This is a genomic window from Staphylococcus sp. GDY8P196P (genome assembly GCF_017891705.1).
In the GTDB taxonomy this organism is placed as follows: domain Bacteria; phylum Bacillota; class Bacilli; order Staphylococcales; family Staphylococcaceae; genus Staphylococcus; species Staphylococcus ureilyticus.
In genome coordinates this window covers 181,277-277,602 of the sequence record NZ_JAESJS010000021.1, presented here as the reverse complement: position 1 = coordinate 277,602, position 96,326 = coordinate 181,277, and the positions used below count along the sequence as shown (strand labels likewise).

General features: G+C 32.4%; 89 protein-coding genes and 1 riboswitch (1 of these 90 cut by a window edge). Of the genes, 33 read left to right on the top strand and 56 right to left on the bottom strand.

Translation table 11 applies throughout. From position 1 onward, the window contains the following. Positions 1-17: 17 nt before the first annotated feature. Both coaD and rsmD read right to left on the bottom strand, forming a co-directional pair. Complete coding sequence (gene coaD / locus KA814_RS12915; protein ID WP_019469279.1) at positions 18-503, bottom strand: pantetheine-phosphate adenylyltransferase; 486 nt, start codon at positions 501-503, stop codon at positions 18-20. Between the two features lies 1 nt (position 504). After that, entirely contained in the window at positions 505-1,047 is a 543-nt protein-coding gene (gene rsmD, locus KA814_RS12910; protein WP_046207846.1) for a 16S rRNA (guanine(966)-N(2))-methyltransferase RsmD, read from the bottom strand. Positions 1,048-1,112: 65 nt separating this feature from the next. Here rsmD and KA814_RS12905 point away from each other — a divergent pair, with 65 nt between their 5' ends. Then, positions 1,113-1,502, top strand: a complete 390-nt coding sequence (locus KA814_RS12905) for a DUF7147 family protein (protein WP_064209090.1) — start codon at positions 1,113-1,115, stop codon at positions 1,500-1,502. 84 nt (positions 1,503-1,586) lie between these two features. Here the strand turns inward: KA814_RS12905 and KA814_RS12900 are convergent, their stop codons facing one another. Then, complete coding sequence (locus KA814_RS12900; protein ID WP_064209091.1) at positions 1,587-1,838, bottom strand: YlbG family protein; 252 nt, start codon at positions 1,836-1,838, stop codon at positions 1,587-1,589. A 131-nt stretch (positions 1,839-1,969) separates the two neighbouring features. Here KA814_RS12900 and KA814_RS12895 point away from each other — a divergent pair, with 131 nt between their 5' ends. Then, entirely contained in the window at positions 1,970-2,896 is a 927-nt protein-coding gene (locus KA814_RS12895) for a glycerophosphodiester phosphodiesterase family protein (protein WP_064209092.1), read from the top strand. 67 nt (positions 2,897-2,963) lie between these two features. On the opposite strand, the gene KA814_RS12890 is transcribed toward KA814_RS12895, so the two are convergent. Beyond that, positions 2,964-3,398, bottom strand: coding sequence for a YlbF/YmcA family competence regulator (locus tag KA814_RS12890; RefSeq protein WP_046207850.1), 435 nt, complete (start codon positions 3,396-3,398; stop codon positions 2,964-2,966). Between the two features lie 11 nt (positions 3,399-3,409). Continuing rightward, complete coding sequence (locus tag KA814_RS12885; protein WP_046207851.1) at positions 3,410-4,459, bottom strand: CAP-associated domain-containing protein; 1,050 nt, start codon at positions 4,457-4,459, stop codon at positions 3,410-3,412. Positions 4,460-4,639: 180 nt separating this feature from the next. Here KA814_RS12885 and KA814_RS12880 point away from each other — a divergent pair, with 180 nt between their 5' ends. Further along, positions 4,640-6,895 carry an ATP-binding cassette domain-containing protein gene (locus KA814_RS12880; RefSeq protein WP_064209093.1) on the top strand — a complete coding sequence of 752 codons (2,256 nt, stop codon included), beginning with the start codon at positions 4,640-4,642 and terminating at the stop codon, positions 6,893-6,895. Positions 6,896-7,060: 165 nt separating this feature from the next. Here KA814_RS12880 and KA814_RS12875 read toward each other — a convergent pair whose 3' ends face one another. Together KA814_RS12875 and cyoE are read right to left on the bottom strand one after the other, a co-directional pair. Continuing rightward, complete coding sequence (locus KA814_RS12875; protein ID WP_046207853.1) at positions 7,061-7,537, bottom strand: DUF420 domain-containing protein; 477 nt, start codon at positions 7,535-7,537, stop codon at positions 7,061-7,063. Positions 7,538-7,561: 24 nt separating this feature from the next. Further along, positions 7,562-8,473 (bottom strand): heme o synthase, encoded by a 912-nt coding sequence (gene cyoE / locus KA814_RS12870; protein WP_064209094.1) that lies wholly within the window; start codon positions 8,471-8,473, stop codon positions 7,562-7,564. Between the two features lie 279 nt (positions 8,474-8,752). Here cyoE and KA814_RS12865 point away from each other — a divergent pair, with 279 nt between their 5' ends. Further along, positions 8,753-9,661 (top strand): COX15/CtaA family protein, encoded by a 909-nt coding sequence (locus KA814_RS12865; RefSeq protein ID WP_046207855.1) that lies wholly within the window; start codon positions 8,753-8,755, stop codon positions 9,659-9,661. 62 nt (positions 9,662-9,723) lie between these two features. Here the strand turns inward: KA814_RS12865 and KA814_RS12860 are convergent, their stop codons facing one another. The 3 genes from KA814_RS12860 to KA814_RS12850 all read right to left on the bottom strand — a co-directional run bounded on the left by KA814_RS12860 (position 9,724) and on the right by KA814_RS12850 (position 15,416). Continuing rightward, on the bottom strand, positions 9,724-13,179 hold the full coding sequence (locus KA814_RS12860; protein ID WP_046207856.1) for a pyruvate carboxylase: 3,456 nt from the start codon (positions 13,177-13,179) through the stop codon (positions 9,724-9,726). Between the two features lie 368 nt (positions 13,180-13,547). After that, the gene (ftsW, locus tag KA814_RS12855) at positions 13,548-14,783 is read right to left on the bottom strand and encodes a cell division peptidoglycan polymerase FtsW (RefSeq protein WP_064209095.1); all 1,236 of its coding nucleotides are present in this window, start codon (positions 14,781-14,783) and stop codon (positions 13,548-13,550) included. A 357-nt stretch (positions 14,784-15,140) separates the two neighbouring features. Beyond that, positions 15,141-15,416 carry an Fpa/YlaN family protein gene (locus KA814_RS12850; protein ID WP_019469266.1) on the bottom strand — a complete coding sequence of 92 codons (276 nt, stop codon included), beginning with the start codon at positions 15,414-15,416 and terminating at the stop codon, positions 15,141-15,143. Positions 15,417-15,760: 344 nt separating this feature from the next. Between KA814_RS12850 and KA814_RS12845 the strand changes: the two genes are divergently transcribed. Continuing rightward, positions 15,761-16,243 (top strand): hypothetical protein, encoded by a 483-nt coding sequence (locus KA814_RS12845; RefSeq protein WP_046207858.1) that lies wholly within the window; start codon positions 15,761-15,763, stop codon positions 16,241-16,243. Then, positions 16,244-16,417 carry a DUF2197 domain-containing protein gene (locus tag KA814_RS12840; RefSeq protein ID WP_073342466.1) on the top strand — a complete coding sequence of 58 codons (174 nt, stop codon included), beginning with the start codon at positions 16,244-16,246 and terminating at the stop codon, positions 16,415-16,417. It abuts the gene before it with no gap. Between the two features lie 613 nt (positions 16,418-17,030). Here KA814_RS12840 and typA read toward each other — a convergent pair. Further along, positions 17,031-18,878: a translational GTPase TypA gene (typA, locus tag KA814_RS12835; RefSeq protein ID WP_046207859.1), complete on the bottom strand. Its 1,848-nt coding sequence runs from the start codon at positions 18,876-18,878 to the stop codon at positions 17,031-17,033. Positions 18,879-18,978: 100 nt separating this feature from the next. Between typA and KA814_RS12830 the strand changes: the two genes are divergently transcribed. Continuing rightward, a complete protein-coding gene (locus KA814_RS12830) occupies positions 18,979-19,170 on the top strand; it encodes a DUF5325 family protein (protein ID WP_046207860.1) in 192 nt (63 codons plus the stop codon). Between the two features lie 193 nt (positions 19,171-19,363). On the opposite strand, the gene KA814_RS12825 is transcribed toward KA814_RS12830, so the two are convergent. Beyond that, positions 19,364-20,179 carry an inositol monophosphatase family protein gene (locus tag KA814_RS12825; RefSeq protein WP_064209096.1) on the bottom strand — a complete coding sequence of 272 codons (816 nt, stop codon included), beginning with the start codon at positions 20,177-20,179 and terminating at the stop codon, positions 19,364-19,366. Between the two features lie 246 nt (positions 20,180-20,425). On the opposite strand from KA814_RS12825, the gene KA814_RS12820 reads away from it, so the two are divergent. Then, positions 20,426-21,037 carry a YktB family protein gene (locus KA814_RS12820; RefSeq protein ID WP_064209097.1) on the top strand — a complete coding sequence of 204 codons (612 nt, stop codon included), beginning with the start codon at positions 20,426-20,428 and terminating at the stop codon, positions 21,035-21,037. A 403-nt stretch (positions 21,038-21,440) separates the two neighbouring features. On the opposite strand, the gene KA814_RS12815 is transcribed toward KA814_RS12820, so the two are convergent. Beyond that, positions 21,441-21,947 (bottom strand): DUF4064 domain-containing protein, encoded by a 507-nt coding sequence (locus KA814_RS12815; protein ID WP_046207863.1) that lies wholly within the window; start codon positions 21,945-21,947, stop codon positions 21,441-21,443. Positions 21,948-22,185: 238 nt separating this feature from the next. On the opposite strand from KA814_RS12815, the gene KA814_RS12810 reads away from it, so the two are divergent. The 3 genes from KA814_RS12810 to KA814_RS12800 all read left to right on the top strand — a co-directional run bounded on the left by KA814_RS12810 (position 22,186) and on the right by KA814_RS12800 (position 26,131). Next, complete coding sequence (locus KA814_RS12810; protein WP_064209130.1) at positions 22,186-23,511, top strand: Nramp family divalent metal transporter; 1,326 nt, start codon at positions 22,186-22,188, stop codon at positions 23,509-23,511. 424 nt (positions 23,512-23,935) lie between these two features. After that, positions 23,936-24,172 (top strand): hypothetical protein, encoded by a 237-nt coding sequence (locus KA814_RS12805; RefSeq protein ID WP_001159903.1) that lies wholly within the window; start codon positions 23,936-23,938, stop codon positions 24,170-24,172. Between the two features lie 6 nt (positions 24,173-24,178). Further along, the gene (locus KA814_RS12800) at positions 24,179-26,131 is read left to right on the top strand and encodes a hypothetical protein (RefSeq protein WP_000163792.1); all 1,953 of its coding nucleotides are present in this window, start codon (positions 24,179-24,181) and stop codon (positions 26,129-26,131) included. 71 nt (positions 26,132-26,202) lie between these two features. Here KA814_RS12800 and dfrG read toward each other — a convergent pair whose 3' ends face one another. The 13 genes from dfrG to KA814_RS12735 form a co-directional block, all read right to left on the bottom strand. After that, positions 26,203-26,700 (bottom strand): trimethoprim-resistant dihydrofolate reductase DfrG, encoded by a 498-nt coding sequence (gene dfrG / locus KA814_RS12795; protein WP_000868795.1) that lies wholly within the window; start codon positions 26,698-26,700, stop codon positions 26,203-26,205. Positions 26,701-27,022: 322 nt separating this feature from the next. Next, positions 27,023-28,204: a lipoteichoic acid stability factor AuxB gene (auxB, locus tag KA814_RS12790; protein ID WP_210122770.1), complete on the bottom strand. Its 1,182-nt coding sequence runs from the start codon at positions 28,202-28,204 to the stop codon at positions 27,023-27,025. A gap of 74 nt (positions 28,205-28,278) precedes the next feature. After that, complete coding sequence (locus tag KA814_RS12785) at positions 28,279-29,352, bottom strand: ABC transporter substrate-binding protein (protein ID WP_064209099.1); 1,074 nt, start codon at positions 29,350-29,352, stop codon at positions 28,279-28,281. Beyond that, positions 29,349-30,161 (bottom strand): ABC transporter permease, encoded by an 813-nt coding sequence (locus tag KA814_RS12780; RefSeq protein WP_046207866.1) that lies wholly within the window; start codon positions 30,159-30,161, stop codon positions 29,349-29,351. The genes KA814_RS12785 and KA814_RS12780 overlap by 4 nt, the downstream gene beginning before the upstream one ends. Before the next feature lie 5 nt (positions 30,162-30,166). After that, positions 30,167-30,970: an ABC transporter permease gene (locus KA814_RS12775; RefSeq protein ID WP_064209100.1), complete on the bottom strand. Its 804-nt coding sequence runs from the start codon at positions 30,968-30,970 to the stop codon at positions 30,167-30,169. Beyond that, positions 30,963-32,057 carry an ABC transporter ATP-binding protein gene (locus tag KA814_RS12770; RefSeq protein ID WP_210122769.1) on the bottom strand — a complete coding sequence of 365 codons (1,095 nt, stop codon included), beginning with the start codon at positions 32,055-32,057 and terminating at the stop codon, positions 30,963-30,965. Before KA814_RS12770 ends, KA814_RS12775 begins: the two co-directional genes overlap by 8 nt. A gap of 11 nt (positions 32,058-32,068) precedes the next feature. Continuing rightward, positions 32,069-32,608: a helix-turn-helix domain-containing protein gene (locus KA814_RS12765; RefSeq protein ID WP_210122768.1), complete on the bottom strand. Its 540-nt coding sequence runs from the start codon at positions 32,606-32,608 to the stop codon at positions 32,069-32,071. A 169-nt stretch (positions 32,609-32,777) separates the two neighbouring features. Beyond that, positions 32,778-33,050, bottom strand: a complete 273-nt coding sequence (locus KA814_RS12760) for a UPF0223 family protein (RefSeq protein WP_046207870.1) — start codon at positions 33,048-33,050, stop codon at positions 32,778-32,780. A 236-nt stretch (positions 33,051-33,286) separates the two neighbouring features. Continuing rightward, positions 33,287-34,693: a dihydrolipoyl dehydrogenase gene (gene lpdA, locus KA814_RS12755; protein WP_046207871.1), complete on the bottom strand. Its 1,407-nt coding sequence runs from the start codon at positions 34,691-34,693 to the stop codon at positions 33,287-33,289. A gap of 3 nt (positions 34,694-34,696) precedes the next feature. After that, the gene (locus KA814_RS12750; protein WP_064209103.1) at positions 34,697-35,995 is read right to left on the bottom strand and encodes a dihydrolipoamide acetyltransferase family protein; all 1,299 of its coding nucleotides are present in this window, start codon (positions 35,993-35,995) and stop codon (positions 34,697-34,699) included. A gap of 145 nt (positions 35,996-36,140) precedes the next feature. Beyond that, entirely contained in the window at positions 36,141-37,118 is a 978-nt protein-coding gene (locus tag KA814_RS12745) for an alpha-ketoacid dehydrogenase subunit beta (RefSeq protein ID WP_046207873.1), read from the bottom strand. A gap of 3 nt (positions 37,119-37,121) precedes the next feature. Beyond that, entirely contained in the window at positions 37,122-38,234 is a 1,113-nt protein-coding gene (gene pdhA / locus KA814_RS12740; RefSeq protein WP_046207874.1) for a pyruvate dehydrogenase (acetyl-transferring) E1 component subunit alpha, read from the bottom strand. A 265-nt stretch (positions 38,235-38,499) separates the two neighbouring features. Further along, the gene (locus KA814_RS12735; RefSeq protein ID WP_210122767.1) at positions 38,500-39,126 is read right to left on the bottom strand and encodes a YkyA family protein; all 627 of its coding nucleotides are present in this window, start codon (positions 39,124-39,126) and stop codon (positions 38,500-38,502) included. Between the two features lie 122 nt (positions 39,127-39,248). Between KA814_RS12735 and def the strand changes: the two genes are divergently transcribed. Beyond that, positions 39,249-39,800, top strand: a complete 552-nt coding sequence (gene def / locus KA814_RS12730; RefSeq protein ID WP_046207876.1) for a peptide deformylase — start codon at positions 39,249-39,251, stop codon at positions 39,798-39,800. Between the two features lie 53 nt (positions 39,801-39,853). On the opposite strand, the gene KA814_RS12725 is transcribed toward def, so the two are convergent. Next, the gene (locus KA814_RS12725) at positions 39,854-40,126 is read right to left on the bottom strand and encodes a hypothetical protein (RefSeq protein WP_064209104.1); all 273 of its coding nucleotides are present in this window, start codon (positions 40,124-40,126) and stop codon (positions 39,854-39,856) included. Positions 40,127-40,620: 494 nt separating this feature from the next. On the opposite strand from KA814_RS12725, the gene KA814_RS12720 reads away from it, so the two are divergent. Together KA814_RS12720 and rnjA are read left to right on the top strand one after the other, a co-directional pair. Then, a complete protein-coding gene (locus KA814_RS12720; protein WP_046207878.1) occupies positions 40,621-40,836 on the top strand; it encodes a DNA-dependent RNA polymerase subunit epsilon in 216 nt (71 codons plus the stop codon). Further along, a complete protein-coding gene (gene rnjA, locus KA814_RS12715) occupies positions 40,836-42,707 on the top strand; it encodes a ribonuclease J1 (protein WP_064209105.1) in 1,872 nt (623 codons plus the stop codon). Before KA814_RS12720 ends, rnjA begins: the two co-directional genes overlap by 1 nt. 228 nt (positions 42,708-42,935) lie before the next feature. Here the strand turns inward: rnjA and KA814_RS12710 are convergent, their stop codons facing one another. The 3 genes from KA814_RS12710 to KA814_RS12700 all read right to left on the bottom strand — a co-directional run bounded on the left by KA814_RS12710 (position 42,936) and on the right by KA814_RS12700 (position 46,053). Further along, positions 42,936-43,595, bottom strand: coding sequence for a potassium channel family protein (locus tag KA814_RS12710; RefSeq protein ID WP_019467854.1), 660 nt, complete (start codon positions 43,593-43,595; stop codon positions 42,936-42,938). Positions 43,596-43,684: 89 nt separating this feature from the next. Next, positions 43,685-44,701, bottom strand: coding sequence for a cytochrome d ubiquinol oxidase subunit II (locus KA814_RS12705; RefSeq protein ID WP_046207932.1), 1,017 nt, complete (start codon positions 44,699-44,701; stop codon positions 43,685-43,687). After that, positions 44,701-46,053 carry a cytochrome ubiquinol oxidase subunit I gene (locus KA814_RS12700; protein WP_064209106.1) on the bottom strand — a complete coding sequence of 451 codons (1,353 nt, stop codon included), beginning with the start codon at positions 46,051-46,053 and terminating at the stop codon, positions 44,701-44,703. Before KA814_RS12700 ends, KA814_RS12705 begins: the two co-directional genes overlap by 1 nt. A 200-nt stretch (positions 46,054-46,253) precedes the next feature. Here KA814_RS12700 and KA814_RS12695 point away from each other — a divergent pair, with 200 nt between their 5' ends. Further along, entirely contained in the window at positions 46,254-46,493 is a 240-nt protein-coding gene (locus tag KA814_RS12695) for a glutaredoxin family protein (RefSeq protein ID WP_064209107.1), read from the top strand. A gap of 229 nt (positions 46,494-46,722) precedes the next feature. Here KA814_RS12695 and ptsP read toward each other — a convergent pair whose 3' ends face one another. From ptsP to auxA, 5 genes are all read right to left on the bottom strand, one after another. Continuing rightward, on the bottom strand, positions 46,723-48,438 hold the full coding sequence (gene ptsP, locus KA814_RS12690) for a phosphoenolpyruvate--protein phosphotransferase (protein WP_064209108.1): 1,716 nt from the start codon (positions 48,436-48,438) through the stop codon (positions 46,723-46,725). Position 48,439: 1 nt separating this feature from the next. After that, positions 48,440-48,706, bottom strand: a complete 267-nt coding sequence (locus KA814_RS12685) for a phosphocarrier protein HPr (RefSeq protein ID WP_019467646.1) — start codon at positions 48,704-48,706, stop codon at positions 48,440-48,442. Positions 48,707-48,871: 165 nt separating this feature from the next. Further along, positions 48,872-49,414: a DUF697 domain-containing protein gene (locus KA814_RS12680; protein ID WP_046207883.1), complete on the bottom strand. Its 543-nt coding sequence runs from the start codon at positions 49,412-49,414 to the stop codon at positions 48,872-48,874. Positions 49,415-49,472: 58 nt separating this feature from the next. Then, entirely contained in the window at positions 49,473-50,642 is a 1,170-nt protein-coding gene (locus tag KA814_RS12675; RefSeq protein WP_064209109.1) for a class I SAM-dependent rRNA methyltransferase, read from the bottom strand. Between the two features lie 210 nt (positions 50,643-50,852). Beyond that, entirely contained in the window at positions 50,853-52,154 is a 1,302-nt protein-coding gene (auxA, locus tag KA814_RS12670; RefSeq protein WP_064209110.1) for a lipoteichoic acid stability factor AuxA, read from the bottom strand. Between the two features lie 237 nt (positions 52,155-52,391). Between auxA and graF the strand changes: the two genes are divergently transcribed. From graF to KA814_RS12650, 4 genes are all read left to right on the top strand, one after another. Then, on the top strand, positions 52,392-52,526 hold the full coding sequence (gene graF / locus KA814_RS12665; RefSeq protein WP_196296357.1) for a glycopeptide resistance-associated protein GraF: 135 nt from the start codon (positions 52,392-52,394) through the stop codon (positions 52,524-52,526). 569 nt (positions 52,527-53,095) lie between these two features. After that, a riboswitch (TPP riboswitch) is annotated at positions 53,096-53,197 on the top strand. A 75-nt stretch (positions 53,198-53,272) separates the two neighbouring features. Further along, a complete protein-coding gene (locus tag KA814_RS12660) occupies positions 53,273-53,848 on the top strand; it encodes an ECF transporter S component (protein ID WP_046207886.1) in 576 nt (191 codons plus the stop codon). Positions 53,849-53,860: 12 nt separating this feature from the next. Next, entirely contained in the window at positions 53,861-55,282 is a 1,422-nt protein-coding gene (locus tag KA814_RS12655) for an ABC transporter ATP-binding protein (RefSeq protein ID WP_046207887.1), read from the top strand. After that, a complete protein-coding gene (locus tag KA814_RS12650) occupies positions 55,275-56,081 on the top strand; it encodes an energy-coupling factor transporter transmembrane component T family protein (RefSeq protein WP_046207888.1) in 807 nt (268 codons plus the stop codon). Before KA814_RS12655 ends, KA814_RS12650 begins: the two co-directional genes overlap by 8 nt. Positions 56,082-56,287: 206 nt before the next feature. Here KA814_RS12650 and purD read toward each other — a convergent pair whose 3' ends face one another. Genes purD through purE form a run of 11 tightly spaced genes read right to left on the bottom strand, consistent with a single transcriptional unit; the run spans position 56,288 to position 67,523 of the window. Continuing rightward, entirely contained in the window at positions 56,288-57,532 is a 1,245-nt protein-coding gene (purD, locus tag KA814_RS12645; protein WP_046207889.1) for a phosphoribosylamine--glycine ligase, read from the bottom strand. Between the two features lie 22 nt (positions 57,533-57,554). Then, positions 57,555-59,033 carry a bifunctional phosphoribosylaminoimidazolecarboxamide formyltransferase/IMP cyclohydrolase gene (gene purH, locus KA814_RS12640; protein ID WP_046207890.1) on the bottom strand — a complete coding sequence of 493 codons (1,479 nt, stop codon included), beginning with the start codon at positions 59,031-59,033 and terminating at the stop codon, positions 57,555-57,557. A gap of 15 nt (positions 59,034-59,048) precedes the next feature. Beyond that, positions 59,049-59,615, bottom strand: a complete 567-nt coding sequence (gene purN / locus KA814_RS12635; RefSeq protein WP_064209111.1) for a phosphoribosylglycinamide formyltransferase — start codon at positions 59,613-59,615, stop codon at positions 59,049-59,051. A 2-nt stretch (positions 59,616-59,617) separates the two neighbouring features. Next, the gene (gene purM, locus KA814_RS12630; protein WP_064209112.1) at positions 59,618-60,646 is read right to left on the bottom strand and encodes a phosphoribosylformylglycinamidine cyclo-ligase; all 1,029 of its coding nucleotides are present in this window, start codon (positions 60,644-60,646) and stop codon (positions 59,618-59,620) included. Beyond that, the gene (gene purF, locus KA814_RS12625; protein ID WP_064209113.1) at positions 60,639-62,126 is read right to left on the bottom strand and encodes an amidophosphoribosyltransferase; all 1,488 of its coding nucleotides are present in this window, start codon (positions 62,124-62,126) and stop codon (positions 60,639-60,641) included. Before purF ends, purM begins: the two co-directional genes overlap by 8 nt. After that, positions 62,105-64,294: a phosphoribosylformylglycinamidine synthase subunit PurL gene (gene purL, locus KA814_RS12620; RefSeq protein WP_046207894.1), complete on the bottom strand. Its 2,190-nt coding sequence runs from the start codon at positions 64,292-64,294 to the stop codon at positions 62,105-62,107. Before purL ends, purF begins: the two co-directional genes overlap by 22 nt. Then, positions 64,287-64,958 carry a phosphoribosylformylglycinamidine synthase I gene (purQ, locus tag KA814_RS12615; protein WP_046207895.1) on the bottom strand — a complete coding sequence of 224 codons (672 nt, stop codon included), beginning with the start codon at positions 64,956-64,958 and terminating at the stop codon, positions 64,287-64,289. The genes purL and purQ overlap by 8 nt, the downstream gene beginning before the upstream one ends. Beyond that, a complete protein-coding gene (purS, locus tag KA814_RS12610) occupies positions 64,958-65,218 on the bottom strand; it encodes a phosphoribosylformylglycinamidine synthase subunit PurS (protein ID WP_019468141.1) in 261 nt (86 codons plus the stop codon). Before purS ends, purQ begins: the two co-directional genes overlap by 1 nt. 1 nt (position 65,219) lies before the next feature. Next, complete coding sequence (purC, locus tag KA814_RS12605) at positions 65,220-65,921, bottom strand: phosphoribosylaminoimidazolesuccinocarboxamide synthase (protein ID WP_046207896.1); 702 nt, start codon at positions 65,919-65,921, stop codon at positions 65,220-65,222. Beyond that, on the bottom strand, positions 65,921-67,054 hold the full coding sequence (gene purK / locus KA814_RS12600) for a 5-(carboxyamino)imidazole ribonucleotide synthase (RefSeq protein ID WP_064209114.1): 1,134 nt from the start codon (positions 67,052-67,054) through the stop codon (positions 65,921-65,923). Before purK ends, purC begins: the two co-directional genes overlap by 1 nt. Then, entirely contained in the window at positions 67,041-67,523 is a 483-nt protein-coding gene (gene purE, locus KA814_RS12595) for a 5-(carboxyamino)imidazole ribonucleotide mutase (protein WP_064209115.1), read from the bottom strand. Before purE ends, purK begins: the two co-directional genes overlap by 14 nt. Positions 67,524-67,727: 204 nt before the next feature. Between purE and folD the strand changes: the two genes are divergently transcribed. The 7 genes from folD to rihC all read left to right on the top strand — a co-directional run bounded on the left by folD (position 67,728) and on the right by rihC (position 74,818). Next, positions 67,728-68,585 (top strand): bifunctional methylenetetrahydrofolate dehydrogenase/methenyltetrahydrofolate cyclohydrolase FolD, encoded by an 858-nt coding sequence (gene folD, locus KA814_RS12590; protein WP_046207899.1) that lies wholly within the window; start codon positions 67,728-67,730, stop codon positions 68,583-68,585. A gap of 594 nt (positions 68,586-69,179) precedes the next feature. Next, a complete protein-coding gene (locus tag KA814_RS12585; RefSeq protein WP_046207900.1) occupies positions 69,180-69,497 on the top strand; it encodes an immunoglobulin-like domain-containing protein in 318 nt (105 codons plus the stop codon). Between the two features lie 263 nt (positions 69,498-69,760). After that, positions 69,761-70,882, top strand: a complete 1,122-nt coding sequence (gene qoxA / locus KA814_RS12580) for a cytochrome aa3 quinol oxidase subunit II (protein WP_046207901.1) — start codon at positions 69,761-69,763, stop codon at positions 70,880-70,882. Continuing rightward, the gene (qoxB, locus tag KA814_RS12575; protein ID WP_046207902.1) at positions 70,882-72,870 is read left to right on the top strand and encodes a cytochrome aa3 quinol oxidase subunit I; all 1,989 of its coding nucleotides are present in this window, start codon (positions 70,882-70,884) and stop codon (positions 72,868-72,870) included. Before qoxA ends, qoxB begins: the two co-directional genes overlap by 1 nt. Then, positions 72,860-73,465, top strand: coding sequence for a cytochrome aa3 quinol oxidase subunit III (gene qoxC, locus KA814_RS12570; protein ID WP_046207903.1), 606 nt, complete (start codon positions 72,860-72,862; stop codon positions 73,463-73,465). The genes qoxB and qoxC overlap by 11 nt, the downstream gene beginning before the upstream one ends. Then, entirely contained in the window at positions 73,462-73,752 is a 291-nt protein-coding gene (qoxD, locus tag KA814_RS12565) for a cytochrome aa3 quinol oxidase subunit IV (RefSeq protein ID WP_046207904.1), read from the top strand. The genes qoxC and qoxD overlap by 4 nt, the downstream gene beginning before the upstream one ends. A 157-nt stretch (positions 73,753-73,909) precedes the next feature. Further along, on the top strand, positions 73,910-74,818 hold the full coding sequence (gene rihC / locus KA814_RS12560) for a ribonucleoside hydrolase RihC (RefSeq protein ID WP_064209116.1): 909 nt from the start codon (positions 73,910-73,912) through the stop codon (positions 74,816-74,818). 390 nt (positions 74,819-75,208) lie between these two features. On the opposite strand, the gene KA814_RS12555 is transcribed toward rihC, so the two are convergent. Together KA814_RS12555 and KA814_RS12550 are read right to left on the bottom strand one after the other, a co-directional pair. Further along, a complete protein-coding gene (locus KA814_RS12555) occupies positions 75,209-76,387 on the bottom strand; it encodes a serine hydrolase domain-containing protein (RefSeq protein WP_046207906.1) in 1,179 nt (392 codons plus the stop codon). Between the two features lie 18 nt (positions 76,388-76,405). Next, on the bottom strand, positions 76,406-78,064 hold the full coding sequence (locus KA814_RS12550) for a phospho-sugar mutase (RefSeq protein WP_210122766.1): 1,659 nt from the start codon (positions 78,062-78,064) through the stop codon (positions 76,406-76,408). A gap of 456 nt (positions 78,065-78,520) precedes the next feature. On the opposite strand from KA814_RS12550, the gene KA814_RS12545 reads away from it, so the two are divergent. The 4 genes from KA814_RS12545 (at position 78,521) to KA814_RS12530 (ending at position 85,411) form a co-directional block, all read left to right on the top strand. Continuing rightward, on the top strand, positions 78,521-79,822 hold the full coding sequence (locus KA814_RS12545) for an LCP family protein (RefSeq protein ID WP_046207908.1): 1,302 nt from the start codon (positions 78,521-78,523) through the stop codon (positions 79,820-79,822). 22 nt (positions 79,823-79,844) lie between these two features. After that, on the top strand, positions 79,845-80,315 hold the full coding sequence (locus KA814_RS12540; RefSeq protein WP_019468155.1) for a DUF2538 family protein: 471 nt from the start codon (positions 79,845-79,847) through the stop codon (positions 80,313-80,315). A gap of 78 nt (positions 80,316-80,393) precedes the next feature. Next, complete coding sequence (locus KA814_RS12535) at positions 80,394-80,816, top strand: GNAT family N-acetyltransferase (RefSeq protein ID WP_046207909.1); 423 nt, start codon at positions 80,394-80,396, stop codon at positions 80,814-80,816. Between the two features lie 236 nt (positions 80,817-81,052). After that, positions 81,053-85,411 carry a GW dipeptide domain-containing protein gene (locus KA814_RS12530; RefSeq protein WP_107521907.1) on the top strand — a complete coding sequence of 1,453 codons (4,359 nt, stop codon included), beginning with the start codon at positions 81,053-81,055 and terminating at the stop codon, positions 85,409-85,411. Positions 85,412-85,730: 319 nt separating this feature from the next. On the opposite strand, the gene KA814_RS12525 is transcribed toward KA814_RS12530, so the two are convergent. Then, positions 85,731-86,153 (bottom strand): MarR family transcriptional regulator, encoded by a 423-nt coding sequence (locus tag KA814_RS12525; RefSeq protein ID WP_046207911.1) that lies wholly within the window; start codon positions 86,151-86,153, stop codon positions 85,731-85,733. 202 nt (positions 86,154-86,355) lie between these two features. Here KA814_RS12525 and KA814_RS12520 point away from each other — a divergent pair, with 202 nt between their 5' ends. Further along, complete coding sequence (locus KA814_RS12520; protein WP_064209410.1) at positions 86,356-87,360, top strand: acyltransferase family protein; 1,005 nt, start codon at positions 86,356-86,358, stop codon at positions 87,358-87,360. Positions 87,361-87,480: 120 nt separating this feature from the next. Next, on the top strand, positions 87,481-88,641 hold the full coding sequence (locus KA814_RS12515; RefSeq protein WP_064209411.1) for an aminotransferase class I/II-fold pyridoxal phosphate-dependent enzyme: 1,161 nt from the start codon (positions 87,481-87,483) through the stop codon (positions 88,639-88,641). Positions 88,642-89,043: 402 nt separating this feature from the next. On the opposite strand, the gene KA814_RS12510 is transcribed toward KA814_RS12515, so the two are convergent. The 6 genes from KA814_RS12510 to KA814_RS12485 all read right to left on the bottom strand — a co-directional run bounded on the left by KA814_RS12510 (position 89,044) and on the right by KA814_RS12485 (position 94,594). Continuing rightward, on the bottom strand, positions 89,044-89,481 hold the full coding sequence (locus tag KA814_RS12510) for a MarR family winged helix-turn-helix transcriptional regulator (protein ID WP_064209412.1): 438 nt from the start codon (positions 89,479-89,481) through the stop codon (positions 89,044-89,046). Between the two features lie 242 nt (positions 89,482-89,723). After that, positions 89,724-89,915 carry a hypothetical protein gene (locus KA814_RS12505; protein WP_064209413.1) on the bottom strand — a complete coding sequence of 64 codons (192 nt, stop codon included), beginning with the start codon at positions 89,913-89,915 and terminating at the stop codon, positions 89,724-89,726. Between the two features lie 47 nt (positions 89,916-89,962). Next, on the bottom strand, positions 89,963-90,781 hold the full coding sequence (gene menB, locus KA814_RS12500) for a 1,4-dihydroxy-2-naphthoyl-CoA synthase (protein WP_046208091.1): 819 nt from the start codon (positions 90,779-90,781) through the stop codon (positions 89,963-89,965). After that, positions 90,774-91,580 carry a 2-succinyl-6-hydroxy-2,4-cyclohexadiene-1-carboxylate synthase gene (menH, locus tag KA814_RS12495; RefSeq protein ID WP_064209414.1) on the bottom strand — a complete coding sequence of 269 codons (807 nt, stop codon included), beginning with the start codon at positions 91,578-91,580 and terminating at the stop codon, positions 90,774-90,776. Before menH ends, menB begins: the two co-directional genes overlap by 8 nt. Next, complete coding sequence (gene menD / locus KA814_RS12490; RefSeq protein ID WP_064209415.1) at positions 91,567-93,249, bottom strand: 2-succinyl-5-enolpyruvyl-6-hydroxy-3-cyclohexene-1-carboxylic-acid synthase; 1,683 nt, start codon at positions 93,247-93,249, stop codon at positions 91,567-91,569. The genes menH and menD overlap by 14 nt, the downstream gene beginning before the upstream one ends. Beyond that, a complete protein-coding gene (locus KA814_RS12485) occupies positions 93,242-94,594 on the bottom strand; it encodes an isochorismate synthase (RefSeq protein WP_046208088.1) in 1,353 nt (450 codons plus the stop codon). Before KA814_RS12485 ends, menD begins: the two co-directional genes overlap by 8 nt. A 190-nt stretch (positions 94,595-94,784) precedes the next feature. Between KA814_RS12485 and KA814_RS12480 the strand changes: the two genes are divergently transcribed. Beyond that, positions 94,785-95,723, top strand: a complete 939-nt coding sequence (locus KA814_RS12480; RefSeq protein ID WP_064209416.1) for a 1,4-dihydroxy-2-naphthoate polyprenyltransferase — start codon at positions 94,785-94,787, stop codon at positions 95,721-95,723. Positions 95,724-95,807: 84 nt separating this feature from the next. On the opposite strand, the gene KA814_RS12475 is transcribed toward KA814_RS12480, so the two are convergent. Next, positions 95,808-96,326, bottom strand: the 3' portion of a protein-coding gene (locus KA814_RS12475) for a GNAT family N-acetyltransferase (RefSeq protein ID WP_046208086.1). 33 nt of this gene lie beyond the right edge of the window; the window shows 519 of its 552 coding nt (coding positions 34-552); the start codon falls outside the window, past its right edge; the stop codon is at positions 95,808-95,810.

The following is a 96,326-nucleotide window of genomic DNA, read 5'->3' as shown; positions in this document are numbered from 1 at the left end:
TGGGAAGTGGTTCTTTATCATTTCTTAAACTTTTCATTCAATGCTTTTTCAACATGTTCTGGTACAAAATCGGATACATTAGCCTTGTATGCAGCCACTTCTTTCACTACACTGGAACTAATAAAGGAATAATTTGTACTTGTCATCATGTACATCGTTTCTACATTACTATTTAACTTTTTGTTCATTGAAGTCAATCTCAATTCATATTCAAAATCGCTTACAGCTCTCAAACCTCTAATAATTGTTTGCGCACCAATTTCATCACAAAAATCTACAAGTAATCCATTAAAATGATGTACTGTAACATTATCAAGGTGTTTTACAGATGCTTCTATTAACTCAATGCGCTCATCGACTGAAAAAGTGCCCGACTTGTTGTTATTTTTCAAAACACAAATGTGCAATTCATCAAAGCGATCGGCACTCCTATCAATGATGTCAATATGACCATATGTAATTGGATCAAAACTTCCTGGAATCACTGCTTTAGTTGTAGACATTTTAATCTCCTTTTTCTAATAACAAAGTGTCTGTTAATCCATAGTGATATCTTTTAATCACATGAAATGATTTTGTATCAATCTCTTCTTTATGATTGAACTCACAAACGATAATACCATTTTCTTTTAATAAATTAAACTTTATAATTCCGTCTAACGCTTCATCAATTAATCCCTTATCATAAGGTGGGTCTAAAAATATAACATCAAATTGTATTTCTCTTTTTGAAAGTGCTTTAAGTGCTCTATCTGCATTATTTTTATAAACTTCCGCTTGTTCATCAATGTTTAAATGTTGAAGGTTCGCTTTGATAATTTTTATTGCTTTGAAATTTTGATCTACAAAAATCACTTTTTCCATCCCTCGAGACAATGCTTCAATACCCAAGGCACCACTTCCGGCAAATAAATCTAACCCAATGCCTGATACTTCGTGTAGACTGTTAAAAATTCCTTCCTTAACTTTGTCCATCGTAGGCCGAGTGTTACGACCTTCCATACTTTCTAGTGGTTTACTTTTATGGATTCCAGAAATCACTCTCATTGAGAAACACTTCCATTCTTTAAGTTATTTTTATATAATACATACTGCATGAAAGGAGGGGCAAAATGAAACAAGCCTTTATACAATTGGGCGAAGGCCTTACAGACTTATTTGAATTTACAACGCTCATTGAATACAATCACGCACGAATCGAGCATATCGTTTACTTCCACACCCCTACTTTTGATAAACAATTATCTTCAGTGGCTATTATTATGAAACCTACCCAAGGTCAACATTTTCAGGCGATGTACATTATGGTAAATGCAGTTAAATATCCATATCCATATTCGAATAAAAAATTCAATTTAATTAACGAACAAGCAGCACGTTTCAACATTGATGTGAAAGAAATTGATGTGCAACCACCCGAGCATTTTCATTCCAACAGTATTTATTTCAATTATTTAATCAGTGTATTGAGACTTCAACGGTGGATACCACCATTACAATAGTCGTAAATAAAACAAAGTCACGTAGTTATATTTAAAGCTAATGTGACTTTGTTTATTAATAAAAAATATTTAAATTTAATACAATCACGAAAATTCATGTTGTTCTTTTGGATACTCCTTTTTAAGATATTTATAAGGAGAACCTGCTATATGTTTTACATATTTTAAGCTCATCAGTTTGTCTACAATAGTGTCAGCCTCTTCTTCATTTATATACATAATAACATAACGTTGTAACTTATTCGTACTGACTATATGTCCAAATTTTCTAATTTGGCGTTCGTGTTTCATATGTTTTAAATATATAACTAAACTTGTTCTAGATACAATATTCATACTATCATCACTCCATTTATTAGCCACTTTATAATATCATGCCTAATTCGATTAATAAATAACAATTATTTTGAACAATAGCTAACATTTGCTATATTACTGTATATACTCAAATCAAGGAGGATTTGCGCATGACAACAATAAACAAATTAATAAAAGGTGCATTTTTAGGTACGGTTGGTTTAGTAGGTAGTGTTATTTTCTTTTCTAAATATAAAGCTAAACCTACGAACCAAGAAGTTCCAGCTTTTTTCTCTAAGCCTGCACCGTACATTTTCGCACATCGTGGTGGTATGGCAGTAAAACCTGAGCTAACAAAACTCGCATTTGACAATGCTTTATCACATCACGTAGACGGATTCGAAATTGACGTGAGATTGACTAAAGATCAACAATTAGTGGTTTTTCATGATGCAGATGTTGATCGTACAACAAATGGCTCTGGAAAAGTAGCAACACATACTTTAACTGAATTAAAACAGCTAGACGCAGGTTATCATTTCAAGGATTTAAACGGCTCAACACCTTATCGTAATCATCCTGACGCTAAAATACTGACTTTTGATGAATTATTAACATTATATCCTAACACACTGATAAATGTTGATCTTAAAGATGATTCACAAAGTAATCAAGGTAAATTAGCACCTAAAATAATTTACGATATCATTGTTAAAAACCACGCGCAAAATCGAGTTTTAGTTACTAGTTTTCAAAGCGATCAAATTAATTTGTTCAAAAAAGAAAGCAACCATACAATAGCGATTGGCGCAAGCCAAAATGAAGTGGCAGAAGGCTTCTTAAAATTCAAATCAGGTTTAGGTAACACGTTTAAACCACAAGCTCATACATTTCAAATGCCAGTGAATTTTAATGGTATTAAATTGACTTCTCCTAGATTTATTCAGTGGTTAAATGAACGTAACATCGTTCCAGGCTTTTATGGCATTAACAATTTAGATTTAATGAATGATTTAGTTAAAACTGGGGTGCATACGTTAGTCACTGATAGACCTGATTTAGCAGAACGTTTTAAAAACACCTATCGAAATAAATAATTATACAAAAGCTGGGTCACTACAAGTGCCCAGCTTTTATATGAATTAACACTACAGCGTTGATTTGCTATAAAGAACAGCTACAAGAACCACCTGTAGCACAACCACTTGCATCTTTTTGGAAAAATGGATTGCCAGTTTCTATCTTTACATTTTCAGATACAGCATAAGCTATTTTTACGATAACCTCATCTATTAAGTTTTGTAATGCAACCTCTTTTTGTTTGTAATCCATAACTACAGGTAGCATTTCATAAGCACGTTTACGTTTACGTGTTTCTAACATCACTTTTTGGTAATCTGGATGATATTTACCAAATCTCATGATTTCATCATATTGTTCTTTTGATTTTAAAAAGGCTTGATAGAGTAAATGTGCTTCATCGTTTTCTTGTAAATTTTGTTCTGCTTTTTTAAATGAATGATATAATCGTGAATCAAGTATTTTATCACTTAAATGCTCAATATCATCAAGAATATTCACCGTTTCTTCTGTTATCATAATAATCTCTCCTACTTATCTTCAATGAAAATAATTGTATAATATCCGTTTGACACTTCGCCGCCAACTTCATTGTATTTAGAATTTAACATCCTTGATCTATGAATATCAGAGTTTAACCAACTGTGGATTAAAGTTGGTACTTCGTTAAAATCATAACCCACATTTTGACTAGTGGAAACAAAAGAAATATTTTGTTCATTCAGCTTTTGTTTTAATGCATCTTCTGTGAATTCTACACTGTCAGTATCAATAGCTTCGTATAAATTGTATGATGCGATATGAGCTACGTCATTGTTGATTTTTAAAGGTTTTGCATCTTTTAATTTACGCATTTCATTAGTTATTTCATAAAGTGTCATCAATTGATTTGCATTCTGTTCATATGGTATTTTTTTATAATTATTTTTCACCTTTTTATCTTCTTGTGCAGTTATCATTTGATAAGGTTTAAATGCCATTAATGCTTCACTATCTAAATATCTTACACCTACGATTTCGTTAGCTTGTTGATCAATATATATTTGTGCATAAACATCATTAAATTTAATTAATGTCTGTGTTTTCATATCTGAATCAGAAAGTTCTATTTCATACGTTTTGCCATTAGCTTTAATCGTCGGTTCCGGATTGATACTGTACTTTTCGAAAACATGAGATGCATTGTCACCAATTTCTACCGGATTAGCGTTAGCATTTTTACCAGTGGCATACACAGATTTAATCTTATTTTTTTTAGTTGTTACAAGATAATATTGATCTTTTTGTTTAAAGACGTAGTTTTTAAAACCACCTTTATATGCATACACTCTATCAGCTTGTCCATAATTTTCAGTTAAATTATGTAAATCTTGTCCAATCCAAGTACCCACACCTTTTTTAAGCTTTGGATTTTCAACATTTGTTTTTGTGTTTCGAAAATCTTTATTTTGTGTTGTTTTTGACGTATCTTTATTAGGATTTTCTAAAACATCGAATTTCAAACGCGGTGAGTAAAATAAATAAATTATAAAACAAATCAATACTAATACACCAATAACTTTAATTATCAGTTTCTTCATCGCTCATCCACCTACATTATTCTTTGGTTCATTGTACATGTTTATAACAGATACAAGCAAGGCATGTCCTCAAATTTATTGATTTGTAATCATCCCTTTACATTTTCATCATAGATTATCTTAACACGACTTAATAGACAATAAAATTTTGGGTATAAAATAAATAAAGGGGTGACAAAAATGTCAATCATTCGTATTCACGGTGCGAAACAAAATAATTTGAAAGATATTTCCGTAGATATACCAAAACATAAAATTTCTGTATTCACTGGTCGTTCTGGTTCAGGTAAGTCATCATTAGTCTTCAATACAATTGCTGCCGAATCTGAACGTTTACTTAACGAAACATATTCTACATATATACAAAACCAATTAAAACAATATAGTAAACCAAACGTAGACTTAATAGAACACTTACCCGTAGCTATGATTATCAATCAAAAAAGATTAGGGGGAAATTCACGTTCAACTGTAGGTACAATTTCTGATATATATGCTTCAGTCCGTTTATTATGGTCACGTATCGGTACACCATTTGTAGGATATTCTGATATCTTTTCTTTTAATAACCCAAAAGGTATGTGCGAAACATGCTCTGGCCTTGGATACATAGAAGATATTAACTTAGAAGAGTTATTAGATTTTGAAAAATCTTTAAATGAAGATGCAATCCGTTTCCCTTCTTTCAGACCGGATAGTTGGCGTGGTAAACGTTATTTATATTCAGGTTTATTTGATAATGACAAGAAATTAAAGCATTATACTAAAGAAGAATTGGATACTTTGTTATACACGAAACCTACCAAATTGAAAAATCCTCCTGAAAACTGGCCAAAAACTGCAAAATTCGAAGGGCTGATCCATCGATTCAGACGTTCATTTTTATTAAATGATAATTTCGAAAAAAATAAATTCAAAAATGATATTGAAAGAGTTGTGACGTCACAAAAATGTCCGACATGTGATGGCAAGAGATTAAATCAAAATGTATTAAAATCTAAAATTAACGGCTTAGATATTGCTGATTTCACACACTTATCTATTGATGATGCGATGCATTTCATAAAAAAACTAGAATCTAGTAAAGCACAATTTATAATTAACCCTTTGCTAAAGCAATTAGAATCTCTTAGTTATATCGGTCTTAACTATCTTACTTTGGATCGTGAAACGAAGACCCTGTCAGGTGGAGAGTCTCAACGTATTAAACTTATCAGACATCTAAATAGTCCTTTAAGTGACCTAGTTTATATCATTGATGAACCGAGTGTCGGGCTACATCCTGAGGATATTCAAAAAATAAATGAAATTATTCAATCGCTTAAAAACAAAGGTAACACAGTTCTAGTTGTAGAGCATGACCCTGACGTTATCAAAATCGCTGATCACATCATAGATTTAGGACCTTATGCCGGAAAAAATGGCGGTGAAATTATTTTCACTGGTAGTTATTCTAGTCTGTTATCATCAAATTCTAGTACTGGACAAGCACTAAAGAAAAAACACAAATTAAAATCAAAAGTAAGACCAACTCATGCGTTTATTAACTTAAACCATATGACGCAAAACAATTTAAAGGATATTTCAGCGCGTATTCCTAAACATGTAATGACTGTGGTAACCGGTGTAGCTGGATCTGGCAAGAGCACACTTATACACGGGGGCTTAAAAAATAATACTGATGCTATTATTATTGATCAAAAACCGGTGCACGCTTCAAGTCGTTCTCATTTATTAACATATCTTGATATATTTGAAGACGTCCGTAACTATTTCAGTAATCATACAGGCTTAAAGAAATCATTATTCAGTTACAACTCTGAAGGCGCTTGTCCTGAGTGTCATGGCAAAGGCGTGTTAAAAACTGAGCTTGCGTTTATGCCAGACTTCACTCAAATTTGTAATGTATGTGGTGGTAAAAGATATAAACCTGAAGTATTAAGTGCAACGATTGCAGGCTATTCAATAGCAGATATATTAAACTTAACGGTGGATGAAGCGTTAGATTTCTTCCATACAAATAGGTCTATTGCAGAACCTTTACAATCATTGAAGGCAACTGGCTTAAATTATATGAGTTTAGGTCAAACACTTGATACACTTTCTGGTGGTGAAATACAACGTGTTAAACTCAGCAAGTATTTAACACACACTGTAAGCGGCCATATCTTTGTATTTGATGAGCCTACCACTGGTTTACATGAAGATGATATACCAATTATTTTAGCTAGTTTTGATAATTTAATTGAGCAAGGGAACACTGTGGTAATCATTGAACATAATTTAACAATGATGACGCATGCGGATTGGATTATAGATATTGGTCCATATGCTGGAAATAAAGGTGGCAAATTACTATATCAAGGGAAACCGGATGGTCTATTAACAAACACTGCTTCTGTTACAGCAAAACACTTAAATAGATATTTATCTTAGGTTAAGATGCTTCTACACTTAATTCATATTTCCACATTTTTATTAATATAAAATAAATCCAAATGTATCTGTAACCTTTAGATAAAAAATAACCTGCGACACAAAAGTGTCGCAGGTTATTTTTAGATATAATCAATATTTTAGCTAGATTAGTCTCTCGCATCCTTAGCTAAGTATATTTATAAAACCGAAAGTTGCTTTCAATAATGATGTCGTTTCTCCGCCTGGATATAATACATAGAGTAGTACATAAACCATCACGCCTGTGATAGCAGTACAAAACCAAACAATTGATGCAATTGGTCCTACAAATCTGTGAAGTTTAAACTTGTCTTTGAACGCAGTGATAATTTGGAAAAGTCCCAATAACCCACCAATGGTAGCTAAATTGATATGAAAAATTAAGAATATTGTATAATAAATCTTAATTGATTCTGGACCGCCAAAAGCAGTATTACCAATAAATATCGTTCTCGAAGCATAAATAATAAAAAATGTTAGCGCAAATACGGCAGCAAGTAACATAAATTTTTTATGACTTTCGATTTCTCTTTTCCATATTTTACGCCATCCGATTGCAATAAGGATTGCGCTTATCACTATACATGTTGTGCTAATTGTAGGTAAGATTGGTAAATTCATAAATTCCATCCTTATTAATATTTATTAGAACATTTTAATTAATGAAACAACAACAACGAGTACGAAGAAAACTACTAAATAGTTTAAAGAATAAACAAACATTTTTGTTGCCCATTTTGTTTGATCTGAATCTTTTTTAAAACTAGTTAAACCTAAATATAACCAGCCTAAGTTTAATAACGTAGCTAATACTATAAACGTTGTACCAAGATCACTCAATAATAATGGCAATGGTAATAACAATATTAGCCATATAAACATACTCACTCTCGTGCGTTTGAAACCTTTAACAGAAGGTAACATCGGAATATTTGCCAAGCTATATTCATCTTTACGTTTTATTGCCAATGCATAAAAATGTACTGGTTGCCAACAAAATATTACTAAGAATAGCGCTACAGCAATTATACTAATATTGCTCTCGATAGCTGTCCAACCTATTAACGGTGGTACAGCACCAGGAAAACTCCCAATTACTGTATTCCAAACTGTATGACGTTTAGACCAAATTGAATAAAATGACACATAGCCAACGATACCTAACAATCCAATTACACCGGATGGTATATTTAAAGCAAATAATAATGCTTCCCCTACGAGCATCATTCCAAAACTAAGTAATAATAAATTTCTATTTGAAATTTTTCCATTAACTGAAGGTCTTTGCTGTTTACTTGGCATGATACTGTCAATATCTTGATCATAGTAATTATTTAAAGCGCATGCGCCCCCCATAATTAATGTCGAACCTACCAACATCATTAAAATCTGTGGTATTGACGAGAGGAAGGAATGATTTGCCAACACAATTGCAAGCCATGAACCGGCAAACGCTGGAATTAAATTGCCCTGTACTAGTCCCATCTTAATAATTTGTTGTAACTCTTTAAACGTTACACGACTAGAATTATGCGACAAAGTTTGTTCTTTGTTCATAATTTCCCTCCTAAATTTTCCATATAATACAATGATATATCAATTTAAGGTCATTGACTACATTTATACAAAGTTATTTGTGACACTTTATCGACATTCACAAATAGTCATTTTTGTGACACAATTAGAAGTGTATTTCTTGTTATAATAATAATTAAGTTTTATTTAAAAATAAAGAAGTAAATGTAAAGAGTCTTTGGTTTACAGTATAATGGTTGTTATCATTTGAGCTGAACCATTACTCATATTCTGTTTTATTTATTTGTGGGGGGTTAATTCTTGTTTAACAAAAAAAACCTGAAATGGTTATCTGTATTGGCAGCGATAATAATGGCATTTGTACAGCTAGGAGGTGCCCTAGTTACTAAAACTGGTTCAGCTGATGGTTGTGGCTCTGACTGGCCGTTATGTCATGGTGCTTTTTTACCTCAAAATTTGCCTATACAAACAATTATTGAATTAAGTCATCGTGCAGTATCAGGTCTATCTTTAATTCTTGTTTTATGGCTAGTGATAGTTGCTTGGAAACATATTGGTTATATCAAAGAAGTTAAACCATTATGCATGATTAGTATTGGTTTCTTATTATTACAAGCACTTGTTGGTGCAGCAGCAGTCATGTGGCAACAAAACGATTATGTTTTAGCGTTACATTTTGGTATTTCATTAATTTCATTTTCTTCAGTATTTGTTTTAGCGTTAATTATCTTTGAAGTAGACCGTAAATACGAAGCTGATGAATTATTTATTCGTAAACCACTTAGAATCTACACATGGATTATGGCAGTCATTGTATATTTAACGATTTATACTGGAGCTTTAGTTAGACATAAAGAAGCAAGTTTAGCTTATGGTCAATGGCCGCTTCCATTTAATGATTTAATACCTCATAACGTACAAGATTGGGTGAACTTCACTCACAGAGGTATGGCTTTAATCGCTTTTATTTGGATTTTAATTACGTTTATACACGCAATTAATAATTACAAAGAAAATCGAACAATTCGTTTTGGTTATACCGCTGCATTTATTTTAATAATTTTACAAGTGATTACAGGTGCTTTATCTATTATTACTGAAGTGAATTTATTAATTGCTTTATTGCACGCACTATTCATAACAATATTGTTTGGTTTAATTGCTTACTTTATTGTATTGATGCTAAGAACGATAAGAAGTGGCGGATAATCTACTTTAATTAACTTACAAAAATGCTGGGATACGTTAACCGTATCCCAGCATTTTTTAGTTTAATCTTCTTGCTCTTTTTCAATTTCTATTAATAAATCTCCTGTTTCAATCGCATCACCATTTTGTACTGTCACTTTTCTTACGACACCATCAAATGGTGCTTGAATAGTTGTTTCCATCTTCATAGCTTCAGTAATCAATAATGCTTGCCCACTCGTCACAGATTCACCTTCTGTAATTTTAACTTCTGTAACTGATCCTGGCATTTGTGCACCAATATGATTTGGATTCAGTTTATCCGCTTTGGGTTTAACGCTGGCATTGGCTTTCACATTTTCATCTTGTATAAAGATACGTCTAGCCTGACCATTCATATCATAAAATATCGTACGTACGCCTTTTTCATCAGGTTCTGTAATCGTTTTAAGTGTAATAATTAATCGCTTACCTGTATCAATCTCAATTTCTACAGTTTCATTTGCTCTCATGCCAAAGAAAAATGTTGGCGTATCTAGAAGTGATACATTGCCATATTGTTCTTGTGTCGAAATAAATTGTTCATAGACTTTAGGATATAACACATAACTGATTACATCTTGCTCAGTGACTTCTTTTTGTTGTTTTTCCTCTAATTCTTGTCTCACTGTTTCAAAATCGACTGGCTCTAAGTATTCTCCTGGTCGTTCAGTTAATGGTGTTTGACCTTTCAATATCACTTTTTGAAGGTCTTTATTGAATCCATTTACCGGCTGACCAATTTCTCCTTTAAAGAATGATACGACAGATTCAGGGAAATCTAATTTATATCCATCTTTTATTATCGTTTGTTCATCTAAATCATTTTGAACCATGTATAAAGCCATATCACCAACAACTTTTGATGAAGGTGTTACTTTAACAATATCACCGAATAAGAAATTAACACGTTTATACATATCTTTCACTTCATTAAATCTATTGCCTAAGCCTAAACTTTTCGCTTGTTGACGTAAATTCGAATATTGTCCACCTGGCATTTCATGTTGATAAATTTCTGTGTTAGGTGACTTAATATCACTTTCGAAATCGCTATAGTATTGACGTACAGTACCCCAATAATGTGATAATTCTTCCATACCATCAATATCTGCACGCATGCTTCTACCGAAACCATTCAGTGCATAATACAACGAATTACCACTAGGTTGACTGGTTAAACCACTCATAGATGCAACTGCTGTGTCAATGACATCTACACCTGCATCTATAGCTTCTTTATAAGTTAATAGCCCATTTCCGCTTGTATCATGTGTGTGTAAATGAATTGGTAAATTGACCGCTGCTTTTAATTCACCGATTAATTCATACGCAGCTTTTGGTTTTAATAAACCGGCCATATCTTTAATTGCTAAAATGTGGAATCCTTCTGATTCAAGTGTTTTCGCCATATTTATATAGTAATCTAATGTGTAAATATCAGAACGATTACTATTTAAGAAATCACCTGTATAGCAAATAGCGCCCTCTGAAATCTTACCTGCTTCTTGAACGGCTTCATTTGCCACTTTCATTTGATCTATCCAATTTAATGAATCAAATATGCGGAAGACATCTATACCTGCATCAGCACTTTCTTTCACAAATTTTTTAATGACATTATCTGGATAGTTTTTATAGCCAACAGCGTTAGATGCACGTAAAAGCATTTGGAATAAAACGTTTGGAATAGCTTTTCTTAATCTTTCAAGTCTTTCCCACGGATTTTCTTTTAAGAAGTTGTAAGCAACATCAAATGTTGCGCCGCCCCACATTTCTAATGAAAAACTATCTTTCATTACTTCTGCTGTTTTAGAAGCAATATTCATCATATCTTTAGTTCGTACGCGTGTGGCCAACAATGACTGATGTGCGTCTCTGAACGTTGTATCTGTAATTAATACATCTTCTTGCTGTTTTAACCATTCCGCAACTGCTTGTGGCCCTTTATGATCTAATAACTGCTTTGTACCTTCAAATTTTTCGACAACCTTTTTTGGAACCTGAGGAATTGGCGACGTTTCATAAATCGGTTTCGGCCTTTTTTCTACGTTAGGAAAACCATTGATAGATACATTACCTATATATTCTAATGTCTTTGTTCCTCTATCTAATGTAGGTTCAATATCAAATAACTCAGGTGTACTTTCGATAAACTTAGTCGTGTAATCTCCGGTCTTGAATTGAGTATTTCTCATTACATTAATTAAAAATGGCACATTAGTTTTCACGCCACGAATGCGCATTTCTTGTAATGAACGGTCCATTTTTTCATTTGCTTGTTTAAACGTCATACCATGTGTAGATAATTTTACAAGTAATGAATCATAATATGGTGAAATCTCGGCACCTTGGAAACCATCACCAGCGTCAAGTCTGACACCAAAGCCACCACTTGAGCGATAAGCAATAATTCTACCAGTATCTGGCATAAAGTCATTTGTTGGATCTTCCGTTGTAATACGACATTGAATCGCATAGCCTAATGTTTGAATATCTTTTTGTTGTGGCATGCCTATTTCATCATCAAATAGTTTTTCACCATCTGCTACAAGAATTTGAGTTTTAACAATATCTACACCTGTTACCATCTCAGAAATTGTATGCTCAACTTGTACACGAGGGTTAACTTCTATGAAATAGAAATCGTCTCCAGATACTAAAAATTCAACTGTACCAGCATTTACATATTCAATATTTTCCATTAATTGAATCGCAGCATCACATATACGCTCTCTTAAATCATCAGTAAGTGCAACAGATGGCGCAACTTCAACAACTTTCTGATGTCGTCTTTGGACAGAACAATCACGTTCATATAAATGAACGATGTTTCCATGTTCATCACCAATGACTTGTACTTCAATGTGTTTTGGATTATCTATATATTTTTCAATATAAACCTCACTATTACCAAAAGATTTCTCTGCTTCAGATTTTGCTCTGTGAAATGCTTCTTCCAATTCATCTTCTGAACGCACAATACGCATACCCTTACCGCCGCCACCGCTTGTAGCTTTAATCATCAATGGGTAGCCGGCTTCATTTGCAAAAGCAATTGCATCGGATTGATTATCAATTGGTCCATCTGTACCTGGAATAACTCTTAAATCAGCATTTATAGCTGTCGTTCTTGCCTTAACTTTATCCCCAAACATGTCTAGATGTTCGACACGTGGGCCGATAAACTTTATCCCCTCTTCTTGACAGCGTTTAGCAAAAGTTTCATTTTCACTTAAAAATCCATAACCAGGATGAATTGCGTCCACTCCTGCACGTTTCGCAACATCTAAAATGCGCTCTATATCCAAATATGATTCTGCTGGTCCTAAATCTTTCCCAACTAAATATGACTCATCAGCTTTATATCTATGTAAAGACCCTTTATCTTCGTTTGAATAAATCGCAACTGTTTTAATATTCAATTCTGTTGCAGCCCTAAAAATCCTTATTGCTATCTCTCCACGATTGGCTACCATAAGTTTATTAATTTGTTTCAAATCATGGTCCCCCTTAAATTTTGAATTTTCTAAAAAGTTGAATATAAAATTGATTATAGCAAAATACGAACTATGTATACAGTAAAATAGTTTTCACATTATTTAAAATTACAATAAAACCATTACTTTTATTTTAAATATAAGACTAACTATTTTATTGTAATTAACACTGAAAAAATGGATACCTATCGTATTTAAGAGAGATTATATCACAAAAACAACATAATATAAAGTTATCATTATTAATAACTTAAAATTATCAAAAGAGTTAAACTTATTAACTTTTTCAAAAGTAGCTTGTACAGATAAAAAAATAAGCAAACGTTTCCAACATTTGCATGTTGAATCGTTTGCTTATTTTGCACGTATTAATTATTTTTTGGCACGCTAAAATTTTTAGTATGTTTACGTTGCTGTCTTCTTTTCGCTTCATCTACTTTAATTTGTTTAGCTGTAATTAACAATAGTCCCATTGCAATACTTAAGCTAATCATTGATGACCCACCAAAGCTAATAAATGGTAACGGGACACCAGTTAAAGGTATCGAGCCTGAAATACCACCTAAATTGACAAATGTTTGACTACCTATATAACTCGCAACACCTACACAAACTAATTTATAAAAGTATGAGCTTGTTTTACTCGCAAGTTCAAATGCACGATATACAATAAAGAATAATAGGCAAATGACAATTAGCCCTCCAACAAGTCCAAGTTCCTCACAAATAATAGAGAAAATAAAGTCAGTATGTGGTTCCGGCAAATAACCTAATTTCATAATACTATTTCCTAAACCACGGCCTAACAATCCTCCATTACCAATTGCAATTAATGAATTAGAAATGTGGTAACCTGTGCCACCTTCATTACTAAATGGATCTGTAAGGGTACTGAATCTAGCCGTTAAATAATCTGGCACGAGCCCTATGAGTAAAAATAAGCCACCAATAAGTACAACACCTGTAAGAACAATTAAACCATATTTTAGCGATTTTTGAACGCCAATACCTGCATAAAATAAGATTGAGAAAAAAATTATTAAAATTAATAATGTTTGCCCTACATCGCGCTGTAAAAACACAAGGCCAATACAAATAGCAGATAAAATGATTGGTGAAGTCATTAATTTAGGATTTTTAAAAACTTTTGGCCTTTTCTTTTCAATCATATATGGAATATATAATATCAAAGCAATTTTCAACAGTTCTGAAGCTTGTAAATTCATAAAGCCTAAATTAATCCAACTTTTCGAACCATTAATATTACTTCCTACTAAAAGCGTTGCCATTAATAATAAGATAATCCCAAGCATCATCCATTTTTGAAACTTAATTGTTTCCAAAAACTTCACATTCATCACAAAAGCCATAATAAAAACAAGAATGATACTCATAATTACGTACATTAATTGCCTAGTGTAAAAATATGTTCCTGTCACAGGTACACCGCCTGTTAAAGAACCTTTAGTGGCTGCAACCATACTTGCACTATATACCATGACTAAGCCAATGAGACATAACAACAAATATGTAATTACTAACGGATAATCAATATATTTAGCATTCTTACTAATATATTGAAAAAAACTCTTTATGTTATTCATTCGACATATCATCCAATTCTATTTTATATATTCTTTACATATTAATCATTTTTAATAAAAGTTTCAGAAACGTTACGTTATTCTAAAAACCGAAATTGTTTTTTAAATTAATTGTATCTTTAACAGTATATCAAAAATTGTATTCATTTTTCGAACAAATATAATTTGTTGTTCAATCATTAATATACTAATACATCCATTGTTATCAAACAAAAAAAGTGGCTACGATACAATCAATATAATATTGACATCTTAGCCACTTCAAATATCTTATGTAGTTTTTTAACTACTTAATTTCACTTTATATCATTTTATTTAGTAAAAATAAATTTATACTTTTAAAATTACTGAATCCAATTAAACGTTTGTAAATGCCTCATGCAATTTAGACAATTCTTTTTCTAAACGAAGCATTAAATCTTTGCCCGCTTCTCTGTCTACCAAGCCTAGTTCAACAGCAAAATCAACTTCTTTTTGTAAACCAAACATTTGCGTATCAAGAACTTCTTCATACAATGGGCATTGAGGTAATGTAAGATTATCCATTTGAACTTTGATCAATTGAAGAATCCTGTCTGCATCTTTATTTAATTGGTCATATGCCGCACTGTTTAATTTTTGGCCCTTTACCATGACATACTCCCCCTATCAATTGTAACTTTATATGTAAAAGTTTATCTTACTGATACAGAAAAAGCAAGCGAATTCAGTAATATACTAAGGCTAGTTATTTATGATAATATTAGAAATAGTGATATATTTAGTTTAGTTACATATATAATTAATGAAACGAACTACACAAATCATTGTGCTATGAGCGTTCAAGCAATTAGACATTTTTATTTATATGAAGCATCTCATATGATATAAACTATTTAATTACGTCTAAATTCACAAAAATGTCAATTATTGTAACGGCTGAACTTTTTGTCGATTCGTTTTATTTAAAATTTTTATAATACATTAGGAGTGGGATTATGATTCAAATTAAGGGTGAAGTTAAATTTCCAATTACTTTAGATAGTACAACTTGGATATTTGATGATAGAAAAGTTAAATTAGAAGATTTAGAGAGTGGTGTTTTTGACGGCACTAAACCAATCAATTTCGATGACAATCGGGAATGGAATCGTGCAATTTTAGAAGGACAAACAAATCCTCCAACACTTAATTCAGAAATTAAATATAGAAAAAGAGCAGTTTTAGAAAATTCATTTGTAATTAATATGTCACCATTTTTCAAAAATGCTGAGCCTTATGATCATGCGAAAGCAATACGTTTATTTAATGATAATGACTCAATAGAAGTGCCAATAGATTTACTACCATATCTTTTCTTCCAATTCGCTCGTGATGGTAAAAGACTTTATGAAGATAACTTCGTAGATAGTTTTGTCTATATTCCAGAACAAGGTTATTCATATGAGTTCAAGTATGTTACTCACATCGAGGTGATTTAAATGATAAAAGTGCAATGTATTATCTGTGATACCGAAGTATTCATTGATCAAAATACATTAGAAGCTAAAAGATTAAGAAATGATCCAATGCACACTTTTATGTGCGACGAATGTAAAAGTCGTCTGGATACACCAAAACAACGTAATCAAGCAACAACCTTCGACCATCGATAATCTATTTGTACAGACTTACACATCTTTTAAACCAAAAAGCAAAATATAGCTTCATCATATTATCAATCATTAATAGCTTTGACCATCGTCATCGACTGTTAATATTTTATAAGTCAACTGGAACCTTAATCTTAAAATACGCCCTGTGAAAGTTTCTATCAATTTGAAACTTTTATAGGGTTTGTTTTATATCACCATTGCTTATCAATTAACTTTCTTGATGTGAAACAACACTGATCCTGTATACTCAAGCAACTCATGATATACTTTGAAGTTTTATCAGTAACTACTATTCTAGATTTCACTATTACTTATCAAAGATATTCGCTACAAAATCAAAATATTTACCTATCATGAATAAATACAATTAAATGATTTAATTTGATGTCATGTGTATAAAAGTTATAAGTTAATATAACACCTCTGCTTTACTAAAACGCCTAATTAATTAAAAATCGAACTAATTATATTACCAAATACAGATCATTTTTACTACTTAACAAGTGAATATCATAAAAAAAGCAACATCAATCTCTATATTATTCCAATAGAAATTGACATTGCCATGTTAATCAAAAGTATTTATTGCTCCAATACTATGATGATTTACTAATTACTCTTCTTCTTGCATTAATTGTTTGATTCGTTTTGCTTCTTTTTCACGCGCTGCTTTTTCTAAAATTGTTTTTCTAATGCGAATCGTTTCAGGCGTTACCTCTACTAATTCATCATCATTGATAAATTGTAATGCTTCTTCTAAAGTTAATTTTCTTGGGCGTTTCATTGTAACTGTTTGATCTTTTGTAGCTGAACGTACGTTAGTTTGGTGTTTTTCTTTCGTAATATTTACTGTTAAGTCATTTTCACGATTGTGTTCACCGACAATCATACCTTCATATACTTCAGTACCTGGTTCCATAAAGTTCGTACCACGATCTTCTAATCCCATAATCGCATATGAACTTGCTTGACCTTTGTCCATAGACACAAGCGCACCATTTCTTCTACCGCCTATACGGCCTTTAACACGAGGTTTGAATTCTTCAAAAGTATGGTTAATAATACCGTAGCCACGTGTCTGTGACATAAACTCAGTAGTATAACCGATTAAACCACGTGCTGGAACCATAAATATCAGACGAGTTAAACCATTATCAGTAGTCACCATATCTAGCATTTCACCTTTACGTTGACCTAATGATTCTATGACAGCACCTGTATATTCTTGTGGTACTTCACATTGTACACGTTCGAATGGTTCACATTTAACGCCATCAATTTCTCTTAAGATAACTTGTGGTTTTGAAACTTGTAATTCATAACCTTCACGTCTCATATTTTCAATTAAAATAGATAAATGTAGTTCACCACGTCCTGCAACTATCCATTTATCTGGAGATTCTGTTTGAGTTACTTTTAATGATACATCTGTTTCTAATTGTTCATCTAAACGCTCTTGAATTTGACGAGACGTTACGAAGTCACCTTCACGTCCAGCAAACGGTGAGTTATTAACTCTAAATGTCATTTCCAATGTAGGTTCATCTATTCTAAGAACCGGTAAAGGCTCTTGATGATCATTAGGTGTTACAGTTTCACCTACGTTAATGTCTTCCATACCTGAAACAGCAATTAAATCGCCTGCATAAGCTTCTTCAATTTCTTCACGTTTTAATCCGAAATAACCGAAAATTTTAGTTACTCTGAAATTCTTTACAGAGCCATCTAATTTTAATAAAGATACACTATCACCAACACGCATCGTTCCTCTAAATACACGTCCTACACCAATACGTCCAACATAATCGTTATAATCCAACAATGCTATTTGGAATTGTAACGGTTCTTCTCTATTATCAATTGGCGCTGGCACATAATCAATAATTGTTTCGTAAAGTGATTGCATGTTTTCATCCTGTTTTTCAGAATCTAAACTTGCAGTACCATTAACAGCTGATGCATAAACAACAGGGAAATCCAATTGTTCATCATTAGCTTCTAATTCAATAAATAAATCTAAAACTTCGTCTACTACACCTTCAGGTCTAGCTTCAGGTTTATCAATTTTATTTACTACTACTACAGGTTTTAAATTTTGTTCAAGTGCTTTTTTTAATACGAAACGTGTTTGTGGCATTGTACCTTCATAAGCATCTACAACTAAGATTACACCATCAACCATTTTCATAATACGTTCAACTTCGCCACCGAAATCGGCGTGTCCAGGTGTATCTAAAATGTTGATTCTGTTATCTTTATAATTAATTGCCGTATTTTTAGCAAGAATTGTTATGCCTCGTTCTCTTTCTATGTCGTTAGAATCCATTGCTCTCTCATCAACATGCTCATTTTCACGGAAAATTCCTGATTGTTTTAATAATTCATCTACTAATGTTGTTTTACCATGGTCAACGTGAGCGATGATTGCGATATTACGAACATCTTCTCTTATTTTAGTCATTTTATATAATTTCCTTTCTCGAGTAAATTCCCACTTTTCTTTGCAACTTTTTTATTATATCATATAATTGGTTAAAGAAAACTATAAAGGTGTGGTTGGGATGCAACAAAAAAAATCTAAATCAATATTCTGGGTACTCGCTATCATAGCTGTTATATTTTTGCTTTTGTTTAGCTTTAGTATCGCTGCTACAAATGTTCCAATGATGATTTTAACATTTATACTATTCATTGCAACATTTGGGTGCGGTTTCACTTTAAAAAAGAAATATCGTGAGAATAATTGGTTATAATTATAAAATAAATGAGGACAGAAAATCATTAAAAAATGTATTTTCTGTCCTTTTTTATATGTTAATTTTATTTAAAAATGCTTTAAAGTTTGTATTTAACACGCTACTAATTAAGCCATCATTGACTTTCTGTATCACATCACTTACTTTAAAAGTTAAAATTTGATTAGTTATATGATTCAAAACAATCATCTTAATGTTTTAATCGTTTTTGTAATGCTTCTATCATTTCATTATTTTTTTGAAAATGAAATTCTAATAGTTCTGCATGTAATTGAGGATTTGCCATTACTATGGAACTCGGTTCATATATGGACAAGGCATTTCCCATTAAATCTGTGCCTATGCCACCTACTTCTTGCAAAATAATTAAACCACCAGCAAAATCCCAAGGTTGTAATCTAGGTGTAATGTAGCCTCCTAATTTACCCGTAGCTACATGAATAATTTCTAAGGCAGCCGAGCCATAAGCCCTTGCACTTCTAGCTTCATCCACAATTGGTTTGAACACTTCACCTAACTTTGGCTTTGTAAGCCAATTTGGATTAATACCAATTATACTTGTTTTTAAAGGACTCGATTGAATAGTAGATAACGAATTCCCATTTTCAAATGCACCATCTCCAACTTTCGCATGGTAAAGTTTATCATTTATGACATCGTATACAAATCCTGCATATGGTTTGCCGTCATTAAATATGCCTATAGAAATTGCAAAATTTTCTTTTTGATGTACAAAATTCAACGTCCCATCGATTGGGTCAACAACCCATACAATACCTGATTCATCTTTAAGGTCATGTCCATGTCCCTCTTCACCAATCACTAAATGTTCTGGATAAGTCTGCTTAATATTGTCAAAAATATACTTTTCAGTCGCTTTATCAACATTCGTCACTAAATCATTGGGATTTGACTTAGTTTCTATTTCTATACCTTGATTCATGATTTTTTTTACATTGATGCCCGCTTCTAAAATAAGGCCTTTTGCAAACTCATAAACAGTCATTGTATCCCTCTCCTTTTTCACGACTCACTTTTCATTAATATTTAATAAGATAAAGTTCTATATAATTAAAATAGTCAATTGTATGTAATATCATATTAGTTAATAATACTATGTTTTTACCCTGATTCATAGGTTTATACACGTTTCTGTGCAATGTAATATCGTTCAAAGAAAAATGCAATGGCAATGTTTATAGCGTAATATTGTGCTAAAATAAAAATAATAATTACATACTAGGAGGTTAAAATGTCTAAATATACATTTAAAGCAAACGATTTTAAAGCATTTACTGTTGATGGCTTAGATAACAGAATGGTAGCTTTGAATAAACATGTTCGACCACAATTACATGAATTAGGAGAATATTTTTCCCAATATTTAGAGGCAACAACAGGAGAAGTATTTTATCCTCACGTTGCTAAACATGCAAGACGAAGTGTAAATCCGCCTAAGGATACATGGGTTGCATTTGCAACTAACAATCGCGGTTATAAAATGTTGCCTCATTTTCAAATAGGTCTTTTTGAAAACCAATTATTTGTCATGTATGGTGTTATGCACGAAGCAAAAGATAAAGCGCAGCGTGTGAAGGTTTTTGAAGAACAATTTCAAACCCTTAAAAACTTACCATCCGATTATAGTTTAAGCTTGGACCACATGTCTCAAGAAAAAACTTACATCGCAAACATGTCAGACGATGATATACAAAGTGCAATTGATCGTGTTAAAAAAGTGAAAAAAGGTGAATTATTTGTTGCACGCACACTTGCCCCAAATGCGAATGAATTAAAAACAGATAAAGCTTTCTTAAACTTTTTAGAAGAGACTTTCGCACAGTTATTAAAATTTTATAAATAATGTTTAACTCCGATTCTATAAAGCAACCAAGGTATAAATAGCTTAGACCTTATAAAAAGAGTGGGACAGAAATTTATTATTATTAAAAAAATTCGTCGTCCCACTCCAGTCATGTTGATTAGAATTAAAAAAAGAATAATATGAAAGAGTTTAGGTCATCGTTGAGTCGACCTAGACTCTTTTTTATGTTAATAAATGTACTTTAACGTATTTCGTTAACTAACTTTAAATTAACGGACAGAAGCAAAAAAATATATTTATTTAATTTCTATGTCTGTATCCTTATTAAATCCAAAAATTATACTCATAACTAAACTGCTAACATAGACAATACTTTGTTAGCAGTTAGTGTATATTTTCAATTTCTTATAAATCTTTTAATGGTACGAATCGTTCACATAATTTAATAAATATATGGATCCTCATCTTTTTTCTTTTTTAATTCTTGCTCTGGATTCATGTCACTTTTTTGTCGTGGATCATTATTCTTTCCATTTTCACTATTATCATTTGACTTCATTTGATATTGTGATTGAATTTTGTCTTTTTTTACTAACAGCATAATACCAGCAATTATCCAAAGTATTAATGCGATAAAATTACCAGTAAAAATACTAATTAAAGCCGCTGCAATTAAAAGACACCCAGCTAAAATTCTGTTTCCTTTAATTGTAAAAACACCACAGAATCCTAGAATCGTCGCGAATAATAAAAATCCACCTTGCATTAATATCGACGCTTTAAGTGCATCTGCTGATATAGACATACCTTGCTGTTCATATATTTGATTTAATGCTTCCTTGGATTCGGGAAAATTCAATAAAATTAACCCCAAAATCATGAGTATTAAAAATAATAAACTAAGACCGTTTGCAATCCAAGCAAGGATTTTTTCTGCTTTCCGATTCATCATTTTTTCCTCCTATTCTTTCATTATCACTATCATAGCAAATTTAACAATATTACAAAATTACAAAGTATTATTTTCTATATTTCAAAATATTAATTTACTAATAAAAAATTAAAAGCAGTAAAATTTTAACCTAACAATTTTTCTTTGTTAGGTTGACCTAATAATTTTTTTGGAGTAATCTATAAAAAGTTAGTTAGAAGTATAGGAGGTATCACTATTGACTAATAATATAAAAATGCATAATAAAAGTTTAGAAGAAATCAACAATACGGTTTCTATTAATACCAATGGTAAATTTAGTCAAAAGTTATTATCTTATTTAGGTCCAGGATTATTAGTAGCAGTTGGTTACATGGATCCAGGTAACTGGATTACTTCAATGCAAGGTGGTGCACAATTTGGATACATTTTGCTATTCGTCATTTTACTCTCTAGCTTATCAGCAATGTTACTACAAAGTATGACGGTAAGATTAGGAATAGCTACAGGTATGGATTTAGCACAAGCTACAAAATATTACTTAAATAAACCATTATCTTTTGTGTTTTGGATTATTGCTGAATTAGCAATTATTGCAACCGATATCGCAGAAGTAATCGGAAGTGCGATAGCATTAGATTTATTGTTTGGCATTCCATTACTTGTTGGTGCGCTTATCACCGTATTAGATGTATTTTTATTACTCTTTATTATGCGATTTGGTTTCCGAAAGATAGAAGCAATCGTAGGTACGTTAATTTTCACTGTACTTGTGATCTTTATATTTGAAGTGTTTATCGCTTCACCACATGTCAATGAGGTTTTAAGTGGTTTTGTACCAAGCAAAGAAATCATAACGAATAATAGCGCGTTGTTTATTGCACTTGGGATTATTGGTGCTACAATTATGCCACACAACTTATACCTACACTCTTCTATTGTGCAGTCAAGAATGTATGATAGAAATAGTCTAAAATCAAAAGCACATGCAATCAAATATGCTACAATGGATTCTAATATTCAACTTTCGATCGCATTTATTATTAATTGCTTATTACTTGTTTTAGGTGCAGCCTTATTTTATGGTGTTAATACTGATCAATTAGGTGGTTTCTACGATCTATATCATGCTTTACAAAACCAGCCTATATTAGGAGCTTCTATGGGGGCAATTATGAGTACCTTATTTGCAATTGCTTTATTAGCATCAGGCCAAAATTCTACAATTACTGGTACGATGGCTGGACAAATTGTAATGGAAGGTTTTTTACACCTCAAAATTCCAAATTGGTTACGTAGACTTGTTACACGTCTCCTTGCAATTTTACCAATTATATTCTGTATCATTATTTTTAAAAGTGATGAAGCTAAAATTGAACAATTACTAGTATTTTCACAAGTATTTTTAAGTTTAGCTTTACCATTCTCATTAATACCTTTACAATTGGCAACAAACAATCGTTATTTAATGGGACAATTTAAAAACAGAACTTGGGTTAATACGATATCGTGGTTATTAATCATTATTTTAAGCTTATTAAATGTATATTTAATATTAGAAACATTTAAAGAACTTATGTAAACATATTACTTAAATATATACAGACTAATAAAACAGCAATTTCTTTATTGAAGTTGCTGTTTTGTTTATTTTTAAATCTAATACCTTTGTTTAATGACGATTTCTGTATGTTTTCATTATTATAGTGATTTTGTGAACGGTCAAAATTGTCAAATATTCATATAAAAAAAAGCAAATCCATTTTGGATAAGTAGTTCAGTTTTGGAGTACAAAAAGTGAAAATGTAAACCTAAATGAGTATCAAATTGCAACTGAATTTGATACTCGTTTTTTATTGTTAAATCAACGTTTGTTGTTAATTTACACCACAAAATGTAAGTTAAAATGTATATAAAAATGCGAACGTGAAATAATTATTGTAGGAATGCAAATTGGTGTGTTAAAATGGTTACAATTTACTAAGCAAAAAGGGGTGCATTTTCCTATGCAATTTCTTGAGCCAAAAAATAAGAACGCTAAGTCTGTGGATTGGGAAATATCAGAGCAAGTAAGGGTGATAGTTAAGCAATACGCTGAATATGCAGAGCGTACTGAAAGCGAAGCAGTGGATGAATTCTTATTGAACATTTTAGACGATAAGAAGTTTATTGAATGGATTGCCAACAAGCGAAGTAATAAGCGGATTGTTGAAAAAATGGGTATCAAAGATAGAGTGGGTTGATAGACAATGACCAAGCTTAAAAGATTAGCCACGAAGGAAGATGAAATTGTAGATGTTAAAATTCCGATTTCAAACGAAGAATTAAAAGATAGGGCTAAACAATATGATTTATTAACTCCAAAACGATTTGCAACAAGGTATAACAAAATGTTGTTCTTGCCAACGTCTTTTAAATGGAACGGTTCTGAATATCCCATTCAATATAATTACTGCATCAATCCGTTTTGTTGTAATTTTGGGAAAGAACAGCACAAATTCAAAGATGTAAAAGGGAAACCAAGTCGATATAAAATGACTGGTAGTTCCAAAGATAAAGGTCATAAAGGTATGTACTGCAATGACAATCCTATTGGCAGAGGTGTATCGCAAAACTGTACAGTAACCCCTTTATCTAATTGGTCTGTTGTTGAAGAAATTAAACGCCTTATAGAAATCAATAGCATCCAAGATGTTGAGCCAGATTATCAATTTCATAAAGAAGGCTGCTCGGAAGAAGAATCAACCCCATTCAATGAGCCGAAGCAATTTTACAAAAGGGGGAAAAGTAGGGGCAAATCTCAACGCTATCAATGTAAGGCGTGTAAGAAGTTCACTAATGTTCTACCAAAAAGAGAAGAAACCACTACTTATCACCAACAAAAGAACACCATTCTTCCAATGTTCGCTAAGATGGTTGTTGGAAGGGTTTCAGTCAGTCGTACTTGTGATATTTTAGGAATTGGAGTTGGAACCTACTATCATAAGCTGGAGTGGCTGTATAGGCGTTGTTTGGAGTTTTTAGAACGATATGAGACACAACCCCTTCAAACAAAGAAATTTAACGAGATGTGGCTTAATACGGACAAGATGCACTACTACCTAAATAACGTCCGTAAGAAAGGACAAGGTTCAAAGAAATATACGGGGTTTGAAGACCTTAATATGCAAACGTATATAGTTGTATCTGCTGAGGTCTTATCAAGATATGTGTTCCGTTCTGATGTTGCCTATGATTGGAATATTTCAATGGATGAATTAAATGAAGATACAAGAAAATTCAAAGAAGACCATCTCAATACTTTTAGTCGTAAAAATGATAGGTTAGATTGGTCTTATTATCCACAAGAACCATCCGCTAACGATAGCGAAAATAGGAATGCTTATCTTCACGAATTAGGGAAAATTACTAATAGGAGTAGATTTGTCGATGGTTTAAATGTTGATGCTCCTTATACTACAACTGCTCACTATTGGTTAATTAAACAAATGGTTAATGCCGACGAATGGCGAATGATTAGTGATGATGACTTCTCTATTAGAAACGCCTTTTATAGAGTATTCACGAAAGAATTAAGGTTGAGCGATGCACATCATTTTATTTGCCAAGTTAACAAGACGAAAAGCAGAAAACAATGCTTAAAAGAATTCGGACAAGCAAAAGCAGAACTGCTCGATTGGGGAGATATCAGAGGATTCAAAACAAAGTTTCTACGGACTTTGGCATCTCATTATCTAACTGAATTACTAACAAGTCATCAATTCCACGAAGAGGCTATTAGTAAAGATGGAGAAAGATATCGCAAATATGCCGATAACCCTATCAAACATCCATTAGCCACTAAGGATAAAGGATTTTATTCAGTTGATTGTAGAACGGATTTATCTGCTCTGGAACCAAACGAAATCGCAAAGATGCTATTAAATGTTAATGACCATTCGACCAATAGCTTTATTCAACAGATAAGACGTTATATATCATCTCTTGAAAGACCATTAACAACAGCTCGTGGTGATAAGAAGAGCTATATTTACGCTAACTTCAATCCGAAGTATGCTCAATTTGCGATTACAATTCTAAGAACTTACTACAACTTTTGTCGCCCTTTTAAATCAGCGGATAAAAAGGTTTTGACACCTGCTCAAAGATTAGGGATTACAGATAAACAATTTGATTGGAAAGATATAATTTATTTCAAATGACAAAAAGAGCTTGGAGTAATCCCAAGCTCTTGTGCTTTATCTTTACTGTTCTTCTTCAATTAACGCACCCGTTAACTCAATAAGTTTTTTCTTTCATATACATGAAAATAGTAGTTATACGGATTTTTATCATTCTTTATCCCTTTTTGGGCAAATACCTCATTCCATTCCTCATAATTCACTTCTGGAAAAAAAGTATCTCCTTCGAATTCATGATGTATTTTTGTGATGTACATTTTCTCAACATAAGGGAAAAACAAATTATAAATCTGTTCTCCTCCGAAAATAAAAATTTCTTCTTCGTTTTTACATAACTCAAAAACATCTTCTATTGAATGAACAATTTCACAACCATTAAAGGTAAACCCCTTATCTCTCGTCAGAATAATATTTCTTCTGTCAGGTAAGGCTCTTCCGATTGATTCAAGGTTCTTCCTACCTAATATTATCGGATGTCCCTTTGTAGTATTTTTAACATATTCCCAGTCCTTGGGAATCCTCCAAGGAATGTCATTCTCTTTGCCAATCACTCTATTCTTATCCATCGCAGCAATCAAAGAAACTTTCATTTATAACACAGCCTTTTTAACTAATTTACCATCTAATTTCTTATTTCTATCAAAAAACCTTTTCTCATTATCCTGCCCGTTAGTTGAATAAGCAATTTTTTCTATAAGTTATATTATCATAATACCACAAAATCACAAATTTTCATTCAATTATCATTTTCAATTGCATTTTATAAATCATTTTGTATGTAATTTGGTATGTAAGTTAAAATGAAAAAAGTAGTCCATTTTGAAGTACATTTTGTCATTTTGTACTCCAAAACTGAACTACTTACATTTTGGATTTGCTCTTTTTTATGCATAGCATAATAAAATACATGCTTTATTTTTCTTTATCTGTATCTGCTGCTTCGCTTTGCATATTCTTACTTGATTGGTTTTGTTCTTCATCACTCTCTGATGACTCTGCAGATTGACTTGTGATTTTCTTTCGTTCTTCAAAATTCATTCTTCGTTGATTAACTGCACTGGGTTGTTGCTTACGTCTTTCTTTTTCACGCTGTTTACGTGCTTTCTTTTCTTGCTTGATCCGAGCTTTTTCTTCTACTTTTTCTTGTTTCAATCTGGCAGCTTCCTCAGCCTTTTCTTGCTTGATTCGCTGTTGTTCTTCATATGCTTCTTGTTGAAGTTGTTGTTCTTTTTCAAATGCTTCTTGTCTACGTCTAGCTTCTTCTTCAGAGGCTTGGCTATCAAAGTTTTGATCTGCTAGGTCATTTTGAAGATTGTCATCATTATCATTTGACTGCTGTTTTGATTTATAATTGTATTTGGCTTGTCGAGATAGTATTTGAGGTTCTTCCTCTTTTGAATTGATATCCGAATTTACTTTATTAGCAACTTCGGAACTATACCCACCTCTTCTTAATTGTTGTTCTTGATTTGATGGTTGTTCTACGTCAGAAGTATCTTGTTGTGCTTTATATTGTGGGTTTGGTTCTGGTCTTGGTTCTGTCCTTGGTTCAGGGTTTGGTTCTGCTTTTCTTTCTTGTCCATAGTCATTATAACCACCTTGATAACCACCAGAATAATATGCTGGTATCATTTCTACTTTATCTTTGCGTGCAAACATCATAATTGCCACTATTAAAAATAGAATCGGTATAATGAGTGGTACAAATAACAGAACTAAAGGTAAAGTTACGATTGTAGCTATTAAAAATAAAAAACCAGATAATATTCTAATATTCATTGATATTAAAGCTAAAAACGATATTAATAAACAAACAATAAAATATACGATAACTGCCCATATACCATTTTGTAACCAAATAACGAATTGAATCGTATTTAATCCATTATTCGCCAGTATTTGCTGAATAAAATCATTACCATTTAACGACGTTTCTAAATTTTGAATAGAACTTTCACTACTAAAAGAAACTAGTGCAATAAACATTGTGATGATTGTTAATAATAGTAAGAATATCCAGCTCAACCAACCCAATACCTTTTCTGCTAGTCGACTCACTGGACGCCTAACTTGAGTATATTGTTCTCCTGACATTTCTATACAACTCCTTATACTACTTATCAAACTATTATATCGAATAAACGATAAAATAACTACTATACTACGCTTTAATTTAACGACATTTTAAAATTTAAAAAGCGTTCATTATATTCACTTAATGTATCCTTACCTAAATCTTTATAGACTTCTAATCTTGCTTGTGTACGTTTTGAAGGATAAAATCGTTCATCGTCTTTGATATTTTTTGGTAATTGTGCTCTTGCAGTCTTATTAGGTGTTGCATAAGCTACCCATTCCGTATTTTGTTTACTATTCTGTGCATCTAACATAAAGTTGATAAACTTGTGTGCACCTGCTTTATTTTGAGCAGTCTTGGGAATAACCATGTTATCAAACCACAAGTTTGACCCTTCTTTAGGTACCACGTAATCAAAGTCGCTATTATTTTGCACAATTGGCGCTGCTATACCGCTCCACACAACCGCGATATTTGCTTCATGTTGTTCAAGCATCATAGTTATTTCATCACCAACGACACCTTTAATATTAGGACTTATTTGTTTCAAATCATGTTCAACTTCTGCTAAGTGTTGTGTTTTTTTATCATTTAAACTGTAGCCTAATTTGTTTAAACCTAAACCTATAACTTCTCTTGCACCATCCACTAATAAAATATCATTTTCATATTTTGGGTTATATAAACTTTCCCACGAATTAAAGTTATCTTTTGGATACACATTTTTATTATATAAAATACCAACTGTACCAAAAAAGTATGGTACTGAATAACGATTATCTCTATCAAATGACATGTTCATATAATCTTTATCTAAATTTTTTATATTTGGTATTTTCTCATGATTTAAAGGTAATAACAAACCTTCTTTTTTCATTTTTTCTATCGTATATTCACTTGGAAAAGCAACATCATAATTTGTTCCACCATTGCGTATTTTGGCTTCCATAGCCTCATTAGAATCAAACGTCTCGTACACAACTTCAATACCAGTTTCCTTTTGGAATTTTTTTACTAAACTTGGATCAATATATTCTCCCCAATTATACACATATATTTTTTCACCTGAAGCAGAGTGCTCTTTTTCAGTGAGTTTTTGACTTATCCATAGACATAGTAATCCAACAAAAATTGAGAGCAAGATTAATTGTAAAAATCGTTTCATTGTTGAGTCACCTGCTTCAATGCTTTATTTCGTTTGATAATTTTTTGTATCAAATAATATCCAAGAATACCTATGATTATTGTTATAAAAAGTATAGTCGATATCGCATTAATTTCCATACTTATACCTTTTCTAGCCATAGCATAAACTTCTACTGATAATACACTAAATCCGTTTCCCGTAACGAAAAAACTAACTGTAAAATCATCTAATGAATAAGTTAATGCCATAAAAAAACCGCCAAGAATTGCTGGGAATAAATGTGGTAACATCACTTTGTTTAACACTTGTAACTCAGTGGCACCTAAATCTCTAGCAGCATCTAACGTATGTGCATTCATTTCATATAATTTAGGCAACACAATTATCACTACAATTGGAATGCAAAATGCAATATGTGAAATGAGCACAGTGATAAAACCAAGACCTAACCCTGTAAAGTGACCAATTGCCGTAAACATAATCAAAAATGATGCACCAATAACAACATCGGAAGAAACCATTAGCACATTATTTAAAGTTAGTAATGAAATTTTTAATTTCTTATTCCTTAAATGATATAAAGCAATGGCTCCCATTGTTCCGACGACCGTTGCAATTGCAGCAGCTAATAATGCCACTGCAATCGTATTAAAAATAACCGATAACAATCTGTCATTGTTAAATAAAGATAGATAGTGCGCTAATGTAAAATGCTCAAAATGAATCATATTACCTGCTGAATTAAATGAATAAAACATTAAAAACAGTATAGGGATGTACAATACTGCAATTAATATACCGATATATAGTTTGCCATACCATTTCATATGATTCACCCTTTTCCATTTGTAGATTTATTATTTGTGATGATTAAGACAAATGCCATAAAGAGAATGAGAAATAATGCAATTGTAGAACCCATTCCATAATTTTGAATTACAAGAAATTGTTCCTCTATCGCCGTTCCAATATTAATCACTTTATTTCCAGCAATTAACCTTGTAATCATAAACAAAGAAAGTGCAGGAATAAATGTAACTTGCACTCCAGTTAATACACCTCGTTTAGTTAAAGGCATGATTACTTTTTTAAAAGTGGCTAAACGACTAGCACCTAAATCACTTGAAGCTTGTAATAAATTATTTGGTATGTCTTTCATATTATTAAAAATTGGTAAAATCATAAATGGAATATAAATATAACTTGCTACAATTATAAACGCTGGTCCTGTAAATAACAGTTCCGTTCTAGGTAAGTGTAAACTATATAATATTCGGTTGATAATACCATCATGACTGAACAATCCGATAAATGCATAGGTCTTTAGAAGTAAATTAATCCAAGTAGGTATAATTAATATCAATAACCATACATTCTGATGTTTTGATGTACGAATAAAATACGCCGCTGGATAACTAATAAGTAATGTAGTCAGCGTAATAAGTACAGCGTACAATACAGAGTCCCATAACATCAAAAAATATTTGGTTGTCATCATTTGTTTATAATTTTCTAAACTAAAATCACCATGGATATCAATCATAGAAAAATAAATTAACAAAATAACAGGCACAACAATAAATAAAATCATCCACAAAATGTATGGTACAAATAAAAATCCATTTATTTTACGCATTATCATTTACCTCATAACTATTAATGCGTTTATCAAATTCTGCTTCAGTTTCACCTGGTACCATAATATGAATCGCTTCTGGTTCAAAATATAAACCTACTTTACTGCCTACTTCAGTTTTCTTTGTAGAATGCACCATCCACTCATAACCCTTTCTATCTACACAATTGATTTCGTAGTGCACACCTCTAAATAACATGGATTCAACAGTCACTTCAAATAACCCGTCCCCAGGAGATACTAATGCAATGTCTTCTGGTCTGATAACGACTTCAACTTGTTGTTGACTCGGAATTCCCATATCAACACACTTAAATGATTGATTGTAAATATTAACGACATAATCTTTGACCATCGTACCTTGCAAAATATTAGATTCCCCAATAAAATCAGCAACAAATCGATTTACTGGTTCATCATAAATATCAATCGGCGTACCAAATTGTTGTATTTTTCCATCTTTCATTACAAATATATAGTCACTTAGTGCCAATGCTTCTTCTTGATCATGTGTTACAAATATAAATGTAATGCCTAATCTAGATTGAATTTCTCTTAATTCATATTGCATTTCAGTTCTTAGTTTTAAATCTAGTGCTGATAATGATTCATCTAGAAGTAAAATCTCAGGTTCATTTACAATAGCACGCGCAATCGCAATTCTTTGCTTTTGTCCGCCACTCATGCCTTCTATCATTCTGTTTTCAAAGCCAGTTAATTTCACTAATTTTAAAGCTTCTTGTACCTTAGTTTTAATGACTTCCTTGTTTAATTTTTTTATTTTTAATCCAAATGCGATGTTATCAAATACAGTCAAATGCGGAAAGAGTGCATAATCTTGAAAAACTGTATTTACTTTTCTCTTATTAGCAGGAACTTGATTAATTGATTTTCCTTGATAAATGATTTGGCCATGATCAACTTGTTCAAAGCCTGCAATCAATTTGAGAATTGTAGTTTTGCCACAACCAGATGGACCTAATAGTGTATAAAAATGTCCAGATTCAATATTTAAATCTATGTTATCTAATATTTGAGTTCCATCGTAAGCTTTGCTTACCGATTCAAATGTCAATAAAGGGTTCATGTATTGTCCTCCTATAAATATGATGCTGTTGCAACAACCATCACTTTCACATCTTGTGACGTAAGGTTCTTTAACCTATGTATTTGGTTTGCTTTAAAATATAACGCGTCCCCTTCTTCAGCGTGATAATAATCACTCCCTAATAAAAGCGAAACCTCACCTTGTAAACAATATATGAATGTGTCGGAATCTGAAGGATCAAAACTTTTATAAGATACATTAGGTCTTAAAGTAAGTATTAAAGGTTCCATTTCGAAATTATTTGATTGTGTAATTGGCCAATTCAATAAATATCCTCTATCAGATTCATCATAGTGAATTTGCTCATTTTTCTTATATAACACCTTAGTATTCGCTGAATCATTAAAAAATTCACGAGGGGTCGTACCTAACACTTCTAAAATATTAAAAAAAGTTTCCATACTTGGTGAAGCGTGTTCACTTTCTATTTGCGAGACATATCCTTTAGATAAATCTGTACGTTCTGCTAACTCACTTTGAGTAAGTTGTTTAATATTTCTTAGATTTTTTAATTTTTTCCCTATCTTCATTTTGTCACCTTATTTTATAACTTCTACTTTTACACATTTAAAGCTTAATTGTTAATCACAACGTTAGCATGCTCTACACAAAAAACCATATTTTGTTTACTTTTATCAAACATTATGTTTAGTGCTTAATAAAAGTATCAAAATATGGCTAATATGACAATAGTTAAATTTATTCTGAGCTAAAATATTTTTGGTTAGAAGCCTCTTTGACTGATTTTACAGCTTTGTAGCTATTATAGCCACTTTGCTTCTCAAATTCTTTAAATATTTGCTTTTCTTGAGCTTTACCTGGAACTACTTTTTTAAATTGACTGTAGCGTTCTAACAAAAGCTTGCCCTCAACTTTTGACTCGTAGTATTGCTCAATGGCATTAAAAAAAGCTACCACTTGCATCATTTCTTCATTTGTCCATTCAAGATCAATAGGATATGAATATTCCATATCATTACACTCCCTTTTGTTAACAAATAATTATCAAAATTTTAAAAAAGTAAAAAAAAAAGAGCGGGACAGAAACCAATATATTAAATTGATTTCTTATTCCCGCCCTATATATTTGTTATCGCCTTTAAATGTTTGAACATTGACTTGAAAGTGCGAGAACAGTGTCCCTGTGCATACTTCCTAATCACTTAAGTAAAAACTTCTAAAGCATAACAATTTGTGCTTATAAATTATTACATTGTATGAATTGGTAATCCTAAAGCTTTTTCAGCAGCTTCCATAGACATTTCACCTAAAGTTGGGTGAGCATGTACAGTTAATGCTAAATCTTCAGCATTCATACCAGATTCAATTGCTAAACCTAATTCAGAGATAATATCAGAAGCCCCAGTACCAACTACTTGCGCACCAACAAGTGTATTATCTTCTTTAAGTGTTAACAATTTAACAAATCCAGTTGTGTCATCTAATGATAATGCACGACCGTTAGCTGCATAAGGGAATTTAGAAGCTGTAACTTCTAATCCTTCTTCTTTTGCTTGGGCTTCAGTGTAACCTACTTGTGCTAATTCTGGTTCAGTGAAACATACAGCAGGCATACCAATGTAATCCACTTCTGATGCTTCTCCAGAAATAACCTCAGCAGCTACTTTCGCTTCATAGCTCGCTTTATGAGCTAATGGTAGCCCAGGAACGATATCACCAATTGCGAAAATGTTGTCGATAGAAGTACGGCTTTGTTTGTCTACTTCTAATAATCCACGATCTGCGAATTTAAGACCTAATTCTTCTAAGCCTAATTCATCAGTGTTTGGACGACGACCTACAGTAACTAATACATAATCAGCATCAATCGTTTGTTCTTCACCTTTAACTTCGTAAGTTACTTTAACACCGTTGTCTGTTTCTTCAGCAGATTTAGCCATTGCTTCAGTAACAATTTCAACGCCTTTTTCTTTCATACCTTTTTTAACAGGTTGTGTCATTTGTTTTTCGAAGCCACCTAAGATATCTTTAGCACCTTCTAAAATAGTAACTTCTGAACCAAAGTTAGCAAAAGCAGTACCTAGTTCTGAACCGATATAACCGCCACCAACTACTACTAATTTACCAGGAACTTCTTGTAAATTTAAAGCACCAGTTGAATCAATAACGCGATTGCCAAATTCGAAATTAGGAATTTCAATTGGTCTTGAACCAGTAGCAATAATTGCATGTTTAAAGTTATAAGTTTGAGCGCTCTTCTCATCCATAACACGTAAACTGTTGTTATCTACGAAATAAGCTTCACCTTTAACAATCTCTACTTTATTACCTTTTAATAATCCTTCAACGCCACCTGTTAATTTCTTAACTACTGACTGTTTGAATTCTTGAACTTTGTCAAATTTAAGTGAAACACTTTCAGCAATAACACCTAAATTTTCAGAGTTTTTAGTTTCATCATAACGGTGAGATGCATGTAATAATGCTTTTGATGGAATACATCCAACGTTAAGACATACACCGCCTAATTCGCCTTTTTCAACGATTGTTACTTTTTGACCTAATTGTGCTGCACGAATTGCTGCAACATATCCTCCAGGTCCTGCTCCGATTACAATAGTATCTGTTTCAATTGGGAAATCTCCAACTACCATGTTTTACCCCTCCATTAATAATAATTCTGGATTATTTAATAAACGCTTGATATGGTTCATTGCATTTTGTCCAGTAGCACCATCGATTTGTCTATGGTCAAAGCTTAATGATAATGATAATACTGGCGCAGCTACAATTTCACCATCTTTAACGATAGGTTTTTGGGCAATACGACCAATACCTAAGATAGCTACTTCTGGATGATTTATCACTGGTGTAAACCATTGTCCACCTGCTGATCCAATATTACTAATAGTACAAGTAGCACCTTTCATTTCATCTGAAGTTAATTTACCATCGCGTGCTTTTACAGCTAATTCATTAATCTCATCTGAAATTTGGAACATAGATTTACGATCAGCATGTTTTACAACAGGGACTAATAAACCTCTGTCTGTATCTGCTGCGATACCAATATTCCAATAATGTTTGTGTACAATTTCGCCAGCTTCTTCATTAAATTCTGTGTTAAGCGCTGGATATTTTTTAAGCGCAGAAACGAGTGCTTTCACAACGTAAGGTAAGAATGTTAATTTAGTACCTTGCTCAGCTGCTACTTCTTTGAATTTTTTACGGTGATCCCATAGTTCTTGAACATCGATTTCATCCATTAAAGTAACGTGAGGTGCAGTGTGTTTAGAATTCACCATTGCTTTTGCAATTGCTTTACGCATAGCAGGAATTTTTTCTGTTGTTTCTGGGAATTCTCCTTCACTAGAAACTGGCGCTGATTGTGCTGCGCTCGCAGAAGTTTCTTCTGCAGTTTCAGGTGCGCTCTCAGTTGAAGCTGCACTTGCATCTCCATTTAAGTATGCATCAATGTCTTCTTTCGTTGTACGTCCATTTTTACCTGAAGCTACAACAGCTTTAATGTTCACACCATTTTCACGTGCATATTTACGTACTGAAGGCATTGCTTTAACACGTTTGTTTTCATCTACATCTGCATCAGCTGATGATTGTGTCGCAGCTGCTTCAGAACTTTCTTCTTTAGCAGGTTCTGCTTCTGTTTCTTCTGCAGATTCACTGCTATCGCTACCTTTAAATTCCATGTCTTCTGCATCAGGTGCGTCAATTTTAACAATTGTATCGCCGACAACAGCTACTGTACCCTCATCTACAAGTACTTCCTCTACTGTACCTGACACAGGTGATGGGATTTCTACTACAGATTTGTCATTCTGTACTTCAGCTAAAACATCATCTTCTTCGATATTATCTCCAGCTTTAACAAACCATTTTACAATTTCACCTTCGTGGATACCTTCACCAATATCGGGTAATTTAAATTCAAATGCCACGTTATTATCCTCCTAAAAATTCATATTTAGTCAAAAATTAGAAAATGAGAACGGAACTTATGATTCGCAATCTCATGCTGTTTTATTATTAATAATTGAAGCTGGGATAACATTTCAAAAGCTATCCCAAACTTATTAATATTTATTAAAATTCTAATGTTGCTTTTGCTTTTTCAATGATATCGTTTTTGTTTGGTAACCAAACATTTTCTGCTTGAGTAAACGGATAAACGGTATCAGCAGCAGCTACACGAGCAATTGGTGCTTCTAATGATAGGATTGCACGTTCAGCTAATTCAGAAGCAACTGTTGCTCCAACACCAGCTTGGCGTTGTGCTTCTTGAACTACAACTGCACGTCCAGTTTTTTCTACTGAAGCAACTAACGTTTCTAAGTCGATTGGTTGTACCGTACGTAAATCAATCACTTCCACTGAATGACCATCTTTTTCTAACTCTTCAGCAGCTTTTAATGATTCTTGTACCATGGCACCGTAAGCAATTAAAGTAATGTCATTACCTTCTTGTTTGACACTTGCTTTACCAATTTCAATTGTATACTCTTCTTCTGGAACTTCTTCACGGAAAGAACGATACAATTTCATGTGCTCTAAATATACAACTGGGTCATTACTTCTAATTGCAGAAATTAATAATCCTTTTGCGTCATAAGGGCTTGATGGAATAACTACATTCAATCCTGGTGATTGCGCTAAGATACCTTCTAAATTATCTGCGTGTAGTTCTGGAGTATGGACACCACCGCCAAATGGAGCACGAATTGTTACTGGTGCTTGTTTTGAGTTACCAGAACGGAAACGTGTACGTGCAATTTGACCTGCAACAGAGTCAAATACTTCAAATACGAATCCTAAGAATTGGATTTCCATTACTGGACGGTAGCCTTGTGTAGTTAAACCTAAAGCTAAGCCACCAATTCCAGATTCAGCTAGAGGTGTATCAAATACACGGTCTTCACCGAATTCTTTTTGTAATCCTTCAGTTACACGGAATACACCACCGTTAACACCGACGTCTTCACCGAAAAGTAAGACATTTTCATCATTTTGTAATTCGGTTTTAAGCGCATTGTTAATCGCTTGAACCATTGTCATTTGTGCCATCGGTTACTTCGACTCCTTCTCTTTGTAGATTTCATATTGTTCTGCTAAATGTTGAGGCATTTCTTCATACATATTTTCCATTAAGTCTGTAACTGTTTGTTTTTCTGTATTATCCGCTTCTTTAATAGCAGTTTTAATTTCAGCTTTCGCACGATCGATTACTTCGTTTTCTTTCTCTTCAGTCCATAGACCTTTATTTTCTAGATGTTTTCTAAAACGAACTAACGGATCTTTTTTCTCCCATTCAGAATCTTCGTCTGAAGTTCTGTATTTCGTTGGATCGTCACCAGCCATTGTATGTGGACCATAACGATAAGTAATTGTTTCAATAAGTGTTGGACCCTCACCGTTCACAGCACGATCACGCGCTTCTTTAGTTGCTTGATATACTGCAAGTGCATCCATTCCATCTACTTGTATGCCAGGAATACCTACTGAAATCGCTTTTTGAGCTAATGTTTCAGCAGCTGTTTGTTTACTACGTGGCGTAGAAATCGCATAGTTATTATTTTGAATCACAAAAATTGCTGGCGCTTTGTAAGCTGAAGCGAAGTTAATACCTTCATAGAAATCACCTTGTGAAGAACCACCATCACCAGTATACGTGATTGCTACAGCTTGTTTCCCACGTTTTTTAAGTCCAAGTGCAACACCAGCTGTTTGTACATATTGTGCACCGATAATAATTTGTGGGCTTAGTGCATTAACACCCTCAGGCATTCTATTTCCTTTGAAGTGGCCTCTAGAGAATAAAAACGCTTCAGTTAATGGCAAACCTTGCCAAATTAATTGTGGTACGTCACGATAACCAGGAAGAATAAAGTCTTCTTGCTCTAATGCGTATTGTGAAGCTAATTGTGAAGCTTCTTGTCCAGCAGTAGGTGCATAGAATCCTAATCTCCCTTGTCTATTTAAAGAAATAGAACGTTGATCAAGAATACGTGTCCAAACCATTCTTTCCATTAATTCTACTAATTGCTCGTCTGATAAATCAGGTACTAGATCTTCATTAACGATATTACCGTCTTCATCCAAAATTTGGATCATTTCAAATTGAGATTCAGTATCTTTCAATACTTTCTCTGCATCGAATTGGGCTTTTAATTTCGGAGCCATTCAATTCACCATACCTTTCCCGTATAATAGAAATTCATTTTATCCTTTAACATTGTATCACAAAACTGTTTCACTGTTAAACAAATATGAAAAGTTCTGTAATACAGTAAATAGGTACAGTTTTAAAACTGTATCACTAATTTCAAACTTGCTGTACTATATTATTCTCAAGTTTCAAAGCGTCAATGTTCAAATGAATGTAAGCGCCCTCATTTATAATGCTATAGTTATTTACATTAAATTTCAAATTAATAGCATTTTCATGTTAATTTAAATTATCAACATCTTGTTTTTCTTTATTTACTTTTTCCATTGCGTCTTTGTATTTATTAAATGATTTGTCCATAGTTTTATATGATTTGGATACAGCTTCTGTTTTTTTATTCATTTCTTCTTGATTAGCTTGATCACGTGAGCCATATTCAAATAAATCTTTTTCTTTATTCATAATATTTTTATATGAATTTGCATAGTTATCATGTGCCTTATATTTATCTTTCAAAGCATCATTTAACTCTTTCACTTCTTTTTTCTTATCTTTGTCACTAATATTATCTAAATGTTTTTGAGCTTTTTTAAACGCTTCTTCTGAATTTTCTATAGCATTTTCTTCTTTTTTAAATTCTTTTTTTCTTTTCTCAACATTATCTACAATTTTTTCAGAAGTTTGTTTTGCTTCTTGTTGGTCTTTACCATTGATTTTTTTAACAAGTTTTTGTTTTTCTTGCTCTAGTTCGTTAAGTTTTTTGCCTACTGAAGAAACAGGCTTTTCTTCATCAAATGCTTGTTGTATCTTTTCATTGTAATCTTTAATCTCACCTTTATCCGTTGTACATCCAGCTATAAGTACTGTGGAAGCTAGTATGGCACCAATACCATATTTAAATTTCATTTTGAAAAATCCTCCTTTTTCGTGTGCTATATTATATAATAAATTTTAATAAATCAAATGAATTACTGTATTTTATTTGGTAATCTTTGGTATATTTTATATTAAGGAAGGTGTATGAACAAATGTTAACAATGAAAGATATAATTCGAGATGGACATCCTACGCTACGCGAAAAAGCTAAAGATGTCGAGGTTCCATTATCAAATGAAGATAGAGAAACATTAAAAGCTATGAGAACATTTTTAATAAATAGTCAAGATGAAGAAACTGCTAATAAATATGGTCTTCGTTCTGGTGTCGGACTTGCAGCGCCACAGATTAATATTTCTAAAAAAATGATTGCGGTTTATTTACCGGATGATGGCGAAGGTAAAAGTTATGACTTGATGTTAGTGAATCCTAAAATTATGAGTCATAGCATTCAAGAAGCTTATCTACCTACTGGTGAAGGGTGCTTAAGCGTAGACGAAAATATACCAGGCCTAGTACACCGTAAATATAGAGTTACTGTTAAAGCAAAAGATATAGATGGTAACGATGTCAAATTACGTTTAAAGGGTTATCCAGCCGTTGTAGTTCAACATGAAATAGATCATATTAATGGCATCATGTTTTATGATCACATAGATTCAGAACATCCATTGCAACCTCATGAAGATGCAGTAGAAGTATAAAAAAAGAACTGTTAGTAAACGTGCCAATCGCGTACGCTTACTAACAGTTCTTTTTACATAAAGTCGTCTCTTCTTTCATGGTATATAATATTGAGCTCTTGTAACTCTTTTTTCAAAGCATTTAATTCTTGAATATCAATAAATACAGGGTCATGATTGTGTTTCACATAATTTTGATCTTCATTTACAGTGTCAATGATTTCATTATAATTGAAAAACATGATAACTTGTTCCGCACGTATTTCAAATGTAATATCTTGAAAGACCTTGTCAGTTCGTTGTTTCTCACTTTTAATATCTTCAACAATACGCTTCACTTTATCCATATCAATCATCCTCATCTCGTCTTTATTACTTTCTACTATTACTTTCTATTTTAAATTATTAATTATTATATTTCCTTTTAATCATAATTAATTTTTATTATTGACTCAAGCTATATGATGATTCATTTAATATTTGAATATATGTAGCCTAAATTTACTTAGTTAAATACCTTTTATAAAGTGAATCACTTTTTTCTACATATTAAGCTTTAGCAGAAAATAAAACTGCTTTATTTATTCTACTACATCATGTAAAATGAGAAATAACTGAAAACATACGAATATGTTCTATTTGTATTTTTCTATACGAACGAATTTAAAATGACCCTAGAAACATACTGGGCAACTGCTCGTATGTTCTCTTTATATAAAACGTAGTTTCAATTCACTTTTAGTGAAATTTATTTTATTTAAAATTGAGAAACTCACAAAATATTATACATTTCAGGGTTTATATAAATAATCTAACCAAAACTTAGGAGGAAATAGATATAATGGCAGTATTTAAAGTATTTTTTCAACATAACAAAGATGAAGTAGTCGTAAGAGAACACACACAAACAATTTATGTTGAAGCTCAATCAGAAGAACAAGTAAGAAGATATTTGAAAGACCGTAATTACAATATCGAGTTTATTACTAAACTTGAGGGCGCACATTTAGAATATGAAAAACAATCAGATCATTTTAATGTGGAGCAAGCTGAGTAATGAAACAAATTCATAAAAATGAAGTTGCGGTATATGCCCTTGGTGGCTTAGGTGAAATCGGAAAAAACACTTATGCCGTAGAATATCAGGATGAAATCGTAATTATAGATGCAGGTATCAAATTCCCTGATGATAATTTATTAGGTATTGATTACGTGATTCCTGACATTACTTATTTAGAACAGAATCAAGACAAAATAGTTGGTCTGTTCATAACACACGGCCACGAAGACCATATAGGTGGTGTGCCCTACCTATTAAAACAAATAAACGTGCCTATATATGGTGGACCATTAGCTTTAGGTTTAATCAGAAATAAATTAGAAGAACATCACTTGTTAAGAACAACAGAACTTGTTGAAATCGAAGAAAGTTCTGTTATTAAATCTAAACATTTCGAAGTTTCATTCTATTTAACAACACATAGTATCCCAGAATCATATGGTGTTATCGTTAATACACCAGAAGGCAATATTGTTCATACTGGTGATTTCAAATTTGACTTTACACCAGTTGGTGAACCAGCAAATATTGCGAAGATGGCAAAACTTGGAGAAGAAGGTGTCCTTTGTTTACTTTCAGACTCTACCAATTCATTAGTTCCTGACTTTACATTGAGTGAGCGTGAAGTTGGCCAAAATGTTGAAAAGATATTCCGTAATTGTAGCGGTAGAATCATCTTTGCTACTTTTGCATCTAATATCTATCGTGTTCAACAAGCTGTTGAAGCTGCAATTAAACACAATCGTAAAATTGTAACTTTTGGTCGCTCAATGGAAAACAATATTAAAATTGGTATGGAACTCGGTTATATTAAAGCACCACCTGAAACTTTTATAGAACCAAATAAAATTAATAGTGTGCCTAAACATGAATTACTAATTTTATGTACTGGGTCACAAGGTGAACCAATGGCGGCTCTATCAAGAATTGCTAATGGTACACACAAACAAATTAAAATTATTCCAGAAGACACTGTAGTATTTAGTTCTTCACCTATTCCAGGTAATACTAAAAGTATTAACCGCACTATAAATGCATTATACCGAGCAGGTGCTGAAGTCATACACAATAAGGTATCAAATATTCACACATCTGGTCACGGATCTAAAGGCGATCAACAATTAATGTTACGCTTGTTACGTCCAAAATTCTTCCTCCCAATTCATGGTGAATATCGCATGTTAAAAGCACATGGCCAATCAGGAATTGAATGTGGTGTGGAACCAGACAACGTGTTTATCTTTGACATCGGTGATGTTTTAGCTTTAACACATAATTCAGCTAGAAAAGCTGGAAGAATACCATCTGGCAATGTTTTAGTGGATGGTAGCGGTATTGGAGATATCGGAAACGTAGTTATCCGAGATAGAAAACTATTGTCAGAAGAAGGCCTAGTCATCGTCGTTGTTAGTATAGACTTTAAAACGAACAAATTACTATCTGGTCCTGACATCATTTCTCGTGGTTTTGTTTATATGCGTGAATCTGGTCAATTAATTTATGATGCCCAAAGAAAAATCAAAACAGATGTTATTTCTAAACTGAATCAAAATCCAGAAATACAATGGCATCAAATTAAATCATCAATCATTGAAACACTACAGCCGTATTTATTTGAAAAAACTGCACGTAAACCAATGATTTTACCAGTGATCATGAAGGTAAATGAAGATAATACATCTTCTCAAAATAAAAAAACACAAAATAAACCAAATCAGAAAAAAGACAATTCAAAAAAACACAATAGTAAATCTCAAAACAAAAATACAAAAGATACTAACAACAAAGATAATAAAAACATCGCTCAGAAAGCAAAACAAAAACAAAAAAATGATGGTAACCAAACGGACCAATCAACCAAATCATAATCAAACTCAATGCCTCATCCATTTGTAATAGATGAGGCATTTTTATATTAAACACTTGCTATTTTGACTGAGTACATTAATTAAAAGTTAAGTTTGAACCTTCGTATAACTTGTCTATTCACAAATATCAAAATCCCTTAAAGAATACACTTTACACAAAAAAGAAGAGTGTGGGACATCACTCACTGTTCTGTTCCACCTCTTCTACGTTAGTTCATATATTAATTTTTATCTTACTACCTTTTTTTCAAATCGGTTTAAGTCATTATCATGACCAATCATAATTAAAATATCCCCAATTTCAATATTTATGTTTGGGTCTGGAGATACGATAATGTCTCTACCTCTTTTAATGGCAATAATACTTATACCATATTGCGCTCTAATATCTAATTCTATAATGGTTTGTCCTGCCATTTTTTCACTAACTTTAATTTCTACTATTGAGTGTTCATCTGCTAGTTCTAAATAATCTAAAACACTAGCACTAGCTACATTATGTGCAATTCTCCTACCCATATCTCTTTCAGGATGAACAACGGTATCTGCACCAATTTTATTTAAAATTTTTGCATGATAATCATTTTGAGCTTTCGCCGTTACTTTCTTAACACCTAACTCTTTTAAAATTAAAGTCGTTAACGTACTCGATTGAATATTTTCACCAATTGCAACAATTACGTGATCAAAATTTCTAATGCCTAAACTTTTCATCACAGCTTCGTCAGTTGTGTCAGCAATTACCGCATGTGTGGCAATATCACTATATTCATTCACACGCGCTTCATCCATATCAATCGCCATAACATCCATATCTAAAGCATTTAATTCTCTAACAATACTACCGCCAAAACGACCTAAACCTATAACCACATATTCTTTATCCATATGCGTCCTCCAAAAATAAGATAATTGAAATATATCAAATATCCGTAGCTTAAACAATAAACATCGCTACTATATTTAAGTATATTCGTCTATTTTTTACCTTCAACATATTTTTTATCAAAAACAAATAATCTCAATAATAATATTAGCGATGGAATTAGTAAAAGTAAACCTAAAATAAATGCGATGATTAAAGCAATAGCCATCCCACTATTCACAACATGTTCATCTATACGAATATATGGATATAAAATGTATGGTAACTTACTTACACCATAACCGAAGAACGCAAAAGCCATTTGTAAAATAACTAAGACAAATGCAAAACCATGCCATTTTTTCATCAATGTGAGTAACATTGTACCAGCAAAACATAAAAAGCTGAGTGCAAACATCCACCAATAATCAAATACCGCTGTATAGAAATGCGTTTCATTTTGCAATCTTAACGATAAGAATACAAATAATGAAATAGCGATCATTGGTGGTCCCCAAAATAAGAACCAGTATCTTAATAAATCATAAGCTGGTTTATCATTCGCTTTAGAAGCATAATAAGTTAAAAATCCAGATGAAATATAAAGTACAGATATGATTGCAAGAAATACAACTGACCATGAATATGGACTTAACAATAATTCAAACCAATTTAAATCTAAATGGTTGCTTGAACCGGTAATATAACCACCCTCAGAAATCGTTAATGTAGTGGCTAATGCAGCTGGTATGAATAATCCTGCTAAACCATAAAGTGCAAGCCATGGTAGTTTTGTGTCTGGTCCATAGTTTTCAAAAGCATAAAAGCCACCTCTTATGGACAACAATATCAACGCAATTGATGCTGGTAAAAGCAATACTGTGCCAAAATACATCGCGGAATCTGGGAAAAACCCTACCATTCCTACAAAGAAGAATACGAAGAAAACATTCGTAACTTCCCAAACCGGATTAAGGTAACGTGCAATCAAATGGTTTATTTTTTTATCTTGTTTTGTCAATTTAGCATGTAACGTAAAGAAACCAGCACCAAAATCAATTGATGCAACAATAATATAACAAAATAAGAATATCCATAGTACTGTGATACCTATATATGCGAATATCATCATGCATCACCTCTTTCCGATGAAGTTACTTCAAATTCTTTATATGCTGGTTTATTTTTAAACATCCTTATTAGTACATAAGAAGAAGTAACAATCAATATTAAATATAATATACCAAATAATATTGTTACGAACGTTAAACCACCTGCTTGAGTGGCAGCTTCAGCCACTTTTAGATAACCACGCACAATCCAAGGTTGACGACCTTGTTCCGTTAAGAACCAACCAAATTCTATTGCCAACATCGCTGCAGGTCCAGTTAATAAAGCGCCATATAGCATTGGTTTGGAATAAGTGAATTTCCGTAATTTTTTAAAGCATAATGTTAGTACAAAAGCAGCTGAAACAATTAAACAGAACACGCCCATCGACACCATTAAGTCGAAATAATAATGGACAATCATCGGTGGATGTAGTTCTTTTGGAAATTCATCCAAGCCTTTCACCTTAGTATTAACATTATTATCAGCCAAGAAGCTAAGTAGACTCGGAATTTTAATTGCACCAGTTACTTCTTGTGTTTCTTCATTTAAAGAACCAAAAAGCACTAAATCAGCATTGGATTCCGTATCAAAATGCCATTCATACGCAGCTAATTTTTCTGGTTGTTCTTGATGTAAAAATTTTGCAGATAAATCTCCTGCCAACATAGAACCTAACGTAAAGACAACGCCAAGTATCATTGTTAATTTTAAAGCTTTTTTATGATATTCTGCATCTTTTTTAAACTTATTTTTCACTAATTTGAATGCAGCAATGGCAGCTAGTACAAAAGCCATCGTCATAAAAGCAGTCGTTACAACGTGAAAAGATCTTATTAAAAATGAGTCGTTAAACATTGCTACCCAAGGTTCAACATTTATCATTTTACCATTTTTAATTTCAAAACCAGCCGGTGTATTCATAAATGAATTAACCGCTGTAATAAAGAAGGCAGAGAAAGAACCTCCAATAATCACTGGTATACTAATTAAAAAATGCGTCCATTTACCCTTAAATCTATCCCATGTATATAAGTATATACTTAAGAAAATCGCTTCAAAGAAAAATGCAAATGTTTCCATAAATAATGGTAATGCAATCACATGACCACCCATTTGCATAAATGTTGGCCATAGTAATGACAGTTGTAAACCTATAATCGTACCTGTTACAACCCCCACTGCCACAGTAATCGTATAACCTTTAGACCATCTTTTGGCTAACGTTATATAATGGGGATCATTCTTTTTAATCCCTAAAAACTCAGCAACTGCAAACATCAATGGTACACCTACACCTATTGTTGCAAATATGATATGCACTGCAAGTGTCATTGCAGTTAGAAAACGAGCTAATTCAACTGAATCCATAATATCACCTTTTTAATTTATTTGTGACAAAAATCACAACGTCCATTCATTATAAACCCAATGGCTATGTTTTAAAATTAGTTAAACTCAGAATTAAGTGACAAATTAATGACCAATTACATGTAATTTTATAGCTTGAATTATAATTAAAAGTCACTTACTATTAAAGAAAATGACTTTGTAGAAAGGATTGATGCTGAATGACTGATATCATCATTTACACACAAAATGATTGTCCTCCTTGCACCTTTATAAAAAACTATTTAACTGATAAAGGTTTTAAATATATAGAAAAAAACATTGCTAATCAGCAATATCGAAATGAAATGATTGATTATGATGCATTTGCAACACCCTTTATATTATTGAATGGTGAACCAATGTACCAAGTTGATATGGATAAAATTAACCAAGTTTTAAATATTGAAACAACGCATTAAATTTTACAACTCTATAAAATAACCTAAATCAACTAGGCTAATAAGGCAATTTATCACTTTAGTTGTTTTAACTAACCATAACCTAATTTCAGTTATATTAAACAAAATGAGTAAGTGGCTAAATGCTCCTTATCCACTGTTATATGTATATCTACTTAGTATTAAAATAAATCGCAATATAATAACTAAAAAACTGGTAATCCATTATATAATGAATTACCAGCTTTTTTTATTTCGTATAATTACTTACTAAATCTTGTACTTCTTCAGAAGTAGCACAGTTAATCGCTTTTTGCGCTAACTCTTCCATCTCATTTTTACTTAATCCTTTAATTTGACGACGTGCTTTAAGAATTGATGTAGCACTCATAGAGAATTCGTCTAATCCTAGGCCCAATAGTAATGGAATAGCAATTTCATCTCCGGCCATTTCTCCACACATTCCAGTCCATTTGCCTTCTTTATGAGAAGCATCAATCACTTGTTGTACTAAACGTAAAATTGCTGGATTGTATGGTTGATACAAGTAAGATACTCGCTCTGACATACGATCTGCGGCCATTGTATATTGAATTAAATCATTCGTTCCGATGCTGAAGAAATCTACTTCTTTAGCAAAAACATCTGCTAATGCTGCAGTTGAAGGAATTTCTACCATGATACCAACTTCTATATCATCAGATACTTCAATACCTTCATTTGTTAAATTTTCTTTTTCCTCTAATAACAATGCTTTCGCATCACGGAATTCTTTAATTGTCGCTACCATTGGGAACATAATATTTAATTTCCCATAAGCTGACGCACGTAATAAAGCACGCAATTGCGGTCTGAAAATGTCAGGTTGATCTAAACATAAACGAATCGCACGGTATCCTAAGAATGGATTCATTTCTTCTGGTAAATTTAAATATGGGAGTTCCTTATCTCCACCAATATCTAAAGTACGAACAACAACGCGTTTATCTTCCATTGTTTCAAGTACTTTTTTATAAGCTTCAAATTGTTCATCTTCAGACGGCATTTCGTCTCTACCCATATATAAAAATTCAGTACGATATAATCCGACACCTTCAGCGCCATTTTCAATTACACCTTTCAAATCATTTGGTGTACCGATATTAGCAGCGAGTTCAGCATGAGCACCATCAACAGTTGTTGTTTCTTCATCGCGTAATTTTTGAAGTTCCTTTTTATCTTCAAAGAAACGTTCACGCTTGTTTTGATATGCAATGACTTCGTCTTCTGTAGGATCAATAATCACTTCGCCAGTTAAACCATCAACAATAATCATATCACCTTGTTTAACTTCTTGCGTGATTGATTTCGTTCCTACTACTGCAGCAATTTCAAGTGAGCGACTCATAATTGCTGAGTGAGAAGTTCTACCTCCAATATTTGTAACAAAACCTTGTACAAATTCCTTGTTTAATTGAGCAGTATCAGAAGGTGTTAAATCATTACCTATAATAACAACGCTTTCATCAATCATACTAGGATTTGGTAATTCCACACCCAATATATGTGCTAAAACGCGTTTTGACACATCACGAATATCTGCAGCGCGCTCTTTCATGTATTCATTATCCATCGCTTCAAAAATAGTAATGAATTGTCCAGTTACATCAGAAAGCGCAGTTGGTGCGTTAACTTGTTCATTTTTTATTTTATCTTCAATCGGTTGAATTAACTCTGGATCATCTAAGACTAGTAAATGTGCATCAAAAATAGCGGCTTTATCAGCACCAAGATTTTTTTCAGCATTATTTCTAATTTTTGTTAATTCAACTTTAGATGTTTCAATAGCATTTTGAAACTTAGCAATTTCTGCGTCGACATCTCGAATCTTCTCACTATCGTATGAAAGATCAGGTTCAACTAATAAATATGCTTTAGCAATTGCTACACCATCTGAAGCAGCAATGCCATTAATATAATTAGACATATTATTTAGTTAATCCTTCTTTAGATAAGATATCAGTAATCGCTTCCATTGCATCTGTTTCATCGCTACCATCAGCATAGATTGTAATTTCAGCATCTTTACCTACACCTAAACTCATAACACCCATGATTGATTTCAAGTTAACTTTTTTACCGTTATATTCTAATTGAATATCTGAATCAAATTTTGATGCAGTTTGAACAAGCATTGTAGCTGGACGTGCATGAATACCTGTTTCGTCAATAATTACATATGATTTTTGTTCCATAATATGATGTCTCCTTCGTATAGTTAGAATCGTTAGTTTATTATAAAACCTAGCATAGTTTTATATAATAACATTACCAAATTATACATATAAATTCAATTCGTTGCACCCATGATATGACAATATTCAATGAATATTGTTACTTTTTATGAAAACGCTCCACCATTACATTAAAGATTTAACAACCTTTTCACATTTTTCAATATGATCATCACCGATTTTTTTCATAAAGTAATAACTGATTGAAGCCGAAATAGCTTGCCCTACAAGTGGGAACCATTTTGTTTGTTTAGCAGCCATACGTTTTGCAACATCTCTAATAACGACTTTTAATATGGCATTAGATACTTTTCTACCTATAAATTGACTCCCCTGTATTGCAGCAGCTGTAAAAATACGTTCTTTTACATCTTCTCTCATTGAATTTACTTGTTTGTGATCTAAACCATAGATTTTATTAACGTCTTCTATAATATCTCTCATTAGCTTGATATCGACACCAAAGTCAAGGCCTGGTATTGGTACAATACTAACACTTGAAGATAACATTGATTTTTTTCTCACTATAGCTTGAGCGCGTTGACGACGTTCATCTAATTCTATGTTAGTCGTTGGTATATCGCTTTTATTTTTTATATCTTCAATATTTAAAACTTTATTTCCGACTTTCTGTGTTACATTATTAGTTATTTTATTTTTAAAACTCATGATATTCACTCCTTGGTAAAATCTTGTACTGTAAAAATATTACCCTCTTTCACAGAAATTACTGTATATTTACAAAAATAGCCTTCAAATATTTTGATGGTTTATAGTGTGGATGTGTTTTAAAATCTTTTGGTAATCCCATTACCTCTGATAGTTCAAAATCAACTTCTGCATTATTCAATGTATCTTTAATCATTTTTTTAAATGCTTTTAATGAAAATGTACTATTATTCGTACACAATAATAAAGTTCCATTTGGCGAAAGTACTTCCAAAGCACCTAGTATTAATTTATCGTAATCTTTCAATACTGAAAATGTTTTTTTCTTATTTCTTGCAAAACTAGGTGGATCAATAACGATTGTGTCATAAAGTAAATCATGACGGCGCGCATAATTAAAATAATCAAAGGTATCCATTACAAATATATATTGTGTCTTTGGATCAATTGCATTTAAGCCAAAATTTTCTTCTGTTAATGTGCGTGATCTGTTAGCTAAATCAACGCTAGTAGTGACTTTGGCCTTTTCTGCTGAGACAACTGAAAAAGCACCAGTATAACTAAACACATTTAACAAATACCTATCCTCAGCAAAATGATCTCTTAATTTCTTTCGTACTTCTTTTTGATCCAAGAAAATACCTGTCATAGGGCCATCATTTAAATCCACATTATAAAATGTGAAATTTTCTTCGATTATAATAGGAAATTCTGGTGCTTCCCCATCAACAAATCCTCCAGCTATTTGAGCATCTTTAAATCTCATTTTTTCAAACACAGATTTGTATTCTAAGGTATTTTTTAATGCATTTAAAATTTGATAACGGTATTTATAAATACCTTTAGAATACCATTGTATTAAAAAGTGTCCGTTATAATTATCAATAGTTAGACCACCTACACCATCACCTTCACCATTAAATATTCTAAAAGCATTAGTACCTTCAATATTATAAAAATACGCTCTTTCTTGTATTGCGATTTCAAAAAGTCTCTCAAAAAATTGAGTATTAATCACTTCATTTTCATCATAGCTCAATACCCATCCAAGTCCTTTATGTTGCCTTCCGACGTACGCAGTTGCAATATAGGTTTGTTCATCATTTACTAACGAGAATAAATCGCCCTCTTTTAAATGGTCATGCGCATACACGTCATCATCATCGATTAATGGATATCCATTTAGATATTTCGTTTCTTTACCTTTATTTAATACGGCAGTTTTCATAATTATATGTCAGCCTTTCTTCTAATTTTATAATTTATGCTTTCTTATTCTATCATCTCAAGAAATATCGTAACATCATTTATCTATAATTGAATGATTTCTCAATTCAAACATTATATTATTGTTTTTAATCTTTTGTGTTATTTCAATCATGAATCAAAAAGGACTGGCATTTAGCTATAGCCAGTCCTTTAAAAATTTATTTACTTGTTAATCTTTTGAAGGTTCACGCAATTTAATAATAAATGATACAATTACTGCGATTAACATCACAAACAATATTGGCGTAATGAAAATTGACAATAGTAGGCCATGAACCATAATATTCATAAATTCTGTTAACAATTTGAAAAATAATATACTAACCATAAACAACTGCAGATAATAGAATTTATCTCTCAAGAAGTTCGTTAATGTCGTTAATATATAAGCAATAATAATCAGCATTAATAATAATAAGGTAATCCATTCAATCACATATTGTGTTTGAGAAATTTCCCAATTACCTGAAACAAATAAAGCATTTCTATTATTAAATTCTATAATTGTAAAGAATAATAATACAACACCACAAAATATTTCTACATAAGCTGATTTAACCCATTTTGGAATTTTCATCCAATTAGGAATATCATCCTCTTGTATATCAATAATATTCTTCCATTTTTCGATAAATTTGTCTTTTTTATCTCTTAATTTTTGAATATCAACACTTCTACGTGTTTTCCGAGTAAACTCAGTTGTCTTATCTTGTAAACTTTTCAAATGCTCTTTCGTTTGGTTTGTAACTGTACCTTTGCTTGTTCTAGATAATTCAGGTTCTTCTTCACCTAATTCTTGTTTTGTTAAAGGAAGTGCCCTTCTTAAAAACAAGAAATTCCAAATTGACATTTGACCTAGTAACCACATTATTAAAAAGAATGTATTTACACTCAAAATATCAATAGGGATAATTTCGTCGCTATCTATTCTTCCATATAATACGATTTGCGTAATTAAATAACTTATCCCATAACTGAAAATAATTAATAAATAATGATATTTTCTGTGATCTGGATTTAGTTCATCTTTATATACAATATACCCAATATGAACTACAAATGGGATAATAAAAATGATAGCAAAGAAGCTATAAACTTGTGTCATTAAAATAAGTGTTATAATGAAGAACAGTATACCTATCACTAAGAAGAAGATTGAAACATCATAATCATATCTTGTTGTTCTTAATAGCGTGAATCCGAGTAAGATGACTGCAATACCAAATAAAATAATTAATACTGCACTTATAACAGGGAAATTCCCTATATAATTACTCATGACTCTTATGATTTCTGCAAAAAATGCATTTATAAAATCCCAAACATTATGAATATGTAATTCAATTTTACCTTTATCCTTTAAGTCATGGACCATAGATAAATTTATTAAAATGATGAGACCTGTGAAGAGCGAAACGATGCCTATTATATAACTATATAATATCTCAGCGTGTTTCTTTAAAAAAGACATACCATTCACCTCAAAGTTATTATATATTAACATTTAGTTCTTGTCTTTAATAAATCAATAAATAAGTCTATAGTATGATAGAAAATAGTTGTACAGTCAAGTTTCCACCAAACATAATCGATTAAACAAATATTTCAAATTTAACGTAATATACAGTTAGATCTTTGTGGTTTAGTTTCCAAATAAAGTGGTATATTGAAAACATAAGTCATTTGAATATTGAAGGAGTGTTTAACTATGAGTAAAGAAGAATTAAATAAAAAAGCAGCTGAAAAAGCAAAAGAAGCTGAAGATAAATTGAAAGATAAAAAAGAATCTGCTGAAGATAGTACTGAAGAAACGAAAAAAAATATTCAAGATACTTTAGATTAAACTAAATGTGCTTGATTTCTATATGAACATTACAATTTAAATTAAAAGAGAACAATAGCATTTAATTTTTGTTCATTCTATCAAGGTTAATATTAAAAAATCTGAAACATCAATCTCATAATTAGTCTAAAGGACTAAAACCACTTTTACATGGTTTTAGTCCTTTATTTAATATCATGTCATTTGATTTTCATACTTCTTACTCAAAATATGATTCGAGACTATACTCTGACACACATATGAATAAATGGATGAAGCACACAACAACATCTTAACAATGATATATTTGGACAATAATTAAAAACACTTTCTTATAAATTACACTACATCATGTATTTATTGTGATATGTAACTGAACTTAACAATTCCCTTTTTCATTAAAAACGATGAATTAAACAAACTTTAATTAACAAAACCACACTGCCATATCACCCAATGCACTATACAAAAAGTCTATATTTAACCTTACGTTATGTGTTGTGATTGAAGTCATAAATATCAAATTCAACGTTAATACACCTTGACATAACTAATTAAAAGTCATACATTATAGTTAAAATTAAATTTAATATTCGCACTAGGGGTGTTTAGTGACTGAGATGAGGTATACCCTCAAACCCTTTGAACCTGATCTAGATTAAACTAGCGTAGGAAAGTGTATCGTGATATGTTTTTTGGTATCCGTATGCCTATATTTAACGCGCAACTTCTAGATGGTTGTGCGTTTTTTTATTGGAGGAGAATTTATGTCAAAAGGTTTAAAACTATCAGAAATTTTAGTAACCGTACTTATAGCTGTTGTGTTTGCTATCGTCTATAATATTTGGACTTTAGTATATAAGGCAGTGCAAGTTTCTGGTCTTCATATTGAAGAACTAACATATGGTGCATGGTTTATGGCTGCAATTGTTGCATATTTGATTATACCAAAAGCTGGTATTGCGATTTTAGCTGAATTTGCTGCTGGTGCAGGTGAAACAATTGTCATGGGAAGATTTGATATTCCAACAATGGTCTATGCATTACTTCAAGGATTAGCATGTGAGATTATTTTCGCTATTTTCAGATATAAATCACGTTCGGCAATGGTAGCTATGTTAGCAGGATTTTTAGCATCTGTTGCGACACTTCCTCTTGATTTTGCTTATGGTTATTTAGGAGAAATTGCAGGATGGAACTTAACACTTTATATCGTATTTAGATTGATTAGCGGTATTGTTGTGGCTGGATTGTTGTCCTATTATATTGTGAAAATATTAGATCAAACTGGCGTAACCAAATTATTCAGACCTGCAACACAAAAAGATTATGACAATTTATAAGGAGCATAAAAGTTGATAGTCACTGAAAATCTACGTCTTAAATATCCAAATGGACAAAAGAAAATATTCGACAATTTATCACTTGAAATTAAAGATAAAGAGAAGGTGCTTATACTTGGTCCCTCTGGTTCAGGTAAAAGCACGTTATTGAATGTTTTAAGTGGTATCGTACCAAATCTCATTGATTTGCCAATGAAATACGATAAATTAGAGATTGATCAAGATTGTGGTGTTATTTTTCAAGAACCTGATAGCCAATTTTGTATGCCAAAGGTATATGAGGAACTCGCCTTTGTCCTTGAAAATTTACAAACGCCACGACATAAAATGGATGCATTGATTGAATCAGCACTCGAGTCTGTTGATTTAAACGTCAATAAAGACCAATATATCAATAATTTAAGTGGCGGTATGAAACAAAAATTAGCAATTGCAGAAACATTATTACAACAAGCTAATACTTTATTTCTAGATGAACCAACCGCGATGTTAGATGTAACATCAACAGAAGAATTATGGAATAAGATTAAAGCGTTATGGCAAGATCAAACTGTGATTATAGTTGAACATAAAGTAGAACATATATGGCAGCATATCGATCGTGTAATATTATTAAACTATGATGGTGTTATTATTGGTGATGCCTCACCAGCTGACATATTAAACAACTATGAACACCTTTTATCCGAATATGGCGTTTGGCATCCAAAAGCTTGGGATGAAGCACCTTTACCTATAGATTTACAGCAATCTAATATTCAATATGCCAATGAGCATCTATTTCTTTTTGAACAAGGCACTATAAAAAGAAGTAAAAAGACACTTATCGATATACCAAAACTTAATATCACTAGTGGCGAATGGATTACAATCACCGGTACAAATGGCTCAGGCAAGACTTCTTTATTAGAATCGATGATGCAACTTATTAAATATGAAGGCACAATGTCTTTTGATGGCAAAAAGCTTACTAAAATCAAAGAAGCTGCTAAAAATATGTATCTTGTATATCAAAATCCTGAAATTCAATTTATTGCGAATTCAGTTTACAAAGAAATTTTTATACAAAACAAAGCTAATTATCCTTCTATATCAGAAGCTGAAGAAAAAACAATTCAAATGCTTAAAATGTTAAATTTAGAAGATGTTCAATCACAACACCCTTATGAACTGTCAATCGGGCAGAAACGTAGACTGAGTGTAGCTATAGCTTTAAGCTCTACATCAGAATATATTTTATTAGATGAGCCAACATTCGGATTAGATAGTCATAATACATTTAATTTAATTAAATTATTCCAACAACGCGTTAGAGATGGCCAAACAATTATTATGGTTACACATGATCCTGAAATTATCGCACGCTATCCAACACGTAAATTGTGTGTAAGTCAAAAACAAATTCTTGAGATAGCAGGTGAGCATCATGTTTGAAATGTGGAAAAAACACTACTCTTTCATGGATGATGTGAATATCATTACAAAGTTAGCATTAGCTGTTTTTTTGTTTTTCTTTGTTATATTTGTACATCAATTCGATTTTATGATTTATATTTGTCTATTAATGTTCCTGTTTTTATTAATGTTCAATGGTATAAAATTTAAAATAACATTTGCTTTTATTTTCTTTACTATAACTTTCAGCCTAATTTCAGCTTTATTCATGATTTTTTATGGTGAAGGCACTCATATATTGTTTAAATTAGGATTTATTCAAATTAGTACTGAAAGTTTAGTTAGAGGGCTGCATTTAGCGTTACGTACAACAACCGTTTCATTTTTCGGTATTTTAATTGCTTTCACTTCTGAAATTGTAATGGTCTTTTACAGCCTAATGCAACATTTAAAAGTTAAGCCTAAAGTTGCTTATGCTTTTATGGCTGCTATAAGAATGGTGCCATTAATGATTAGCACTTTAGTTCAACTTAGAAAGTCTTTAAAAATGAGATATCAAATTATCTCTCAACAAAATTATAATTTATTTAGTAGAATCAAACATCTTATGATTCCACTTTTAAGCCAAAACATTAGAAAAGCTCATCAACTTGCTGTTGCAATGGAGAAAAAAGGTTTTAAAGATGGTCCGCGCACCTACTATTATCATACACCTTTCTCGTATAAAGACTTTCTATTAATCATCGTTTTTATCATCATTTTGGTTGTTGCTTATTTCTTAGCACTTCACTTACCGATTACAGGTATAAACGATGTTCGTATAAAAAATATATATTAACGATTACCTTATTATATCCAAAATTCATTACTATCCAATTAAGAAAAGATAAGACAAAAACTAAACCACTTTGTCTTATCTTTTTATATGTCAATTTACATAGATTGATCTGTGAACACATAGCTTTTAACGATATACAGTTTCAAAATTTAAAAAGTCGTAATTTCTATACACTTCTAAATAGAAATTACGACTTTTTTTAATATTTATAAATGTTTTATTGCTTTATTACTAATATCTTTTCGATAAAATAGTCCATCGCTTTGAATTTTTTCTGCAGCTTTATAGGCATTTGCTTTAGCACTAGTAATATCATGACCTTCTCCTAATGCTAAGATGACACGACCACCATTGGTGACAAATTTATCCTTATCTCTTTTCAAACCACTGACAAAATAATTACCATTTAAATCAAAACCTGAAACAGTCTTACCTTTTTCGTAATTTCCAGGGTACCCTTTAGAAGCAAGCATTACACCAACGACAGACGAATCTTTCCATTTAAATGCTATTTTCTTTTTAGCCTCTAAATCTAAGATATGTTGCATTAAATCACTTTCCAATCTCGTTAGTAATACTTGTGCTTCAGGGTCGCCAAATCTAGCATTAAATTCTATTACTTTCGGACCATCTGCTGTTAAAATCACACCAATATAAAGGACGCCAAAAAATTCATAACCTTCTTTATACATTGCTTGAGCTATAGGTTGTGCAATGATTTCATTCGTGAGGTTAAGTACTTCCTTATCTATATGAGGTACAGGACAATACGCCCCCATACCACCTGTGTTAGGCCCTTTATCGTCATCATATGCACGTTTATGATCTTGCGCAATACAATCAAATGGCACGGCATAATCACCATTTACAAATGTCATCAATGAGAATTCTTCACCTTCTAAAAATTGCTCAAAGACAACTGTACCAAGCTCTTGTGGATACAATGAATGAACCGCTGCTTCAGCTTCACCATAATTCTCAGCTATAATTACACCTTTACCAGCTGCCAAACCATCTTTCTTTAATACGATAGGATACTGGCATGTTTCAATATAATTTAGTGCATCAGATTTGTTTGATATTTCTTTATATTCTGCAGTAGGAATATGATATTTCTGCATTAACTGTTTTGCGAATAATTTTGATCCCTCAATCTGAGCCGCTGCTTGGTTTGGCCCAAACACTTTAATTTGTTTTGCGTTTAATTTATCTGCTAAACCTTCTGTAAGTGGTTGTTCAGGGCCAATAATCACCCACGAAATATCATGCTCAACAGCAAATTCAACAATCTGAGTGTGGTCCGTTTCCGCTATTTCACAATGTACATCTGCAATGTCTGACATTGCGTCATTTCCTGGAATTGCAAAAATTTCATTTACGAGTGAAGATTGTTTTAACTTGTGTGCTAAAATATGTTCTCTTCCGCCTGTGCCAATGACTAGTACTTTCATAAATAATTTTGCCTCCAATATTTTAATGTTTAAAGTGTCTAACGCCAGTCGTTACCATTGCAATGCCATATTTATTAGCCATATCTATTGAATCTTGATCTTTAATTGAACCCCCTGGTTGAATGATCGCTTTAATACCATGTTGCGCAGCTAGTTCTACCGTATCATCCATCGGGAAGAAACCATCTGATACCATTACGACATTATCATTAATTTCAATCGCACGTTCTATTGCAATTTGTGCTGATCCTACCCGATTCATTTGACCGGCACCAATACCGACTGTTTGTTTATCGTTACATAGGATAATCGCATTACTTTTAACAGAGGCAACCACTTTCCAACCAAGCAACATTGCATCCCATTGAGTTTCTGTAGGTGCATTTTCTGTAACGACTTTTAAATCATCACGTTTGATTAATACATTGTCTTTATCTTGTATTAAATATCCACCTGAAACAGATACTATTTCTTGCTCATTATTATCAATTGTCATATCAATTTCTAATAATCTAATATTTTTCTTTTTATTTAAAATCGCTAACGCTTCATCGGAAAATTTCGGTGCAATAATCACTTCCAAGAATATGCTGTGCAGCGTTTCAGCCAAAGTAGCATCAACGGTTCTATTTAAAGCAACGATACCTCCAAAAATGGATTGGCTATCCGCTTCAAATGCACGCTGATAAGCTTCATAAATATTTGTTCCAATACCTACACCACAAGGATTCATATGTTTAACTGCAACTGCAGCAGGTGTTTCAAATTGCTTAACTAAAGATAACGCCGCATCTGCATCTTTAATGTTGTTATAACTCAATTGCTTACCATGCAACTGTTTCGCGCCACCTAACGTATGATTGGCATCAGATGTTCTTACAAATGATGCTTGTTGTTGTGGATTTTCACCATATCTTAAACTTTCTTTATTTTCTTTAAAGAAATCAACAATTGCATTATCATATTGATTCGTATGTTCAAATACTTTAATCATCAATGATTTTCTATAAGATTCATCTAATTGATTTGATTTTAGTTTTTCAATCACTTCATTATAATCCGATGGATGAACAATAGTAGTAACGTGTTTAAAGTTTTTAGCTGCTGCACGTAACATAGTAGGCCCACCAATATCTATATTTTCAATCGCGTCATTTTCTGTAACATCTGGATTGGCAACAGTCTCCTTGAATGGATATAGATTTACAACAACCATGTCTATTAAATCAATTTGCTGTTCTTTTAATTGTTCTAAATGTTCTGGTTTATTACGATCAGCTAAAATACCACCATGAACGGCTGGATGTAATGTCTTGACTCTCCCATCCATAATTTCGTCAAAATGTGTAAGTTCTGATATAGATTTAACTGCAATATTTTCATCGACTAACGTTCGCATCGTACCACCAGTCGAATATAACTCATAACCTAACTGTTGGAGTGATTGTGCAAAAGGTACAATGCCTGTTTTATTAGATACGCTTAAAATTGCCTTTTTCATGTTTATTGGCACCTCTTATTGAATAATTTTTGAAATAACTTCTGGATACAACTCATGTTCAATTGCTTTTATTCTTTCTTCTAATTGTTCTTTCGTATCATCCGGTTTTATTTCACATGTACGTTGTTCAATAATTTCTCCTGTATCCATCCCACTATCTACAAAATGTACTGTTGTGCCTGTGATCTTGTCACCACTATTTAATGCTTGACCAATCGCGTCTTTACCACGATATTTCGGCAATAATGAAGGATGAATATTAATGATACGTTTTTGATAGGCATTTAATATATTTTCACCGATTAATTTCATATAACCAGCTAAAATAATCCATTCAACTTTTTCGGTTGTTAACCATTCAATGATTTTCCGCTCATAATCTGCTTTAGAATCAAAGTTTTTAAGCTCATTAATATGTACATCTAAATGATATTTTCTTGCTCGCTCAATACAATAAGCATTAACCTGATCCGTATATAAAGCAGTCACTTCAATGTTCGGCAAATAACCTGATTCTATTTGTGACATGATACTTTCAAAGTTACTTCCTGACCCTGAAGCAAAGATAGCAATTTTTGTCACTTTCATACCCCCGTCAAATGAATTGGCGCTTCACTTTTAACAATTTCACCAATTCTATATGCATTTACTTGTGCTTGTTGTAACGTATTTAATACTTTAGCTTCATCATTAGCATCAACAACTAAGGTGAAACCGATCCCCATATTAAATACATTGTACATTTCTTTAGTCGAAATATTGCCTTGTTTTTGCAACCATTCAAATATCTTTGGTGTTGGAAATTGAGTTACATCAATTTTTGCACCTACACCCTCAGGCAATGCTCTTGGGATATTTTCAATAAATCCGCCACCAGTAATATGCGTCATCGCATGTATGTTTACGTGTTCTTTTACAGCTAATACAGGCTTGACATATAGTCGTGTTGGTTCTAAAAAGATATCTAAAAATGTGTGGTTTTGATCAAATTTATCTTGTAGATTAATACCTGATTTTTTTATTAAATTACGTACCAAGCTGTAACCGTTAGAGTGTATACCACTTGATTCAAGACCTATTATTACATCACCTGGTTTCACGGCTGAACCGTCTATATACGCTTCTTTTTCAACAGCTCCTACAGCGAATCCTGCTAAATCATATTCACCTTCATGATACATTTCACCCATTTCAGCTGTTTCGCCACCAATCAGTGCTGTATTTGTAGCTTCACAACCGTCACTAACCCCTTTAACAATCTGTTCAATAACTTCTGGAACAACTTTATGTGTTGCAATATAATCTAAGAAATACAATGGTTCTGCACCAGTTGTTAAAATATCATTGACACACATCGCTACTGCATCAATGCCTATCGTATCGTGTTTGTCATTATCAATCGCTAACTTTAATTTAGTACCAACACCATCTGTTCCAGATACGAGTAATGGTGCTTTCATATTTAACTGTGATAAATCGAATGTAGCACCAAAACCGCCTAATCCACCTAAGACTTCTTTACGCATTGTTCTTTGAACATGACTTGACATACGTTCAACCGCTTCATAACCTGCACTAATATCAACACCTGCTTGTTGGTATGCTTTAGACATTTAAATTACCCTCTCTATCAAAGTATTGTTTATGATTTGCTAAATATTCTTTTTGACGTTCGCTTAAATGTTCAAAATAATCTTGTTCATAATCATAAAGACCAGCAGGATAATCACCTGTAAAACTTTCTACACATAACCCTTTATAAGGAGCATCTACATCAAGGCCAATTGAATCTATTAAACCAGCTACAGTTAGATAGGCCAGAGAATCTGAACCAATATGTTCACTGATTTCTGATGGTGATTTGCTCGCTGATATGAGTTCAGCAGTAGTTGAAACGTCTATACCATAAAAGCTTGGAAACATAAATTCAGGAGAAGCAATACGTACATGCACTTCATTAGCTCCAGCATCTTTTAGCATTTGTACTATACGCTTACTTGTCGTGCCTCTAACAATAGAATCATCCACTAAGACGATATTTTTGCCTTGTACGATATCCTTTACTGCCGATAATTTGACCCTTACACCTTGCTCTCTTAATTCTTGAGTTGGTTGAATAAATGTACGCGCTACATATTGATTTTTGACTAACCCCATCTCATATGGCAAACCACTTTGTTCAGCATAACCAGAGGCTGCTGAGAGTGAAGAATTAGGTACACCAATAACCATATTTGCATTTTCAACTGGACTTTCTAACGCTAATTGTTTACCAGATTGTTTACGAATCGCATGAACATTTTTTCCTGCAATAGTTGAATCTGGTCTAGCAAAATAAATATACTCCATAGCTGATATCGCCGTATTCGTATGTCTCGTATAAGACTCTACTCGAATACCTTCATCATTGATAACCACATATTCACCTGCATGGATATCTCTTACATACGTTGCACCTAAAACATCTATAGCACAAGTTTCACTTGCGATGATGTAAGCACCTGTTTTCATTTTTCCTACAACTAAAGGTCTGATTGCATTTGGATCAACAGCACCATATAATGCATCTTTTGTTAATAACGCAAATGTAAAACCACCTTTTATTTTTCGTAAACTTTCCTGTAACGCTGCTTCAAAGGTTGGCGCTTTACTTTTACGAATTAAATGCATGATTACTTCAGTATCTGAAGAAGAATGGAAAATAGAACCTTGATGCTCAAGAGATTTTCTTAAACTTTGTGCATTTATAAGGTTTCCGTTATGACAAACTGCGACACTCATATCATAAAAATGGTACAAAAATGGCTGAATATTCTCTATACCTTTATTCCCCGATGTCGCATATCGTACATGACCAATCGCATGTTGATAGGACTTAAATGATTCCAACTGTGTATCTGAAATGGCTTCAGTCAATAAGCCAAGCCCTCTTTCTCCAGTGAGTTTTTGTCCATCAGAACACACCATACCTGCGCCTTCTTGACCTCTATGTTGTAAACTATGTAAACCCATATACGTCAATTGTGCTGCTTCATGATGATTCCAAATACCAAAAACGCCACATTCTTCGTTTAATCCGTTGTAGTCATACATTTAGGAATTGCTCCTTCCCACTGTTCATTCAATTGTTTCACATCACGTGAAATTAACGTGTCCCCGTTAGAAACTACAAATTTTCCATCTTCTGTTAATGTACCAACTTTAATAGCATCTGCGATATCTAAAGGTTGGTCACCTTTTACTGCTACTACATAACGCCCTTGCGTTTCACTGAATAATTGCTCATTTTTTAGATTTAAAGTTACATTTAAGCCCATTTGATAATGTGCACTGATACGAGCAAAAGTCATTAACAGGCCACCTTTACCCACTGTTTGTACGTGGGATGCTATACCATTACGTATTGCCCTTTTAATCGACTCTCCTCTTTTGACTTCATTTGATAAATCAATGGTTTCAACTTCATGATTCACCTTACTGAAAAGTAATTTCTCAATTTGACTCCCACCAAAATCGCTAAATGTATCGCCTACAACATAAAGCGTATCACCCACTTTTGGCGTAAAATCATTGAAATAATCAATTTCTTCAATCAAACCAACCATACCTACGACTGGTGTTGGGAATATTGAAGTTTCTTTTGTTTCGTTATACAAGGATACATTGCCAGAAACGACTGGTGTCTTTAATATTTCACAGGCTTCAGCCATACCTTTAGTAGAATCTGCTAATTGTTGATAAATTTCTTTTTTCTCCGGTGATCCATAATTCAAACAATCGGTCATCGCTAAAGGTGTAGCACCTACAGAAATCAAATTACGGTATGCTTCTGCTACTACCATCTTTCCGCCTTCGTATGGATGATTAAAGACATATCGTGCTTCACCATCTATCGTAGAAGCAATTGCTTTATTTGATCCTTCAACACGAACAACTGATGATTGTAAGCCCGGTTTGACAATAGTATTCGCACCAACTTGTTGATCATACTGCTCGTATAAATAACGTTTTGAAGCAATCGTTGGATGAATGAGTAAACGATTAAATACATCTTCGACATCTATGTCACTGTATTCATTTTTAGGTTCATTATATTGAGGAGTTTCACCTTCAAGCACGTAAACAGGTGCTTCATCTGACAATGGCTGTACGGGTATATCAGCGAAAATTTCATCTTCATATGTAAGTACAAAACGATCTGTATTTGTAACTTCACCGATAACAGCACTATCTAATTCATGCTTATCAAATAAATTTAAGAATTTATCTTCAGATCCTTTTTCAACTACTAATAACATGCGTTCCTGAGTTTCAGAAAGCATCATTTCATAAGGTGAAATACCTTTTTCTCTTGTTGGAACTTTTTCTAATTGTAGATGTAAACCACTTCCACCTTTAGCAGCCATTTCAGAAGATGATGATGTTAATCCTGCTGCCCCCATATCTTGGATACCTACTAGCTCATCAAATGTTATTGCTTCTAAAGTTGCTTCCATTAATTTTTTTCCAACAAATGGGTCACCAATTTGTACTGAAGGTCTCTTACTTTCACTATCTTCACTTAGTTCTTCAGATGCAAAAGTAGCACCGTGAATGCCATCACGTCCTGTTTTTAATCCCACATATATAACTGAATTACCGGAGCCTTTAGCAGTACCTTTTTGAATTTTATCGTGATCAATGATACCTACGCACATTGCATTGACCAATGGATTGCCATCATATCTATCATCAAATTCTATCTCACCCGCAGTTGTTGGAATCCCAATACAATTGCCATAACCGCCAATACCGGCTACTACACCACGTAATAATCGACGATTTTGTTTTTCTGACAATTCACCAAAGCGTAAACTATTTAATAAATTTATTGGTCTAGCACCGATTGAAACAATATCTCTTATAATGCCTCCTACCCCAGTAGCAGCACCTTGATATGGTTCAACAGCAGAGGGATGATTATGTGATTCAACTTTAAATACTACTGCTTGGTTGTCACCAATATCTACGACGCCTGCACCTTCACCAGGCCCCATCAACACATGTGATCCTGACGTTGGAAACTGAGTTAAAAATGGCTTGGAATGTTTATAAGAACAATGTTCACTCCACATGACAGAGAAAATACCAGTTTCAGTAAAATTGGGCTCACGACCTAAAATTTCACATACTTTATCGTATTCTGACTCCGATAAACCCATATCTTTATATCGTTTTTCTAATTTGATTTCTTCCACACTTGGTTCGATAAACTTAGACATTTTGTTCCCTCCAACTATTAACCATTGCTTCAAATAACTTAACGCCACTATCAGTACCTAATAAAGATTCCATCGCACGTTCAGGGTGCGGCATCATTCCACAAACATTTCCGTTTTTATTTACAATACCTGCAATATCATTGTAAGAACCGTTGGGGTTATCCTTGTATTTTAAAATGATTTGATTGTTTTCTTCTAATCTGTCATACATTTCTGATGTACAATAGTAATGACCTTCCCCATGCGCTACAGGATATACTACATTTTCATTCTCTTCATATAAATTAGTGAAAGGTGTATGATTATTGACTACTTTTAGTAGTTCATTACGACTTACAAATAAATGTGAATCATTATGCAATAATGCACCTGGCAGCAAACCTATTTCTGTAAGAATTTGAAATCCGTTACAAACACCTAATACAGGTTTCCCTTCTTTAGCGAAACGTTTCACTTCTTCAGTGATAGGTGCAACACTTGCCATCGCACCTGAACGTAAATAGTCACCAAAAGAGAAACCACCAGGTATTAAAACACCGTCAAAACCTTCTAAAGATGTATTTCTATAGTCGACATATTCTGCTTCTACACCAGATTTCAATGCTGCATTATACATGTCCCTATCACAATTGGATCCTGGGAATTTTAGCACTGCAAATTTCATTATGCTTTCTCCCCTTCTTCCAATACTTTGTAGCTATATTCTTCAATAACGGTGTTTGCAAAAAGTTTTTCGCTTAAAGTTGTAACGACATTGTGAACTGCAGCATCAGTCGCTTCATCAACTGTCATGTACAATAATTTACCAACACGTATATCATTAACTTGTGTGTATCCTAAATCATGTACTGCGCGATTTAAAGCTTGTCCTTGTGTGTCTAATACTTGTGGCTGTAATGTGATATGCAATTCAATTGTTTTCATTTTATAGTTCCTCCAATTTATTAAGAAAAGTTTGATAAGTGTCTATGATTGAACCAGTATCTTCACGATAAACGTCTTTATCGAAATTTGTATCACTATATTTATCCCAAATGCGACATGTATCTGGTGAAATTTCATCTGCTAATAGAATTTGGCCATTCGTGCTACGTCCAAACTCTATTTTGAAATCTACGAGTCTTAGATCCATATCATCCATTAATTCAAGCAATACTGAATTAATTGTTATTGCTGCATCTTTTAATTTTTCAATTTCATCTTTACTAGCTATATTTAATAATTGTATGTGATCTTCTGTAATTAAAGGGTCATTTAAATCGTCGTTTTTATAAAAGAATTCAACTAATGGGCTTTCAAACTTATGACCTTTATCAAAGCCTAATCTCTTTGTTATAGAGCCTGCAGCAATATTTCTAACTACGACCTCTAATGGAATAATGTCTACAGATTTTACGAGTTGTTCAGTTTCTGATAGTTGTTCGATAAAGTGACTATTAATATCACGATCTTGAATAAGACTGAAAATTCTAGAAGTAATTTGATTATTTAAACGGCCTTTACCTTCTATAAAATCTTTTTTGGCACCATTACCAGCTGTGACTTCATCCTTATATTCAATTCGAAGTACATCTGATTGTGCCGTAGAAAAAATTCTTTTCGCTTTTCCTTCATATAACAAAGACATTAGCCATGTCTCCCTTCAAAATGATTTAGTAAAGTTTGTTCTGTTTGTTCTACATTGTTTGTAAGCATTGTAAGATGACCCATTTTACGGTCAGGTTTACGACTTGATTTTCCATAAATATGTACATGCCATTCAGGATGATCGCCGAATTTATGTTCTAACAGATCTAAATCTCTTCCTAATAAGTTCATCATTACACTAGGTTTTAATAATTCGATTTTTTCTGGTAAGTGTTGACCTGTCACTGCTAATATATGTGTATCAAACTGCGAATAATCACACGCTTCAATTGAATAATGTCCTGAATTATGAGGTCTAGGTGCAATTTCGTTCACAAACAATTGATTGTTTGAATCGATGAAAAACTCCACTGTAAACGTACCTACAAAGTGAATATGTTTGATGATCTTTTCAACTTCATTTCGTGCTAATTGTTCAATTTGTGAATCCACACGTGCAGGCACAACAGTCTTAAATAATATTTGGTTTTGATGTTCATTCTCTTGTAACGGGAAGTACGTAATTTGATTATTGTTACCAATCGTTACCGTTAAAGAAACTTCTTTTTGTAGATTTAAAAATTTTTCAGCGACACATTCTTGCTTTTCAATTAACGCTTTTGCATTGTCCAAATCTGTTTCATTTGTAATAAGTAATTGTCCTTTTCCGTCGTATCCACCAAATCTTGTTTTTATCATAAAAGGAAAACCAATTGTTTCTATAGCTTGAGATAACTCATCTGGGTCAGATAATTTTATAAATGGTGCTACTTGAGTTCCAGCACCTTGCAAGGTTTGCTTTTCAATCAATCTATCCTGTAACAGTTGTATAGCTTGATAACCTTGAGGAATATTATATTGAGAAACTAATGTTTGTAATTGATGCGCAGAAATATTCTCAAACTCATATGTGATAACGTCGGACAATTCACCTAGTTGAATAAGCGATTGTTCGTCATCATAGTTTGCTTTTATAAATTGATGCGCTACATATTGACATGGACAATTTTCATCAGGATCTAAAACGATAACTTTATAACCCATTTTCTGTGCAGATTGTGCCATCATTTTTCCTAATTGCCCGCCACCAATAATTCCAATCGTTGATCCAAATGTCAGTTTATTGAAGTTCATGTTGCATATCACTCACTTTCTCAACCAATAATTTTTCATAATTTTCCAAATTCTTTTGGATAACTTTATTACCAATGCTGAGCATTCTTGCAGCAAGTATTCCTGCATTTTTGGCTCCAGATTTGCCTATAGCTGTCGTTGCCACTGGAATACCACCCGGCATTTGGACAATAGATAGAAGAGAATCTAATCCTTTTAAACTTTTAGATTCTATTGGCACACCAATTACTGGTAATGTCGTCATTGAAGCAACCATACCTGGCAAGTGTGCTGCTCCACCAGCACCTGCAATAATGACATCATAGCCATTGTCTCTAGCTCCTTTTGCAAATTCATACATTAATTGAGGCGTACGATGTGCGGAAACAACTTTCTTTTCGTACGGTATATCTAGTTGTTCTAACATTTGACAACTTTCTTTCATAGTCTCCCAGTCGGAAGAACTACCCATTATGACTACCACTTTCAAAATGAACACCCTTTCAGAAATTTGAAATGTTACGTCTATTAGATGTATATTACAGATATAGCATAACAACTAAAAATCGCTTTTTCAATCAAAAATCGAACTTTAAAGTAAAAAAATCGTTAAATTTTCGTCTTTTGGTTGAAAAACATGATGTTAATTATGTTAAAGTTAAGTAAAGTTCATACATTGGAGGAGGATTTTTTCATGGTCGCAAAAATTTTAGACGGGAAACAAATCGCAAAGGATTATAGACAAGGTCTAAAAGATCAAGTCGAAGCTTTACAAACTAAGGGTTACACGCCAAAATTATCAGTAATATTAGTAGGTAATGACGGTGCTAGTAAAAGTTATGTGAATTCTAAAAAGAAAGCTGCAGAAAAAATAGGCATGATTTCTGAAATCGTACATTTAGATGAAAGTGCTAGTGAAGAAAAAGTATTAAGTGAACTACAACGCTTAAATGAGGATGACAGTGTCAGTGGCATATTAGTTCAAGTGCCACTCCCAGATCAAGTTAGCGAACAAAAAGTTCTAGAATCAATTAACCCCGCTAAAGATGTTGATGGATTCCATCCTGAAAATATAGGTAAATTATATATTGACCAACAAACATTTGTACCTTGTACACCTCTTGGTATTATGGAATTGCTAAATCATGCTGACATTGATTTAGAAGGAAAAGATGCTGTTGTTATAGGTAGAAGTCATATTGTAGGTCAACCAGTATCAAAACTATTATTACAAAAAAATGCATCAGTAACGATACTGCACTCAAGAACTAAAGACATGCACCAACATTTAAAAAACGCTGATATTATCGTTAGTGCTGTTGGACGTCCTGGACTTGTTACTAAAGAAGATGTTAAAGAAGGTGCAGTTGTAATTGATGTTGGTAATACACCAGATGAAAACGGAAAATTAAAAGGTGATATTGCCTATGATGAAGTTAAAGAAATTGCTGGTGCTATTACACCTGTACCTGGTGGCGTTGGCCCAATGACTATTACAATGGTATTAAACAATACACTTATGGCCGAAAAAATGCGTAGAGGTATTGAATAACAATCACACGCTTAATTTAAAAATATTTTAATAACAGGCAAAACTGAGATTTCATATCTCAAACTAATGAATAAACGTCAATTTCTAAGTGATCACAATAGAAATTGACGTTTATTTTACTTTTATGAAATATAGGCCGTGTTGATCTACTATCTTCCTTATATAAAACTTCAAATCATTTTTTACAAAATGAACAAATTGCGTAAGTGAGAATTGTTTGAAAGCTGAAGTTCAGTTAAATATTTTATACTTTTCAATTCAAATCATATATGGCCAGATAAGCAGACAAAATTTTTTTCGTAAAATCAGATTTCTGCCCCACGCTCATATTCATTTTTAAACCATCTCCTAAAACAGTTCTTATATTATTAAAACATCCATCAATAAGGTTTTATTCAAAAACACTCAATTTTCTTTAGTAGTTTTTACGTTTTTTTAAAATTTATTACAGTTAACTGAATTTTTTCGAAAAATTATAACTTAATTTACACAATTACGTTATATTAAGACTATAGTACGATGTAATTTCTATCAAAATAAAATATAGTGTATTTAAGATAAAAAATAAATGACGCTCATACGGAGGTTTACGTTATGAATAAATTAATGCAGTCATTATCAGCACTCGGGGTATCTGCAACCCTTGTTTCACCTAATCTAAGTGCAGAAGCTACAGAAAATTCTATCCCCGAATTAAAAGGAACAAACGATGTTATCATCGATAAAGGAAATAACTATAATTTATTAAATGGCGTACGTGCCTATGATAAAGAAGATGGTGACTTAACGCACAAAATTTCAGTAGATGGAAATATTAACACTGAAAAAGAAGGCAAATATAAAATTGAATATACTGTAGAAGATTCAGAAGGTGCAACGAATAAATCAATAAGATATATTGAAGTAAAATAAATAGTATATCAATACATATGTCATGATGAATTTCACTCAAACAATTAATTTTGGTGTGAAATTATCCTATCGCCTAAAATATGACACTTTTCACAAAATGTACACATAATTTTAACAAATCTTTGAAAGCCCGTCAGACGTTGAGTTTGTTGGGTTTCTTTTAATTTTACAATAATTTTTTTTGCACAAACACTTGTAAATATTGCGTAATATCTTAAAATTGATGGTAAGCCCTACAATTGTATTATTAGGAGGTCAAAAAAGTGTCAAAATTTAAGTCTTTGCTTCTACTCTTTGGCTCACTAATTATACTTAGTGGTTGTTCAAATGTAGAAGTTTTAAACCCAAAAGGGCCGGTAGCAAGTGACTCGAAGTTCTTGATTATTTATTCAATCATCTTCATGCTTGTTATTATTGCCGCCGTACTTATCATGTTTGCTCTGTTCCTATATAAATATAGATTACACAAAACAGACGAGTCTGGTAAGATGCACCACAATTCTTTAATTGAAACAATTTGGTTTATCATTCCGGTGATCATCGTTATCGCTTTAGCGATTCCTACAGTAAAATCACTTTATATGTATGAAGCTAAACCGGAAAAACAAGACGATCCACTTGTTGTCTATGCAACAAGCGCTGGTTATAAGTGGTTCTTCAGTTATCCTGAAGAAAAAATCGAAACTGTTAACCACCTAACAATACCTAAAGATCGCCCTGTTGTCTTCAAACTCCAATCAATGGATATGATGACAAGTTTCTGGATACCACAATTAGGTGGTCAAAAATACGCGATGACTGGTATGACAATGGATTGGACATTAACTGCTAGCGAAGAAGGTACGTTCCGAGGACGTAACTCAAACTTCAACGGTGAAGGATTCGCTCGTCAGACATTTGATGTTAATTCTGTTAGCCAAAGTAAATTTAAGGATTGGGTAAAAGATGCTCAAAGTCAAAAGAAATTAGATCAAGATACTTTTGATAAACAACTTTTACCAACTACTGAAAATAAAAACTTAACTTTCAGTGGTACGCACATGGCGTTTGTTGATCCAGCAGCTGATCCTGAGTATATTTTCCATGCTTATGATCGTTTCAATTACGTACAGAAAGATCCAAACTTCAATACACCTGAAGAAATTAAAAAAGATGTATTGGATAAACCGAATAAACCTGCACGTAAACCTCAAATCACAAACGCAAACTATGAACGTCATGGTATGAAAGCTATGATTCTAGGCAATAATGAACCATATGATAGTGAATTCAAAGATGAAGAATCACATAATATGGATGAAATGGAAAAAATCTCAGAAGGTGCTAAAGATGAAAAAGCATCTAAAGCTGAGAAAAAAGACCATGAACATGGAGGTGGACATTAATGAATTTCCCATGGGATCAATTACTCGTTCAAGGTAACTGGATGATTACAATGGCGCAGATTGGTGCACCGTTTGCTATCATCGCAGTAATCGCAGTAATTACTTACTTTAAATTGTGGAAATATCTATACAGAGAATGGTTCACGTCTATTGACCATAAAAAAATTGGTGCTATGTATTTAATCTGTGCTGTATTAATGTTCGTACGTGGTGGTATTGATGCCCTAATGATGCGTACACAATTAGCAATTCCAGATAATACATTCTTAGAAGGAAATCACTATAATGAAGTCTTTAGTACGCACGGCGTAATAATGATTATCTTTATGGCGATGCCTTTCATCTTTGGTTTATGGAATGTTATTGTACCTCTTCAAATTGGTGCAAGAGACGTTGCATTCCCTGTATTAAATAACGTAAGTTTCTGGTTATTCTTCTCTGGTATGTTGTTATTCAACCTATCATTTATAATCGGAGGCTCACCTGCAGCTGGTTGGACTAACTATGCACCACTCGCAGGAGAATTCAGTCCAGGACCTGGGGTTAACTACTACCTTATCGCAATACAGATTTCTGGTATAGGTACCCTAATGACTGGTATTAACTTCTTTGTAACAATACTTAGATGTAAAACACCTACGATGAAATTTATGGAAATGCCAATGTTCACGGTTACTACTTTCATTACAGCATTAATCGTTATTTTGGCTTTCCCAGTATTGACAGTTGCGCTAGCACTGTTTACAACAGATAGAATCTTCGATACTGCATTCTTTACAGTCGCAAATGGTGGTATGCCAATGCTATGGGCTAACTTCTTCTGGGTATGGGGGCACCCCGAAGTTTATATCGTTATCCTACCGGCATTCGGTATTTATTCAGAAATTATTCCAACATTTGCACGTAAACGTCTGTTTGGTCACCAAAGTATGGTGTGGGCAACAGCAGGTATCGCATTCCTTAGTTTCTTAGTTTGGGTTCACCATTTCTTCACTATGGGTAATGGTGCATTAATTAACTCATTCTTCTCAATCACAACTATGCTGATTGGTATACCAACAGGTGTTAAATTATTTAACTGGTTATTCACTTTATATCAAGGTAGAATTACATTTGAATCGCCTATGCTATTCGCATTAGCATTCATTCCTAACTTCTTACTTGGTGGTGTAACTGGTGTTATGCTTGCAATGGCAGCAGCCGACTATCAGTACCATAATACGTACTTCTTAGTTGCTCACTTCCACTACACATTAGTAGCTGGTGTTGTATTTGCTTGTTTAGGTGCACTCATTTTCTGGTGGCCTAAGATGACTGGATTTAAGTTAAACGAGACATTAAACAAATGGAGTTTCTGGTTATTCATGATTGGATTTAACGTTTGTTTCTTACCTCAATTCATCCTTGGATTAGATGGTATGCCACGTCGTTTATACACTTATATGCCAGAAGATGGATGGTGGTTGCTAAACGCAATCTCTACTGTCGGTGCATTAATGATGGCACTAGGCTTTATGTTCTTAGTTGCTAGTATCGTATATAGTTTCTTCAAAGCACCACGTGAAGCTACTGGTGACAACTGGGATGGCTTAGGACGTACATTAGAGTGGTCAACTGCTTCAGCAATGCCACCTAAATACAACTTTGCTATTACACCAGATTGGAATGACTACGATACATTTGTAAATATGAAAGAACACGGTAGACACTACTTAGATAATCACAATTATTCTGATATCCATATGCCAAATAATACGCCAGTTGGTTTCTGGATGGGAATTTTCTTCACAATCGGTGGATTCTTCCTTGTCTTTGAAACTATACTTCCAGCCGTTATTTGCTTAATAGGTATCTTTGGTACTATGATTTACCGCAGTTTCCAAGTAGACCACGGTTATCATATTCCAGCTTCTGAAGTAGCAGAAACCGAAAAACGTTTACGTGAAGCACGTATTAAAGAAAGGGAGGCTGTAAGTCATGAGTCATGATGCAAACACTATTGATCAACGTTCGCATGAAGGTAATTTAAATAGACTTGGCTTTTGGGTATTCCTTACAGCGGAAGTCTCATTATTCGGTACGCTATTCGCAACCCTATTAACGCTTCAACACGGTGGCGATTATGGCGGTAAAATGACAACTGAAATGTTCGAATTACCCCTAATTTTAATAATGACATTTGCGTTATTAATTAGTTCTTACACTTGTGGTATTTCTATTTACTATATGAGACAAGAAAAAGCAAAATTAATGACAATATGGATGATTATCACTTTACTATTCGGAGTAGTGTTCGTAGGCTTTGAAATTTATGAGTTTGCTCACTATGTCTCAGAAGGTGTTAACTTAACTATTGGTTCTTACTGGTCTAGTTTCTTTATTCTTTTAGGAACACATGGTGCCCACGTATCTCTAGGGATTGTTTGGATTACATGTCTATTAATTCAAGTTGCAATGCGTGGATTAAATAAAGATAATGCTCCTAAATTATTTATAGTAAGTTTATATTGGCACTTCTTAGATGTTGTTTGGATCTTCATCTTCACTGCCGTATATATGATAGGGATGGTGTTTAGCGGATGAATACAATTGTAAAACACACAGTAGGTTTTATTGGCTCAATCGTTTTGACTATTTTAGCAGTATTCGTAACCCTATACACATCAATGGCACTAAATGCTAAGATTACAATCATCTTTGGCTTTGCCTTTATCCAAGCTGCAGTACAATTATTAATGTTCATGCACTTAACTGAAGGTAAAGATGGAAATGTACAAGGGTTTAAAGTTATATTTGCGGTTATCATTACTCTAATTACAGTTATTGGTACGTATTGGGTAATGCAAGGTGGACACTCAAGCCACTTATAATCCCAAAAAGACTTCTCGAAAGAGAAGTCTTTTTTTATTCCCGTATCCATCTCCCCTATACCTTTCATTAAATAATTTACTTTGTAACATTTCTTTCTCCAAAAGATGTAGAATATAATTGATAATGCTATTTTTGTAACAGGAGGATTAGATAATTATGAAACAACCAATTATTATTGATACAGACCCAGGTATTGATGATGCAGCAGCGATTAGCTTTGCTTTAAACCATCCAGAATTTGATTTGAAAATGATTTCTACAGTCAATGGTAATGTTGGAATCGAAAAAACAACTGCTAATGCATTAAAAATCAAACGTTTCTTTAATAGCGATGTACCTGTACATAGAGGTGCTTCACAACCACTTTTATCAGCTATTGTAGATGCAAGTGAAGTACATGGTGAATCGGGAATGGAAGGATATACTTTCCCAGAAATCAATGAAAGTGATCTCGATTCTACTCATGCTGTTGAGGCCATGCGAGATGTTTTACTCAAAAGCGAAACGCCTATCACACTTATTCCTATTGGCCCATTAACGAATATTGCATTATTATTAATGACTTATCCTGAAGTGAAAGCATACATTAAAGAAATTGTATTAATGGGTGGCTCAGCATCTCGAGGTAATGTAACACCATTAGCTGAATTTAACATTTATTGTGATCCTGAAGCTGCTCAAATCGTATTTAATTCTGGCCTACCTATAACAATGATAGGATTAGATGTTGCTAGAAGTTCTAGTTTGACACATGAAACAATTAATGAACTAAAATCAATCAACGAGACTGGTAAGATGTTGCATCAGTTATTCAAACATTATAGAGGAGACGATTTTGAAAAAGGTATTAATGTATACGATGCTTATACATTGCTTTATCTACTGCATCCAGAACACTTTGTTGTACGAGAAGCTGATGTGCAAATTGAAACAGATGGCAAATTAACCAAGGGTGCTTCAGTAGTTGACTTCAAATCTCAATTTCCTAATACAACCGTAGTAATGTCAGTACAAGCAAATATCTTTAAGCAGATGTTTATCGATGCTTTAAAGTATTGTAAGTAAAATTTTAATACACAAATCGCTTGACTCATCTTTTATTATTTACAATTTTTGATCATATGTATGAACTCAGATTCGTAATTAATCATATCTACGACAATCCAGTCTGCATCTTACAAAACAAAAAAGTATTTATTTTGCAGAAAAACTAACACACCTTTTCTAAGGAAATCCATGGACAAACTAATTTAGCGAGATATATCATGCATGTATTTATCTCTAATTAACATTACCGTATAAAAAGCATGCATTTTGCGAAACATGAACTATAATTTGTCCTCAAAACATAAACAACTTATTATAAAAGAAAAACCGTCAATTTCTATCGTGGTTTGATAGAAATTGACGGTTATGTTTTAATCAGTGATATTAAACACCTATCACTATTCCCTTTCAATACAACTGTTTTACTCTATTATAATGACCATCTTGATGTAATAACTTAAAGTAAATATGTTTCATTTTATATTCATTATTCATTTTGCCGTTGTCATAATTCGTTGCTAGTACAATAACATAATTATCATTAAAATATACTGTGAATATATTGCCGAAAAAAATGCCATTAATTCTATTTTTATCAGCAAAAGAATAAAAACCGTATCGGTATGGTCTAGGATATTGTGTAGTCAAACTTTCATGAATAAAAGGCATGGTCGTTGTTTCGTCAAAAATTCTATTGTCTTGTAAATTTAATACCACTTTCCCCATATCATAAGGAGACATGTAAAGGTTACCTGCCCCATCATATTGATTTAATATATTAGGTTTTTGACGAATACGTCTTCCAGTTAATTTATCATTTTTATAACCAACGGCCATATATTTTTGAAAATTTAAATTACTATAACGTGCCGTATATTCTAAATTATATGGTTTCACTAATCTTTCATTTAAATTCTGCATATAAGACTTATGTGTCACCGTCTCTATTACTTTCGATAATATTAAATAATTAGCATCGTTATATTGATATTTATTATATTCTAGAGGGTTGATACCTCTCTGTTGTATTGCATGTGTTGCATCATTTAAATCTTTAAATTTTGGATTAGCTTTATATTTATATAACCCACTTTGATGTAACATTAGTTGCTTAATCGAAAGTGGATAAATTGAATCAAACCATTCTAAATAATGTTTTACTGGCGTCATCATATGAATCTCGTCTTCAATTTCTAATTGTTTTAACATGATACCTGTCAAAAATTTTTGTGCTGAGCCAATTAAAAACATCGTATTAGCATTATTTTCTTCACTCTTTTCAAAATCTTGATAACCATAGCCTTTATTCAATTTAAGTTTACCTTTTTCAAAAAGCGCAATGGTACCATTAAAATGAGTTTGTTCCAAATATTCATCTATTTTATTAATTTGTGGATGTTTGTGATCAACGACTGTTTTTAACTTTTTTTGTTTCTTAGATGATTGTTTTTCATTTTCCTTGGTTGAAATCTTTGAAGGACTAATATAATCTTTCATTTGTTTATAGTGTCTATAACCAGTAAAACTTAAAACCAAAAATATGAAAATGATTAAAACAATGATTATTTTATATTTGTTGACTTTCATGTTGTTGCCTCTTTGTTGTTATTTTATATGATTGATATATTCCTCTTTAAATTGATTTGTTAAAGCATCAATATCTTCTATATTTAATGAGAAATACAACTTGATTTTAGGTTCAGTACCAGAAGGTCTCAATGCAATGAAACCTTCATCAAAAATAAAGCGAATTAAATTGGTTTCAGGTAATGATAATGCCTCAGTACTACCCTCTCTTAAATTTTTAATGGTACCTAATTGGTAATCCTCAACTTGTGCTACTTCAAGACCACAAATCGTTGAAACATCTTTATTTCTAAATTGATCCATTATTTTAGTGATTTTTTCAATGCCTTCTGCGCCTTCAAATGTCGGTGATAGAGTTTTATCTTTATATGCACCGATATGCGCATAAATATCTTCTATTGTATCTTTAAATGTCATTCCGTTATTCGCTAATAAATTTTTATATTTGATTAATAAAGGAACCATTTGTATTGCATCTTTGTCTCTTGAAAATGGCTTTGCTAAATAGCCATGGCTTTCTTCAAAAGCAATTAGTAATTGCTTATCTTGATGAGCACTTTCTGTTTCCAATAAATTTGAAATATATTTAAATCCTGTTAATACATTATTCACTTCTACATCTAATGCTAAGGCTAATCTTTCCGCAAGTTCACTTGTGACTATAGATTTAATCATGTATAGTTGCTTACCTTCTTCTACTAAATCTTGGAATCTTAATTTAGTAAGCAAAATACCAATTTCATTTCCATTAAAATATCTGTACGTTTGGTCATTATAACGTTCAATTATACCCAATCTATCAGCATCAGGATCAGTCGCTATAATTAATTGTGCATCTGTATCGTTTGCGAGCTTAATACCGCGTTCAAAAACAGCCTCATCTTCAGGATTAGCTATCGCTACAGTTGGAAAATTACCATCTGGGGTTGACTGTTCTTTTTCAATAACAAAGTTATCATAGTTTAATTCTGATAATATATCAGAAGCCAAAGGTAAACTCGTACCATGTAAACTCGTAAGTACGACTTTAGCTTGTTTCTCAGGAATATCCCCTACTAAATCTTTCACTTCATTTTTATAAGCTTCAGTGACTTCATTTGACATATATGTGATTTTATTATCTTCGAGTAATAAATTAAAATCATCTCTATCAATCTGTAGTGGATGCTCAATAGCGTTAATATATTGACTTAAATGTTCTGATTCATTGGGTAATAATTGTCCACCGTTTTGATCGTATATTTTAATCCCATTATAGTTTTTGGGATTATGACTAGCAGTAATCATCACACCTGCACTTGTTTTTAAATATCTCACCGCAAATGATAATTCAGGTGTGGATTTGTAATTTTCTGATAAAATCGTAGTAATATTATTTTGAGCTAAAACAGACGCCATTTCTTCTGAAAATGCTTTCGATAACAATCTTGTGTCAAAATGGATTACGATGGATGGATTATCAAATTTTGCTTTCAAATATTGCGATAAACCCAATGCAACTTTGCGGACTGTAAATGCATTCAATTTACCCGGTCCTAAACCGAAAGTACTACGTATTCCAGCAGTGCCAAATGTTAGGTTTCCGCTAAACCCTTCTTCTATTTCTTTTTCTGTTTGTGCTTCATAAAATTTTTTTACTAAACTTTCATCTAATTTATCCAACCATTCTGATTTCATGGTTATATCCTCCTTGAAACTTCAATATATTAACAATTTATTCATACGGTATTATCTTTGATTTAATTTAATAAATACCAAAAATCGCTATGACTTTAAAATCTCTGCTTAAAAACTTGCTTAAGTAAAAATATTAATATTATCAATCATTGATAACATTTAACATATGCTAATTATATCGTAAGTTTATAAATAAATCATTTTAGCCATGTCGTTTTTCTTAATAATTATTTCTTTTATTTTCATTAAGAATATTTTAATGGTCAACTGTACGCCAATTTATAATTCAAACTTTAGTAGGATAAATTCTTAGTTGATATTTTTTAATGTTAGTTATAAAATTATAAGTTATAGTACAAATTTCTCTTTACAATAATTTAATGAAATAATCAAAAACTTAACATTAGATCAATATTGTAATATATACAAAATCACATACGATGGGGAGCTTCATACATGAATAAATTTTTAAAATATCTTTTAATATTTCTATCTTTAATTCTTGTAGTTGTTCCAGTTATATTTGCCGTTTTATTACTTAAATCGTCACAAGGTGCATTTGAGCATTCATTGAATACGAGCGATACTTCTAGAGAATCAAGTATTCGTGAATCTAAAGTAAACCCGTCTAAAGATCCAATCTCTATTTTATTTTTAGGTATCGATGATAATAGTGGTCGTGAAAAGAATGGGCAAAGTGCTGAACAATCAAGAACTGATGCAATGATATTATCTACTTTTAACGCAGATAAAGAACAAATTCGAATGTTAAGTATCCCACGCGATACAATCAGTTACATTCCAGAAGTCGGCTATTATGATAAAATTACACACGCACATGCATACAACGGCCCTACAGCTTCTATGGATTCAGTAGAAGCTACATTAAATGTGCCCGTTGATTATTATGTAAGAATTAACATGGAAGCATTCGTGGATGCCGTTGATGAACTCGGTGGCATTGAATACGATGTTCCATATAATATTTCTGAACCAAATACAAACGATACAGGAAAAATAAAAGTGAAAAAAGGTCACCAAAAACTAAATGGAGATGAAGCTTTAGCAGTCGCTAGAACACGTCATCAAGATTCAGATTTAAAACGTGGCCAAAGACAGATGGATTTAATTAAAAAGCTATTTATTAAAGCTCAAAAAGCAGATTCATTCAGTAAATTAGATGATGTAATTGAAATAGTAGGTAAAAACGCGAAGCATAATTTAAGTTACAAAGAAGTAAAAGCACTAGCTACATCTTACTTAAAAGATGATGTTAAAATTAAAAGTAAACAGCTAGAAGGTCAAGATGATTATTTAAATGGTGTTTATTACTATAATCCTAATATTAAAAATATACAAGATACTGCAAATCTTTTGCGCAGCGATTTAAATTTACCTAAAATTAAAGATACAGACGATTTCTTAAATAAACGTGTCATCGACTTTTATGGTACACTCGTACCACAAACAGAAATTGATAGTAGTTTATTACGTAAAAATCAAAAAGATAGCTCTGAGGAAGATGAAGACGATTCAAATTCACAATCGGAACAAAATAATTCAAATTCACAAGATCCAAATTCTACAAATGAAAATCAACAAAATAATATGAATCAAACAGATAATAACCAAACGACAGAGCAACCGAACGATTCAAATCAACAATCTGATTACAACCAACAAATAGATCCTAACCAACAGCAGCAGGATCCAAATCAACAACAAAACACACAAGAATTACAAACAAATCTATATTAAGCTGTAGAGAGGAGATCGCGACATGTCACGAAAAACATATGAAAAATTAGCGAATATAAACGGTATGTTTAACGTTTTAGAACAACAATTAATCCATAGTAAGGATATGGCACTTTTTAGAAATGAATTTTTCTATGTTAATCACGCACATCGTGAAAACTATGAAGCTTTACGAATCTACTACAAGGATAGTGAAACCAACCCTGTTGTAGACGGTGCATGTTATATCGTAGCACTACCCGAAATTTTTGATAAAGTTGATGTTTTTGAATCAGAACTACCTTTTTCTTGGGTTTATGACCAAAATGGTATAACGGAAACAATGAAAGAACTTAGTGTACCACTACAATATTTAATTGCAGCAGCCCTTGAAGTAACAGACGTCAATTTATTTAGGCCGTCAGGTTTTACTATGGGGATGAACAATTGGAATATTGCACAAATGAGAATTTTTTGGCAATATACTGCATTAGTACGTCAAGAAGCTCAATAATACATTAAATAACTACCCTATTACATTATAAATGTGATAGGGTAGTTTTATTATATTCAAAAGAAATGAGGTTTTATCATGTTCGAAGTGGTTACTACATCTAAAATGTTGGATGATGCATACGAAATTAGAAAAGCAGTTTTTGTTCATGAACAAGGAGTCCCGCTTGAAAATGAAATAGATCAATTTGAATCTACCGCTACTCATGTCATAGGTTATGATGAACTACACTCCCCTTTTGCAACTGGAAGGTTTAGACCCTATCAAAATGGAGCAAAAATTGAGCGCGTAGCAATTTTACCAACACATAGAAAATCAGGTCATGGCAAAGCTTTAATGCTTTTTATTGAAACAGTAGCAAAAGAACAAGGGTATAATATGTTAACGCTTAATGCCCAATGCCATGCACAACGCTTTTATGAATCTTTAGGTTATAAAGCTTCAGGTGATATTTTCTTAGAAGAAAATATTGAACATATTTTAATGAATAAAACAATTTGAACTAAATAATTTAATAAAGTTGCAGTTAATGTACATCTTTATTATGTAATATTCCAAAGAGTGTAATATTTTAATATATTTAAAATTAGGCGTATTTCCGCCTTTTCTTAAATTATTTCTACTTTTTTAGTGTCTTAATAAGATTAATTTTATATTACAAATCTATGAAATCAATTCAATTAAACTATCTTCGTATTATAATGGTATTAAATATTAATAATAAAAGGGGCAGTTAAATGACTAATAAAAAGTTGAATTATAAGGTACCTTCAATAGTTGCATTGACGTTAGCTGGTACAGCTTTGACAACCCATTATGCACATGCAGCTGATAATACACAAAATCAGAAATCAAATAAAAATGTGTTGAATGATGAAAATACCTTAAAGCAAAGCGAAGAAATAAAATCTGAAGTTAGTAATCCAACGACAAATATTTCAGGGACACAAACATACAATGATCCAAGTCAAGTGCAAGAACTCAAGTCAGATGAACCTGAAAATTATGATGCACAATTAGACGAACTAAACAAAGACACATCAAGTCAAAATACATATTCTACACAAAATCAAGAAAATCAAAATAATTCTGACAGCAATAAAAATACAGATGCCCAAGCAGTAAATAATGATGTTTCTATAAGTACTGATGTGAAAACCGACAGCACTAACGTAGCAGATCAGAATGATGATAAAACTACTGTTGCTCAAGATGATAATACTTCTGATGTTGCTGACTCTGAGGTCGCTTCTGATGAATCAACTTCTGATTCTACAAACGATAATAGTACGGCTTCGAACACTAATGAAAGTAAAGACGACAGTACTAACATAGCAGATCAGAATGATGATAAAACTACTGTTGCTCAAGATGATAATGACTCTGATGTTGCTGACTCTGAGGTCGCTTCTGATGAATCAACTTCTGATTCTGCAAACGATAACAGTACGGCTTCCAACACTAATGAAAGTAAAGACGACAGCACTAACTTAGCAGATCAGAATGATGATAACGCTAATGTCGCTCAAAATGATAATGCTTCTGATGTTGCTGACTCTGAGGTCGCTTCTGATGAATCAACTTCTGATTCTGCAAACGATAATAGTACGGCTTCCAACACTAATGAAAGTAAAGACGACAGTACTAACGTAGCAGATCAGAATGATGATAACGCTAATGTCGCTCAAAATGATAATGCTTCTGATGTTGCTGACTCTGAGGTCGCTTCTGATGAATCAACTTCTGATTCTGCAAATGATAATAGTACGGCTTCCAACACTAATGAAAGTAAAGACGACAGTACTAACGTAACAGATCAGAATGATGATAACGCTAATGTCGCTCAAGATGATGATGATTCTGAGGTTGCTGACTCTGAGGTAACTTCTGGTGAGACAACTTCTGATTCTGCAAACGATAATAGTACGGCTTCCAACACTAATGAAAGTAAAGACGACAGTACTAACGTAACAGATCAGAATGATGATAACGCTAATGTCGCTCAAGATGATGATGATTCTGAGGTTGCTGATTCTGAGGTAACTTCTGGTGAGACAACTACAACAACTCAATCTGACAATGAAGCACAAACTGAAAAAGTGAATACTTTAGATTCAGATATAAATACGTCACCAAAAACAGTTCAAGTCTATAAAAGTGAGGCAACACCAAAATTAAGAATGGCTAGATCAGTTAGTACACCAACTATAGCTACAAGATCAGCTGTCAGTACTAAATCTACATCTAAAAGTTCATTACCTAAATATACGCCAAAAGTAAATTCGTCAATAAATAATTATATTCGTAAAAATAACTTCAAAGCACCTAACTATGAACAAGATATCGCAAGTTATTTACCAAAATATCAGTATCGTTATGGTAAACCTGAAGGTATCGTTATGCATGATACTGCAAACGATAATTCAACAATAACTGGTGAAATAAATTACATGAAAAATAATTATAATAGCGCATTTGTACATGCTTATGTAGATGGTAATCGTATTATTGAAACAGCTAATACAGATTATTTAGCATGGGGTGCTGGTCCAGCTGCAAACGAACGCTTTATTCATGTAGAATTAGTCCATACTCATGACTATGATTCATTTGCTCGTTCTATCAATAACTATGCAGACTATGCAGCTACAAACCTACAATATTATGGACTTGCTCCTGATAGCGCTGAGTATGATGGTGTTGGGACTGTTTGGACGCATAAAGCTGTAAGTAATTATTTAGGTGGATCAGATCATATCGATCCACATGGTTATTTAGCTAATCATAATTATAGTTATGATGAACTTTATGATTTAATTTATGAAAAATATTTAATTAAAACAGGTAAAGCTGCCGCTTGGGGTTCTACGTCATCTGGAAGTACAAGTGGGAGCAAAAATGAGTCAAGTGGTTCTACTACAAAACCGTCTACTAATACTGGTAAATTAACAGTATCAACGAACAACGGTGTTGGGCGCATAAACACAAATAATGATGGATTATATACCACTGTTTATGATCAAAATGGTAGAAAAACAAGTAAAACGAATCAAACGTTAAAAGTTACAAAATCGGCGACTTTAGGAAACAAAAACTTTTACTTAGTTTCTGATTATAATAAAGGTAATTTAATTGGATGGGTACATCAAAGTGATGTAAGTTATAACTCTGCTAAGCCAGTTGCTAAAAATAATCAATCTTATAAAATCAAACCTGGTGAAGTGATTTATACTGTACCTTGGGGCACTAGTTCTCAGAAAGCAGGCACAGTTTCAGGCAGCTCTAGTCAAACATTCAAAGCATCAAAACAGCAGCAAATTGGCAAAACAAATTATATTTATGGCACAGTAAATAATTTATCCGGTTGGGTAAGCTTAAGTAAATTAACTTCAACAAGTAAAACAGCTACCTCCCCTAGTACAAGTAATAATTTAACTGTCAATACGCTTATCAATCAACAAGGTACAGTCGCTAAAACAAATCATGGTGTTTATACATCCGTATATGATCAAAAAGGTATTCAAAAATCATATGTGAATGGTAAAACTTACAAATTAAGTAAAACAGCTACATTAGGTAAAAATTCATTTTATTTAATTACAGATAACAAAACAAATACTAACCTAGGTTGGATGCAAACAGGTGACATTACTGTTAAAGAAGCAGTTACAAAAGCTACTGCTACTCCTACAACATCTGTTAGTAAAATCGGACAATTAAACACAAACAATTCTGGTATTAAAGCAACTGTTTATGATAAAAAAGGTAAAAATGCTTCTAAATTTGCTGGTCGTACGTATACTGTAACTAAGCAACGTACTCAAGGTAATAACACTTATGTGTTAATCCAAAATACAAAACAAAATACACCAATTGGTTGGGTTAATACTAAAGATATAAATACGCGTAACTTAAGCAAAACAAAAGCTAAAAATGGACAATATACTGTAAAAGCTACTAACAATGGCTTATATGCAATTCCATGGGGTACAAAAAATCAGCAATTAGATACCCAAAATAATATTAAAAACAGTAAATTTAACGCATCAAAATCTGTGTTTGTTGATAAAGACGAGTACCTATACGGAAACGTCAATAATAAAACTGGTTGGATTGCAGCTAAAGATTTGAATAAAACTCCAACACAATCAAAAATCACACCACAAAAATTCGACTATGTTATTTACAATGCCAATGGTAACTATTACCTTGATCCTAATGCTACAAAATCAGCTGGATCATTAAAAGGTTTCCATGAAAGCATATTTACTGTTTTTGAAAAACAAATCATTAATGGGGTAACTTGGTATCATGGTAAATTATCGAACGGTAAAATTGTTTGGATAAAAGAAAGCGACTTACGAAAAGAGCTTGTAAAATACTATAAATCTAATCTTACTTTAGATCAGGCAGTAGCGTTACAACATGGTTTGAAATTCAAACCTCAAATTCAACGTACACCTGGAAAATGGGAAGATGCAACAAAAAGTGAGATTAAAAATGCTATGGATAGTAGTAAGCTTGCTAAAGATCCAACTCAAAAATACCAATTCTTACGCTTAGATAAATCACAAAATATTTCTGGTACTGATTTAGATAAACTATTAGTTGGCAAAGGCATATTAGAAGGACAAGGTGAGGCATTTAGTGAAGCTGCTAAAACTTATAACATTAATGAAGTTTATTTAGTTTCTCATGCCCTACTTGAAACTGGAAATGGAACTTCTAAGCTTGCTAATGGTGGTGACGTAGTAAATAATAAAGTTGTCACTAATGGCGCTAAAAAATATTACAATATGTTTGGTATTGGAGCCGTTGATAAAGATCCTGTAAAACAAGGTTTTGCTACCGCTAAAAATAATGGCTGGGATACTGTTAAAAAAGCAATTGTTGGTGGCGCTAAATACATTGCTAATTCATACATTAACCAAGGACAAAATACTTTGTATAAAATGCGTTGGAATCCTGATAATCCAGGCGTTCATCAATATGCAACTGATGTTGCATGGGCATCTCATAATGCTACACGTATTAAAGGCTTCTATGATTCAATGAATAAATTGGGCAAATATTTTGATGTAAACACATATAAATAGCATGAAATCATAATGTGTAAGTTTTAAAACACAAATAAACCTTAGGTGAAAATTCACCTAAGGTTTATTTGTTTATATAGTGCTAACATATTAAGTATCATTATACTAAACAGTTTTGTAAACGTCATAGAAGCTTTTTAAATCTCTGTTATGACATATTGTTCTTTTCCAACATGAAAGTTTTTCCAATCATTGGATAGCTATTTATTTTTTCTGTTTCTATGCATTTTTGGTTCATTTGAACCCTATCATAACTTTGTATCATATCGCTGTGTTACATAATAAAATGATGCTGAAAATTTTAGCCACCATTTGTCATTTACTTGATATAATGATGATGCGTATTTAATTTATTTAATAAATAATTTAGATTTTCAATATCATTTGAAGTTAAATTTTGACACCTTGCTTCTATCAAAGCCACCCTAACTTCGTTAATTTGTTGAACAAGTGCTTTTGTTTTTTCTGTAATCATTAAATCTTTACATCTTAAGTCTTTGTTTGACTGTTTACTAGTTATATAGCCCATTTGACATAATTTTTTGATCCATCTAGACACAATAGACTGTTCTTTATTAATTTTCATTGTTAAATCATATTGTGATAACACATTATAATGATATAAAATCCTTAACATTTCTAACTGTTCTGAAGTTAAATCTGTGCGTTGGCCAAACCTTCTACTGACTAAATTTAAATCATTACTTGTAAGTGTAATTAATTGTTCTAGTTGTTTATACATGTTGTTTCATCTCCACTACTTTAATTAAAATGTTCAATAGCATTTAAATTTATTATTTTATTTTCTAATATTATAATGTTATTCCTCATAATATACAATAATAATCTACAAATCAGTCGGTTTTGTTGCATTTGTCATATGTTTTATAATAAATTAGTAACAGTGATTATAAATTTTACCTGCATATAAAAGGAGCAACCCTATGACACAGTTAAAAGAAAGAGATTATTTCTTCGACAATGCGAGAATGATATTAATTTTTCTTGTTGTATTTGGTCATTTATTACAACCATATACTGAAGAAAGTAAATATCTTTCTTCACTTTATTTAACTATATATAGTTTCCATATGCCCTGTTTTTTATTCATCTCAGGTTATTTTGCTAAAAAAGCAGGCAAAGCTGGTTATCTAGAGAAAGTTTCAAAAAAATTGTTAGTACCTTATTTTATTTTCTTTGGATTTTTCACCTTTTACTATTATTTCACAGGAAAAGAGGACAGTGTTAAATTCGATCCATTTGATCCTGTTTTTGCATTATGGTTTTTACTGACATTATTCTTTTTCCATGTCATATTAGTAATAGTAAAAGACTATAAACCTTATTTTGTATTACCAATATCTATTATTATTTCTTTATTTGCAGGTTACTCAGATAATATTGACAATTATTTAAGTTTTTCAAGAACAATCATGTTCTTCCCTATTTTTTATTTAGGTTATTTATTTACGAGTGAACATACACGTGTGTTAAGAAATAAGAAATTCATACCGGTCGCTGTTAGCATTTTACTCCTTTTTTATATCATTTATACCTTGCATCCTATAAATGCTGATTGGTTATTAGGTGATTCACCTTATATGTCACTGGAAGGTAAACAAGATTTATATAGTCCAATTAAACGTTTGCTATTATACTTTATTATTTTAATTACAATGTTTTCTTTCCTTAATTTAATACCTGAAAAAGAAAGATTTTTCACATACATTGGGCGTCGCACTATGTATGTCTATTTACTACATGGCATTGTAATTGGTATTATACGTGGTTTTAATATTTATCCGTTTAAAGACCACATCTCTATACTGACTTATATATATCTACTCTTATTTACTAGTATAATTGTATATGTATTATCAACTAGATTTATCTCTAAGTGGACCAATCCAATTATTAACTTGCAATCCCCTTCGAATTTTAAAGATTAAAATAATTTCCAGCCGATTTGTAGTTGATTCAAATATGTTACGATGGTAGTAATTTGATATTTTAAGCTAGTCATACTTATTTAACTACAAATCGGTATTTTTATTTTGAGGTGAAAAACAATGAAGCTATCATTAAACGACAATTCTAAATTTTTAACAGCACCAAGTATTAGGCAATTTTCAAATAAAATTAAAGATATTGATGATTGTATCAATTTGACAATCGGTCAACCAGATTTTCCTATGCCTGATGTCGTAAAAAATGCATATATTACTGCAATAAAAGAAAATCAAACAAAGTATTCTCATAACAAAGGGTTACTTGAAACACGAAATGCAGTCAGTCATTATTTTAAACAGCGCTATGGTTTCCATTATAGCTCTGATGAAATTATTATTACAAATGGCGCTAGTGAAGCGTTAGACACAGCTTTGAGAAGCATTATTAACCCAGGTGATGAAATATTAATCCCCAGCCCTATTTATGCAGGTTATATCCCTTTAATTAAAACACTTGGTGGCGTTCCTGTATATATCGACACTACACAAACAGATTTCAAAATAACACCTGAAGCAATCAAGCAAAATATATCGTCAAAAACAAAAGCAATTCTTTTAAATTATCCGACAAATCCCACTGGTGTTATTTTGACTTATGATGAAATTCATGCACTTACAGAAATGTTAAAAAATGAAGAGATTTTTATCATTAGTGATGAAATTTATGCAGAAAATACCTTTAATCATCAACACACTTCTTTTGCTGAATTTAAATCCATCCGTGATCAGTTATTGCTCGTCAATGGATTAAGTAAATCTCACTCTGCTACTGGGATTCGCATTGGTTTTCTAATAGGTCCTGAATATTTAATTGAAAAGTTAACATTTATGCATGCCTATAATTGTATATGTGCTAATGTACCTGCTCAAATAGCTTGTATAGCAGCATTAAACGAAGGATTAGATGCACCTCACTATATGAACAAAGCATATATTGAAAGACGAGATTTTTTAATCACAAAACTACAATCTTTAGGTTTTAAACTCGACGCTAAACCAGAAGGTGCTTTTTATATCTTCCCAAGTATTGAAAATTTCACAGAAAATGATTTTGATTTTTGCGTTGATGTACTCGAAAAAGCACACGTTGCAATGGTACCAGGTTCTTCATTTACAGACATTGGTAAAGGCCATGTGCGTATTTCTTATGCCTATGAACTCGATGCCTTAAAAGAGGCAATGAGAAGATTAGAACTTTATATAAAAGAACATTATGAATAACGACTTGTTATTTTGTATTTAAAATTTATTTACCAATGATTACTACGCTAACTTCCATATTCTATGTAGGCAGCCAAAAAACTCAATTGAATATAATCAAAAAATTTTAGTGTGATTAATATCCGACATTCGATTAGTCGGTATAATGATTTAATAAATCGAGAAACTATATCAAATTGTTAATAATAGTAGGATTAATAAAGTGAATTTTTTAATGTGATTATTATGCTGAGGATTATGAGGAAAACTTACTTAGAGATAACTACGCACTTAAGCAGAGGTAATTTTCTTAAAAATATATCTGTTAAGAAGTATGACATAAAAGAGGCTCGTAAATGAATTTCTAAAAATTCATTTACGGGCTTCTTTTATATTACGCTTTATATTTCAAATATGTGCATTTTATTGATAAATATTTTTTTCAGCAAATTTTTTCATTAATTTATAATATATATCTATATCTTCTGAACTCATATTGAACTGAGTTAACACTTCATCTGAAATTTGCTCAAATTTCTCTTTTAACACACTTCCCTTTTGTGTCAATTGTACTTTAACTCTTCGTTCATCCTCTTCTGTTCTCATACGTTCAATTAGTCCTTTTTTTTCGAGTCTCTTAATAATTGGGCTTATTGTACCAGAATCTAAATATAATTGATCGCATAATGTCTTGATAAATACAGGATTTGAGTTTTCAATATATAACATCACTACATAATTTGGAAAGCTAATATCATACTGCTTTAGGTGTTTGTTAAATTTATTTACTATCTCTTTACTAGAAACATAAAACAGAAAACACATATCTTTCATAAGTTCTTTATTTTTATATTGTGTCATTCATTACTCTCCTCTGCCCTTTTTTATTATATTAATAGAAATTTTATTTTTGGTCAAATATAATAACAAAATGTTTAAAAGTTTTAACATTACTAGTATTAGTCAATAGAATATTCTGAAAACTAATTTTATCCAACTTACATGTTTTTCATTTAATTTTTAATAATAAATTTAAAACCTGGATTTTCATTTTATATTCTCATTTTTATCATTGATGTAAATGAATTTTTTTAACTTTAGATTCATTCATATAACCAGTCATTATGTATCATTTTGGTAATAAGGTGTATTCGTTCGAACCATGCATTGGTCAATTTGTCATTCAGCATCAAATAATCACTAGACAACTTTAAAACAATAAAAAAACCGTTAATTTCTAAATATTCACTAGAAATTAACGGTTGTCGTTTTAGTTTTAATACCATGACTTTCATTCAAAAGCCTCTATATTTATTGACGCGTTGTTACTAAATATCTTTACTTATGGAAATTTAGGGAATTGATCAAAATCAGGATTACGTTTTTCTTTAAACGCATCTCTGCCTTCTTTAGCTTCGTCTGTTGTGTAATACAACAGCGTAGCATCGCCCGCCATTTGTTGTAATCCTGCTAATCCATCAGTGTCAGCGTTCATCGCTGCTTTTAAGAATCTTAATGCTGTCGGAGAATGTTGCATCATTTCTTCACACCATTTCACCGTTTCATCCTCTATATCAGCTAAAGGTACAACAGTATTTACTAAGCCCATGTCTAAAGCTTCTTGTGCATTGTATTGACGGCATAAATACCATATTTCACGTGCTTTTTTATGTCCTACAATGCGCGCTAAATATCCTGAACCATAACCTGCATCAAATGATCCTACTTTTGGACCTGTTTGACCAAATATTGCATTATCTGCAGCGATTGTTAAGTCACAAACAACATTTAATACATTTCCGCCACCAATTGCATATCCTCTAACCATCGCGATGACAGGTTTTGGAATAATACGTATCAATCTTTGTAAATCCAACACATTAAGACGCGGAATTTGATCTTCACCTACATAGCCACCATGGCCACGTACTTTTTGGTCTCCACCTGAACAGAATGCTTTATCACCTTCACCTGTAAGGACAATAACCGAAATACGTTGATCATCTCTAGCTCTTGTAAATGCATCTATCATTTCTTGTACCGTATTCGGCGTAAACGCATTACGAACTTCAGGTCTATTAATAGTTACTTTGGCTATGCCGTTATAAAATTCGTACTTAATCTCTTTATATTCTTTAATTGTTTCCCATTGTCTAGTCATTTTGCTCCTCCTTAAAAATAAAACCTAACACTATTTTATCAAATTCTGTCATTTCTTCCACATGTACAGTATGACCACTACCACTAACTTCATATAGACTCGTCTCTGGTATTAAGTCGCACATGTGATAACCAATTTTTATAAATTTTTCGTCGAAACTTCCTACAATTATACAAGTTGGAACTGCAATATCTGATATTTTTGGCCATAAGTTAGGCATTTGTCCAGTACCATACTCTCGTAAAGCTTTTGCTAATCTCACAGGATTTTGTTGTAATCGCATTTGACGAATCTTTCGTTTTGTTTCTGTATTTAAATTATACTGACTTTGAAATAAAGGTAATTTTTCCCAATCATTTACAAAAATTTCTAATCCAGCGATTTCTAAAACTTTTGCACGTGCTTGATCAATTTGAATTCTTTCGATGCGGTCGTCTTCATCTGCAATACCTGGTGAACTGCTTTCTAATATCAATCCATTTAAGTGGCACGTTCCATAAAGCGCATAATATAAAGCGATTCTACCGCCCATAGAATAACCGTGTAAAAAAATACGATACGCCTTAAACAAAGCTAATGTATCGTCTAATAATTGGCAGATAAATTCGAAATTCCAAGTACTCGTTTCACTTGATTGATCAAAACCATGACCTGGCAAGTCAATGGTTAATACATTGATTTCATCTGTGAACGTTTTGATATGTTCATCGAATGTCGATTGATCACTTATAAATCCATGTAATAATACGATCAAATCATTTGAGTTCTTTGTAGATTGATGAAATTTATAATGTAACATCTATAATATCACTCAATTTCAAATAAAGATTTTGGTGTTGGCTTAAGTTTTCATCACGACTTGTAATGATTTCATATATATGTGCACCAAGTTTTGACAGTTCTGCATACTTAAAAGTTTCAATTGTTTCAAAACGTCTGTAAGAAAAATCATAAAGTAATGCAGCATGTTCAAAGTTTAATCCTGTCGGTGTACCAAATAGTCTTTCAAAATAAATATCAGCAGACGACTTTTGTGGTAAAAAGGAGAAAATTCCGCCGCCATCATTATTTAAAAGTATGATATTTAAGTTAATATCATTTAATTTTGACATAAGTAAACCATTCATATCATGGTAAAATGCTAAATCACCTATTAATAATGTGACACGTTTATGTGCTGCCATTCCTATCGCTGTAGAAATAACACCATCTATGCCATTTGCACCTCTATTAGCATAAATCTCTGCTTCACAATCTATAAATAAGTTATCGACATCACGGATTGGCATACTATTGCTAACAAATAATGCATCCTCTTTCGTCAATTTATCTAATAGATTTGCTACAAAAGCTGACTCATCCGTAGCAGTTCTCAAATAATCTTTGATTTTAATATGTGCTTGCTTTTCTAGTGATTGCCATTTTTCTAACCAATTTTTTCGTTCTACAGTTGGAATTTCAGAAAGCTGCCTAAAGAAATCATTAGCCGACATTTCGTAAGATACATGCGGTACCTTTGGAAATGCATCTGGTTGATCATTATTTTGCACTAATATTTGAAAAGCTTCTGTAGCTTTTAACCATTGATTTACTTTTTTAGAAATCACTGGTTTACCTACGCGAATAATAAAATCAGCATTTATAGATAATCCCGATCTATACAGTAAATCATAAGTTGTCACTACATTAGGATGATGTTCTTTACGTAATTGACTCAAAGGGTCTGCCAAAATAGGCATGTCATGTATGGTTGCATAAGTAAGTATTTGATCTACATCTTGATGTTGCATATCACCCACAACAATGAGGCCTTTACGTTTTTGCATAATCGTTTTGATTTCATTCAAACTTGCTGTTTTTTGATAATGAGGCAAGATCTTATTATCTGAATTTAACCATTCTACTTTTTCTAGGTTCGGTGTTAATGGCTCTCTAAATGGCAAATTCAAATGTATGGGTCCACGATGCGGACCGTAGAAATATTGGCTTGCTTTTTGTATTTGAAATTTGATAGTGTTTAACAAATAATCTTGTGATTCATCGGCATCTGCTATTGGAAAATCAAATTGGTATTGAACATAATTCTCGAACATATTTGTTTGATTTATCGCTTGCGGTGCACCTATTCCTCTTAATTCATGCGGTCTATCACTCGTCAATACGACTAATGGTAAATGACTTAAATCACTTTCTGCAATTGCAGGAGTATAATTGGCAGCTGCAGTACCAGATGTACATAAAATTGCAACTGGTCTTTCACTACCTTTCATTAACCCCATCGCAAAAAAAGCAGCGCTACGTTCATCTGGATGAATCCAAGATTTCAGTTTTGGGTGTGCCTCTATAGCAATAGCTAGTGGCGTTGAACGAGAACCAGGGCTTATTACCACTTCTCTTATGCCATATGCATATAGTTCTGAGACTAATGTAAAAACTTGTTTTGTTAAAGCGTCTGTGTGATTACTCATATTTCTCTACTCCTAAAGCTTTCATCATCGGATTGAATTTAACCGCAGTTTCTTCTACTTCACTATCAGCATCAGAATTTTGTACAATACCGCAACCAGCAAATAAAGTAGCTTGATTCTTTTTAATTAACATCGATCTAATAGCTACGATGAACTCACAGTTATCATACATATCAATATATCCTACTGGTGCGCCATATAGACCTCGTGTACCAAATTCATTATTTTCAATATAAGAAATTGCTTCTTCCTTAGGATAACCACCTAATGCTGGTGTAGGATGAAGATTATCTAATAATCCAATATATGAATTTTGTAACAACCGTCCTTCAATTTTGGTATATAAATGATATAAATGATCATTTGTTAAAATTTGAGGTTTTTTATTAAATGTAATTTCTTCTACATAAGGTTTGATATCATTTAATATACTTTTAACAACAAAATGATGCTCATTTAAATTCTTATCATCGTTTAAAAATGCATCAATATTTGCCTTATCTATGTCATCTCGATGTGTTCTTTTAATTGTACCAGCAACAGCTTTCGTCGATAACACGTCATCTTTGACTTCCATTAATTGCTCAGGGGTTTGGGAGAAAAACACACTATCTTGTGATTCAAGCACAAATAAGTAGCTATTATGTTCACCCTGCATTGCCCTATTGAGTATATATGGAATGTTAATGTTTTTATCAAACATAATAAGCCTTTTTCTTGCAAGGACAATTTTTTTATTTTCATCTAAAATATCAATTGTATCTTTAACTAACTCACGCCATTCGTCTTTATAAATATCGTCAATTCTTTTAATATCCCCTATTTCATCACTAGGTTGAACGTCCTTTTGTGTAAGTCTATCAATGATTGCTAAGAAAGTATCTATCTCAAACTTATCGGCTTCTACTGTATACGTTATAAATGATTGTCCCTGCTCCATCGTAACGAGTACTTCAGGTAAGACAAAATGATTAATACCAAACTCACGCCATTCATCACCTGATTTATGCGTTGAAAATTGGAAACCACCACAAATTTTCAAATGATGTCTTTCTGAATTTGGATGTATTAACTCAATATCATTTTTATACTTTTCCCACTCACGAAAAATAGATTGTTTATTTTCAAAATCGTTTTTAAATCTCGTGATAGCATGATAGCCAAAGAATGAAGTTTCGTTGTCATTTTTCTTGAAATAAAAACGGTCTCCCGCACAATCTTCGGTTAAATGAAATAATAATGTAGGTTCTAATTCATAATCTAATTTTGCTTCTACAGAAACCCAAGTATGGTTACTTTCGTATACCGCTTCGACAATTTCACTTTCCTTGACATCTAAAGTCATCTATTTCACTTCTTTCATTTCAATATCAGTTTACACTCATTATAATATTGTACCACTTTTCACAATCTGTGTACGTTTTTCAGCTTATTTCATGTAGACAATTTTTACGTAAGTTGACCTTTACAACTTCTTCTATTAAAATTAATTTGATAAAAATTAATTATATTAAAAGAATTCGAGGTAAATCATTATGGCATCTCAATACCAACAATATTCAACAGTCAGAAAATACTGGCACTTAATGCGGCCACACACATTGACTGCTGCAGTAGTTCCAGTTTTAGTAGGTACTGCAACTGCAAAAATATTCCTTCTAGGTAGTGAAGATCATCTAAAGCTTAGCTTATTCATTGCTATGCTAGTGGCATGTTTACTTATCCAAGCAGCTACAAACATGTTTAATGAATACTATGATTTTAAAAAAGGCTTAGATGACCATACTTCAGTAGGTATCGGTGGCGCAATTGTACGAAATGGCATGAGTCCAAAATTAGTCATGAACTTAGCCATAACATTTTATATTATCGCAGCGATTTTAGGTATATTTATCGCTTCCCAAAGTTCATTCTGGTTACTTCCTATTGGGTTAGTATGCATGGCAGTAGGTTACCTATATACAGGTGGACCATTCCCGATTTCATGGACACCTTTTGGAGAACTATTTTCAGGAATATTTATGGGTATGATAATTATTTTAATTGCCTTCTTTATCCAAACTGGTAACATACAAAGTTTAGCGGTATGGATTAGCATTCCAATTGTAATCACAATTGGTCTTATCAACATGGGCAATAATATCAGGGATTGGGTTAAAGATAAGGCAAGTGGTCGAAAAACATTACCCATTTTATTAGGGAAAAATAATGCTGTTCGCTTTTTAGCATTGATGTATATCGTTGCTTATTTGCTCGTTATCTATATCACTTTCTTTAAACCTGGTGGTTCGATTTTCTTCTTGCTAGCTTTATTATCTTTCCCAATGCCAATCAAAGCAGTTAGAAGATTTAAAAAGAACGACACACCTGAAACAATGATGCCTGCAATGGCTGCTACTGGAAAAACAAATACATTCTTTGGTTTCCTTTATGCATTAGGTATCTATATCAGTGCTTTATTAGGCGGGATTTAATAACACCCTGTATTTAATTTATTATATATACAAAATCGTTCTTCATTCATTTGATGAACGATTTTGTATTTTTACTAGTATATGCTAAACATGTACTAAGTGATAATGCATATGTCCATATAAATCAAATTCACTTTTAATTTCAAAACCTAATTTTTCATAGACACGTAATGCTGCAGTATTATCAACATCACAATTTAAACTCCATTTTTCATCTGGGTAGTTTGAAATGACATGTTTAATCAATTTCGTTGCTACACCATTTCCACGAAAATGAGGAAATGTTGCTACAGTTTCAATGTACCATTCATCATTAGCAGCCTCTTTCATCGGCATTGGTGTGCCATAAGATTTTATATCTTCCTCTAAATCCATGTCTAGCCATGCTTGTTCAAGTTCTAATTCTTTACTGCCAGGATATGCGATCAAACAGCCTGCAACGTTACCATCAATTTCATACACCCATACATTACTAATGTGCCCTCTATATTTTACATCTACCATGCTTTGTTCCATTATATTTAGCAAACGAAATTTTTCGACTTCCTTTACCATATCGATATCTAATTGACTCCAAATGATATAACATAATTCTGCAATATC

What these genes read in the sequence shown, in the direction of transcription:
- qoxD (WP_046207904.1), top strand. Translation starts at nt 73,462, where the DNA reads ATGAATACAATTGTAAAACACACAGTAGGTTTTATTGGCTCAATCGTT.
- KA814_RS12685 (WP_019467646.1), bottom strand. Translation starts at nt 48,706, where the DNA reads ATGGAACAAAAATCATATGTAATTATTGACGAAACAGGTATTCATGCA.
- KA814_RS12710 (WP_019467854.1), bottom strand. Translation starts at nt 43,595, where the DNA reads ATGGATAAAGAATATGTGGTTATAGGTTTAGGTCGTTTTGGCGGTAGT.
- KA814_RS12555 (WP_046207906.1), bottom strand. Translation starts at nt 76,387, where the DNA reads ATGAAAGTCAACAAATATAAAATAATCATTGTTTTAATCATTTTCATA.
- auxB (WP_210122770.1), bottom strand. Translation starts at nt 28,204, where the DNA reads ATGTCAGGAGAACAATATACTCAAGTTAGGCGTCCAGTGAGTCGACTA.
- KA814_RS12780 (WP_046207866.1), bottom strand. Translation starts at nt 30,161, where the DNA reads ATGAAATGGTATGGCAAACTATATATCGGTATATTAATTGCAGTATTG.
- KA814_RS12550 (WP_210122766.1), bottom strand. Translation starts at nt 78,064, where the DNA reads ATGAAATCAGAATGGTTGGATAAATTAGATGAAAGTTTAGTAAAAAAA.
- KA814_RS12830 (WP_046207860.1), top strand. Translation starts at nt 18,979, where the DNA reads ATGCAACAAAAAAAATCTAAATCAATATTCTGGGTACTCGCTATCATA.
- KA814_RS12800 (WP_000163792.1), top strand. Translation starts at nt 24,179, where the DNA reads ATGACCAAGCTTAAAAGATTAGCCACGAAGGAAGATGAAATTGTAGAT.
- KA814_RS12510 (WP_064209412.1), bottom strand. Translation starts at nt 89,481, where the DNA reads ATGACACAATATAAAAATAAAGAACTTATGAAAGATATGTGTTTTCTG.
- KA814_RS12705 (WP_046207932.1), bottom strand. Translation starts at nt 44,701, where the DNA reads ATGATATTCGCATATATAGGTATCACAGTACTATGGATATTCTTATTT.
- KA814_RS12905 (WP_064209090.1), top strand. Translation starts at nt 1,113, where the DNA reads ATGAAACAAGCCTTTATACAATTGGGCGAAGGCCTTACAGACTTATTT.
- KA814_RS12845 (WP_046207858.1), top strand. Translation starts at nt 15,761, where the DNA reads ATGATTCAAATTAAGGGTGAAGTTAAATTTCCAATTACTTTAGATAGT.
- KA814_RS12810 (WP_064209130.1), top strand. Translation starts at nt 22,186, where the DNA reads ATGCATAATAAAAGTTTAGAAGAAATCAACAATACGGTTTCTATTAAT.
- KA814_RS12700 (WP_064209106.1), bottom strand. Translation starts at nt 46,053, where the DNA reads ATGGATTCAGTTGAATTAGCTCGTTTTCTAACTGCAATGACACTTGCA.
- purC (WP_046207896.1), bottom strand. Translation starts at nt 65,921, where the DNA reads ATGTCTTTGTTATATGAAGGAAAAGCGAAAAGAATTTTTTCTACGGCA.
- KA814_RS12900 (WP_064209091.1), bottom strand. Translation starts at nt 1,838, where the DNA reads ATGAATATTGTATCTAGAACAAGTTTAGTTATATATTTAAAACATATG.
- KA814_RS12850 (WP_019469266.1), bottom strand. Translation starts at nt 15,416, where the DNA reads ATGGTAAAGGGCCAAAAATTAAACAGTGCGGCATATGACCAATTAAAT.
- KA814_RS12545 (WP_046207908.1), top strand. Translation starts at nt 78,521, where the DNA reads ATGAATAAATTTTTAAAATATCTTTTAATATTTCTATCTTTAATTCTT.
- menB (WP_046208091.1), bottom strand. Translation starts at nt 90,781, where the DNA reads ATGACTAGACAATGGGAAACAATTAAAGAATATAAAGAGATTAAGTAC.
- KA814_RS12720 (WP_046207878.1), top strand. Translation starts at nt 40,621, where the DNA reads ATGGCAGTATTTAAAGTATTTTTTCAACATAACAAAGATGAAGTAGTC.
- folD (WP_046207899.1), top strand. Translation starts at nt 67,728, where the DNA reads ATGGTCGCAAAAATTTTAGACGGGAAACAAATCGCAAAGGATTATAGA.
- KA814_RS12480 (WP_064209416.1), top strand. Translation starts at nt 94,785, where the DNA reads ATGGCATCTCAATACCAACAATATTCAACAGTCAGAAAATACTGGCAC.
- qoxB (WP_046207902.1), top strand. Translation starts at nt 70,882, where the DNA reads ATGAATTTCCCATGGGATCAATTACTCGTTCAAGGTAACTGGATGATT.
- dfrG (WP_000868795.1), bottom strand. Translation starts at nt 26,700, where the DNA reads ATGAAAGTTTCTTTGATTGCTGCGATGGATAAGAATAGAGTGATTGGC.
- KA814_RS12520 (WP_064209410.1), top strand. Translation starts at nt 86,356, where the DNA reads ATGACACAGTTAAAAGAAAGAGATTATTTCTTCGACAATGCGAGAATG.
- purD (WP_046207889.1), bottom strand. Translation starts at nt 57,532, where the DNA reads ATGAAAGTACTAGTCATTGGCACAGGCGGAAGAGAACATATTTTAGCA.
- KA814_RS12540 (WP_019468155.1), top strand. Translation starts at nt 79,845, where the DNA reads ATGTCACGAAAAACATATGAAAAATTAGCGAATATAAACGGTATGTTT.
- KA814_RS12825 (WP_064209096.1), bottom strand. Translation starts at nt 20,179, where the DNA reads ATGACTGTTTATGAGTTTGCAAAAGGCCTTATTTTAGAAGCGGGCATC.
- lpdA (WP_046207871.1), bottom strand. Translation starts at nt 34,693, where the DNA reads ATGGTAGTTGGAGATTTCCCAATTGAAACAGATACTATTGTAATCGGA.
- purS (WP_019468141.1), bottom strand. Translation starts at nt 65,218, where the DNA reads ATGAAAACAATTGAATTGCATATCACATTACAGCCACAAGTATTAGAC.
- purM (WP_064209112.1), bottom strand. Translation starts at nt 60,646, where the DNA reads ATGTCTAAAGCATACCAACAAGCAGGTGTTGATATTAGTGCAGGTTAT.
- KA814_RS12785 (WP_064209099.1), bottom strand. Translation starts at nt 29,352, where the DNA reads ATGAAACGATTTTTACAATTAATCTTGCTCTCAATTTTTGTTGGATTA.
- KA814_RS12775 (WP_064209100.1), bottom strand. Translation starts at nt 30,970, where the DNA reads ATGCGTAAAATAAATGGATTTTTATTTGTACCATACATTTTGTGGATG.
- cyoE (WP_064209094.1), bottom strand. Translation starts at nt 8,473, where the DNA reads ATGAACAAAGAACAAACTTTGTCGCATAATTCTAGTCGTGTAACGTTT.
- KA814_RS12840 (WP_073342466.1), top strand. Translation starts at nt 16,244, where the DNA reads ATGATAAAAGTGCAATGTATTATCTGTGATACCGAAGTATTCATTGAT.
- KA814_RS12885 (WP_046207851.1), bottom strand. Translation starts at nt 4,459, where the DNA reads ATGAAGAAACTGATAATTAAAGTTATTGGTGTATTAGTATTGATTTGT.
- KA814_RS12695 (WP_064209107.1), top strand. Translation starts at nt 46,254, where the DNA reads ATGACTGATATCATCATTTACACACAAAATGATTGTCCTCCTTGCACC.
- KA814_RS12530 (WP_107521907.1), top strand. Translation starts at nt 81,053, where the DNA reads ATGACTAATAAAAAGTTGAATTATAAGGTACCTTCAATAGTTGCATTG.
- typA (WP_046207859.1), bottom strand. Translation starts at nt 18,878, where the DNA reads ATGACTAAAATAAGAGAAGATGTTCGTAATATCGCAATCATCGCTCAC.
- KA814_RS12505 (WP_064209413.1), bottom strand. Translation starts at nt 89,915, where the DNA reads ATGAAAGTCATGGTATTAAAACTAAAACGACAACCGTTAATTTCTAGT.
- KA814_RS12660 (WP_046207886.1), top strand. Translation starts at nt 53,273, where the DNA reads ATGTCAAAAGGTTTAAAACTATCAGAAATTTTAGTAACCGTACTTATA.
- KA814_RS12735 (WP_210122767.1), bottom strand. Translation starts at nt 39,126, where the DNA reads ATGAAATTTAAATATGGTATTGGTGCCATACTAGCTTCCACAGTACTT.
- rsmD (WP_046207846.1), bottom strand. Translation starts at nt 1,047, where the DNA reads ATGAGAGTGATTTCTGGAATCCATAAAAGTAAACCACTAGAAAGTATG.
- KA814_RS12890 (WP_046207850.1), bottom strand. Translation starts at nt 3,398, where the DNA reads ATGATAACAGAAGAAACGGTGAATATTCTTGATGATATTGAGCATTTA.
- KA814_RS12805 (WP_001159903.1), top strand. Translation starts at nt 23,936, where the DNA reads ATGCAATTTCTTGAGCCAAAAAATAAGAACGCTAAGTCTGTGGATTGG.
- rihC (WP_064209116.1), top strand. Translation starts at nt 73,910, where the DNA reads ATGAAACAACCAATTATTATTGATACAGACCCAGGTATTGATGATGCA.
- KA814_RS12680 (WP_046207883.1), bottom strand. Translation starts at nt 49,414, where the DNA reads ATGAGTTTTAAAAATAAAATAACTAATAATGTAACACAGAAAGTCGGA.
- menD (WP_064209415.1), bottom strand. Translation starts at nt 93,249, where the DNA reads ATGAGTAATCACACAGACGCTTTAACAAAACAAGTTTTTACATTAGTC.
- KA814_RS12585 (WP_046207900.1), top strand. Translation starts at nt 69,180, where the DNA reads ATGAATAAATTAATGCAGTCATTATCAGCACTCGGGGTATCTGCAACC.
- KA814_RS12820 (WP_064209097.1), top strand. Translation starts at nt 20,426, where the DNA reads ATGTCTAAATATACATTTAAAGCAAACGATTTTAAAGCATTTACTGTT.
- purQ (WP_046207895.1), bottom strand. Translation starts at nt 64,958, where the DNA reads ATGAAATTTGCAGTGCTAAAATTCCCAGGATCCAATTGTGATAGGGAC.
- KA814_RS12815 (WP_046207863.1), bottom strand. Translation starts at nt 21,947, where the DNA reads ATGAATCGGAAAGCAGAAAAAATCCTTGCTTGGATTGCAAACGGTCTT.
- KA814_RS12745 (WP_046207873.1), bottom strand. Translation starts at nt 37,118, where the DNA reads ATGGCACAAATGACAATGGTTCAAGCGATTAACAATGCGCTTAAAACC.
- coaD (WP_019469279.1), bottom strand. Translation starts at nt 503, where the DNA reads ATGTCTACAACTAAAGCAGTGATTCCAGGAAGTTTTGATCCAATTACA.
- ftsW (WP_064209095.1), bottom strand. Translation starts at nt 14,783, where the DNA reads ATGAATAACATAAAGAGTTTTTTTCAATATATTAGTAAGAATGCTAAA.
- qoxC (WP_046207903.1), top strand. Translation starts at nt 72,860, where the DNA reads ATGAGTCATGATGCAAACACTATTGATCAACGTTCGCATGAAGGTAAT.
- KA814_RS12770 (WP_210122769.1), bottom strand. Translation starts at nt 32,057, where the DNA reads ATGAACCCTTTATTGACATTTGAATCGGTAAGCAAAGCTTACGATGGA.
- auxA (WP_064209110.1), bottom strand. Translation starts at nt 52,154, where the DNA reads ATGTCTTTTTTAAAGAAACACGCTGAGATATTATATAGTTATATAATA.
- purK (WP_064209114.1), bottom strand. Translation starts at nt 67,054, where the DNA reads ATGAACTTCAATAAACTGACATTTGGATCAACGATTGGAATTATTGGT.
- KA814_RS12760 (WP_046207870.1), bottom strand. Translation starts at nt 33,050, where the DNA reads ATGGAATATTCATATCCTATTGATCTTGAATGGACAAATGAAGAAATG.
- KA814_RS12895 (WP_064209092.1), top strand. Translation starts at nt 1,970, where the DNA reads ATGACAACAATAAACAAATTAATAAAAGGTGCATTTTTAGGTACGGTT.
- KA814_RS12515 (WP_064209411.1), top strand. Translation starts at nt 87,481, where the DNA reads ATGAAGCTATCATTAAACGACAATTCTAAATTTTTAACAGCACCAAGT.
- KA814_RS12725 (WP_064209104.1), bottom strand. Translation starts at nt 40,126, where the DNA reads ATGGATAAAGTGAAGCGTATTGTTGAAGATATTAAAAGTGAGAAACAA.
- ptsP (WP_064209108.1), bottom strand. Translation starts at nt 48,438, where the DNA reads ATGTCTAATTATATTAATGGCATTGCTGCTTCAGATGGTGTAGCAATT.
- KA814_RS12485 (WP_046208088.1), bottom strand. Translation starts at nt 94,594, where the DNA reads ATGACTTTAGATGTCAAGGAAAGTGAAATTGTCGAAGCGGTATACGAA.
- KA814_RS12650 (WP_046207888.1), top strand. Translation starts at nt 55,275, where the DNA reads ATGTTTGAAATGTGGAAAAAACACTACTCTTTCATGGATGATGTGAAT.
- KA814_RS12675 (WP_064209109.1), bottom strand. Translation starts at nt 50,642, where the DNA reads ATGAAAACTGCCGTATTAAATAAAGGTAAAGAAACGAAATATCTAAAT.
- KA814_RS12880 (WP_064209093.1), top strand. Translation starts at nt 4,640, where the DNA reads ATGTCAATCATTCGTATTCACGGTGCGAAACAAAATAATTTGAAAGAT.
- def (WP_046207876.1), top strand. Translation starts at nt 39,249, where the DNA reads ATGTTAACAATGAAAGATATAATTCGAGATGGACATCCTACGCTACGC.
- graF (WP_196296357.1), top strand. Translation starts at nt 52,392, where the DNA reads ATGAGTAAAGAAGAATTAAATAAAAAAGCAGCTGAAAAAGCAAAAGAA.
- menH (WP_064209414.1), bottom strand. Translation starts at nt 91,580, where the DNA reads ATGTTACATTATAAATTTCATCAATCTACAAAGAACTCAAATGATTTG.
- purH (WP_046207890.1), bottom strand. Translation starts at nt 59,033, where the DNA reads ATGAAAAAGGCAATTTTAAGCGTATCTAATAAAACAGGCATTGTACCT.
- KA814_RS12535 (WP_046207909.1), top strand. Translation starts at nt 80,394, where the DNA reads ATGTTCGAAGTGGTTACTACATCTAAAATGTTGGATGATGCATACGAA.
- KA814_RS12525 (WP_046207911.1), bottom strand. Translation starts at nt 86,153, where the DNA reads ATGTATAAACAACTAGAACAATTAATTACACTTACAAGTAATGATTTA.
- purL (WP_046207894.1), bottom strand. Translation starts at nt 64,294, where the DNA reads ATGTCTAAGTTTATCGAACCAAGTGTGGAAGAAATCAAATTAGAAAAA.
- KA814_RS12875 (WP_046207853.1), bottom strand. Translation starts at nt 7,537, where the DNA reads ATGAATTTACCAATCTTACCTACAATTAGCACAACATGTATAGTGATA.
- KA814_RS12765 (WP_210122768.1), bottom strand. Translation starts at nt 32,608, where the DNA reads ATGAAGATAGGGAAAAAATTAAAAAATCTAAGAAATATTAAACAACTT.
- pdhA (WP_046207874.1), bottom strand. Translation starts at nt 38,234, where the DNA reads ATGGCTCCGAAATTAAAAGCCCAATTCGATGCAGAGAAAGTATTGAAA.
- rnjA (WP_064209105.1), top strand. Translation starts at nt 40,836, where the DNA reads ATGAAACAAATTCATAAAAATGAAGTTGCGGTATATGCCCTTGGTGGC.
- purF (WP_064209113.1), bottom strand. Translation starts at nt 62,126, where the DNA reads ATGTATGACTACAACGGATTAAACGAAGAATGTGGCGTTTTTGGTATT.